The organism is Xanthomonas sp. fls2-241-TYG-148, assembly GCF_030208815.1.
Classification (GTDB): domain Bacteria; phylum Pseudomonadota; class Gammaproteobacteria; order Xanthomonadales; family Xanthomonadaceae; genus Xanthomonas; species Xanthomonas campestris.
In genome coordinates, this window is sequence record NZ_JARVTE010000001.1 from 398,932 (window position 1) to 507,535 (window position 108,604).

Genomic DNA, 108,604 nt, shown 5'->3' on the forward strand with positions numbered 1-108,604 from the left:
GCCTGGGCAAGGAACAGGTTGCCGACTACGCCAAGCGCAAGGGCATCACGCTGGCGCTGGCCGAACGCTGGTTGGCATCGAATCTTGATTACGACCCGGAGTGAGGGCAGCTGATCTGCCGCCTGGCTGCAGGGCCCCTGCCCGCCCCCCCATCACGGGACACGCTGCAAGTACGTCCTTGTAAGCGCTTACGCGGCATCCATGCCGCGTAAGGTCCCGCGACAGTGGACAGACAAGGACCAGTCGCGATGGGCGGTGTGCGTGGTTTTCAACAAAGCAACCAGAAAACTCTCTGGCGTGGTGTCCTCACCGCTTGCGGGACCGTGTGGCGGCATGGATGCCGCCACCGAGCCCCCAGGGATGGGTTCACGGCGTGTCCCGCGAGCGGTGAGGGCATCGCGCCCTCGACCCGACTAGGCTTCTGACCTCAACGTCTGACTGCGTCTAAACGCCGCTACGAGTCGATATCTCGGCGTCTTGGAGTCATTGAAGGTGGGCACACTTCGCCGACCGTGTCGCATCACGCAGCCGGCCGCAGCACGTTCAACACTTCGTAGCACGCACCCATGGTGTGGTAATCGGTCTTGCCGGCCGGACTCTTCTCGTCGCTGTACTTGCGGTTGTCCGCATCCAGGATGCGGTACCACGCGCCGTAACGGTGATCGATCATGTGCGTCCAGGAGTACTCCCAGAGCTTGTCGTACCACTGCCAGTAGCGCGCCTCACCGCTGCGCTGCGCCAGCAACGCAGCGGCAGCCAGCGACTCGGCCTGCACCCAGAAATACTTGTCGTCGTCGCAGACCTTGCCGTCGGGGTCGAAGCCGTAATACAGCCCGCCACGCTGGGCGTCCCACGACCGCTCCACCGCCACATCGAACAGGTGCTGCGCAGTCGGCAGCAACCAGTCGGCCGGAGCATAGCGATCGAGCAACATCAGCAACTTGGCCCATTCGGTCTGGTGCCCGGGCTGGAATCCCCACGGGCGGAACAGGTGCTTGGGATTGTCGCGGTTGTAGTCCCAATCGATATTCCACTGCAGATCGTAGTGCTCCCACACCAGACCATCGGCCTTGGCGGCCTGGCGCCGGGTCATGTTGTCGGCAAGCAGCAGCGCGCGGTCGAGATAGCGTTGCTCACCGCTGGCCTCGTAGGCGGCGATCATCGCCTCGCACATGTGCATGTTGGCGTTCTGGCCGCGATACGTGGTGAAGTTGAACTGCGCATCGGCTTCGTCACGGTACAAACCAAAACCCGGCTCCCAGAAATGTTTCTCCAGGAGCTGCCAGGTCTCGTCCATCCACGCGCGTGCTTCGTCCACGCCGGCCTTCAGGCCGCACGAATACGCCAGCAACACGAACGCCACGCCGTAGCAGTGGTTCATGTCGTCTTCCACCACGCCATCGCGCAGCGTCCACGCATAACCGCCGGTAGCGGCATTGCGGTGCACGTTACGCAAATAGGCCAGGCCATGCCGGACCGCGTCCAGATAGTCGGCATTGCCGAATTCGCGGTAGGCCATCGCATAGTTGAAGACAAAGCGCGTGCTGCTCACCAGATGCCGGTGCCCGGCATCGTAGATCGAGCCGTCGTCGCGGAAATACTGGAAGAAGCCACCGGCCGGGTCGATCGCGCGCGGGTGGTAGAAGGCCATGGTGTCGGCGATGTGCTGGCGCAAGACATCGGCCGAACGGAAATCCGGTGCGGGGGTCGCGGGCAATGGGCTCATGATTGTTCCTGGATCAAAGAATGGACCTCGTCAACGCTGGGCATCGCAGCGAACGCGCCCTTGCGTGTCACCGCCAGCGCACCAACCGCGGCGGCGAAGCGAATCACCTCGGCAATGGCCGCCGGGTCGGCACACAGCTGCTCAAGCGTGCTCGCGCGCGCTGCCAGCTGGAACAACAAGCCGCCAACGAAGGCATCGCCGGCCGCCGTGCTGTCGCGCACCTGCACATGGAACGCGGGCACCTGCCCGGAATCCACACGCGTCTGCCAATGCACCGGCCCGCCGCCATCGGTGACCAGCAACCAACGGGCGTGGCCTTGCCACAGCTTCTGCGTCACCGCGCTGGCATCGCTGTCGAGCGTGCCGGCGAGATAGTCGAGCTCCTCGCGCGACAGTTTCACCACGTCGGCAAGCGCGAGCGCTTCCCACAACAGCGGTGCAGGGTCGACATCCTGCGGCCACAGCATCGGGCGCAGATTGAGATCCAGGCTGACGATGGCACCATCGGCACGCGCGCGGCGCATGCCGTCGAGCGTGCACTGCGCGATGGCCGGCTCGGTCATGCTGTTGGAGCACACGTGCAACACGGCTGCCTGCGCAAAGCCATCGGCGGCGAAATGTTCGGCACGGAACAGCAGGTCCGCCGCCGGCGGGCGATAGAAACTGAAACTGCGTTCGCCGGCCGCATCCAGCGCGACGAATGCCAGCGCCGTCTTGGCCTCATCGGTGCGCACGATGCCATCGGTCACGACGCCCGCCTGCTGCAGGCTCTCCAGCAGAAAATCGCCAAACATGTCGCGCCCGAGCATGCCCACAAAATGCGCCGCGCCGCCCAGGCGTGCCACCGCAACAGCCACGTTGGCCGGAGCGCCACCCGCATATTGGGCGAAGGTGCGAGCCTCGTTGGGGCCGGCCGGCGGCAGTGCCAGCATGTCGATCAGCGCTTCGCCGAAACACACCACCTGGTTCTTGGCAGCACTCATGCGCGCGCCTCCGCCAGTGCGCCGCGCAGACGCGAGCCCCAGATGCCGTAAAACACGATGTACAGATAGCACAGCAGCGGCAACACGAACGACTCATGCAAGCCAATGCGGTCTGCCAGCAGACCCTGCAGGTACGGCACGATCGCGCCGCCCACAATGGCCATGATCAGCAAGCTCGACGCACGCCCGGTCAGCGGGCCAAGACGCTCGATGCCCAAGGTGAAAATGGTCGGGAACATGATCGAGTTGAACAGGCCGATCGCCACCAGCGCATACACCGCCAGCATCCCGCCACTGGCCATGGTCAGGCCCAGCAGCAGCGCATTGATACCTGCGAATACCGACAACAACACGCGCGGCGACAACTTGGCCAGCAGCGCCGAGCCAATGAAGCGCCCGATCATCGCCAGCGTCCAGTACGCGGAGACGTAGTTGGTCGCCTGACGCTCGGTGAAGCCGCCAATCTGCGGCAGCGAGAAGTAATTGACCATCAGGCTGCCGATGGCGACTTCCGCCCCCACGTAGAAGAAGATCGCCAGCACGCCGAACCGCACATGCGGGTGGCGCAATGCATCCAGCAGTGAATGCGCGCTTTCGTCCTTCTGCGCACTCGCATCGGTGAGCGCCGGCAGGCGGAACAGGAACACGAAGATCGCCAGCAGGAACAACACCACCGCCAGGCCGATATACGGCCCCTGCACTGCCTGCGCTTCCTGCACGCGATAGGCCAACTGCTCGGCTTCCGGCAGCACCTTGAGCTGGTCGCCCGTCATCACCGTGTTGGACAGGATCAGCCAGCCACCGAACAGCGGCGCGATCGCGGTACCGAGCGAATTGAGCGCCTGTGCCAGGGTGAGCCGGCTCGACGCGCTGCGCTCGGGACCGAGCAGCGCCACGTACGGATTGGCCGCTACCTGCAGGATGGTGATGCCGGTGGCCAGCACGAACAATGCACCGAGAAAGGCGCCATACACGCGCAATTCCGCCGCTGGCCAGAAGCCCAGCGCGCCAACCGCCGCCACCGCCAGGCCAGCCACGATGCCCTGTTTGTAGCCCAACCGAGCCACCAGCCAGCCGGCCGGCAGCGACATCAGGAAATACGCGCCGAAGAAGGTGAACTGCACCAGCATCGCCTGCGCGAAGTTGAGCTCGAACACCGCCTTCAGATGCGGGATCAGGATGTCGTTGAGGCAGGTGAGAAAACCCCACATGAAGAAGATCGTGGTGGCCACCGACAATGCGACGCCGTTGTTGACGGGCGCCTTGTTGCCGCTTGGCACAGTGGATTGCGTGGAAAGGGAAACCATAGGAGTTGCCTGGTCAGCGGCCTGGGGCCTTGGTGGGGGGATGGGTGGACACTGCGGGGGACGGTGCACATGCGCTGCTCGCGCGAATCTTCAATGCCACCGCGGCGGTAAGCCGCTGCGGCGCATGGTCGGGGTGTTCAATGCGCTGCAGCATCAGCTGTGCGGCCTGCTGGCCACGCGCGCGTGGGTCGGCCGCCAAGGTGGTGAGTGCGGGGGTGAACAAGCCGGCTTCGGCGATATCGTCAAAGCCGGTCACTGCAAAGTCGCGGCCGGGCACGATGCCGCGCATGGCCAACGCGGCCATCAATCCGAGTGCAACGCTGTCGTTGTAGCAAACCGCGGCACTGGCAGTGCGATCGGGGTGCGCAAGCATCTGGGTTGCACACACTGCGGCGTCCTGGCGGTTGGGCGCCGATTCCACCCACTGCACTGCCAGACCGGCGGCCGCCATTGCGCGCGCATAACCGGCGCGCCGTTGCCGGCAGGAACTGGACGCGGCATGCCCACCGAAAAAGACAATGTGCCGATGGCCCTGCGCGATGAGATGCGAGCAGGCCTCGAACGCGCCCTGCTCGTTGTCCAGCGCCAGCAGATCCCACTCTGCATCGGCGACCTCGCGATTGAACAGCAGCACATTGCGCTGCCGTCCCAATGCCTGGGTCAGTGCCTGCGCCTGGCTGCCTTCGGCCGGCGAGAGGATGATGCCGGCAGGCGTGTGCTCCATCAGCGAGCTCAGCACCGCCTGCTGGCGTTGCGTGGATTCGCCGGTGCTACCGAGCAAGGTCACGTACCCGGCTGCGCCCAGGGCTTCGTCCACGCCTGCGGCGAATTCGGCAAAGAACGGATTGGACAGATCGTTGATCACCAGCGCGATGCTGGATGACGTGCGGCGGCGCAGATTGGCTGCGGCACGGTTATAGACATAGTGTTGGCGATCCAGCTCGGCCTCGACCCGTGCGCGCGTGCTCGCATGCACCAGCGGGCTGCCGCGCAGCACCAGCGACACGGTCGCGCGCGAGACACCAATGGCGTTGGCGATATCGCGCAAGGTCACCGCGCCACGGCGGGTACGGCCCGCTGCGTCGTCCTCAGGCGACGGAGGCGCCGGCGTGGTGCGGGTCACGCAGCAGACCTGGAGTGGTAAGGAAGAGGCATGCACTCGACGCTGATTGGATCGATCCAATTAGGCCTTTTCCCTGCATTCAATGCATGTGGCAGTGCAGCATTTCCGTGGGAACGGGCTGGAGCGTGCGTTGGTCAGTCCAATGGTACTGACGAGTGTCCCTGCCCCACGACGACCAGAGCAAGCGCCTTGGCTCCAAATCCAGCGCCTGTGTGCTGGCCCCAGCGTATCCGCAGCTCACCGTCACTGGAACGCGATCGACAGCCCTAGCCCGCCCTGCCAGTCCGGGCTCTCGGAGGTCAGCCCACGCAACACCGAGAGATCCAACTGCATCGCGTGCGGCAGCTGCCAGGCACCGCCCGCGCCCGCCACCCGTGCGTGGTCACCCCCCGAGTCGATACCGGCCTCCACATAGCTGCTGAAGTGCTCGCCGGAAAAGAAGGTGTAGTTCGGTGCGAAGGTCCATTGGTGGCCATCGCTATCGCGCGCGTAGTTGACGTACAACGCAAACGCGCGCTCCTGCGGTAGGTCCCACGAGGCGGTGACACCCAGTTCGCGCGAATAGCCGTCGCTGAAGGCCGCACTGCCGGTCGGCACGCTGTAGCTGCCGAGCACGGCCCAATGAAAGCTCTCCACGCGCGACGGCAGCGCCACCTTGAGCGCAACGTGACTGTCGCCACCACCCCGCACGCGCTCACCACCGGCGTGCTGCCAGTTGTAACTGTCACTGCCCAGCTGCAGCTCGACGTTCTCAAACAGGCCCAGGCGCAGCACGGTATCGGCCGTGTACAGCGTGGCGCGCTGTCCGCCGCTGCGGTCGGTGCTGGCATCGGGAAGCCCCTGCTCCCAGGCAAACGCGCCGGGGCGCAGCGTCTCGGCCGCGAACGGGATCCCCGGGCGATCGAACGCCGGCGCATCGTCGGCCTGCGCGAAAGCGCGCTGGCTGAGCAGAGTCAGTGCGAGCAGCACTGCGGCGGATGTACCGAGACGGCGTGCAAATGATCGGTGACGTGATTGCGCGCAATACGTTGCTTCAGCCGCAGAGGAAGAGGAAGAGGAAGAGCGAAAACGTGACAGTGTGGACATGGCAAGACCTTCCAATGAAGAAGCGGCGGCGCATCAGTCGCGTCATCATCCGCGAAGCCGCCATCCGCGAGCGCTGCGATGGTGGGGTGCTGGCCGTGATTGGCCTGTGTATCGCGGCGCAACAGAACCGAAGCGCTGGAAGCCAGGCATTCGTTAGGCCTACGAGCCAACAAAGACAGCGATGGGCCAACAAAAAGGCACCGCTCAGGTGCCTGATTTGTTGCCTTCAATGTGCCGGAAAAACAAGCCCCGACTCACCAGACCAGGTCGTCCGGCACCTGATACTTCGGGTCGGCGTACGGGTCGTCACCGGCCGGTGCATTGGGGTCCACCTTCAACGCCACCGATGGTGCAAACACGGCTTCGGCTTCGGCCAGCACCTGCGCTGTCACCAGCAGATAGCGGCCGTTGAGTTGCAGCACGCCCAACTCGCCGGCATTGAGTGCCTTGAGCTGATCGGCGGTGACGTAGATGCGCTTGATCTTGCCGCCATACGGAAAGTGGCGGGCGATGTCCGCTTCCGCGTGATTGAGGCTCTTGTCCTTGAGCAGTTCTTCCAGCTTGGCCTTGGCTTCGCGCCGCAGGCGTGCTTCTTCCTGCTTCACGCGCTCGGCTTCGATACGCTCGTCCTTCTCGCGTTGCGCGCGGATCGCGTAGGCCTTGGCCAGGTCGATGTCCTCGCGCGTGCGCGCAGGCCGGGGCCCACGACGGTCTGCGTTCGGATGCGGCCTGGCGGAGGGCGCGGGCTTGCCGTCGGGTGCCGCAGCGGCATGCGGCCGCTGCGGTCCCCTGCCCTGTCCCGGCTTGCCGGGCGCAGGCTTCCCACCCTTGCCATGCGGACGCGCGGCAGGCCGTGCGTCGGGTTTGCGTTCGGGCTTGGGGGCGGGCTTGAAGCCCAACCCAAGCAACTGGTCACGTAGGGTATCGCTCATGGCGGTGGCAATCTGCAATCAATAGTGCGGCGGTGGCGGTTCGTCCGCCGCATCCGCAAACAACGTGGAGCGCACCTTGCCCAGATCCTCGAGCAGGTGGCGGATCAATTCGGCATTGCGGGCGCCCGTCAAACGGGCGTCCGCAAGCGCTTCACTCAGTTCGGTCAGCGCCTGCTCCTGAAAGGAGAGGCGCGTTTCCAGTTCCACCAACCGCGCTTCCAGTTCCTGGTCGCGCGGCGAGAGTTGCTCATGCATGCAGCGAACGGCCTCGTCCGATGGCGTAGTACGCCAAACCTGCGGCTTCGATCTCCTGCGGGTCGTAAAGGTTGCGGCCGTCGAACACGACGTCGTCCTTCAGAGCCTGCTTGATCTTGCCGAAATCCGGGCTGCGGAACTGCTTCCACTCGGTGACCACGACCAGCGCGTCGGCGCCTTCCAGTGCGGCGAAGGCGTCGTCGCAGAACGTCAGGTCATCGCGCTCGCCGAAGATGCGCTTGGCTTCGTGTGTGGCTTCGGGGTCATACGCGCGCACCTTGGCACCGGCTTCCCACAACTGCGCCATCAGGCGACGGCTGGAGGCTGCACGCATGTCATCGGTATTGGGCTTGAACGCCAGGCCCCACACCGCAAAGGTCTTGCCGGCGATGCTGCCGTTGCCATCGGCATAGTGACGCTGCACCAGCTCGAACAGATGCCCCTTCTGCGCGTTGTTGACGCTTTCCACCGCGTTGAGCAGGGTCGGCTGCATGCCGTACTGCTGCGCGGTCTTGGCCAGCGCCTGCACGTCCTTCGGGAAGCACGAGCCGCCGTAGCCGGCACCGGGGTAGATGAAGTGCCAGCCGATACGCGGATCCGAACCGATACCGTTACGCACGTGCTCGACGTCCGCACCGACACGCTCGGCAATGTTGGCGATCTCGTTCATGAAACTGATCTTGGTCGCCAGCATCGCGTTGGCCGCGTACTTGGTCAGCTCAGCCGAGCGCACGTCCATTTCCACGATGCGATCGCGGTTGCGGTTGAACGGGGCATACAGACGGCGCATGCGTGCAATCGCTGCCGGCTTCTTGGCACCGATCACGATCCGGTCCGGGCGCATGCAGTCGGCCACCGCGTCGCCTTCCTTGAGGAACTCAGGGTTGGAAACCACGTCGAACTCATGGTCCACGCCGCGTGCATCCAGTTCTTCCTGGATGGCCGCGCGCACCTTGTCGGCGGTACCGACCGGCACCGTGGACTTATTGACGATCACCGACGGCCCGTCGATATGACGGCCAACCGTGCGCGCCACCGCCAGCACGTACTGCAGGTCGGCGCTGCCGTCCTCGTCCGGCGGCGTGCCCACGGCGATGAAGGTGATTTCGCCGTGCGCAATCGCCTCGGCCGCGTCGGTGGTGAAGCGCAACCGGCCAGAGGCGTGGTTGGCTTTCACCATCGGCTCCAGGCCGGGTTCATAGATGGGAATCACCCCACGATTGAGACCATCAACTTTCGCCTGGTCGATATCCACGCAGATAACGTGATGACCTACTTCCGCCAGACAGGTACCGGTGACAAGACCAACATAGCCGGTACCAAAGATCGCAACTCGCATGGGTGGGGGTACTCCTGTGGGGGATCAGGGAAGGATACCCATCAGTTCGACATCGAACGTCAACGTTGCGTCCGGTCCGATCGGCCCCCCTTGCGTGCCGTTCGGGCCATAGGCCAAGTTGGATGGAATCCAGAAACGATATTTCGAACCGACCGGCATCAAGGCGACACCCTCGGTCCATCCAGCAATCACTTGATTCAGACCGAACTCGGCCGGCTGGCCGCGCTGGTAGGAGCTATCGAAGACCTTCCCGTCGAGCAGCTTGCCTTCGTAGTTGACGCGCACCGTGTTGGTGGGCATCGGGCGCTCGCCGCTGCCCTGGCGCAGCACCATGTACTGCAGACCCGAGGCCGTGGTGATCACGCCTTTTTCGGTCTTGTTCTTGGCCAGGAACGCATTGCCTTCTTCGCGATTCTTGGCACCGGCTGCGCCCTGCTTGGCAGTGGCGAACGCCTGCATCGTTGCGGCCGCTTCCTGCTGGGTCAACCGCGTGGTGCCCTTGGCGAATACGGTGCGGACGGCTTCCATCAGGATCGACAGATCGATCTCGTCCTTGATGCCGGCCAGCGACGGGCCAACCGCGCGGTCACCGAGCATCAGGCCGACATTTTCCTTGGACGGCGCCGCCGGGGCGCTGCCCGGTGCCATGCCCGGCATCTGCTGGCCATTGCGTGCCGCCAGCGCGGTGCGCAGTGCGGTGTCGGTGGCCTGGGTCTGCTCGTCGGACAACAGCGGCTTGCCGCCCTTGAAGGCGTTCTCGATGGCGCGCTGCATGGCGCTCACATCGATGTCCTGCGCGATCGGCTCGAACGAACGTGCCACGTCCATACCGATGGCGTAACTCACGTTGCTCTTTTCAGACGATGCATTCAAAGCCGGCTTCTCCTTGGCGGCCGCTGCGGCCGGTTGTTGCGACATCGCAGGCATCGTTGCCGACATTGCCACCATCAGTAGCGACGCCGCCGCGCCGCGCTTTCCCATCTTCATTCGATGCACTTCCCGAAAGTGAAAAGATCACGCCGACGCCGGCGCTGAATGCGCATTGTCGCATGTGCACGCGACGTTGCGCGCGCCGCGCTCAGCGTGCCGGCGCCTTGAGCTCGCGCTCGATCGCCGCCAACACCTGCGGATCGTCCGGCTTGACCTTGCTCGGGAACTGCGCCACCACCTGTCCATTGCGACCGATCAAATACTTGTGGAAGTTCCAACCCGGCGCCACGCCGGTCTCGCGCGTCAGTCGCTGATACAGCGGGGTCGCCTGCGCGCCCAGCACATGCACCTTCTCAAACATCGGGAACTTGACGCCATAGGTCAGCGTGCAGAATTCCTGGATCTGTTTCTCAGATCCGGGTTCCTGTCCCTGGAAATCGTTGGACGGGAAGCCGAGCACCGTGAACCCGCGGCTGCCGAAGCGCTGATTGAGCGCTTCCAGGCCTTCGTACTGCGGGGTGAAGCCGCACTTGCTGGCGGTGTTGACCACCATCACCACCTTGCCGCCGTAACTACGGTTCAGGTTGATTGGGGCCTTGCCGGCCAGCGGGCGGTAGTCCAGATCCAGCACCGAGGTACCGGCCGCCACCGCAGCAGTGGAAAAAAGTCCAGCAAATACAAGGACCAACAGACGATTGAGCGACATGAGCGGTGCCCTAGGTAGTGAGGACACGCGCGCCAGCGGCGGGGTGCCATCAGTTGGGTATGACAGGCAGTTGACTGCCTGCGTGTCGGTGTTATAGTTGAATACAACACCAGTCATCCAACGCAGGGGAAAGCATGAACAGCACACGCTTTACGCGACCAGTTCCGCTGCTGCTGTTCGGCAGCACCCTGTTCGCCATTGGTTGCCTGGGAGCCGCTTCCAGTCAGGTCACGGATACCGGCGCCGATTATGGCGCGTCGGAGGCGGTTACGGAAAACGCGACAACTCCCCCCGAGACACGCACCCGGCCCAGCCGGCACCTGCGCGCCTCGCTGTCGATGCCCTATTTCTCCTTCGCGCAAGTCCTGCGCCCACGGAGCTGATCATGACTGACATCCAGTGGAGCGACGGCGCTCCCATCTATCGCCAACTCAAGGAACGTGTGATTGCCATGATGCTCGATGGAATCCTCAAGCCTGGCGACGCCCTGCCCTCGGTACGGCAAGTGGCGGCCGACTATCAATTGAACCCCATCACCGTTTCGCGCGCCTATCAGGAACTGGCCGACGAAAACCTGGTGGAGAAGCGCCGCGGCCTGGGCATGTTCATGACCCCGGAAGCCGCACAGAAATTGCGCGGAAGCGAACGCGAGCGCTTCCTCAATGAAGAATGGCCTGCGGTGCTGGAACGCATCCAGCGCCTGGGACTGACCATCGACGATCTGCTGCCACAGGGGAAAACACCATGACCGCCGTCTCCACCGACCACGTGGTCGACGCTCGTGGCCTGCGCAAGGCCTACAAGCACCGACTTGCGCTGGACAACACCAGCTTCACCATCGCCGCCGGCCGCATCATCGGGCTGATCGGCCCCAACGGCGCCGGCAAGACCACAGCGCTCAAGGCCGTGCTGGGCCTGACCGATTTCGACGGCGAGCTGCAGGTGCTGGGCATGGACCCGCGCACGCAGCGCAATGCGCTGATGAACGAGGTCTGCTTCATCGCCGATGTGGCGGTGTTGCCGCGCTGGCTGCGTGTCGGCGAGGCCATCGACTTCGTCGCCGGCGTGCACCCGCGCTTTGACCGCGCCAAGTGCGAGCGCTTTCTGGCCAACACCCAGCTCAATCGCAAATCGCGGGTGCGCGAACTCTCCAAGGGCATGATCGTGCAGCTGCACCTGGCCCTGGTGATGGCCATCGATGCGCGCATCCTGGTGTTGGACGAACCCACGCTGGGCCTAGACATCCTGTACCGCAAGCAGTTCTACCAGCGCCTGCTGGAAGACTACTTCGACGAGCAGAAGACCATCATCGTCACCACCCACCAGGTGGAAGAGATCGAGCACATCCTCACCGATGTGATGTTCATCCGCGATGGCCGCATCGTGCTCACGGCCGATATGGAACACGTCGCCGAGCGCTACACCGAAGTACTGGTCAATGCCGAGCACCTGGACAGCGCGCGCGCACTGGGCCCCATCGACGAGCGCAGCCTGCCGTTCGGCAAGACCGTGATGCTGTTCGACGGTGCGCCCAAGGAGCAACTGGCCCGCTTCGGTGAAACCCGCAATCCCGGCCTAGCCGATCTGTTTGTTGCTGTCATGAAGGGGACCTACGCATGAATGCAATGACCCACCAAGCATCTCCCGCACGCACGTTCACCTGGCTGCTCAAACGCGAGTACTGGGAGCACCGTGGCGGTTTCGTCTGGTCGCAGGTGATCACCGGCGGCATCGCGGTGTTCTTCGCGCTGCTGGGCGCGGTGATCGGCGCAGTCAGCGCGCGCGGCAACATGTCCGGCGACAGCATGAGGATGGACGACCTGGCCGAATACACCCGCACCCTGGGCCAGGTGGGCGACGGCCTGCTGCTGGGCGGCATCGGCATCGCCTCGGTCGTACTGGCCTTCGTGGTGTTCTTCTATGCGCTGGGCAGCCTCTACGATGACCGCCGCGATCGCAGCGTGCTGTTCTGGAAATCCTTGCCGGTGTCGGACACGCAGACAGTGCTGTCCAAGGCCGCATGGGCGTTGTTGCTGGCGCCGCTGATCGCGATTGCGATCGGCCTGGTGGTCGGCCTTGCCCTGTGGTTGATCGCCATCGGTGGCGCGTTGATCGCCGGCGTCCCCAGCCCGTGGGCCATGGCCACGCATTCGCATCCGTTCGCCCTGGTTGGACGGCTGTTGATGACCGTGCCGATGAGCCTGTTGTGGTCGCTGCCGACCGTGGGCTGGCTGATGTTCTGCTCGGCCTGGGCCACGTCCAAGCCGTTCCTTTGGGCGGTGCTGTTCCCGCTGCTGGCCTGCGTGATGCTGAGCATTCTCTCGGCCATGCCCGGTGTGTCGCTGCCGATCGGCTGGGTCTGGTACATCGTCGGCTACCGCGGCCTGCTCAGCGCCCTGCCCGGCACCTGGTCGCCGCGCGCGGTCAGCGGCACCCTGGACAGCAGTGCGATGCAGAACCCCAGCGATCTGGTGCAGTGGGTGTTGCAGCACACCGACAGCGCACGCGTCTACGGCAACCCGGACATCTGGATCGGTGCGGCCATCGGCGTTGCCCTGATCGCTGCCTCCATCTACCTGCGCCGCCGGCGCTCCGAAGCCTGAGGTCGCGCCATGCGCCTGCCACTGAGTCTGCTCCTGCTGCTTGGTCTGCCCGGCGCTGCCGTGGCCGAAGAGCAGTGCAAGTTTTCCGACCCGCGCAGCCTGGAGTTGCAGCTGTCCGGGATCAAGACGGTGTTGTTCGAGATCGCCTCCAATGACCTACGCCTGGAGGCGATCCCGGGCACCAGCGGGCGCGTGAGCGGGCGTGCCTGCGCTGCCCGGCCCGAGTTGTTGCGCAACCTCACCGTCACCCAGAAACGGGTGGGCAGCAAACTGGTGGTCACGCTGGAAGACGACCGCCCGCTGCGCATTTCCATTGGCGAAAGCTACGCCTATCTGGACCTGCGCGGCAGCGTGCCGAATACGCTGCTGGTGCAGTTCGATATCGGTTCCGGCGTTGCCGAGATCAGCGGCGCCGCAGCCGTCAGCGCCGACGTGGGCTCCGGCGACATGACCGTGCGCCGCACCAAGGGCCGCGTGACCGCCAAGGTGGGTTCGGGCGATATCGAACTGGAGGACGCGGGCGCCTTGCAGGTGCTGGCCGTGGGCTCTGGCGATATCAAGGCGCGCCAGATCCGTGGCGCGGCCGAGGTCGGCAAGATCGGCTCGGGCGACGTGAAGCTGCATGGCGTCGCCGGCAACGTGCAGGTCGGCAGCATTGGCTCGGGCGATCTCGAAGTCCGCGATGTACAAGGCAGCGTCAACATCGAATCGATCGCCTCCGGTGCCGCGGAGGTGCGCAACGTGCGGGGGGATCTGACGTTGGCGCATAAGGGCAGCGGCGATATCAACGCCAGCGATATCTCCGGCACCACGCGTGTGCCGGCCGACAACTGATCAACGTCCAACATGGGGAGACTGCAGATGAAAGTGCTTGCTTCGGCATTACTGATGGGGGCGTTGCTGGTGGGGTGCGGCGGGCACTCGGAAAACACGACCAGCGGCTCGGCGCAGGTCAACGGCAGCGGCGTGACGTTCGACAACAACAGCGTCACGCTCAACCGTAGCGGCTTGCCGGCAGCCAGGATCGGTGCAGACGGCAGCTTGCGCATCGCTGGCAAGCCAGTGGCGCTGAACGCTGCGCAGCAGCAGGCCATGCGCGGCTATTACGCGCAGTTACAGGCCGTGGCCAAGCAAGGCATCGAGATCGGCACCAAGGGCGCGGCGTTCGGTGCGCACGCGGCCGGCGAAGCGCTCAAGGGCGTACTGAGCGGCAACCCCGACCAGATCGGCGAGAAGATCGAAGCCGAGGCCGACACCTTCAAGCAACACGCACTGCAGATCTGCGACCGCCTGGTCGGCCTGCGCACGGCGCAGGATGCGGCCGCCAGCCTGATTCCGGCCTTTGCGCCCTACGCCAGCCTCACCCAGCACGACGTCGAGGATTGCCGTAAGTAACGCCACTGTGCAGGCATGCGCCGCCCCGGTCGATTGATCGGGGCGGCGTTGACGGACGCGGGATTACACTAGTGGTCTTCCCACGACCCACCGACCCCATGAACAAGTTCGTGATGCTCTGCATGGCGCTACTGCTGTGCACCCTGGCCGCCTGCGGTGACCAATCGTCCCGCCGCGCCGAACGTGGCAAGCCACGCGTCGCGGTGACCACCCAGTCGGTGATGATTCGCCGCCCACCCGCAGCCAACGCGGAGATCACCCCGGACGGCACGCTGAAGATCGACGATATCGCCCTGCCGCAGGCCGAGCCGACCCGGCTCAAGTTGCAGCTGCTGTTCGGTCACCTGCAGATGTTGCGCCAGCAGGCCATCGCCGATGCGGGCCCGGACCCCGAGTACAAGTCGATCAAGCTAACCGCAACGCCGGAAATCCAGCGCCTGAGTGGCGAATTGCTCAACGACATCCCGCCGCTGCAGCCGTATCGCGAAAGCTTCGGCAATGTGCAGGCCGAGCGGCACTGAGTCTGCATAACCGCGGCAATCCGTAGGAGCGCGCTTGCGCGCGATGAAGCGTTATCGATACCGCCCATCGCGCACAAGTGCGCTCCTACAACAGCTGAGTGCAATCAGCGCCTACGCCACCTGCGCAAAGCTAACCCGTCGCTGTAGCCGTATCGCGAAAATTCGGCAGCATGCAGACGGCGAAACATCGGGCACGCGTAATGCTGGGCGTTACCGCGAACCCGTAGGAGCGCGCTCGCGCGCGATGAAGCGTTATCGATAAAACCCATCGCGCACCAGTGCGCTCCTACAACAGCTGACTGCGGTCAGCCGCCACCACCGCCACCCGCCTGGATGCCACCGCGCGTCAGCGCCGCCGGATCCAGCAAACGGCGCAGCTCTGCCTCGCTCAGGCCGCTGTCTTCCTTGGCCACATCCAGCACCGGGCGCTGTTCCTTGTAGGCGCGCTTGGCGATCGCGGCAGCCTTTTCGTAGCCGATGATCGGGTTGAGCGCAGTCACCAGGATCGGGTTACGGTCCAGGGCCTCGCGCACGCGCTCCTGGCGCACCTTCAATCCGGCAATGGCGGTATCGGCGAGCAGGCGCGAGACGTTGCTGAGCAGGTTGATCGAATCCAGCAGGTTCGCGGCGATCAGCGGCAACGCCACGTTCAACTGAAAATTGCCGGTCTGCCCGGCCACCGTGATCGCGGTGTGGTGCCCGATGACCTGCGCGCACACCATCACGGTCGCCTCGGGAATCACCGGATTCACCTTGCCCGGCATGATCGAACTGCCTGGCTGCAGCGCCGGCAATTCGATCTCGCCCAGCCCTGCCAGCGGCCCGGCATTCATCCAGCGCAGGTCGTTGGCGATCTTGATCAAGGCCACCGCCAGCGCATTGAGCTGGCCCGACAATTCCACCGCATCATCCTGCGCCGCCAGGCCTTCGAACTTGTTCTCGGCACTCTCGAACTTGACGCTGCTCAGCGTGGACAAGGCCTTGGCCACCTTGCCGCCGAAGCGCGGATCGGCGTTGATGCCGGTGCCAATCGCAGTGCCGCCCAGCGGCAACCGGCGCAGCCGCTTCAGGCTGTCGTCGATGCGCTCCTGCGCGGAACTGAGCTGCGCAGACCACGCGCCGAACTCCTGGCCAAAGGTCAGCGGCATCGCATCCATCAGATGCGTGCGGCCGGTCTTGACGATCTTGTCCAGACTCTTGGCGCGTTTGTCGATGGTCTTGCGCAGGTGCTTGAGCGCCGGCTGCAGCTGCTCCTGCACCGCCAGCAATGCCGAGACGCGAATGGCGGTGGGCACCACGTCGTTGGAACTCTGCCCGAGATTGACGTGGTCATTGGGATGCACCGCGTCCTTTCCGGCGCGCGTGGCCAGCGTGGCAATCACCTCGTTGGCATTCATGTTCGACGACGTACCCGAGCCAGTCTGATACACATCGATCGGGAAATGCGCATCGTGCGTGCCCTGCGCCACCTGCAAGGCGGCTTCCTGCACCACCTTGGCCACCGATTTGGACAGCAGCCCGAGATCGGCATTGACCCCTGCGGCCGCGGCCTTGATCAACCCCAGCGCGCGAATGAAACCGCGCGGCATCGGCTGGCCGGAAATCGGGAAGTTCTGCACGGCGCGCTGGGTTTGCGCACCCCACAACGCATCGGCAGGCACCTGCAACTCGCCCATGCTGTCGTGTTCGATCCTGAAACTCTCGCTCATCTGCACTCTCCGCACATCGTTGATTGGTGGTGAAGGAAGGCTGGCAGCGGGGCGCACCCGGGCTGGCGACGCCATACGATACGCGCCCGCACCGTTGCCGCGATGTCATCGCAGCACTGCGGCTAGACTGTTGCCTGTGTTTGCTGGAGATCTTTCGCTGCCATGGGCGACGCGCCTGACTGTAGAACCCAACTGTTGATCGCGTGTTTCGCCAGGCCACACCGCCGCCCCAGCCTCGCAGACGTTACGCAGCGCGTTCCAGTCAACGCACGGCGTGGAGCACGCCATGTGGGCTAACGTCGGGCTGTTGCTGATCGCGCTCTTGCTGGTGCTGTTGAACGGGTTTTTTGTCGCCGCCGAATTTGCACTGGTCAAATTGCGGCATACCCAGGCGGTGGGTCTGGCCGAACACCACGGCTGGCGCGGGCGCCTGCTGCTGGGCGTGCATGCACACCTGGACGCGTATCTATCGGCCTGCCAGCTCGGGATCACGCTGGCCTCGCTTGGCCTGGGCTGGGTCGGCGAGCCGGCCTTCGCGCATCTGCTGCAGCCGGTGTTCGACACGCTGGGTCTATCGCCGGAAGCCGCACAGTTCACCGCGCTGGCGATCGCCTTCAGCCTGATCTCGTTTCTGCACATCGTGCTCGGCGAACTGGCGCCCAAATCGATGGCCATTCGCCGCCCGGAACGCATGTCGCTGTGGACGGCCGCACCGCTGTACGCGTTCTACTGGGTCATGTATCCGGCGATCTGGTTGCTCAACACCAGCGCCAACCGGCTGCTACGCGTGCTGGGCTGGGGCGAGGTGGAGCATCAATCGCATCGCTATTCGCGCGAGGAACTCAAGCTCATCGTGGGCCGCCAGGACCCCAACGCGGTCGCGCCCGATCACGGCATGGCACTGATGAGCCATGTACTGGAGCTGCCCGACCTGGTGGCTGGCGACCTGATGCGCCCACGTGAGCACCTGCGCAGCCTGCGGGAAGGCATGACGCTGCAGACGGTGCTGGCGGAATTCAGCACCTCGCGTTACAGCCGTTATCCCTGGTTCGACGCCGATGGCGAGCAGGTACTCGGCATCCTGCACACCAAGGACATCCTGGTGGCGATGGCGCGCGGCCAGACTCTTGATGCGCTGCGCCCCCTGCTGCGCCCGGCCACCGTGCTGGCGCTGGAAAGCCCGATCCCGCAGGCGCTGGAGCAGTTCCGCAGCGGCGCCACCCATCTGGCGCTGTGTGTGGACGAGCACGACCGCATCCTGGGGTTCTTCACCCTGGAGGACCTGCTGGAGGTGGTGGTGGGCGAGATCGAGGACGAGCACCGCCACGTGGTGCGCGACGCACCGGTGCGCGGCCAGGACGGCTCGCTGCTGGTGGCCGGCAGCACCTCGATCTTTCGCCTGGAGCGCCTGCTGGGCCGGGATCTCAGCGCGCCCGACCAGGTCAATTCGGTTGGCGGCCTGATCGTGCACCAGCTGCAGCGGCTGCCGGAAGAAGGCGAGACCCTGGAACTGGACGGGCACCTGCTCACGGTCCGGCGCATGGTCGGCCACCGCATCCAGGCGGTGACGGTGCGCCCGGTCGGCGAAGCCGGCGCCGGGGCGGCGTAGAATAGCCGCCCCGCCTGCTTCCCAGTGCCCTGCCCATGTCGGATTCCGCCCTGCTCGCCCTGTCCCCGCTCGATGGCCGCTACGCCTCCAAGGTGGACGCGCTGCGCCCGATCTTTTCCGAATACGGCCTGATCAAGGCACGGGTGAAAGTGGAGATCGAGTGGCTGCTGGCACTGGCCGCCGAGCCGGGTATCGCGGAACTGCCGGCCTTCTCGGCCGCCGCCACGCAGCGCTTGCGCGTCCTGGCCGAGCAGTTCAGCGTGACGCACGCCGCACGCGTCAAGGAGATCGAGCGCACCACCAACCATGACGTCAAGGCGGTGGAGTACTTCATCAAGGAACAGCTCAAGGACGACGCCGAGCTTGGCCCGGCGCTGGAATTCGTGCATTTCGCCTGCACCAGCGAAGACATCAACAACCTCAGCTATGGCCTGATGCTGGAGCAGGCGCGCCGCGAAGTGCTGCTGCCCACCCTGGACGGCGTCGCCGCCTCGCTGCGCACGCTTGCGCACGCTCAGGCCGCGCAGCCGATGCTCTCGCGCACGCATGGCCAGACCGCCTCCCCCACCACGCTCGGCAAGGAGATCGCCAACGTGGTGGTGCGGCTGGAGCGCCAGCGCAAGCAGATCGCCGCGGTCGAGCTGACCGGCAAGATCAATGGCGCGGTGGGCAACTACAACGCACACGTGGCGTCCTACCCGTCGGTTAACTGGCCGCAGTTCGCGCAGCGCTTTGTCGAAGGCTTGGGGCTGGTCTTCAATCCCTACACCACGCAGATCGAGCCGCACGACAACGTGGCCGAAATCGGCGATGCCACCCGCCGCGCCAACACCATCCTCATCGACCTGGCACGTGACATCTGGGGCTACATTTCGCTCGGCTATTTCAAGCAAAAGCTCAAAGAAGGCGAAGTCGGCTCCTCGACCATGCCGCACAAGGTCAACCCGATCGACTTCGAGAACGCCGAAGGCAATTTCGGCGTCGCCAATGCGCTGTTCGAGCATTTCAGCGCCAAGTTGCCGATCAGCCGCTGGCAGCGCGACCTCACCGACTCCACCGTGCTGCGCGCCCTCGGCACCGCGTTCGGCCATACCCAGGTGGCGCTCGACTCGCTGGCCAAGGGCCTGGGCAAGCTGACCGTCAATCCCGAGCGCCTGGATGCCGATCTGGATGCGGCCTGGGAAGTGCTGGCCGAGGCCGTGCAGACGGTGATGCGCCGCCATGGCCTGCCCAATCCCTACGAGCAACTCAAGGCACTGACCCGCGGCCAGGGGATCACCGCCGCCTCGATGCAGGCGTTTGTGGAAAGCCTGCAACTGCCCGAGGACGACAAGCAGCGCCTGCGTGCGTTGACGCCCGGCGGTTACACCGGCCTGGCCGAGCAACTGGCACGCGCCATCTGACGCGTCGGTCCGGCGTCAACAGCGCGCACGGGTGAGGCTGGTATGGTGCCGGTCTCATCGACCTGCCTCATCCATTGAAGGATCGACCATGCGCGCAGTCCGGATCAACGCTCCTCTGCTGTCCCTTGCCACCATTGCCCTGCTGAGCAGCTGCGGCGGCGATGGCCCCGCCGCGCAGGCGGTCTCGGCGGTGTCTTCGACGCTCACCGACCCGGCCAGCGGCGCCGATTGCAACGGCAAGGATCTGCGCTTGACCCGCGATGACACCGAATGGCTGATTCATGGCGCGTGCGCCTCGATCACCATCACCGCCTCGCGCGGCGCACTGAACGTCGATAAGGCGCGCGCGATCCGGCTGGAAGGCAGCAACTTCACTGTTCTCAACAAACAGCTCGGCGAGCTCAGCGTCACCGGCCAGAACAACACGTTGAACCTCACCAACGTCGACAGTGTGGACATCCAGGGCAATCAGAATCTGGTGCTGGCGCGCGAGGTCAAGCAGGTGCGCTTTTCCGGCAACGACAACACCGTCAACCCGTCCAGCAAGCCCGCGCTGGACGACCGTGGCCGTGGCAACAAGGTGATGTGAGGGCCGGCGGCGCTTGCGGATCCGGTTGCAGATCCGCTTGAAACCGCTCGACGCGTTCGCCACCATTGCGAAGCCGACCGCGCGTACTGCAGTGCCGCAACCGTCGATTCGCTCCTGCCTGCCACCGGCTTGCCTGATCGTGCGGCCTGCACACGCCACAACACACGCTCCGTCACGCACATTGCTGAAGGAGGGCCGCCCCGTGCATGCGGCGCAGGTGCACATCCGGCGCAAGCATCGGACAATAGGCGCCTTCGCGCGGCCAGACCGCGCCCGCGCACTCCCGTCTACACCTTGCAAGGATTTCCTCCATGGCTGCACGCAAAGCGACCCCTCCCGTCATCGAAGTCCATGCCCGTCCAGGGTTGCCGTTGGGCATGCCGGTCGAGCGCTTTCTGCGCACCTACTGGCACAAGCATCCGCTGCTGATCCGCAACGCGTTCCCGGATTTCCAGTCCCCGCTGCAGCCCGAAGACCTGGCCGGCCTGGCCTGCGAGGACGGCGTGCTGGCGCGGCTGATCAGCCATGACCGCGCCACCGACGACTGGACCGTGCGTACCGGCCCGTTCCAGGAAACCGACTTCCCCGGCCTGCCCGACCACGACTGGACCCTGCTGGTGCAGGACGTGGACAAGTGGGACGCCGACGTGCGTGCGCTGCTGGAGCAGTTCCGCTTCCTGCCGCGCTGGCGCATCGACGACATCATGATCAGCTTCGCCGCCACCGGCGGCTCGGTGGGCGCGCATGTCGACCATTACGACGTGTTCCTGCTGCAGGGCCTGGGCCATCGCCGCTGGCAGGTCGACGCACGCAGCTCGCAGGGCCGCAAGCCCACGCCGCTGGCGTTCCGCGACGATGTGGACATCAAGCTGCTACGCGAATTCAAGCCGACCCATGACTGGGTGCTGGGCCCGGGCGACATGCTGTACCTGCCGCCGCTGGTGCCGCACCACGGCGTGGCCGAGGACGCTTGCCTGACCTTCTCCATCGGCACCCGCGCGCCCTCCTCGGCCGAGCTGATCGGTGACTATCTGGATACCTTGATCGCCGATGCCGACGAGGCCGTGCGCTATCACGACGAAGACCTCAAGGTGCCGGCCGATCCATACGAGATCGATGTCACCGCGATGAACCGCGTGGTCGCCGCGCTCAACGCCTTGCGCATGAACGACCCGGACCGCCTGGGCGACTGGTTTGGCCGTTTCATGACCACCTACCGCGCCTCCGGCGACGTGGTGCCGGCACCGGAGCCGATCCCGCGCGAGGCCGTGGAGCAGGCCCTGGACGAAGGCGTGCTGCTGCATCGCCACCCGTGGTCGCGGTTGGCCTGGCGACGTGCCAAGCGCGGCGCCACCCTGTTCTGCAGCGGGCTGGAATTTGCGCTGTCGGTCAAGGACGCCAGCCGCCTGGCCGCCGCCGAGGAGATCGACGGGGCGCTGTACGGGCAGTTGTCCGTGCGTGGCCGCGAGGTGGTGCTCGAACTGCTGGCGCAGGGCCATTACCAGCGCGCGCATGAAGATCAGTACGAAGACCTCGACGACGACAACGATGCGCATACGCTGAGCCTGTCGGCCGACCACGCCGACGACGAAGACGCTGATCTGGATACGGACACCGACACCGCGCAGATCGATGCGGACGCCGACGTAGAAGCGGTCGCAGACGACGCAGACCAGCCGGATGCGCTCGAGGAAGCGGAAGACGAGGACGACATCGCCGACGCGGCCGCCGACACCGGCACGACACGCGACGCCACTGCCACGCAGGAAGACGACGACGCCAACCCGGCTGACGACGACGCGCTACACGACGACGAGGATCCGCAGCGCGCATGACCCCCGCCGGCCCGGCGCAGATCGTCACCCTGGACCCGGCCACGCAGGCCGGGACCTTGCGTGCGCTGCGTGCGGGCTGGGCGGCCAGCGCTACCGAGGACTCCTGGGATGCCCTCGACCCGCTCAGTCTGCATCTGGCCGCACGCGATGCGGAAGGCGAGCTGGTCGCCGCCGTCCGGCTCACGCCGGATCGGCGCATCGACCGCCTGGGCGTCCTGCCGGCCTGGCGCCGGCGTGGTCTGGCCACTCACCTGCTTGCCGCTGCCGTGGACAACGCCCACCAGCGCGGCTGGCCCAACGTGAGCACGCGCGTCAGCGCAGAAGCCGCCGCCCTGTTCGGCCGGCTCGGTTTCCTGCCTGTGCCTCCCGCTGCGCTCTCGACAACCGCAGAGGAGGTGCCAGCAGGCCAGGCGCTGTATCGCCGCCTGGACGGCCCGATGGCGGTCGAAACCCTGGCTGCGGCACACACCGCCACCACCGCCCTGCTCGGCACCGCGCGCCGGCAGGTGTTGATCTACACGCGCGCCCTGGACGTGGCGTTGTTCGATGCCCCGGCCGTGCTCGACGCGCTGCGTCGCTTTGCCACCGCTCGCCACGACAAGCGCGTGCACGTGCTGGTGCAGGAGCCCGCTGCAGCCAACGCCAGCGGCAGCGCACTGCTGCGGCTGGCGCAACGCCTGCCCAGCGTGTTCCGGTTCCGTGCGATTAGCGATCCGGTCGATACCAGCTATGCATCGGCCTACGTGATCGGAGACGACGCCTACTACTTTCGTCCAACAGGGCACCGCTTCGACGACGGCGAAACCTGGCTGACCGGCGCGGCGCGCAGCCGGCAACTGGAGCGCGAATTCGCGCAGATATGGGAGCGCAGCGCACTTTGGAACGAGCCGCGCGCGCTTGGCATCTGACGCCGCAGCGCCCCTTGCGCGTAGGCGTCTGGCCAATTGGTCTACCCCGCCGGTCAGCTCGCAGACGCCCCCTCACAAGCGCAAGGGGGTATAATTTTTCGAGATTTGAGATCGACCGATAGGGCAACTCGCCCTGCCGCTTCCGCACAATCATCCCCACAGCAGACCCGACTTACCATCGTGGATAATCTCCTAAAGCAGTTCGCGCAGTCATCGCAGCTCGCCGGCGGCAATGCCGCCTATATCGAGGATCTGTACGAGCAGTACCTCGTCGCCCCCGACAGTGTCGATCCGAAGTGGAAGGCGTATTTCGACGGCTTCAACGGTCGCGATGCTGGTGATGTGCCGCACTCGGCGGCAATTGCCCATATTCTCAGCGCCTCCAAACAGGCTGCCAATGCCGGTACCGGCGTGGGCGCCAGCGACGAGCGCGAGCGCAATGTCGGTCGTCTGATCACCGCCTATCGCTCGCGCGGCCATCTCGGCGCGCAGCTCGATCCGCTGGGCCTGACCCCGCCGGTCAACCCGCCCGACCTGGACCTGCCGTTCCATAGCCTCTCGCAGGCTGATCTGGACAGCGAGTTCAGCACCGGCGGTGTGGGCGGCCAGCCGCGGATGAAGCTGAAGGATCTGCTGGCGCGCCTGAAGGCGACCTACGCCAGCACGATCGGCGCCGAATTCATGCATATCCCCGAATTCGACCAGCGCCAGTGGATCTACAAGCGCCTGGAAGATGCCGGCGGCAAGATCGCTGCCGATGCGGCCAGCCGCAAGCGCACGCTGGAGCGGCTCACCGCCGCCGAAGGCCTGGAGCGCTACCTGCATACCAAGTACGTCGGCCAGAAGCGCTTCTCGCTGGAAGGCGGCGACGCACTGATCCCGATGATGGACACCATCATTCGCCAGTCCGGCAATGACCAGGTCAAGGACATCGTGATCGGCATGGCCCACCGCGGCCGCCTCAACGTGCTGGTCAATACGCTGGGCAAGAACCCGCGCAAGCTGTTCGACGAGTTCGAGGGCAAGTTCGAGCACGCCCACGACGACCGCGCGCACACCGGCGACGTCAAGTACCACATGGGCTTCTCGGCGGACATCGCGGTCGGCGACGACAAGCAGGTCCACCTGGCGCTGGCGTTCAACCCCTCGCACCTGGAAATCGTCGACCCGGTCGTGGTCGGCAGCGTGCGGTCGCGTCAGGAGCGTTTCGGTGATGCGGATCGCAAGACCGTGCTGCCGATCCTGATCCACGGCGACGCCGCGTTCGCCGGCCAGGGCGTGGTGATGGAGCTGTTCCAGATGTCGCAGGCGCGCGGTTTCGCGGTCGGCGGCACCGTGCATATCGTGGTGAACAACCAGATCGGCTTCACCACCAGCGCACGCGACGATGCCCGTTCCACGCTGTACTGCACCGACGTGGCCAAGATGATCGGCGCGCCGGTCTTCCACGTGAACGGCGACGACCCGGACGCGGTGATGTTCGTGTCCAAGCTGGCCTATGAATTCCGCCAGCAGTTCAAGAAGGACGTGGTCATCGACCTGGTCTGCTACCGCCGTTGGGGCCATAACGAGGCCGACGAGCCGGCCGCCACCCAGCCGGTGATGTACCAGACCATCCGCAAGCACAAGACCACCCGCGAGCTCTACGCCACCAAGCTGGAAAGCGATGGCGTGCTGAGCGCCGACGAGGCCAAGGCGCTGGTGGATGGCTACCGCAACAAGCTGGATTCGGGCGAATACACCACCGAATTGGCCAAGCGCAAGCCGGACGAATTCGCCATCGACTGGTCCAAGTATCTGGTCGGCACTGCGGCCGATCCGGTCGATACGCGCGTCAAGCGCGATGAGCTGGACCGTCTGGCCAAGCTGATCACCACCATCCCGGCCGGTGTGGAACTGCACGCCCGCGTGGCGAAGATCTACGAAGACCGCGTCAAGATGGCCGCCGGCAATCAGGCCGGTGACTGGGGCTTTGCCGAGAATCTGGCCTACGCGACCTTGCTGGCCGAAGGCCACAAGCTGCGCCTGGTCGGCCAGGATGCGGGCCGCGGTACGTTCTTCCACCGTCACGCGATCCTGCATGACCAGAAGACCGACAGCTATTACCTGCCGCTGCGCCAGCTGGTGGAAAACCCCGAAGACGCCACCATCATCGACTCGCTGCTGAGCGAAGAAGCGGTGATGGGCTTCGAGTACGGCTACTCCACCACCGACCCGAATGCGCTGTGCGTCTGGGAAGCGCAGTTCGGCGACTTCGCCAATGGCGCGCAGGTGGTGATCGACCAGTTCATCGCTGCCGGCGAGGCCAAGTGGGGCCGCATCGCGGGCCTGTCGCTGTTCCTGCCGCATGGCTACGAAGGCCAGGGCCCGGAGCACAGCTCCGCACGTCTTGAGCGTTTCCTGCAGCTGTGCGCGCTGGAGAACATGCTGGTGTGCGTGCCGACGACCCCGGCGCAGTGCTTCCACATGATCCGTCGCCAGATGCGCATGACCACCCGCAAGCCGCTGGTGGTGATGACCCCGAAGTCGTTGCTGCGCCACAAGCTTGCGGTGTCGACGCTGGAAGAACTGGCCGATGGGCAGTTCCAGCACCTGATCCCCGATGCCAAGGCCGACGCGAGCAAGGTCAAGCGCGTGGTGCTGTGCTCGGGCAAGGTCTATTACGACCTGCTTGAAGACCAGACCAAGCGTGGCCAGGACGACGTTGCCATCCTGCGTGTGGAGCAGCTGTACCCGTTCCCGCGTGCGCAGCTGGCTGCAGAACTCAAGCGCTTCGGCAATGCTGCCGACGTGGTGTGGTGTCAGGAAGAGCCGCAGAACCAGGGTGCGTGGTACCAGATCCGCCATCACCTGAATTTCTGCCTGGCCAGCGGTCAGAGCCTGCACTACGCCGGCCGTGCCCGTTCGCCCTCGCCTGCTGCCGGCCACATGGCCGACCACATCGCCGAACAGCAGAAGCTGGTCGCCGATGCGCTGCTCAATCCGTTCAACGACCAAGTCGCTGAATAACTCCTCTTCCCCAAAGAACGAAAACCCTAGGACGCTCCCCGAATGGCCACCGAAGTCAAAGTTCCGGTACTGCCCGAATCCGTTTCCGACGCCACCATCGCCAGCTGGCACAAGAAGGCCGGTGAAGCGGTCAAGCGCGACGAGAATCTGGTCGATCTGGAAACCGACAAGGTCGTGTTGGAAGTTCCTTCGCCGGTCGACGGCGTACTGAAGGAAATCAAGTTCGAAGCCGGCAGCACGGTCACCAGCAACCAGATCCTGGCGATCATCGAAGAAGGCGCCGTGGCCGCGGCCGCACCGGCCGAAGAGAAGAAGGCCGATGCCCCGGCTGCCGCCGCTGCGCCTGCTGCTGCACCGGCACCGGCTGCCGCTGCCGCTGCCGCGCCGGTTGCATCGAAGTCGTCTGCTGACAGCCTTCCGCCGGGTGCGCGTTTTTCCGCCATCACCCAGGGCGTGGATCCGTCGCAGGTCGACGGCACCGGCCGTCGTGGCGCGGTGACCAAGGAAGATATCGTCAACTTCGCCAAGGCCGGCGGCGTGGGCAAGGCGTCTGGCGCCCGTCCGGAAGAGCGCGTGGCGATGACCCGTGTGCGCAAGACGATCGCCAAGCGCCTGATGGAGTCCAAGAATTCCACCGCGATGCTGACCACCTTCAACGAGGTCAACCTCGCCAAGGTGTCGGCCGCGCGCAAGGAACTGCAGGACGAATTCCAGAAGGCGCACGGCATCAAGCTCGGTTTCATGAGCTTCTTCGTCAAGGCCGCGGCCAACGCACTGCAGCGCTTCCCGCTGGTCAATGCCTCGATCGACGGCGACGACATCATCTATCACGGCTACAGCGACATCTCGATCGCCGTCTCCACCGAGAAGGGTCTGGTGACGCCGGTGCTGCGTAACGTCGAGCGCCAGTCGTTCGCCGAAGTCGAACAGGGCATCGCCGACTACGCCGCCAAGGCACGCGCCGGCAAGCTGGGCCTGGACGACCTGCAGGGTGGCACCTTCACCATCACCAATGGCGGCACCTTCGGCTCGCTGTTGTCGACCCCGATCATCAACCCGCCGCAGAGCGCCATCCTGGGCATGCACGCGATCAAGGAACGTCCGATCGCCGAGAACGGCCAGGTCGTGATCGCGCCGATGATGTACCTGGCGCTGTCCTACGACCACCGCATCATCGACGGCAAGGATTCGGTGCAGTTCCTGGTCGACATCAAGAATCAGCTGGAAAACCCGGGCCGGATGCTGTTTGGCCTCTAAGAGCCGGGAATCGGGAATGGAGATTCGGGAATGGGACAAGCGCCCATCGACCGCTCCATTCCCGCCTGGACCTGGATGGGACGCGACAGGCGCGTGCGCTGTTGCGATTCCCCATTCCCTACTCCCCATTCCCGTGAGCAAATGAAATGAGCGAACAATTCGACGTCGTCGTCATCGGTGCCGGCCCGGCCGGTTATCACGCTGCGATTCGTGCAGCGCAGCTCGGCATGAAGGTCGCCTGCATCGACGCAGCCATCGGCAAGGACGGCAAGCCCGCCCTGGGCGGTACCTGCCTGCGCGTGGGCTGCATCCCGTCCAAGGCGCTGCTGGATTCCTCGCGCCAGTTCTGGAACATGGGCCACCTGTTCGGCGACCACGGCATCAGCTTCAACGACGCCAAGATGGACGTGCCCACCATGATCGGCCGCAAGGACAAGATCGTGAAGCAGTTCACCGGCGGCATCGCCATGCTGTTCAAGGCGAACAAGATCACCCCGTACTACGGCTTCGGCCAGCTGCTGCCGGGCAACATCGTCAAGGTCGCCCAGCACGAAGGCGGCGAGATCGAGCTCAAGGGCACCAACGTGATCCTGGCGGCCGGTTCGGAATCGATCGAACTGCCGTTCGCCAAGTTCGACGGCGACACCATCGTCGATAATGTCGGCGGCCTGGACTTCACCGCGGTGCCCAAGCGCATGGCAGTGATCGGTGCCGGCGTCATTGGCCTGGAACTGGGCAGCGTGTGGAAGCGTCTGGGCGCCGAGGTCACCATCCTCGAAGCGCTGCCGGATTTCCTGGCGCTGGCCGATGCAGAAGTGGCCAAGACCGCGCTGAAGGAATTCAAGAAGCAGGGCCTGGACATCAAGCTGGGCGCCAAGGTCAGCAAGACCGAGATCACCGGCAGCGGCGACGCCAAGCAGGTGGTGCTCAGCTACACCGACGCTGCCGGCGAGCAGACCCTGACCGTGGACAAGTTGCTGGTGGCCGTGGGCCGCAAGGCCGCGACCAAGAACCTGCTGGCCGAAGGCACCGGCGTCAAGGTGACCGAGCGTGGCCAGATCGAGGTCGATGGCCATTGCCACACCGGCGTCGACGGCGTGTGGGCGATCGGCGACTGCGTGCGCGGCCCGATGCTGGCGCACAAGGGCTTCGAGGAAGGCATCGCAGTGGCCGAGCTGATCGCCGGCCTGCCCGGCCACGTCAACTTCGACACCATTCCGTGGGTCATCTACACCGAGCCGGAAATTGCCTGGGTCGGCAAGACCGAGCAGCAGCTCAAGGCCGAAGGCGTTGCCTACAAGGCCGGCAGCTTCCCGTTCGCGGCGATCGGCCGTGCGGTGGCCATGGGCGAGCCGGCCGGCTTCGTCAAGGTGATCGCCGATGCCGAAACCGACCGCGTGCTGGGGATGCACCTGGTGGGCGTCGGTGTCTCGGAGCTGGTGCACGAAGGTGTGCTGACGATGGAGTTCAGCGGCTCGGCCGACGATCTGGCACGCATCTGCCATGCGCACCCGACCCTGTCCGAAGCGATCCACGATGCCGCCATGGCGGTGAGCAAGCGCGCCATTCATAAGGCTAATTAAGCCGGGAATCGGGAGTGGGGAATTGGGAATCGTAAGAGTGTTCCCATCACTTCGCTCTTCATGCTGACGCCGGACCTAGGTCCGGCGTCATGCGTTCCGGCTTTTGTTTTTGCTTTTACCCATTCCCAATTCCCTACTCCCGATTCTCATCCCATGAAAAGCATCTGCGTCTACTGTGGTTCCAATGCCGGCAACAAGCCTGCCTATGCCGAGCGCGCCATCGCGCTGGGTGAGCGCATCGCCAAACAGGGGCTGCGCCTGGTGTATGGCGGTGGCAATGTCGGGCTGATGGGCACGGTGGCCAACGCGGTGCTGGCCGCAGGTGGCGAAGTGACCGGCGTGATTCCGCAGCAGCTCGCCGATTGGGAAGTGGCGCATCGCGGGCTGACCACACTGGAAATTGTCGGCTCCATGCATGAGCGCAAGATGCGCATGTTCGAGCTGTCGGATGCGTTCGTCGCCCTGCCCGGTGGCTTCGGCACCATGGAGGAGATCTTCGAGATGCTGACCTGGCGGCAGCTGGGCATCGGCAACAAGCCCTGCGCGTTCCTGGACATCGAAGGCTTCTACGCGCCGCTGATCGGCATGATCGATCGCATGGTCGAGGAACGCTTCCTGCATCCGGATCAGCGCAGCGACCTGTGGTACGGCGCCGACATCGAGCAGATGCTGGAGTGGATGCAGCACTACACGCCGGCACAGGCGTCGAAGTGGATCGACGAGAAGCGCCGCTCCACCCTGGTGTGATTGTCACGGCGGCAGCAACAGTCGCTGCGGACCAGCGCAGCGGCTTGTAGTACGGCGAGAACCCCGCGCAGATGCTGTAGTGATCTAGCACCACGCTGATCAGTGACCATGCGGATAGCGCGCTGCACATCCGCGCCGCAACATCTTGGCGCCGGCACCTGTCCGCACAGAGACGCACGCCCGGCCGCGCACGACCAGCTCGCATAGAATGCACGCGATGCCAGATACCCTCGCCGCCGATACGCACCACAGCCTGGAGATCAAGCACAGTCGCTTCGTCGCACAGGCCTGCGCGCTGACATCGCCCGAGCAGGTACTGGAGCAGGTGCGGCGCTTTGCGGTCTTGGATGCCACGCACAATTGCTGGGCCTACCGCTACGGGCAGGAATACCGCTCCAGCGACGACGGCGAACCCAGCGGCACCGCTGGCCGGCCGATCCTGGCTGCGATCGATGGCCAGGGCTACGACCGCGTCGTGGTGGTGGTGACGCGCTGGTATGGCGGCATCAAGCTCGGCGCTGGCGGCCTGGTGCGCGCGTACGGCGGTACGGCTGCCGAATGCCTGCGGCTGGCCACACGCCGGCCACTGGTGGCGATGTCGCTGCTGGCCCTGCGCTGCCCGTTCGACGACCTGGGCGTGGTCCACGCCGCGCTATCGACCTTCCACGCCGACAAGCTGGACGAGCAATTCGACGCCGAGGGCGCCGCATTGCGCGTGCAAGTGGCCGCGGATCAGCTCGCCGGCTTGAAAACCCGCCTGTGCGACGCCACTCGCAACAGGGTCCATCTCTCAACACCGGAAGCCGCATGAGCCAGCCCCCCGCCAAGCCTGCCCCGCTCCGCAAGCTTGGCAACCTGCGCACCCTGTGGCCCTTCGTGCAGCGCCAGCGCGGCCTGTTCGCGGCCTGGCTGGTCGCATTGGCGGTCTCCTCGGCGGCCACGCTGAGCCTGCCGGCTGCGGTCAAGCGCATGATCGACCACGGCTTCTCCGGCGGAACGCAGATCAACCAGGCCTTCGCGCTTCTATTCGCGGTGGCGGTGGTGCTGGCGCTGGCCACGGCGGCGCGCTTTTATTTCGTGGCGCTGCTGGGCGAAAAAGTGGTCGCCGACCTGCGCGGCCGCCTGTATGCCCATCTGATTGGCCTGGATGCCGGCTTCCACGATCGCAGCCGCAGCGGCGAGCTGGTGTCACGCCTGTCGGCCGACAGCGAACTGCTGCGCGGGGTGGTCGGCACCACCATGTCGGTGGCCTTGCGCAGTTCGGTCACGGTGATCGGTAGCCTGGTGATGCTGTTTGTCACCAGCCCGCGGCTGGCCGGCTTCACCTTGATCGGCATTCCGCTGGCGGTGCTGCCGATCGTGCTCGGCGCGCGCCGCCTGCAGAAGATCTCGCGGGCCAGCCAGGACCGCGTGGCCGACGCCAACACGCTTGCCGCCGAAACGCTGGGAGCGGTGCGCACGGTGCAGGCACATGCGCGCGAGGGCTACGAGAGCAACCGCTTCAGCCAGGCCTTGCAGGCAGCCATCGGGACCGCGCGCGTACGCATCCGCACCCAGGCCACCGTCACCGCAGTGGCGATCATGCTGATCTTCGGGGCCATCGTCGCGGTGCTGTGGTTGGGCGCGCACGATGTCATCGCCGGGCAGATGACGCCGGGCACGCTGGGCCAGTTCGTGCTGTATGCATTGATTGGCGGTGGTTCGGTGGGTGCGCTGGCCGAAGTGTGGAACGAGCTGCAACGCGCAGCCGGTGGCATGGGGCGGATCGGCGAGCTGCTCGACGAGCAGTCGGCAATTGTTGCGCCTGCGACCCCACAGCCGTTGCCGGTGCCGGTGCGCGGCGCGATCCATTTCGACCAGGTGGTCTTCCACTACCCGCAGCGCCCGGACATGCCGGCGCTGGATGGCTTCGACCTGCATGTGCAGCCGGGCGAAACCGTCGCGCTGGTCGGCCCCTCCGGCGCCGGCAAGAGCACGGTGCTGGCGATGCTGTTGCGCTTCCACGACCCGCTGAGCGGCAGCGTGCGGATCGATGAGGTGGATCTGCGCCAGACCGATCCAGTGCTGCTGCGCGAGCAGATCGCACTGGTGCCGCAGCAGCCGACCTTGTTCGCCGCCAGCGCTGCCGACAACATCCGGTATGGCCGCCTGGACGCCAGCGACGCGCAGGTGGAAGCCGCCGCCACGGCTGCCGAGGCCGACATCTTCTTGCGCGCATTGCCGCAGGGCTACGCCAGCGAACTGGGCGAGCGCGGCACGCGCCTGTCCGGCGGCCAGCAGCAGCGCGTGGCAATCGCACGGGCGCTGCTCAAGGACGCCCCGATCCTGTTGCTGGACGAGGCCACGAGCGCGCTGGATGCACAAAGCGAGCGCGCCGTGCAGCAGGCGCTGGACCGCTTGATGCAGGGCCGCACCACGCTGGTCATCGCGCATCGCCTGGCAACCGTGCTCAAGGCCGATCGCATTGTGGTGATGGACGCCGGCCGCATCGTGGCGCAAGGCACGCATGCGCAACTGGTGGCCGAAGGCGGGCTGTACGCGGAGTTGGCGAAGCTGCAGTTCATCGATCAGTGACCGCCACACGCTCGCCGACCGCTGCAATCACGCGGCACGCGCATACGGGCACCTCGTCATGCACGCCCGTACGCGCTGAGGCCAGGCGCTGACCCATGCCCCGCCCCAGAACCACCATCCGCCAACTCAGTTATTTCGTCGCGCTGGCAGACACCGGCAGCTTCACCCGTGCCGCCGAGCAGATGGGTGTTTCGCAACCCTCGCTGTCGCAGCAGATCCGCGGGTTGGAAACCATCATCGGCGCGCCGCTGTTCGAACGCGGCGGGCCGGCGATCCTCACCCCATTGGGGCGCGAACTGCTGGCGCGTGCACGCAGCATCCTGCTCGATCTGGCCGACCTGGAAGACGTGCGCGCCACCTCGGCGGATTCGCTGATCGGCACCATCCGGCTCGGCGTGTCGCCCACGCTGGGCGCGTACCTGATGCCCAGCCTGGTGGCGCGGCTGCACCGTGAGCATCCGGCGCTGCGCGTGCATGTGCGCGAAGGATTGCCAACAGTGCTGGCCAGCGACCTGGCCACTGGCGTGCACGACGTGATCCTGGCGCAGTTGCCGGTGGCCGGGCGCGGCTTGCATAGCGAACGCCTGTTCCGCGAACCGCTGCACGTGACCATGGCTGCCGACCATCCGCTGCGAACCAAGGCCTGCATCACTCCCGCCGATCTGCGCGGCGCCAGCTTGCTGACCCTGATGCCGGAATATCGCCTGGCCGAGCAGGTGGCCGCGATTGCGGCGGAAGTCGGCGCCAACGTGCTGCGCGATTACGAAGGCACCAGTCTGGATGCGATCCGGCAGATGGCCGGCATGGGCATGGGCCTGGCGCTGCTGCCGGATCTGTACGTGCGCCAGGAGATCCGCGAAGGCGACGATGTGGTGGTGCGGCCGGTCAAGGGTGGGCGCTATTACCGCGACATCGGCCTGCTCTGGCGACAAGGTGCCGGCCGTGCGCCGGCGTTCGGGCTTATCGCCGATTTACTGCGCGCCGCCGCCGCATAGGAAAATCCTATGCGGCAAATAAGCTCGCCGACCTTGTTCGTAAGCACGAACTCGTCAATGCTGCACTGAACTCATCAGCGGAAGTGCAATGGCGGCGGGCAAACAGATCGGATGGCGGGAAGCGGCAAGCTGGCTGGCGGAGATCGTCGGGCCGGACATGCCCTATGTGCGTCTGGCCATCGTCTACGGCGTGGCGATCAGTCTATTGTCGCTGGCCACGCCAATCTCGGTGCAGTTGCTGATCAACAGCGTGGCCAACACCGCGCTGCCCACGCCGCTATGGACCCTGTCGGGATTGTTGCTCGGCCTGTTGCTGCTGGTCGCCGGCCTGAGCGCGATGCGGGTGTGGGTCATGGCGTTGTTCGAACGCCGCCTGTTCGCACGCGTGGTGGCCGAGATCACGGTGCGCGCCGTGCATGCGCAGAACCCGTTCTTCGCCGACCAGAACCGCGGCGACATGTTCAACCGCTACTTCGATCTGGTGGTGGTGCAGAAGGCCGTGCCGAGTCTGGCCATCGGTGCGTTCACCATCGTGCTGCAGTCGGCAGTGGGGCTGATCGTCACCAGCTTCTACCACCCGTTTTTCCTGGGCTTCAACGCCTTGCTGCTGCTGGTGATCTTCAGCATCTGGATGCTCTGGTCGCGCGGGTCGATCCGCACCGCGGTGGATCTGAGCCATGCCAAGCACGAGGCCGCACGCTGGCTGGAAAGCGTCGGCGGCTCCAACGGGTTCTACAAGTCCAGCCGCCATCTCGATTTCGCGATGGATCGCTCCGAGGCGGTCACGGCCGCCTACATCGATCGGCATCGGCGCCACTTCAGCTACAGCTTCACCCAGACCGCCTCCTTCCTGCTGGTCTACGCGGTGGCCAGCGCGGCGTTGCTGGCACTGGGCGGCAACCTGATCCTGCGCGGTGAGTTGTCGATCGGCCAGCTGGTGGCGGCCGAGCTGATCCTGAGCGCGGTGTTCTACGGTATCTCCCAGCTAGGCACCTACCTGGACGCGTTCTACGACCTGGTCGCCAGCTCCGAAGAACTCTCGTTGCTGTTTGCCATCCCGCAGGAGCGTGCCGTGGTGGCGCCGGGCAAGACCCCGGGCAACAGCGCGGTCCGCCTGGATGGCGTGGTGATCGATGGCGCGCGGTTCGACTTTTCGCTGGCCGCCGGCGAACAGCTGGTGACGCTGGCCGATGGCGGTGCCGAGCGGCTGCTGGCAATGGTGTTGAAACGGCACGTGGTGCCCGATCGCGGGCTGGTGATGGTGGGCGGTGCCGACATGGCCACCTTCGACATGTACCTGCTACGTTCGGAAGTCACCGTGCTCGACCGCCCCACCATCGTGGAGGTCACCATTCGCGAATACCTTGCGCTGGCCTCCAGTGATGTGAGCTCCGAAGCGATGCTGGAAGCCATCGACGCGGTGGGCTTGCGCAGCCGCATTGCCTCGCTTCCCAAGGGGCTGGACACGCGTCTGGCTGCCTCCGGCTACCCGTTGTGGATCGGCGAGGTGATGGCGCTGAAGCTGGCCAACGCGCTGCTGGTACAGCCGCGCGTGCTGATGCTGTCGCAGCTGTACGACCTGATCCCGGCAGAACGCCTGACCAAGATCCTGCGCCGTTTGAAAGCCACCGGCACCACCGCCTTGTTGTGCACCGGCCGGCCGGAGGACATCACCCTGGACGGCTGGTTCCGCCTGCAGCCCGAGCAGCAGCAGCGCTACGCCACGCGCGATGCCCTGATCGCATCCATGCAGGAGGCAGACGATGCGCCAGGCCGCTGATCGCAACGCACACTTCCCCACCCTGGCGGCGATGCGGCCGCCCAGCATCGCCAAGGCGCTGGCCTGGATGCTGCTGATCGGCGTGGCCATTGCCGCGGCGATCCTGGCGCTGGCGCCGTGGGTGCAGACCGCCAGCGGCAAGGGACAAGTGGTCTCGCTGGACCCGGGCGACCGCCAGCAGCAGGTCACCGCCTTCGTTCCCGGCCGTGTCGAGACGTGGTACGTGCACGACGGCCAGCATGTCTCGCGTGGCGACCCGATCGCGCGCGTCGGCGATCTGGATCCGGACCTGCTGACCCGCCTGGCCAGCGAACGGGCGCAGGTGCAGGCCGAGATCACCGCCATCCAGCAATCACGCGCGGTAGCCGGCATCGATGTGGAGCGCAGCCGGCAATTGCTGGCCGAAGGCCTGGCCGGGCGCCGCGACTACGAGCTGACCCAGATCAAGGTGGCCGAAGCCGATGCCAAGCTGGCCGAGTCGCGCGCCAAGTTGACCCGGATCGACATCCAGTTGAATCGCCAATCTGCGCAGTTGGTGCGTGCGCCGCGCGACGGCCGCGTGCAGCAGCTCAACGCGGCCAGCGGCAGCGCGATGGTGTCGCCGGGCACGGTGCTCGCGGTGATCGCGCCCGAACGCGTGGAGCGCGCGGTCGAACTGTATATCGACGGCCGCGACGTGCCGTTGATCCGCCCGGGCCGGCCGGTGCGTCTGGAGTTCGAAGGCTGGCCGGCAATCCAGTTCAGCGGCTGGCCGTCAGTGGCGCACGGCATGTTCGATGGCCGCGTGCGTGCCATCGACCCCAACGCCGCGCCCGATGGGTTGTTCCGCATCCTGGTCGAACCCATGCCGGGTAAGCCGGCGTGGCCGGCGCAGGAATTCGCGCGCCAGGGCGGCAAGGTGCGCGGCTGGGTGCAGGGCGAGACCGTGCGGGTCGGCTACGAACTGTGGCGCCAACTCAACAACTTCCCGCTGGAATTCGGCCGCCGCCCGACGGCCACGCAGCAGGATGACGGCAAGGCCAGGCCGGCGGCGTACAAGGCCGAAGACGACGCGACGGGCAAGAAATGATGCACCGTCTTGTTGCCCTGCTGATCGCACTCTGCCCCGGTGCGGCATTCGCCCAGACCGCTGCCCTGACCCTGGACGAGGTATTGCAGTCCTCTGCCCGCTCGGCGCCGCAGATCGTCGAATCGCTGGCCAAGGTGCGCCAGGCCGAAGGCAAGGGGCTATCGGCCAATGGCGCGTTCGATACGGTGTTCGATATCGATGGCCGCTCGCGCGAAGCCGGCTATTACGACGGCAGTTCGATCGAGAGCACGGTCAAGCGGCCCTTCGAGGAAAACGGCGGCTACTACTACGGCGGGTACCGGTCCTCGCGCGGGTCGTTTCCGGTCTACGAAGACAAGTCCTACACCGACCGCGGCGGCGAAGTGAAAGTCGGTGCGCTGTATGCGCTGCTGCGCGACCGCGTGGTGGATGAGCGCCGCACCCGCCGCAGCGTGGCCAGCGGCGACATCGACGTGGCGCAATACGAAGCGGAGATGGTGGCGATTGGCGTGCAGCGCCGCGCGGTGGACGCCTACCAGAGCTGGGTCGCGGCCGGGCTGAAGCTGCGGGCCTACAAGGACCTGCTGGAGCTGGCCGAACGCCGCCGCAACGCCATTTCCCGGCAAGTGACGCTCGGCGCACGGCCAACCATTCTGTTGACCGAAAACGACCAGAACCTGGTGCGCCGCCGCGCGCTTGTGGTGCGCTCGGAGCAGGACTTCGCCAATGCGGCCAATGCGTTGTCCTTGTATCTGCGCGACGACGCCGGCATGCCGCTGATCGTGTCCGCCGAGCGGCTGCCCGCCGATACCTCCGCGCTTGAAGGCCTGGCCGGCGCCAGCAAGATCACCGCGCCGGTGGAACGCCCCGATTACCGCGCCGTGCTGACCCGCATCGATCAGGCCACCGCCCGCCTGATGCTGGCGCAGAACGATCTGAAGCCGCGCCTGGACGTGAGTTTCGAGGTCAGCAAGGATCTGGGCGCGCCCGGCGTGGGTGGCCCAAACCGTTCGCCGACCGATGCGATCATCGGCTTCCGTTTCAGCGTGCCGCTGGAAAACCGTTCCGCCAAGGGCCGCGTGGCCGAGGCACGCGCGGAGATCGAGGCGCTGGATCAGCGTAGCCGCTTCCTGCGCGACCAGATTTCGGTGGAAGTGGAATCCATCGTCATCTCGCTCAATGCCGCCGAGCGGCTGGCCGGCATCGCCGATGAGGAGCGCAGCCTGGCAGACCGGCTCGCTGCGGCGGAGCGGCGCCGTTTCGAACTGGGCTCGGGCGACTTTTTCCTCGTTAATCAACGCGAAGAAACTGCCAACGATGCCCGCGTGCGGCTGATCGACGCGCAGGCGCGGATCGCCTCCGCACGTGCCGAACTTGCTGCCGCCACCGCGGACCGTGACGCTTTGATGCTGCGCCAGTAGCGCACGCTGGCGCTGGCCGGATTTGTCCGTGCATCCAGCACAACAGGCCCGCCGCTGGGCAGCGTGCAACGCACCACTGCCATGCCCTCGAAGTGTCGCGCGCGTAGCGCGAGAAGCTAAAAAGCAGCCACAACCGGCGCCATCATTGTGTGCTTCATCGCTTGACGACGCATCAGTAACACGGCGCTGCGCATGCTCGCGACACCGGCAACAGCGCCGGTCGCGCGATCGTTGACGGTCGCATTGCAACCTTGAAACTGAGGAGGTGCGAGATGTCTTTTCGGCAATTTCCAGCCGTCGGTGCAGACGGCGAGCCCTACGTGATCATCGAGTTCCGCGACGACCAACCGCAGGGGCGCGCGCAGACACACGCGACACCACGCTATGAGCTCCCCGACGGTCGCCATCTGCTGCGGCAGGGCCAACGCTTCGTCACCAGCGGCGGCGAACTGAGCCTGCAAGCGGCATAACGCCAGCTGGTCATTTTTTGACCATGGCAAACCCGGCCGTTGCGCGGCAAGGGCTGATGCGAGTTATCCACATGCTTGTCCAGGATTCATCCACACCCTGTGTGGATGAATCTGCCGTTTGGGTTGGCATGTGCTCGTGGCCGCTTTCACCCGCAATTCGAATTGCGCTCAGCGGGCGAGTCCGCTTCGACTTGCCACTGCGTTGCTGTCGCAGATGTGTTGCATCCAAAGGCCACACAATTGACGGAAGCAAAGCGCCTTAAGGCTGCCTACGCATGAGGCGGTGCAGGTGGACAGGCGCCAGACCTACGACTACATCGCTGCTGCTGATGAGTCAGGTTTCCCAAACTCTGGAGCACCACGCCTGAGTCGGAGGGCTCAACGCTCCCGATCAACGCGCTCCAGCACCCGCCCGATCCGGTCGGCATCGATTTGCGCTGCGGCGCGGCCCAGTGCAGCGCGATCGCTCTCCGGCTCGAACCCCATCCGAAAGTGCAGCTCGCCGCTAGGTGTGCGCGAGGAATGGATCGAGGACAGATTGACGCCGTGCTGCTCGAATACATGCAGCAACACGCGTAACGAGCCCGGCTGGTCTTCGGGCAAATACACGCTCAAGGTCAGCGGCTCGGTGAGGTCGGCCAGCAGGTAGCCCACCCGCTCATAGGTGTAGTTGCCGGCCGCCAGTGAATCGCCTTGCAGGGCCTGCGTGTTGGCATCGAGAAAGGCCTGCCGAAATCGCAGGCGTGCCGCATCATCGCCCTGCACCACCAGGCCGCGCAGTTCTTGCAGCTGCGCGAGCAGGCGGTCGAGCATTTCGGCAACGTAAGGATTGCCGAACTGGATGTCTTCGTAGATCGACGGGTTGAGCGAGAGAATGCGCGCGATCACCGCGGTATCCAGTTCGAACGAGGCCGAGCGGTACGGCATCAAGGTGCGCAACTCGCCGAGCAAGGGGGCATAGTCGCGCAAGGTGCCAGCCTGCGCCAGATGGGTGGCATGCACCATGGCCTGCACCAGGGCCATCACGCGGTCGTGGTGTTCGGGTGTGGCGTAGACGCACTCGGCCTGCAACGCGCTGCACAGCGCATCCACCCAGCCGGACCAGCGCTGCACACGTGCGTGGCAGACCACCATCACCCGCCCCTTCAAGGTGGGCGACTTGGGCGGTGCGGTCATCGGGTGCAGGCCCACCACCTCGGCCTGCGACGCCAGCATCGCCGCGACTGGCGCCTGCTTGATCGAGGTGACATCCAGCCACAGTTGCTCCGCCGCACGCGCGCCGGCAAGAGCGGCATAACGTTCGATCAGCGCAGCGGTGTGGCGGATTGGTGCCGAAAAAATCAGCACATCGGCGCGCGCCACCAGCGTGGCGTCGTCCAGCCCGTCCGGTAACGCCGGATCCACGCCGATCACCTCCAGCCCCATGCGCGTGCGCAGGAATTGGGCGAGCCAGCGCCCGTAGGCGCCGGCGATCCCGACGATGCCAACGACCGGATGCGCGATCACGCCAGTCGCTCGACCGCAAAGCGCGGCGCGGTGCCAAGCGCGGCCGGCGCAGCGGCCAGCACATCGAATTCCTCGAAGCCGGCAGCCAAGGTGGCCTCCAGCGCCGCATGCACGCCGGTCAGCGCGTGCCCCACCGCCTGCTCGAATGGCACATCGCGCAGCAGCAGGCCAATCAGCAACGCCATCAGCACATCACCGGTGCCGGCCACGTCCACCGGCAGGTGCGGGCTGGCCCAGCGATAGACTGCCTCAGCGCTCACGGCCAGGGTCACCAGCTCGCCGGTGCCGCCCGCCACGCTATGCGCAAGCACCCAGTGCGGGCCACGCGCAAGCAAGGCGCGTGCGGCGACGATGGCATCGTCCTGTTCCAGACTCGGCAGCCCGGTCAGGCGACCAAGCTCGAAGGCATTGGGCGTGACCAGCCAGGCATGCGGCAACAGCCGCTCGGCAAACACGCGCTCTAACCCGGGCTCCACGTAGGGGCCGGTGTGGGTGTCACCAATCACCGGGTCCAGGCAATAGCGCAACTGTGGCGCCTGCGGCAGGGTCTGCTCCAGCCAGTCCGCAAACGCCTCGCCATTGGCCAGACTGCCGAAGTAACCGGAGACCAGCATGCGTGCACGCTGCGGCAGGCCGCGCTCGGTCGCGCCCAGCAACAGATCCGCCAGCCAGTCGGCCGGCAGGATGCGTCCGCGCAAGGTGGCATAGAACGGCGCATTGCTCAGCAAGGTAGTGGGCACTTCCGCCACGCGTAAGCCCAGCGCGCGCAACGGCGGCACCGCCGCGCTGTTGCCGGCATGCCCGTAGACCAATTGCGATTGCACCGAGATCACATCGACCGGTGCAGGACCATCCGGGCGCTGACGGCGGCCGTGGACGAGGTGGCTGTCGGTTGCGTCGCTCATGCAGGCACCATCTTCGAAAGAGATGTCCCATTATCCGCGCAAGCCGGCAAGCGTGCTGTCGAAACAGCAGCAATGGCACCCCCGTGCATCACAACGCTGCGCCTGGTTGCTGCTTGGTTATGCCGAGTTGGGCACGCAACCCGCGCAGGCGATTCCATAAAAAATCCGGCGTGCATCGCTGCACGCCGGACGTTGCTGGATCACATCACCTGGAACCGGGTCCCTGGATCAGGACGTCATCCGATCCCAGAAACCCTTCACCCCATCGATGAAGGTCGCCGACTTGGGCGAGTGCTTGCGCGCGTCCTCACCGGTGAACGTGGCCTCGAACTGCTTGAGCAATTCGCGCTGATCGGCGGTGAGGTTGACCGGCGTTTCCACCACCACGCGGCAGTACAGATCGCCCTCGCTGCGGCTGCGCACCGAGCGCACGCCCTTGCCACGCAGCCGGAACAGCTTGCCGGTCTGCGTTTCGGCCGGGATGCGGATTTCCGCTTCGCCGCCCAGCGTGGCCACCCGCACGGTGTCGCCGAGTGCCGCTTGCGAAATGCGGATCGGCACCTCGCAATGCAGGTCGTCGCCATCGCGCTGGAAGATCGCATGCTCGCGCACGCGCACTTCCACATACAGATCGCCCGGTGGCGTACCGGCCGGGCCGGCTTCGCCCTCGCCTGCCAAGCGGATACGGTCGCCGGTGTCCACGCCTGCCGGCACCTTGATCGACAGCACCTTGTCTTCTTCCACGCGACCAGCGCCGTGGCAGGTCTTGCACGGGTTCTGGATCAGCGTGCCGCGGCCGTCGCAATGCGGGCAGCTCTGTTGCATGGCGAAGATGCCGCGCTGGATGCGGACCTGGCCGCGCCCATGGCAAGTTGCGCAGACTTCCACCTTGCCGTCTTCCGAGCCGCTGCCGTGGCAGGGGTCGCACTCGATCAGCGTGGGGATCTCGATGCGCCGCTCGATGCCGGCGACGGCTTCTTCCAGATCCAGTTCCAACACGTAGCCGACGTCGGCACCACGTCGCGCAGCGCGCGGACCGGCGGCGCCACCGCCAAAAATATTGCCGAAGATATCGCCAAAGATATCTCCCATGTCCGGACCACCAGGCCCACCGCCGCCGCCGCCCATGCCGTGCTCGAACGCCGCATGGCCGTGCGCGTCGTAGGCACGGCGCTTGTTGCCATCCGACAGCACTTCATAGGCTTCCTTGCATTCCTTAAACGTTGCCTCTGCAGCAGCGTCGCCGGGATTGCGGTCCGGGTGGTACTTCATGGCACAACGCCGATAAGCCTTCTTCAGCTCCTCGTCGCTGGCGCCACGGGCCACGCCCAGAACTTCGTAGTAATCGCGTTTGCTCATAAGCCGGGATTCGGGATTCGTGATTTGAGATTCGTTGAAACGCGAAAGCGGACAGCACATGCTGGTCCGCCTTGGCGACGCGACGCGTTGAGGATATCGGGGTGGGGACTCACCCGCACGGCGGCGTGCGAATCCCCATTCCCGACTCCCGAATCACGGCTTACTTCTTATCGTCCTTGACCTCGGTGAACTCGGCGTCCACCACGTCATCGGCGGCCTTGGAGGCCTGCGCATTGCCGCTGGCCGCATCGGCGCCGCCGCCCTGTTCTGCTGCGGCGGCCGCTGCGTACAGCGACTGGCCGGCTTCTTCCAGGGTCTTGCTGCGTGCTTCGATCTGCGCCTTGTCGTCGCCCTTCATGGCGGTTTCCAGATCGGCCAGCGCCGCTTCCACCTTGCCGATCACATCGCCACCCACCTTGCTGCCATGCTCGGTGATCGCGGTGCGGGTGGCATGGATCAAGCCATCGGCCTGGTTGCGGGTTTGCACCAGCTCCTGGAACTTCTTGTCTTCTTCGCGGTTGGCTTCCGCGTCGGCGACCATGCGCTGGATCTCTTCATCCGACAGGCCCGAACCGGCCTTGATCTCGACCTTCTGCTCCTTGTTGGTCTTCTTGTCCTTGGCCGACACATGCAGGATGCCGTTCGCGTCGATGTCGAAGGACACCTCCACCTGCGGCATGCCGCGCGGCGCCGGCTCGATGCCGGACAGGTCGAACTTGGCCAGCGACTTGTTGAAGCGGGCCTGCTCGCGCTCACCCTGCAGCACATGCACGGTCACGGCCGACTGGTTGTCTTCGGCAGTGGAGAAGGTCTGCGAGGCCTTGGTCGGGATGGTGGTGTTCTTTTCGATGATCTTGGTGAACACGCCGCCCATGGTTTCGATACCCAGCGACAGCGGGGTCACGTCCAGCAGCAGCACGTCCTTGACGTCGCCAGCCAGCACGCCGCCCTGGATCGCGGCGCCCACGGCCACGGCTTCGTCCGGGTTGACGTCCTTGCGCGGTTCCTTGCCGAAGAAATCGGCAACGGCCTGCTGCACCTTCGGCATACGGGTCTGACCGCCGACCAGGATCACTTCGTTGATGTCGCTGGCGCGCAGACCGGCGTCGTTCAACGCGGTGCGGCACGGCTCGATCGACTTCTTGACCAGGTCTTCCACCAGCGCTTCGAGCTTGGCACGGGTCAACTTGATGTTGAGGTGCTTCGGGCCCGAGGCATCGGCGGTGACGTACGGCAGGTTCACTTCGGTCTGCTGCGAGGTCGACAGCTCGATCTTGGCGCGCTCTGCGGCGTCCTTGAGGCGCTGCAGCGCCAACGGATCCTTGCGCAGATCGATGCCCTGATCCTTGTTGAATTCGTCGACCAGATACTCGATGACGCGGTTGTCGAAGTCTTCGCCGCCCAGGAAGGTGTCACCGTTGGTGGCCAGCACTTCGAACTGCTTCTCACCATCGACTTCGGCGATTTCGATGATCGACACGTCGAAGGTGCCGCCGCCCAGGTCGTATACGGCAATCTTGCGGTCACCGCCGTTCTTGTCCAGGCCATAGGCCAGGGCAGCAGCCGTCGGCTCGTTGATAATGCGCTTGACGTCCAGACCGGCGATGCGGCCCGCGTCCTTGGTCGCCTGGCGCTGACTGTCGTTGAAGTACGCCGGCACCGTGATCACCGCTTCGGTGACCTTCTCGCCCAGGAAGTCCTCGGCGGTCTTCTTCATCTTTTCCAGCACGCGTGCGGAGATTTCCTGCGGCGCCATGCGCTTGGAATCGCTGGTCTGCACCCAGGCGTCGCCGTTGTCGTGCGCCAGGATGCCGTACGGCACGTGGGAGATGTCCTTCTGCACTTCGCCGTCAGTGAACTTGCGGCCGATCAGGCGCTTCACCGCGTAGAAGGTGTTCTTCGGGTTGGTCACCGCCTGGCGCTTGGCCGAGGCACCGACCAGCACTTCGCCGTCCTTGGTGTAGGCGACGATCGAGGGCGTGGTGCGATCGCCCTCGGAATTTTCGATGACGCGGGCCTTGCCGCCGTCCATGATCGCCACGCACGAGTTCGTGGTGCCGAGGTCAATACCAATGATCTTGCCCATGGATACGCTCCTGATGAGTCTTTAGCTGTGTCCGGCGACGCCGGGTCTGGCTGAGATGTGGGGGTGGTGCGCAGGTGTTCAAGCCACCTGTACGAATCTGCGTTCCGCGTCTGCGCCGGCCGGTTCAGCCGGCAGCAGTGCTCAGTCGTGCTTGGCCACGACCACCAGGGCCGGGCGCAGCAGGCGCTCGTTGAGCAGGTAACCCTTCTGGAACACCTGTACGACGTGGCCCGGCGCGATGCCCTCGGCCTCGCCCTGGCTGATCGCCTGATGCTGGTCGGGGTTGAACGGCTGGCCGACCGGGTCGAGCAGGGTCAAACCGTTGTCGGCAGCGACCTTGAGCAGCTGCTTGTAGGTCAGATCCAGGCCATCGCGCAGCGGGCTGGGCTCGGTGCCGGCGGCGGTGAGGCCCGCGTCCAGGCTGTCGAACACCGGCAGCAGTTCGCCGAGCAGCTTCTCGTTGGCGAACTTGCGCGCGTTCTCCACATCGCGGGCGATGCGCTTGCGCTGGTTCTCCAGGTCGGCACGCTCGCGCAGAGCGTCGGCCTTGACCAGGGCGATCTCGCTGCGCAAGGACTCGATCTCGGCCTTGAGCGGATCGGTCTCGGGCGGGTTCTGGGACAGGTCTTCGGAGTCGAATTCGGGGTGGTCTTGGTTCATGTGCAGTTCCCGGGCAAGCGGAACGCCCGCCCCAACGTCACCCCGTATGTGGGCGCTCGCGCGCGTTTCAAGCAAATGCCATCACTCCGATCGAGCGCGGTTATCGCGTGCCGGGCGGCTCCATGGCCGCGCCCAGCATCTGCGCGGCGGTCTGCACCAGCGGAATCACCCGGTCGTAGGCCATGCGTTTGGGCCCGATCACCCCCAGCACGCCCAGCACCTGGCCGCCGGCGGTGTACGGCGCGGTGACCAGCGAGACGTCGTCCAGCGACACCATGCCGGTTTCCTCGCCGATGAAGATGCGCACGCCCGGCGCCTGGATGGTGCGTTCGAGCAGTTGCAGGATCTCGCGCTTGCTGGCGAAGGCCTCGAACAGCTCGCGCAGCCGGTCCAGGTCCGACAGGTCCTGCACGCCCATCAGGCGGGTCTGCCCGGCCATCACCATGTCGTCGGCATCGGCCGGCACCAGCGCCTCGCTGGCCAGGTCCACGCTGTGCGCCAGCAACTGCTCCATCTCGTTCTTGGCCAGCCGTAGCTCGCGCAGCAGCGAAGCGCGGATGTCCGACAGCGCGCGCCCGGCGAACTGCGCGTTGAGGTAGTTGGCCACCCGTTCCAGCTCGGCCGGCTCGTAGGCGCGGCGCGGCTCGATCACCCGGTTCTGCACCTCGTTGTCGGCAAATACCAGGATCGCCAGCACCCGGCGCGCGTCCAGCGGCACGAAATCGATATGCCGGAACGCAAACTGCTCGCGGCGCGGCGCGCTCACCACGCCCACGAAGTGGCTCATCGCCGACAGCATCTGCGAAGCGCTACCCAGCAGCGACTGCGTCCCGTTGCTGCTGGCCAGCTCGGCGCGCAGCCGGCGCACCTCCTCTTCGCCGGGCGGCTGCATCTGCACCAGGCTGTCGACGAACACCCGGTAGCCGTGCGCGGTGGGCACCCGCCCAGCCGAGGTGTGCGGAGAACTGAGCAGCCCGATGTCTTCCAGGTCGGCCAAAATATTACGGATCGTCGCCGGGCTGACATCCAGGCCGGCATGCTGGGCCAGCGTCTTGGAGCCCACCGGTTCGCCATCGCGGATGTAACGCGCGATCAGCGTGCGCAGCAGGTGGCGTGCGCGGGGGTCGAGCATTGGGGACTGGGACGCGCGCATGGGATCATCCGGTGAGACTGGGCATAGATAATGTCTGGCCCCGGGGTTGGCAAGCATCCCATTCCCCCAGCGTCCCCATCGGCCCTAAGCTTCCCCAAAGCGTTCACACTCGATCCCATGCTCAGACACCTCTCAATCAAGGATTTCGCCGTTGTCCGCGCCACCGAACTCGAATTCGGGCCGGGCATGACCGTGGTCTCAGGCGAAACCGGCGCCGGCAAGTCGCTGATGGTGGATGCGCTGGGCTTTTTGTCCGGCCTGCGCGCCGACAGCGGCGTGGTCCGCCACGGCGCCGACCGCGCCGAGCTGTCGGCCGAATTCCAGCTGCCGGCCGAGCACCCCGGCCTGACCTGGCTGGCCGACAACGAGCTCGATGACGATGCCCAATGCCAGCTGCGCCGGATCATTCGCGCCGACGGCGGCTCGCGCGCCTGGATCAACGGCCGCCCGGTGACCTCCTCGCAGCTGTCCGACCTGGCCGCGCGGCTGGTGGAAATCCACGGCCAGCACGAGCACCAGGCGCTGATGGCCCGCAACAGCCAGCTAGCCCTGCTCGATGCCTACGCCCGCAACAGCGCCCAGCGCGAGCAGGTGCGCCAGGCCAGCCAGCGCTGGCAGGCGCTGCTGGACGAGCGCGATGCCTTGTCCGCGCAAGGCGATGTCTCCGACCGCATCGGCTTTCTGGAGCACCAACTGGCCGAACTGGAGCGCGAGGACCTGGACCCGGCGGCCATCGCCGCGCTGGACACCAACCATCGCCGCCAGGCACACGCCACTGCCTTGATCGGCGCCTGCGAGAGCGTGGTCCAGCAGCTCAATGGCGACGAGGGCCCTTCGGCGCTGGGCCTGCTGCAGGACAGCCGGCACGACCTGGCCCGGGTGGCCGAGCACGAGCCGCGGCTGGGCGAAGTGGATGCGCTACTGGACAGCGCCGCGATCCAGATCGAAGAAGCGCTCGCCCTGCTCGACCGCGTGCGCGACGACCTGGATGCCGACCCCACCCAGTTCGAGGCCATGGAGCGCCGCCTCGGCCGCCTGCATGACCTGGCCCGCAAGCACCGCGTTTCGCCTGACGAGCTGGCCGCGCATCGCGACCACCTGACCGCCGAGGTTGAGAGCCTGCGTGGCGCCGACGAGCGCCTGCAGCAGCTGGACAAGCACATCGAGGCGGCCATCGGCGTCTGGCAAGGCGCCGCCAGCGCCCTCAGCGCCAGCCGCCAGAGCGCTGCGCAAGCGTTGTCCGCTGCCACCACCACGCTGATCGGCGAACTGGGCATGGGCGGCGGGCAATTTTTGATCCAGTTGCAGCCGCAAGAGACCCTGCGCCCGGATCCCAATGGCGCCGAGCGGGTGGAATTCCTGGTCGCCGCCAACGCCGGGCAGCCGCCGCGCGCCCTGCGCAAGGTGGCCTCCGGCGGCGAACTGTCGCGTATCTCGCTGGCGATCGAAGTGGCAGCGCTCGGCCTGGACAGCGTGCCGACCATGGTGTTCGACGAAGTGGATTCCGGTATCGGCGGCGCGGTGGCCGACATCGTCGGCCAGAAGCTGCGTGCCCTGGGCGAAGAACGCCAGGTACTGTGCGTCACCCACTTGCCACAGGTCGCCGCCAAGGGCCACGCGCATTACCGCGTGAGCAAGGCGCCGGTGGATGGCATGACCCAGAGCGCGGTAGAACTGCTCGGCCCGCAGGCACGCCAGGAAGAACTGGCGCGCATGCTCGGCGGCGTGGAAGTCAGCAAGGAAGCCCGCGCGGCGGCGCGCAAGCTGCTGCAGAGCGCCTGAGTTGCAGGGCGGGCACATCGTGCTGCGGGCTCGCAGCGCGATGTGCCCGCCCGAGTTCGCACTGACTTTCCCTCCGCGCTTGCGGGGCTGGATATTGCTGCGATCGGTAGATCGGCACGCCTGCTTGAGCCCCGACTCTCAGTGCGATTGGCCTGTTCGATAGCGCAGGCCTGGTGATCGGCAAGGCGGCACCCGATGCACTATTTGCGGCGCATCGCGACAATGCGGCGCCACTGCCTTATCTGCGGCAATTCCAGACTGAAGCTGGGGCGCTTGCTCCCGTCGAGCGGCAGGCGTACATCGCGCTTGACCACGGACGTCTCGATTGCGGCGCGCGCTGCAATTGCTGCGCACGCGCACTGCACAACGCCCTAGCCACACGTGACATGCGCAATCCACGCATCACGGCAGATCTCCTGCATCGGCAGTTGAGTAGTGGCACGGCCGTACTCAATCGTCGCGTGCAGGCGCAACGCGGGCGCGCACTGTCCGGCGCACTAGGACGCACTTACGCGCCAGAACGCTGACCACTGTTTCATCAAGGGTCACGACGGATAGCATGTCGCGCGCAGCACATCAGCGATGCGCTTCTCCCAAACATGCACAAGGCGGCCGAAGCCGCCTTGTCAGTGTTACCTGGGGCAACGTGGTGTCAGCGCGGGCGCTTCTTGCGCACGTACAGCACCAGCGAATGCTCTTCGAGCTCGTAGCCATGCTTCGCCGCAATCTGGCGCTGCAGCGCTTCAATTTCTTCGCTCTCGAACTCGATCACGTGGCCGGTGTCCACATCGACCATGTGGTCGTGATGGCCGCCGCGGTCCAGCTCGTACACGGCCTGGCCGCCTTCGAAATTGTGCTTCAACACCAGGCCTGCAGCCTCGAATTGGGTCAGCACGCGGTAAACCGTGGCCAGGCCGATTTCGTCGCCATGGTCCAGCAGCTGGCGATAGATGTCTTCTGCGCTGAGGTGGTGCTGGTTGCTCTTCTGTTCGAGCAGCTCCAGGATCCGCATGCGCGGATGGGTCACCTTGAGCCCGACTTTGCGCAGGTCGTGGGTTTCCATACGTTCTCCGTTCATTGGCGATTTAGCGCCAGCTGCCTGAGACGGGTCGCGGCGACCGCCGGGAGTGTATCATCGGCGTGATTTCCTCAGCACTTAATCCCCGATGCGCAATCTCCTGCTGGTCGCCGCCGTTGCACTCTCCACCGCTGGCTGCGGCATCATCTACAAGCAGCCGATCTACCAGGGCAATCTGATCAAACAGACCGCCGTGGAGCAACTGCAGGTAGGCCAGAGCAAGCAGCAGGTCAGCGCGTTGCTGGGAACACCGTCCATCCCCGATCCGTTCCATGCCCAGCGTTGGGACTACACGTCCACGCAGCGCGTCGATCGTCTGGCGCGGACCGACGTCAAGAACTTCACCGTGTTCTTCGAAAATGAGCAGGTCGTGCGTTGGGAAGGCGATTATTTCCCGGCCCAGGACGAGCAGCTGGCCAAGTCGGCGCCCAAGCAGTTCGGCCGCAACCTGGCCCGCGACAAGAAGAAGCAGCGCGGCCGCTGAGGACGCTGACGCGGCGAGTGGATCACCGCTCGCTGCTGCTTGATCGTGATATCGCTGGCCATCGGCCAGCCCCGCTTGTCTCGGTGACCCCACAGGATGCTGCGCGTGCTGCTTCCATGTGCGTGCTCCGAGGCGCTGCCTCTTAGCGCCCTGCTCTTTTGATGCCAGCCCCGTGCCTGGGGCCGATGGCAACTCATCTCTCCCCGCGCATCAAACGCACCTTACGGCGAAGCATTGCGCTTCTTTTGCGTGCCCGGCGCCTGTTTGGCGGGCGCGGCACGACGCCGGCGTGCCTCCTTCGGGTCCAGTAGCAGCGGCCTGAGCAATTCGACGCGGTCGCCGTCGCGCAACACCTGGGCCGGCGTGGCAATCACGCCATGCACCGCCTGGGCGACCAGCGCTTGGTCACCGGCAAACCCGGAGGCGGCAACGGCCTCGGCCACGGTGGCGCCCTCGGCAAGTTCCAGCTGGACCGCGCTGTAGCGGTCCGGCCAGGCGACGATGACCTCCACCCGCATGACTAGACGTCGCCGCGATCGGCGACCCGCACGAAATCGTTGACCATGCGGTCGGCCAGGCCCTGGAAGCCCAGCGCCAGCGCCGGACCCAGCAGCCGCGAGCTGGTTTCCACTTCAAGGGTCAGGCTCACCTTGCACGCGTTGTCACCCAGCGACTGAAATTCCCACAGGCCTTCCAGGCGCTTGAACGGCCCGTCGCGCAGATGCATCACGATGCGTTCGGGCCGCTCCAGGATGTTTTCGGTGGTGAACCAGGTGCGGAACGAACCGAGCCCCAGGTCCAGCCGCGCCACGATGTGGGCGTCGTCCTCTTCAAGCACATGCGCAGCGTCGCACCAGCCGAAGCGGCGCGGATAGGCGGCGACATCATTGACCAGATCGAACATGCGGGTGGCGCTGTGTTCGACTAGGGCGCTGCGACGGATGGTAGGCATTCTCTGACTTGTGAAAGACGGGCGATCGTTTGGCGACGCCGAATCGGCGACAATAGATGCATGAGCAAGAAACCTGCCAAGGATAAAGCAAAGAGCGCGACGGCCACGAAAACCATCGCCCTGAACAAACGTGCGCGCCACGAGTACCACCTCGAGGAGCGCTATGAAGCCGGCCTGGCCCTGCAGGGCTGGGAGGTCAAGGCCATCCGCGCCGGGCGCGCGAACATCGTCGACGGCTACGCCTACGTGCGGTCGGGCGAGATTTACCTGATCGGCGCGCAGATCACCCCGTTGATCCAGGCTTCCACCCACGTGATTCCGGTGGAACGCCGCGACCGCAAGCTGCTGCTGCACCGGGCCGAGATCGACAAGGTGCTGACCCGCGTGGAGCGCGAAGGCTACACATTGGTGCCCACCGCGCTGTACTGGAGCAGCAACAAGGTCAAGCTGGAGATCGCATTGGCCAAGGGCAAGCAATCGCACGACAAGCGCGATGCCGCCAAGGAACGCGACTGGCAGCGCGACAAGCAGCGCGTGATGCGGCGGCATAATCGGGATGCCTGAGTAGCCGGGATTCGGGATTCGGGATTCGCAAGAACGGGGCTGCTTGAGCTGAGCATTTGCTGAGACCGCAAGTTGCGATGGTTTGGGCTGCTTTGAGGCCGTGCGATCCCGCCACGCCATGTGACGCGACCGCTCTTAGCCAGCCTTCGGGCTGCAACCTGCATCGCGTCCGTTTTTGTTCAGCCAACCACCGCGTTTGCGAATCCCCAATCCCGACTCCCGAATCACGCCTCTCCAAGCATCCGCATCAAATTCGGCACCCCACGGCCCTGCACGTAACGATCGCGCTGCAGGTCGGTGCAGGTGTCCAGCAGCAGTTGCTTGACCCGGTCCGGGAAGCCGATGAACTCGCGGCGTGCGGATAAAAAACCGGCCAGCACGCCGGACACATGCGGTGCGGCCATGCTGGTGCCGCTCATTTCGACCATCAGGCTGGACGGGTCGCGCGGGTCGAAGCCGTAGTAGGCGGACAGGATCTTCTCGCCCGGGGCGACCACATCGGGTTTGGAGCGGCCGTCGGCAGTCGGCCCGCGGGATGAAAAATACGACACGCCGTAATTATGCGGGCTGCTCTTGTGCACCGATCCCACCACGATCGCGTCCTCCAGATTGCCCGGATCGCTGATCGACAGATCCATGTTCGCCGGATAGGTACCGCCGTCGTTCTGCATCAGCCAGGCCAGGCCTTCGTTGCCAGCCGCCACCACTACTAGTACGCCCTGCCGCCACAACCGCCGCAACTCGTTGCATAACGGCGTGAAGCCACAGCCGTAGCTTTCCGGATCGAAGCACCCGCCCAGGCTCAGATTGACGCCGTGGATCACCAGCTCGCCGGCACGCTCGTTGAGGTCGGCCACGTGCTGCACCGCCTTGATCATCCACGAATCACGCCCGTTGCCGGCGTCGTCCAGCACCTTGAAGCCATAGAGCTGCGTCTCCGGCGCCATGCCGGCAAATTCCAGCAGTTCGCCCGGCTTGCCACTGGCATCGGGCACCGTCGCCCGGCAACAGCCGGCGATGATGCCGGCGATGTGTGTGCCATGGCCGTGCCCGTCGAGTGCGTTGAACCGTTTGCCATCGGCCCGCGTGAGCCGCTTGGGCGCGCCACGCCGGGTGCAATCCCACTGCGCCACCACGTTGTCGCGTTCGCCGGGCACGAAGAAATGTGGATGCGCGGCCGCAATGCCGGTATCCAGGACCGCCCAGCCGATCTGCTGCCCACGTGCGCGATACGCCGTGCGTGCTGCATCCACATGCAGCACGTTGCCCGAGACGTGAATCAGCGCGCGCTTGCCGGCATCGCGCCAGACGCGCCGGAAACCCAGCGCGCGGTAGCGGCTTTGCAGCGTTTCGATCTCGAACCGCGTCAGCCGCGCCGAAATGAAGCGCTGCAGGCTGTCTTCGAGTTCGATCGCGTCGTCCAATGCATCGCCGTCCAGGCCGGTGCTATGCCCGGCAATCTGGCGCATGTGGGTGAGCAATTGCGCACGCACGCCGGCCGGGTCCGCACCCAGGACGCGACGGTCCAGCTCGATCAACACCTCGTGCCGGTAGTCCGCGCCGTGCGCTTCGAGCTGCTCACTGAGGTCCTTGATCAGCACCGCATTGGAAACCGGCTGATCGAAGCCCACACCCACCGCCTGCCGCACCGCTGCACGCACCTGCGCAATGGCCAAATACCCCGAGCCCGAATGCGGGTTGTGCTCCCAGTCCGGGTTGAGCCGCGCGGCGGCGATGTTCTCGAACCGCCCCTTGGCATTGGCGATGTCGTCGGTCAGGTCTGGATCCAGCGCGATCGGATCGCGCGTTTCGGCCACGTTGACCCAGCGCCGCACGCAGTCGGGGAACGGCAGTTTGCGCGTCCCGGTCCAGCGCTTGAACATGCTGCGCACCTGCGGCAAGCCCAGCGGCGAGCCCAGGGTCAGAAATAGCGCCACCTCGCAGCCATCGGCCTGCAACTGCCGCAGCACGTCGTAGGCAATCATCGAGCCCTGGCTGTGCGCCACCACCACGAACGGCCCGCCACCGGCGCGCAACCGTTGCGCCAGGCTTTCGCGCATCTGCGCGGCCCGCTCCGGGACAAAGAACAGATCGTGCACGTCCTGCAGCAGCGCCGCGGAAATCAGCCGCAGCAGCACGCGGTTGATCGCATCGATCGGCCCCTTCGCCTGCACGCCGCCGGCGAGTGGCGCGGCCTGCAACTCGTCCAGCATCTGGTGCAGATCAGCACGCTCCTGCTCGCTCTGTGCCAGCGCATCGGCCAGCGCGTGCAGGTCCTGCTCGCCCGGCACCAACCCCAGCGTGCTCAACGCCCGCTGCACGCTCTGGTTCAACGCCGGCCCCACATCGCGGCCATCGCAACTGCCGGGCTCCGGCACCGGGTAGCGCTCGCGGTTGACCCAGTACGCCAGCCGCGTGCGCTCACCCATCGGGCGGCCGAACAAGGCCTTGTCCCACTGGCAGCGCAATACCTCAGCCGGCGGCTTGTTGCCAATGCCATGGATGTAGATGACGGTGCGGGCTTTACCCTGCACCCGAGTGCGATGGCCGTTTTCCTCTTGCGTTTCCGCCTTGGCGGTGGCCTGACGCGCCGGACGGCGCTTGGCCGGCGGGGCGGCCTTGGCGGTCTTCTTGGTTGCGGCGCGCGTCGTGCGCGGGCCGGTGGGGCGCTTGCCTGTGCTCATCCAGTGGCTCCTTCACTTCCGGATAGTTCCGGTCTGTGCAACTGAAGCCACTGTAAGCGCTGCCTATCTCACTACTTGTGACCGGCCGCGCCGATCCCTACACTGGTCACGTCAGCGTTTTGATGCTTTCCCCGGGGGTGCACTGGTTTCGACGGGGGTCGCGAAGTCGCTTGGCGCATGCCGAGGGGGCAGCTTTCCTCGTTAATCCAGCAGCAAACTTTTAGTTGCCAACGACGACAACTACGGTTCGGACTTCGCTATCGCCGCTTAATTGGCTTTAGTTGTAGTTCTACAGCCGCCTAAGGCGAACCCCCGAAACTACTTGTGCCCGTGCTCGTAGATGTAGGGTCATTATCACGGAACCGCCGGTAGTGGCTGCCTGTCAGCTATCGGTTAGATCAAGCAGGCTGGTTTTCAGGTGCGCTTTGCCCGCCGTGCTGCCTGGGAACGAGATCTAACGGAGGGATAAGCATGTAGTGCTGGGGATGGAGTGCTTCCGGACGGCGGTTCGATTCCGCCCACCTCCACCAATGAGCGGATCTTGAAGATCCGAAGAAGGCCGGGAACCCCCGTAAAACAAGGGTTCTCGGCCTTTTTTATGTGCGCAGAAGTGCGTAGGTGAACGTATCAGGCTATGCGACGTTGGGGGCATATTTTGGGGCACCTGCCCCCACCAGCAATCCAGATGCCCCCACTGACCGATCTCGCAATACGCCGCGCCAAACCTGCCGCAAAGACCCAACGCATGTACGACAGCGACGGGCTTTATCTAGAGGTTTCGCCCAAGGGCGGGCGCTGGTGGCGCCTGAAGTATCGGTTCGGGGGCAAGGAGAAGCGGCTGGCCATCGGCGTCTATCCAGACGTGCCGCTGGCGCTGGCCAGGCAGCGGCGGGACGAAGCGCGCCAGCTGCTGGCTCAGGGCATCGACCCCGGCGAACACCGCAGAGCCGCGACGGCAGCGCGGGCGATTCTCGGCGCCAATACCTTCGAAGTGATCGCCAACGAGTGGCTGGAGAAGCGCAACTGGGTGGACGGGTACCGCGTGAAGGTCGTCGGATGGTTCACGAGCGACGTATTCCCCTATATCGGCGCGCGGCCGGCGGCGGAACTGGAAGCGCCCGAATTCCTGGCAGTGGCCAGACGCATCGAGAAGCGCGGCGCCTTCGAGTCGGCGCATCGGGTCATGCAGAACTGCGGCCAGGTCATGCGATATGCCATCGCCACCGGGCGTGCCAGCCGCAACCCAGTAGCGGATCTCCGCGGTGCGCTGAAGCCAACGCCCGAACGCCACCTGCCGGCACTGACGGATCCGGATGAGTTGGGGCCGCTCCTGCTCGCCATGGACGGCTACAAGGGGAGCCACGTCACGCGCTGCGCTCTCGTGCTGGCGCCACTGCTGTTCGTGCGGCCTGGCGAGCTGCGGCAAGCCGAGTGGTCGGAATTCGACATTGAGGCCGCTCGGTGGAACATCCCCGCCGACAAGATGAAGATGCGCCAGCCCCACGTTGTCCCGCTCTCGCGCCAGGCACTCGAAGTACTTGCCGACTTGCAGCGGCTCACTGGTGCCGGCCGCTACCTTTTCCCCAGCACCAGGACGAAGCTGCGGCCGATGTCAGACAACGCAGTGAACGCGGCGTTGCGACGCATGGGCTACGAGGTAGGCACGGTGACCGGCCACGGCTTCCGCGCCACGGCGCGCACGATCCTAGACGAGATCCTGGGCTTTCGGCCGGACATCATTGAGCACCAGCTGGCGCATGCAGTAAAGGATCCAAACGGCCGCGCCTATAACCGCACGACGCACCTCGCAGAACGCGTGCGCATGATGCAGCGATGGGCCGACTATCTGGATGAGCTGCGTATCTCCTCATGATGATCGCTCTTACGAGGCATCGACCTTAAAACAGAAAAGCCCCGCCGGAGCGGGGCTTTCAACCTCAAATTCAGCTAAAAAAACCTACGCGTCGGAAGGCTCTTCGCAGCGCGCAAAGGCAGCATCGAAATGACTGTCGATCTGGCGAAGTTCTTCCACCACTTCGTTCGCCAGCGCAATCATGTCTTTCCTGCTCTTCGGTCGCGCAAGCGCGTACAGATCAAAGTTCAGGGTGGCGCCGTTCATATTGACTCTCCAAGTGCTACGGTAGTTAAAATTTTGCTTGGGCTTGCAACTCGCCCATGATCCGGTCGTACTCATCCTGCCTGTCGTCATCGAGAGCTACCGCCAGTAGCTTCATCTGCAAGATGCACTGCTTCGAATTCAAGGCATTTCGTTTTTCGTCGTATCCAAGAAGCCCACTATCGACTAGCTGAGTGAGGGCGAAGTCAACGAACTCAAACGCCTTGAGCACTTCTGTGAGGCTTGGATTCAGAGCCTCCTGAAATTTAACGAAGCCGAATTGGTCATGGGCCTCGATCAGCCTGTTCACTTGCTTACTTACTTGACCCCAAATGCTGGCCAAAAGTTCCGGCAACTTGTCCTGCGGGTCATGGTCTGCCCCATCGCCCATCTGTTCATCTTCCTTGCGTAAGCGAGCCCTGACCAGGCTCATAAAAGTAGCGTACGGCTACTGGCGGCGAATGGTGCTGCATAAAACGCCTGTTTGCTAGTGCACCCATCTCAACTTCTGCTATCAACTGCAACACTGTTCACAAAAAAGAAAATTGTTCTTTTCTGTCAACAAGTTACAGAAAAACCGTGATTTCACATCTTTGGTTTCCCTTCTATCTTCGGCCGAGTTGGAAGCAACTTTAGGTCTGTGTTGCGCAAACTGAGACGGGCTGAGACGGGCTGAGACGGGCTGAGACGGGTTGAGACGGGCTGAGACGGGCTGAGACGGGTTGAGACGGGTTGAGACGGGTTGAGACGGGCTGGGACGGGCTGGGACGGGCTAATGAGGAGCATCTAAACTACCGAGCCAAGCTGCGCGCGAACTCGGCCGCCACCTCGAAAGCCTGAGCGATCGGCAGCGTTACCGCCGGCGGTATCACTGGGCTTCCCGCGACCTTCAGCGACACGTCGGCCTCACTTGCCCCATTGCGCCGAATCCTTGCCAGGACATCTGAGTTCCCTGGGCCGACACGCAGCACGTGCCATTCTTCCCGGTCGACTTTCTCGCCGACAACAGGGTTGTTCCAGTTCATACCGCGAGGGAGAGGCGGCAGCGCCACACCTTCGGGAGCAATGACGCCCGGCTCCTTAGATCGCTGAAGCGCGGCGCGATGTGCAGATCGTGATGGCATGGCTATCTATCCTGGTTGTGGCTGTTGCTGGTCATGCGGCTAGCCGGTGCTCGTAGAACGGGTGCCGCTTGTCGTCGAAGATGGCGTACAGCGCATCCAGGTTGCGAGGATCCGGATTGAGCCAGGCGTCGACGTGCTCGGGCTTGATGTTGATGATCGTCCGGTCATGGCCAGCGGCGGCGACCTCCGGCTCTGGCTCGTCGGTAATCGCAGCGAACGACAGCAGGTCAGGCTCAATGCCGGCGGGATCGCGCCAGTGCGACCAGAGGCACGCCACAAGCATCGACTCGCCGGTGCGCGGCACGAATTCGATGCGCTGGTTCTGGCCGTCTGGGCCCTCGACGTTCTCGTAGAACCGGTCGGCCACCATCAGCCCATGGGTGTAGCCGAACTGCCGGCGCCAAAAGCCCTCCAGGTTGTCCCGGCGGGCGTTGTAGGTGCCGGGAAATTTCCGGTCGTACACCGCCGGCGTGCCGGCCGGGCGGCACTGGTAGCGCATCGGCTTGACGACCCGCTGACCGTTCTCGATCACCAGCACCGGGCAGTAGACGCCCGGGAATATCCGACTGTCGTCCTGGCCGCGCGTGCCCTTGAGCGAGTCGAGGCGCCGCTGCGCCTGCTGGATTTTGTTCGTGCCGATGCGCACGTCCGCGCGCGCCTTCTTCGTTTCCCTGACCTGCAGTGCCCGTTCGGCATCGCCGACACGGCGCTTCTGGTCGAATATCTCGCGCGTGAGCGTGTCAGCCTCGGCTCCATCCGCCGCGCGCAGGTTCTCTTGCAGCTCGGGCGGTCCGATCTCCAGCAGCTCGCGCACCATTGCGCGCGGCGCCTTCACCCGGCGAGGATCCTTGCCCTGGTCCCACCAAAACGCTTTGACGTACGCATTGATGTCCATCACAGCGCCGAACGCCCGCTGGAATGCTTTGAACTCGGCTTGGACCTGGGCGGAATAACACATGGCAGCCTCTCAACAGTCGCGGTCGGCGTCTTCCAGGCCATGCCAGGCCAGGATCTCGTCGAGTCGTCGGGACACGAATTGGGCATCCTCCCCCGTGACGGCGCCGTCCTCGATGATGTCCGCCATGCCGGCGAAGGCCTGCCAGAAGTGGCAGCGGTCGGGGCTGCTCTTGAGCAGCGGCGGCACCGCGGCGTCGAGGTTTTCCAGGTGGGTTCGGAGTTGGGCTCTGTCCATGCGGCCAGTATCGGCCGAGGCGTCTCACTGCTTGAGATCGCGGAACGTAGACTCTGCCGTATGGACGAAGCCGCACCGCTCAGCCTTTTCGAACAACTTCAGCACCGGGTCGCTGGCGCGGCCAAGCCGCTTGAGGTGCTCCAGCAATTCGAGGCAGAGCTGCTGGCCCGCTACCCAGCCGATGCAGCTGAGGTAGTAGAACTCATCGCGTCCTGGGGTCATCGGCTCGGTGTGCTCACGAACGGCGACCTGGAGGGTTTCATCTGACAGTGCTGGCGGGGCGCTGCTCAAGCGCCACGCGGGATGAGCTGCCAACGGCCCCCGCGTCCAGCGAGTGAAGCATGCAGTCTTATGGCGATGCGCAGACCGTGTAGATGTTGATGATCGCTGCGCCATTGACGTACCCATAGGTGCGCCAACCGTTGCCGTTCGGGTAACTGCCGACAACAGAGAAGCGTCCAGCATTCATCGACTGTGTTGCGTTGTTGTTCTCCGGCAGCCCTCCAACAAACGTGACGCTGTTGGGGTCACTGGTGTTCCATCCGCCAGAGATCGGCGTAAATCCTGCAGGGCATTGAGGAGTTGCATCGACAGTGCTGCGCGGTGCGGCGCGTGCGAATCCCTGCACTATCGTTTGGTAAGTAGCAGCTTCAACAGACGAAGCTGCCAGCAAAGATGCTGCAGCTAGAACGGTGGCAAGCAAGCTCTTCATAACTTCTCCATGTTATCGGGGGAGCCGGCTAGAGCTTGCTCAAAGCTCCGCGGGTTGAGCGGCCATCTTGGCTCCGCGTCCGGCCTGTGCAGACTGCGCGCCGTAGCTGATCGCCGCTATCAGCATGTACCGCAGCGAGGGGTCGGATTTCCCTGAGCGAAGCAAGCGTGCTGCGACACTTCAACTGAACGTTTTTTCGGATGTGCTCGCGCTGCATCTTGGCCCTGCGCCGAGATGACCTCGGGCCGCCGGCGAAGGCCGGTATATCTAATTCGGAGAACGGAATGCACCTAACCTCATTTGCCGTAGCGCTGGCCCTCTTCGCTGCCAGTGCGCAAGCCTTCGCAGGCGACCCGTCCACTGCGGCAAAATTCGGCCAGTCCGCCGTGCTGCACCAAGAGACTTCAACGACCGGCGAGACGCTAGACCAGTTCGTCGTCCGCATTGCGCCGCGTGCTCGTGCCGCGTCGGTCACCGCCCACGCAATTGTGTGCGGGCAGCTCCTTGGCGGCGGCCCGTACACCCTGGCGTTCAAGACCGACGGCTATACCGACGACTGCACCGTCCCGAAGACTGCCGCGCCGTATGTGCTGGTTAACGGCATCGCCAGGGATGCGCGCGAAGACCACTTCACCCTCACCCTCCGATTCCGCCCGGGCTACCTGATCACTCCGTGGTCCATCAAGTACCAAGACCGCAACGGCGTGCGCAAGGTCGCGGCCATCGAACGCTGATGCGGCCGCCCCTCGTGCTCAGGCAGCCGCACTCGCCGCGCCGGCCAAGCTATCTGCGATAGCCACATCCGTAGCGGCCTTGATCAACGCCTGGAGCTTCCAGCCCTCCAGCGCCTGCGACGCTTCCGCGCCGGGATAGCGGATGGCGTAGGTCGGCGCAATCAGGTCGGCGATGGGCGCTGCCAGCACGCCGAGGACGGCGCCGCGGTCCTCGACCTGGAACGTGACGGTGCCGGTGTCGTTGATCGGGTTCCAGATGATCGTGATCTGTCGCGCAAGCGGATCTGCATCCGGGTCGGGGGTTACCACGTTCGCATCGTAGGCCGCGCGGGTGGCCGCCTTGATGCCCAGCAACAGGTGCACGCCAGGCTCGGTGACCGTCTCGCCCGGCACCTCCATGGCCGTGCCAGTCGCTGGGTCGACATCAGTCGTAACCGGCGCGGTGATGTCGTAGCTGCGGCCGATCAGGTCGCTGATCTGCACCGTGAGCACGCGCAGGAAGAAGCGCTCCAGCGTCTGCATCCAACCATCGGGGTGCGGCTTGGTGGTGATCTGCTCAAGGTGGAACTCGACCGGCCCGTCGTTGGTGGCCGGGTTCCATCGGATCTCGATGCGGGGCGACACGATGTTGGTCTGCGTGCCGAAGGTTGGGTTTTCGCTGATAAGCATGGTCAGTATCCAGTGACGTCGAGGATGGGAGCGCGCACCCAAGCCTGGCCGTAATTGCCAGGGGGTGGCTGAGGATTTCGGTCGGTGCCGGTGCGCAGATCCTGGGCGGTATCGATGGCGGAGATGGATGCGACGTTACCGTTAATGTTGATCACGCCTTTGCGCCACAACACCTGCACCTGCCACTGCGGACCACCGCCAACCAGGCCGCCGATGGCCAGCATGATGTTGCCGGTGGAGCCGGCCAGCGCGGCGTAGGTTCGGCCGGCCGGCAAGGTGATCGACCCGCCCTGGTTAGCGTTGCCCTGCAGCAGCCCGCGCACCTTCATGTACTTGAGGGTCGCGTCGAACACGACCTGATTGTTTGCCGGATTACGGACCCAGAAGTACTTCATGCGGCCGAAGTTGGGCTCATCGAACACGTATGCAGCGAAGCTGCCGCTTGTTGTCCAACCGCTAAAGGTGAAGTTGTTGCCGCTCTGGGTGCGTTGGGCGAGCACAGCATTGCTCTCGCCCAGGAACGCCAGTGCCGGATTCGTGCCGACTATAGTCAAGCTCCACGTCTTCAGCACACCGCTGCCACTGGGTGTGATGGTTTGCTTTGATGCCAGCGCCAAATTTTTCCAATCCTCCGAGATCACCACTCGATTGGGACCGGCATTGATGCGAACGAAGGCCACGTCAAAACCTCCCGTAGAACAAGGTGCCGCCGGCGAGGGCGGTCAGGGTCGCTGACGGCACATTCCAGCTAATCGTGTTGCCGTCGTCGGTGATGTACGGAAGCAGGCTGTTGCCGGCTCCGCTGTCTGCCACGAACCAGTAATACAGCTGGTTGGCGCTTCCGGTGATCGGAACACCTACAGAGCCGGCGCTACCGCTGGCGATGCCGATCGCGCCCATGTGCTGCGTCAGCAGATCCGAATCGGGCTGATCGGTGACTTGCAGCAGCACCACATTGGTTGCCTCATCGGTAACGCGCAGAAAGGTCGTCATACACCCGCACCGATGGCGACCACCTGCACACCATTGGGTGCATAGCAGTAAATCTTGCCGCTGATGATTTCGCTGCGGCCCTGGCCGGCATCCACACCAATGAAGCGCACCTTGTCGAATGCGAAGTCGATCGTTGCAGTTGTGCCGTTGTTGACAGAGCGGATACCTGCAACTCGGCCATTGACGTCGAGTGCGAGCGTGGCCGAAGCCTCATAGCTCGCCACGCCATTCTCTGTTCGCGTCACACGTGTCGACAGCGACTGGGTTGCACTTGCCTGCTGTGCGTTTGCCGCCTCTTCCGTAAACGCGGTGGCGATCGCGCCCGCCTCCAACTTCAACCGACGCCAAGCGATCTGCTGATAGGCCCCGAACCCTCGGACATACAGGCCGATGCGGGTAGTGCCGGCCGGTGCGGTGAACGTCACTTCGCGACGCGCCCATGTACGGTCACCCGGGAATGTCAGCGCCGCGCTTTGTGCTGTCACCGTGCCCGTTGCCGTCTCGCATTGCGCAATCATGTCCGTGACGTTGGAGCTGCCCGCATAGAACTCACCGCTGAAGGTGTACTGGCCTGGCGGCATATCGTTGACGTAGTAATACCAATACTTGGTCGCTGCCGTAGAGCTGGCGTCGACTGACAAGTACGGCCCAAAGCTGAAGGTCAAACGTCTGACTGGCGTGATGCCCGTCCAACCCGCTGTATCCACTCTGCCCGTGGGATTGGCGATCAGATTTGGATTGCCTGCCAACAGCTTTGTGTTGACCCGGGTGATCGCCGTGGCCTGCGATGTGACCTCATTACCAAGCTGCGAAACCTGCGTTTGCAAGGCCTGGAGTGCACTTGCATCCGCTTTACCGCTCAGCGAAGACTGCACCGTGTTGATCAACTGCGACAGCGACGTCACGTTGTTTTCTGCCTGAGTCAGGCGTGTTGTGAGCGCCTGCACTGCCGAGGCGTCGGCCTTGCCGGCAAGACTGGACCGCACACCACTGACGTCCTGTGCGAGGACCTGCAGCTCTTGCTCAACTTGCTGTACGTCGGTGGTCACCTGCTGCATCGCCACGCCGATGGCACCGACCGCCTCGGCCAGGCTGGCGTACTGCCCGATGTAGGACCAGAACGCAGTGTCGGCGATGGCTGTGCCCACCGGCACGTCCTGCTTGGCGACGTACAGGCCCCCGGCGTTCTTGACGATCGAACCAGCGGGCCACGCCTGATCCACCCACTCCGGGGCCTCGACCAGCGCCTGAAGGTTGGCGAGATCTTGTGCCTGCTGCTGCAGCTGGTTGGCCAGCTCCTCATCGCGCGCAGCCGCTTCGAGGAAGCCCTGCCGGATCTCCTCGGTGGTCTGGTCGATCGCCTGCTGCATCTCCTCCTGTAGCTCGCCCAGGTTCTTGCCCAGCGTCTTGGTGATGTACTTCGCCGCCACCGACAGCGTGCCGTTGGTGTTGCGCGCACGGATGGCGAACGTCCACTTGCCCGAGGCCGGGATGGGCGAGTCGAACGCACCGGTGTGGTAGCCGCTGTCGCCCACCGGCGTCATGGCATCCCACGCAGGCATCGGGGCGCCCTGCTCCGGCGCCTCGATGTAGCGGATCTCCGCGCCGGCCAGGTTGGCCGACTGGATGGTGTCGGTCCAGAAGCCCCAGGTGTAACGCCGGATGCCGCCGGAGATCTCCTCCACGTCGAAGATGTCGTAGTTCACCGGAGGCGCATCCGCGCCGATGGTCGTGTAGATCAGCGAGGCGCCGATGCCCAGCTGCCCATCCGGACCGAACGGGCGCACGTTGATCGTGTAGGTACCGGCGCGTGGGATGCGCCACCGCGCTGTGCGGGTGCGCGTCTGCGCCACTTCCTGCAGCTCGCCGTTGCCGTCGGACGCTGAGGCGTACACCACGGCATGATCGAACGGGCCGCTGATGTCGAACGTGGCCACCAGGTCGGTCGCGGTGACGTCACCGGTGGTGATCTGGTCCTCATCAATGCGCAGGTTGCTCATGACTGGCCGGGTAGCCAGGGACGAGCCGCTGTCCGGCGGGATGTACTGGCCGGTCTTGACGTAGGTCCAGAACTCCGGCGACTCGGGCACAACGCTGATGCTCGCGCCCTTCAGATCGCTTTCCGGCTCGATCGCAACAACGCGGACGCGCAAGCCCGGTGTGGCCTTGAAGTCGTAAATCCACACCGTGTCGTGCGCTGGATTGTCCTGCCAACCGCCCTGCACCATCGAGTCGGCGTAGCCCTCGCCCGGCAACGGCGCATCGTCCGGCCATTCCTCCACAAGCTGGATGGTGTCGGTCGCCTCGGTGAAGCTACGCACGCGGAAGGTGCGGTAGACCGCCTCGCCCGGAATACGCAGGCCGATGAAGGCGCTGCGTGCATCGGGCGGCGGCACCGGCTCGTCCAGCGTCAAGGTGACCGTTCCTAGCAGTGGGCTGCGCTCTGCCGCAACGACGCGCCCGCCGAAACCCCACTGCGTGAGGTCGTGGGAGATCGAGAGCATCGACATGCGGCGGTACGCCAGGTACTGCAGGTCCTGGGCGAACCCGATGTCCTTGTACTGGTACAGGCTCTGTCCCAGGTGATAACGCGCCATCTCGGCGGCATGCGCCTCGCGGCCGATGCCCTCGCCGGTGAGGCGCGCAGGATTGAGCATGGTTTCCACGCCCGGCGCGGGCACGCGCAGGGTCTCGACCTTGTTGGTGGTGCTGTCGAAATAGCTGTATTCGATACCGTCGGCAGCGCTTGCCAGCGTGTAGTCCACGCTGAAGCTGCCCTTCTTCATCTCCGCCATGTTGACCACGCCCGACAGCGGTTGTTCGTCTGCAGCCCACACAACGGATAGGCGACCACCGGCCCACGTCACCTGCCCCATGCCGGCCAGCGCGATCGCCTGCAGCACCTCATCGTGGCTGCGCTCCTCGGTCAGCCAATAGTCGTAGGTGTAGCCATTGGCCTCGCAGTGGGCCATGAAGCCCTGCAGCGATTCGATGTCGATCTCTTCGTCGGACTTGCCCATGCCGGCGATCAGCTTGCCCTTCTTGTTGAAGTAGCCACGCGCGTACTTGAGGATGTGCGCGCCGTTGTTGCTGGTTTCCTCGGTCACCCACGAGCCGTTGCGCCACACTGGAATCGGCGCGGCGATGTGCTCGGCGCGCAGCTGGTCCGGCTGGCCGTTGAGTTGCCCCGTTGCCTTGAGGAGAATCCCGGTGCGCGAGATCCCGTCATAGGTCGCGCCGTCGGCCTGGACGCTGCCCATTGTCGACCACTGGAAGTCGTTGCGCTGGGTGTTGTCGCCGTCGTAGTTGCCCAGGCCGAGGATGCGCACGCGCACGTCGTACTGGCCCTTGGGCACATCTGCAGACAGGGTCGCCCGCTTGCTGACGTCGAGCTTGTCGCCGGTGAACGTCTGGGTGGCCAGCGTGGCCCAGATCCCGCTGCCCGCTTGCGCGTACTGCACCTGCACGGTTTCGGAGACGTTGTAGGCCTTGCCCGAGGTCCCCACGCCGCCGAGCACGTATTCCAGGTTGATCTGGATGCGCACGGTGTCGGCGCTGCTGGTGCGCGTCACGAAGTCGGCGGTGTCCGGCAGCTCGCCGCCGTCGATGGTGTCCACATTGCTGTAAAGCGGAATTGACTCATCCGGCATCTGGCTGTAGCCGGCGTGGTAGATGCTCACGCCCTCGTAGCTCGACAGCAGCGTGTCGCCGTTGGAGAAGGCGCCCACGCGACCCACGCCGATGCCCGGAGTCAGCACCATCCCGAGGTACTGGTCGTCGCCCTCGTAGAACGAGTACGTGGTGCTTGCGACATCCGGCGCGATGCGCATGCGACCAAAAAGCAGACCCAGCGGCTCGTATGGGCGCGGACGGTTGCGTGCAGCACCCAGGCTGTAGACCGTGCCGGCATTGCTCGCGGCAGCCGGGCTTTCGACCTTTGGCCCGAGCACCTTGTTGATGACGATGGCACCAACAACGAACGCGGCGGTGTATGCCACTGCCGCACCGGTCGTACCCAAACCCGCCGCCCAGGTCGCGCCAGCGCCGCCGGTGAAGTAGATCAATGCAGCCATCGCCACGATGTAAAGCGCGTTCCGGCCAACTGCGCCGCGCACCTCAATGACCTGGCCATCCTTCGGATAGACATAGGCCCAGAGGTGCCGCGGCACAGCACGGCCGCCGATGGACACCGTCCAGTCGCCCTGATCCAAATCGATCACGTGCCGGTGCAGGAACTCGCACAGGCGCTCGCCCGCCCGCAGGTCCATCGCAATGTGTCGCTGCCCTTCCAGGGTGACCGGATGCGGTGTCAGCACCAGTTGGCCGTTGGCAGCAGGAGTGGTCATCAGACCCATGTGTAATACCCCTCGATCCTTGCGCCGTAGTCCGGCAGCTCGCGCACCCGGTGCAGCCAGCTGCTGCCGAGCGCGCTGGTTGTGTGAAGAACCCAGCCTTCGTGGGCCAGGTAGAAGAAGACGCCGACGTGTCCCGGCCGGCTTTGGCCCTTGTCGAACATCAGCACCAAGTCGCCGTCCACCGGCGTGGTGGTCGCTACCGCGTAGGCCTGTGACAATTCGCCCAGCGCCACTTGCCCCGCCGCGCCACGTGGCCGCCTGGCTGGCATCTGTACCTCCCGCCCGAACAGCTCGTGCTGCACCTGGACGACAAGATCTGCGCAGTCATTGGTGTCGGCGTCGTACGGGATGTTGAGAAAGCGCTCAACGTCAGCCGTGCGCATCAGAAGATCCCCGGGAGCGTGTGCGGATTCGCTCGCAGCTTTACCGCCTGCTGCCGCATGAAGAAATCCATGCCGATCTGCGCAGTGATCAGCGGACCAGCCGCGCGCACCTGTGTCATCGGCAAGTACATGCGCCGCGCGATCAGATCGGGAGCCGCCTTGTCGGTGATGAGGTAGCGGCACATCACCATCTCATTTGGCTGCATACGCTCCAGGTCGTCGGTGATACCGCGACCGACGTTGTCCACCTCAAGCTGCGCCCGCGGCGTCTGTCCAGCCGAGTCGGTCGGCGCCGTAAAGCGGAACGGATAACCGAAGTAGGTGTTTCCGTTGCTTACCCAGTCCTCGGTGTCATTGGCGATGCGTAGCACCGCTCCGAAGGATGGCGCCGTCATTTCCAACAGCTCGAGAGGTCCAACTCGATCTGTAACGCGCTGCCGGCGCTCAAGAAATGTGCTCATCGCCGATACTCCAAAACAGCCTGCCGCGTGCCCTGCGTGAACGCGGAATTGGTGGCCTGAAGGCGACCGATTGCACCGCCCTTGAAGCGCGCAGAGATTTGCTGCCGCGTGCGTGGATGCACCATGGTGAAGTAGCCAACACGCCCGATTTCGTCGAAATAGAAGACGTCGAACGCAGCCATCGACTCGGCAGTCAGGAACACCATGGTGACTGGCAGCTCCAGCATCACGCGCGTGTTGATGATTGCCTGCTTGGCCGGCCCGCGCTCCATCTCGGTGCGCTCCACGGAGGGATCCGGCTCCTCGCCGAGATCCCCTGCAAGCAGACGCACAGCAGCTGGGAGAGTAGCCATCAGCGTCGCTCCCTCACATCGAATCGGCTCTTCGTCGCGCCCGCCGTCCGCCCACCGCTGGCCATGTCATCAGCAATGATGTCGACGACGATTTTTCGCATTTCCCTGCCGTCCGGCATCGTTGTCCGTTGCTCTCGCGACTGCACTTGAGCACCTCCGTAGTTGTTGATTTCAATCTTGGTTTCCGAGCTCGCGGGGCTGCCGCTTCCCGAAGCCATCGGCGCGGCCGGAACGACCTGCCCGCGGTTGCCGGGAATCAGGTAGCTGCGCCCTCCCTGGTGGAACAGCTCCGGATCGCCGCCTTCGCCCACCTCGTACAGCGAGCCAGGAGCGACCGGGCCACCGTTAGCGCGACCGCCGCCATAGCTGAAGCCACTGACCAGCGAATCGCCCAGGCTGCTGGTGATCGACTGCGTGCCGCCAGTAACAGCAGCAGATCCGGCGGCCCCAACTCCACCACCCATAAATGCACCGATCAGGCCGACCGCCTGCTGCTTGAACGCGTAGCGCGCCAAGTCGGCGATCATCGAATCGATCAAGCTACTGAAGGACAGCTTCCCGGTCTGGGCCAACCGCACGAAAGCGTCTTCACCAGCACTCAAGCTGTTGGACAGGAACGAGCCTGCTTGCTCCGATGCGTTCTGCGCGGCAAAGGCGTAGTCCTCCCAAACACGGGTAAAGCCGGTGCGCCAGTCGCCGAGCAACTGCATGCGCTGCTGCTGGTAGCTCCGCTCGATTTCCAGCGAGCGCTCCCTGCTCGCCTCGAGCATTACGATCTCGTTCTGGTATTCACCCTGGCTGAGCGGGTTCTGCCCGCGCTGCTCCTTCTCCAGCTTCTCCCGCTCGCGCAAGTACTCGCGTTGGATGTCCAACTGGCGCTGGAGCATCTGCGTTGCATCGGCGCCGCGGCCAATGCCCATCAAGTCGACGTCGGACTGCTCCTGCCGTTGCTTCTCCAACTGGGCGAGGCGTTCGGTCAGTGCCGCCTGTGCCACCAGGTCGCGCTGGGTCTGCTTTGCCTTCTCTGCCTGCGCATCGCTTGCCTGGAGTTGCGGGATCATCGCCTGCAGCAGCTGCTTGCTCGCCGCCGTCATCGTGTTGGTCTTGTCGGCCAGCAGCTGCCGGGCTTGGATCACCAGCCGATCGCTGGCGGATACCTTGTCGCCACTCTCGGCCAGCTGCTGGTTGGCGGTGATCTGCCGCTGCACGCTGGCGATGAAGCTCTGCGCTGCGTTGTCGTCCGTGTTGGCCTTGCCGATGCCCTCGCGCTGGTTGAACTGCTTGTCGACCTGCGCATTGGATTGGGCGATGAGGCGCTGCATGGATCCATCGAAGTGGCGCGCGTCGCTGTCCGGAAGTTTGTTGTAGATCTCGATGATCTTATTGAGGGCAGCTTGCTTTGCGGTCGCCCGATCAAGGCCGGCCATTCGTGCGTTGAGTGCTTCGGAAGCTGCCTTCTCGGCTGCTTGGTTGTCGTGCAACACCTTGTTGTAGTCCTCGACCGCCTTACGGTTGTTCGGACTCTCTTCGTTGATCGGCGCTGGCAGCCCGTACGGGTTTCGGGCCTGCGCAGATAGCCTCCCCATCTCATCCTTCAGACCGGCCAGCAGGGCGAAGCCGGCACGCGGCCCCGCGCTCGCTAGCTTTGCGATCCAGGAATCTTGGAGGCCGCTGTTCCGGCCCACATCCGTGAGCGCTCCACTGAAGTTGACCAGTGCACCCCACGCGCCGCTAATCTCGTCCTTGACGGTGCGCCATCCCTGCGCCATCCCCGGCATGACAGCCTCGGTCTGGTTTGCAACGTTGATGGATCGCTCGTAGTACAGCTGCAGCGCTTCGGCCACGGCCTCCTGCTGCCGCCCCTCTTCCTGCAGCGTGATGATCCGCTGCAGTTGTGCGGTGTTGAGGAAGCCCTCCTGCTTGTTGAGCTCCACCAGCGCATCCACCGGATCACGTGCGATTCGCTGGAATGCCTCGACCGTCTTGTTTGTGGCCTGGCCGGTGGACGCCTCCATCCGTGCAGCGGCCTCGGCGACCATCAGGAACTGCTTACCGGCGAACTGGCCGGAGGCGGCAACCGAATTGAGGGCATCAACTGCGCCGCCGCGCGTCACCCCGGTGAGCTTGTCGAGATCCGACACCAATCCTCGGAACTGGGAGCCGCTGATGTCCGCATTGCGGCCGGTGAGGATCAGGTTCTTCTGGAAGTCGAACAGCTCGTCCTGGCCCTGCTTCAGTGCCACCGCCAACGCCAGTGCAGCGGCAGCCGACACAGTCATCGGATTGACCATGCCCAGCACGTAGGACGACACGGCCTTGGCGGCCGGGCCGATGCCACCAAGCTGGTCCTTCAACTGTCCGCCCTGCTGGATCGCCACCATCCAGATCGGCTGGCCGGCAACCACGCTGGTGACAATGTCCGTCATCTGAGCCGGGATCATGCGCATCGCCGCGGCCGTCTGGCGCGCGGTCATGCCGTATTGCTCGGTGGTGTTCTTGGACTTCAGCAGCGCCTGCCGGCTTGCCTCGATCTGCGCCTGGTACTGCTGCATCACCTGCGGCTTGATCAGCCCCAAGTCGCCGGCACGCTCCAGCCGCTCCTCCATCTCAGCCAGCCGGTTCAAACCGGCAACGGTGGGATCGATCTGTGCAAGCAGGCGCTTCAGGTTGATTTCCTGCGCCTGCGCTGCTGCCGCTGCCTCGCGCGCCTGGTTTGCGGTGCGCGCCTCTGCCTCCTGCAGCGCACGTGCACGCGCGATCATGCGGTCCTGCTCAGAGCCTGCGCCGGCCATCGCCCGCGCCTGCACATCAATTCCCGCCGCAGCATTGCGCGCGGCCTCCGCCAGGGCGCGATCCGACAGGTTCGCCGTACGGCCGGCTTCGGCGTAGGCCATCGCCTGCTGCGCGACGCTGCGGTAGCGCGCCTCCTGCTGCGCCAGCTGCTGTTCCAGCTTCTCAGACGCTGCAGCAGACGCGCTTGCATCGGTAGCAGCACTCTTGCCGGCCGCGCCGTAGGCCTTCAATCCCGATGTTGCGCCGGAGAGCCTGCCTTCCATGGCCGCCAGCGCCGAGACGATTTCCGCCTGCGCACGGTTCAACCCCTGCAGCTCGGTGATCACGGTGCCCGTGCCGAGGCCAATGCGATCCAGGGCGCCGCCCAGACGGTCGCCCAGCACCACGGCAGAACGGTCGATCGAGCGCGACATCGACTGGAAGTAGCGCTCCAGCCGATCTGCCGACCCGCTGGCCTTGTCGGCTGCGGCTGCGTTCTGGTCCAGCGCCCTGGTGCTTTCGACCAGGCCAGTCGAATCGACCTTGTAGCCAAGCTCGGCGATATCCATCAATCAGCTCCAGGTGTTGCCAGGTTCGGGCGGTCGCTCGCGCGCCGCTGCTTGTTCTTCGCGCACGGCACGCAGATAGGCGTCGTCCATCGCGATGAGCATCTCCATCTCTTCGGGGAGCACATCGCGCCGCAGCAGTCGCTGCCACGCATCCAGTTCCGCGTAGGACAGCGCCTCCGGGCCGGATCGACGCCGGCCGGAGATCAACCAGAACCAGTCCCACACGTGGACCGCTTCTTCCGGCATGTCGACGTCAGGCGTCGGCTGCTCAAAGCGGGCGTTGCGCTGGCGCCGCGTCTCGCCCTTCGCGTCCGGCATGTCGTACCGAACGGTCAGATACGTGGCGTCAGAGATCCTCGCCTTCAGTGCTGCGAAAAAACTCCGCGCGGTTGCCCAGCTCCACCTCGAGCTGATCGGCGATCCACGGCAGCTCCTTCAGCACCTTGCGCAGCACTTCGTCGGTCAGATCCGGCTTGCTGCCGTGAAAGGTGAGATCGCCCTTCCACTCCCAGCCGCCCACAGACGCGACGAGCATGTCGGTGCGGCCCTGCTCCATCTTCGCGGCGGTCAGCTTGCCCTTGCCCGTCAGGCGGTCATCCAGCGCCTTGCGGCTGGCCTCGCGCACCTTCGGGTGGGTATCGGGGAGCAGGGTGATGCGCAGGCCCACAGGGGCCTCGGTGGCGGGATGCTTGATATCAATGACGCGCTCAGCGGCAACGATGGTGGTCAATTCGGTCATGGGTGATCCTTTGCGATCGATCCGGAGAGGAAGCGGGGGAAGCCGGCCGGATCAGATCCGGCTTGTCAGGCGGCCCCCCTATCCCCCGCTGTTCGGTTACGGGGTGACGGGTGCCGGCACTTCGATCGGCACCTGATTCAGAGCGAGCGAATAGACGTGCAGTATGAAGTCCTCGTTACGGCCGCCGGGCGTGCGGGGGCCGGTGACCAGGCCGCGCAGGTATTCAATTTCGCCGGACGGGCGCTCGACCTTGAAGGCATACGCGTCGGTGACGGTCGGCTGGCCAGCAGCGCGCATGGCGATCTGGCCCGGATCGTCCAGCACGCGCGCCACCTCGACTTCGGGGTCGCCGGCATTCGAGATGCCCTTGCCCTTCAATGCGACGGCGGTGTCCCACGTGTCGTAGGTGACGATGTTGGTGGTCAGGCCGCGCTCGCCGACGCTGCCGACCTTCTTGACCTGGACGAACGTCAACGCCGCGAACTGGGTCTGGGTCAGATCCTCGTTCTTCGGCGTGGCGCAGATGTAGAGCTTGGAACCACTGTTGGTTTGTGCCTCAGCCATTGCTGATATCTCCTCGCTTTGGGCATAAAAAAACCCGCCACGGGGCGGGGTTGGGGAACTGCTTTGGATGGCTGCTACACGAAGCCGCGCCACATGATGGTCACCGGATGCATGTGCCGCTCCGGGTCTTGAATGATGGTTGAGGTCCAGGGCACGCGGTACACGCGCATTCCGGCGAAGGTCGTGCCCTTGCCGAATGCCGCGATGATCTGGTCGGTGAGCTGCGTGCCGACCATGATGCCGGCGCCCGGCCGATAGCAGGCCGCCAGCTGGCCGAAGCCCTGCATCAGCGACGGCCCGTCGTCCTCGATGCCGTAATTCTGCGTCTGGTTGGGGAACCACTGCAGCTCAAGCCAGGATCCACTGGTGGGCGGGGTGAAGCTGATGCCGGGATAGGAACACGGCAGGCCGATGCTCGCGGCAAAGGCGCCAACCAGGCCGGCGAAGGCGTCATAGATCGCGGTATCGCTCATGGAATGCGTGCCTTCACCTTCGCGGTGACCTCGTTGACGATGAAGTCCCAGTTCTGCGCGGCTGTACGCATGAATCCCTTGCCGGCTTGCTCGTACTGCCTGCCCAAGCTGTCGTTGCCGCTGAAGCCATGTTCCATGCGCATCGCATAGGCTGCGGTCCATCCAGCCCACACCGACTCGCCCAGCTGCAGTGCTGCGAAGACCAACGCGGGGTCGCCGCTATCCGACGACGCCGGGCCATCCTTCGATGCCGCGGCAGAGTTACGCAGGAATCCAGTGTCAACCGGCATCTTCCCGCCTCGACCCTCCGGCGTGTTGGCCTGATCCATCACTGCCTGCGCCGACTCGCGAAAGATCGCCTCCTGGCGCTGCTTCGCCTTCTCGGCGAATGCCCTGACCTGGTCACCGAGCTTGCTTGCCACGCAACACCTCCGCCGTCATGTCGATCCGGTACTGCTTCGTGCAACGGCAGCCGACGATCTCCTCCGGGCCAGCGCCCAGGCTGGTGTCGCCCGGGTAGTTCAGCCGTGCGCCGCTCGGTGACTCGAATGGTTCGCCGAATGCCCGCTTCTGCCCGTTCATTGCCTTGTGCGTGTGCCGCGTGCGCTGGTCGCCGCTGTCCGACCAGGTCCCGGTGACGTTCTCCGGCGCCAGCGCGCCCGCTGCGACCTGCTGCCGGTACGCCTCTTCGCGTCCAGCATTCATGCTGGTGATCGACTCGGTGCGCGCAATCATTTCGCCGCGCAGCTGCAGCAGCCTGTCGGCGTAGCGGCCGACGATCTTATCGATGTCCGTCTGCGAAACCGGCTTTCCGGCGGCGATGGCGCGCTTGACGATGCCGTCGAGGCGCTTGTCGCGGCGCTTACGGCCGAAGTACTTCGCCATCTCCTTTGGGTCACCGCTGGCCAGCTCCCCACGCATGCTCTGCACGAACTGGCCCTGCTGCGATGTCAGGCCCAGCACGCCGCCGGTGCGCCGGCCCGTGTCTCCTACGCGCCCCACGATGTCCAGCGCGCTCTGACGCGGATTGCGGCCAGCGACCATGCCGCTCTCCAGCACGTTGCGGATCAGCGTGCGCTGGTCGTTGACGATGCCGGTGATGAGGTTGCTGGATTTGTCGCGCAGCCAGGCCTCGGCGGTGGGGTTGCGCAGGTCGAAGCTCGGGCGCAGCGCGGGCGAACGCACGTCCTGCCGTGGCTTGTAGTTGCCGGTGATGATCGGATCCAGGCTGAGTCGCATCCTCGGCATTTCCGACACGCCCTGCTGCCCGCCTGCAGCGTAGGCATTGCGCAGCGCCTCGCCGAGATCAGCGAAGCGCGGCTCGTCCATGCCCATGGCCGTGAGCACATCGTCGATGCGCCCGGCCTGCAGCAGGTCTGCGATGAGCTGCACGCCGGCCTGGTTGGTGATCTCTGCAACCGCCTTGAGGAATGCGCGCGCGATCGCCGGCTCCAGCTTCGCCGCCAGCTGTTCGAGTTGGCGGGAAGTCGTTGCGGCCATCAGCGTCTCGCGTGGAATTCGAAGAGAAGGATCTGCCCGCCCGGTGACAGCGGCTGCAGGTCAATGAAGCGATACAGCACGCCACCGAGCAGGATCCGGTCGTCCTTCGTCGGCTCAATGGCGACATCGGTGGAGATGAGCCCCAGCTTGTCCCCCTGCAGCACCAGCGTGGCGTCGCGGTTGGTCAGGCTGTACTCGGTTTCCACCACCTTGCAGTCGTGCCGAGTTGGCGGCGCCTGCTGGGGGTTGTGCGGCGGCCCGGTGACGGCGCCGTCACGCTCCAGCTGTGTGAGGTAGCCATAGGCACCGATCAGCCTGCGAGCGGTCGCTTCCAGTCGCCCGTAGATCGCGGCAACCATCAGACCACCCTCACTGCCGGGAACATCGCCGGACGACGCAGCAGCGGCGCCAGGATCTCGTCGATGCCCGGAATGATTGGACGGTTCGGCGTGTTTCCCGCACTGGTGCTGGTGCCGTATGAGACCTCGATCGGTCCGACCTTCTCCCGCGTGACCTGCGCGCTTGCGACGTAGTCCGGCGACAGGCTGCCGGGTTCCATCAACTCGCGCAGTGCTGCTTCATACGCCGCGTGCTCCACCTCGATCGGCACCACGTCGGCGGCGATCGGGTTGCCGTCGTAATCGACAGCGCCAGTGCGGGGCCATTCGTTCGGCTGGCCCCGCCCGTCCGTACGCACGCCGGGGAACATCGACTGCCACCGTCCCGAAAGCAGCAGCACCCGGTACCGGCCGTCGATGTAGTCGGTACCGCGCACCAGGGACGCCGTTCGGGCTTCCTCGCTGCCTGCGGCCCAGGCCGCGTTGCCGCGGGCCAGGTGGTAGTCGTCTGCTCCTTCCAGCGTGCCGTACATGCTCAGCTCCCGGTCTTCGACTTCTCGGCGTCGTCCAGCGCGGCCTGCAGCTTGTCCACGCCCCAGCGCTTGTCGTGCTTGATGCCGCCGGCCTCCAGCTTGGCGATCAGACCGACCTTCTTCTGGTCATCGGCGACCTTCGCATCGATCACCGCCTGGGCGGCTGCAGCGGCTTCGGCCTTCAGCGCGTCGAGCGACGCACTGATGCGTCCCTCGCGGTCCACCTCGTCCAGCGAGTTCCAGCCTTCCAGCGACAGGGCCGAGGCCTTGAATGCGTGCTGCACGACGTCGTCGCGCGTGACGCTGTCACCGCCTTCGATCAGCAGAATGCTGTCGGGCAGGTTGAACGTGCCGAGCAGGAACGGCGCGGTGTCGTCCTCCGACTCGCTGAGGATGTTGGCGGCGAGCCACGCCTGAACGACGGCGTTCTTCTTGAGGGTCGCCCAGTTCGGCACGGTGGCCGGCGAGCCGGGGATGATCTCGGTGCCATCCGGCAGCGCGAGCGGGGACTTGTGGTTGTTGCTGATCTTCATTGCATGCTCCGGTTGGCCCCGCCGGTGACGCACGGGGCCGTTGTGGATCAGATGCCGTCGACGTAGACGACCTGCTTGGGAAGGCGCACGTCCAGGCCGCCCAGGCGCATCACGCCCGGCACGTCCCAGCGCATCGGGCCGCTCTGGTACACCGGCAGGAAGCGGTGCGGCATCGGCATGTGCAGCTTCAGCACGTTGGCGTCGTAGCGGTACGCGACCATGCGCGCCACGTTGCCGACACCGGCGTTATCCAGGCCGCGCAGGCCGCGCACGTCCAGCGGCTGGCGAGTGGTGGCCGTGTAGACGTTGTTGGCCAGGAAGTACTGCAGCACGGTGAGGTCGCTGTACTCGCTCATCTTCTTGGTGGAGATGAGCATGTACTTCGACCACGGCAGCAGCAGACGGTCAGCGATGGAAGTGGTGTTGGTGCCATTGAAGACGTTGATCAGCGCCGCGTTCATGTCGCCGACGATCTCGTCGGACGTGGCGGTACCGGGCGCCTGCAACGTGCCCCATGCACCGGTGGGCGCTGCAACCGGGGTCACGCCGGCAGCGTTGAACAGCCCGGTGAAACCCTTGCTTGCATCGCCGAGCAGCGACACGCGATCGACCATCTCCTCGGAGGCGCGGCGTGCGGCCGCGGCGTCCTCGTTGGGCAGGTTGATGCCGAGCAACTGGGCGCGGCCGACTTCTTCCCAGCCGTAGCCGTAGCCGATACCAGCGGTGTGCACGCCGGTCTGGAACTGCGAGCGATTGGTGCCGGCCTTCGGGACGTCGTCGGCGTTACCGTTGATCCAGTCGGCCTTGCCGTACTGGTCCTGCGAGTAGTAGGTGACCGACGTTGCGAACTCGCTGCCGGACGTATCGACCGGGATCAGGTCGCGGTACTGGATGTCCGGATAGACGGTCCGGTAGACGCCGGGCTCGATGATAGTGGTCTGCGAGACCACGAAGCCCATGACAACCTGGGCGTCAAAAAGTGGATGTGCACGCATGTGGCTGGGCTCCTTAGCCGAGACGGACGACGGCCAACTGGGCTGCCGCGGTGGTGCTGGTGTCCCAGCGGGCGCCGGTGATGGCGGTGTTGTTGGTGGCGACGTTGGTGAAGGCGCCGGCGGCGGTGAGATACACCAGGTCACCAGCAGCGATGGCGACGGAAGCCGTCACCCAGATGTCGCCCTTGGTGATGACGCGTGCCGATGCGCGCTGCGGGAACAGATCCAGGCCCGTGGCCGAGCGATCCAGCAGCGTGATGCCGACGAACTTCAGGTTGGCGCCGCCGAACGCGACGATGCCCTTCTCCGCCGCGCCCTGTGCCACTGCCCGGCCGAACGCGAGACCGGCGACGTCCTCGACGGTGCGGGAGATGACGGTGGCCGGGATCATCGTGGCCTGCATGCCGAGCGAGGCTGCGGGCTGGGTGTCCGGGTAGTTGGTTTGCAGTGCCATGGCTTAGGCCCCCTTGTTCTTGGTGCGGTAATCGAGGTCGGCGACGGACGCGCCGTAGCCGTTGTCCTGCACGACGGTGCGGTGTGCGGCGCCATCGCTCAGTGCGCGTGCGACCGGATCGAACGGCTTGACGCCATCGGCGAGGATGTCGAAGCGAGCCTCGATGTAGGCGTCGCCCTTGCCAGCGATGGCTGCGTCGCCGAGCTTGCCGATGACGGCGGCCTTGCGAACGTCCGCATCGCTCTTGCCGCGATAGTCGGCGTCGTGGATCGCCTTGGCCGTGGCCAGCAGGTCGCCACGCGCCTGCACGCGGGCATCCAGCGCAGCGGCATCCAGCACCTTGCCCTTCAGGTCGTCGATGGCTGCGTCGCGCTTGGCGATCTCCGCATCCTTCAGCGCCAGCGCTGCGGTGTGGTCGGTCGCCTGGCGCGCGGCAACTGCATTGGAGTCGGAGAGCTGGCGCAGCAGCTTGTCGATGGCCTGGGCGCCGGCGTCGGTGGTTTCGACGGACAGCCCATCGACCAGGACGGTCCGGGTCTTGATGTCAGGCATTGTGATTTTCCTCAGTGGGTTGTCGTCGCCGATACGAAGGTGTTCACCACCGCGCGCCCGGTCGACTAGCGCGAGATGGTTGTTGCGGATGTTTCGTTGCACGGCGTCGTACGGCTCGCCTTCGGGCGTCACGCCATCCTCGAAGACGATCTCTGCGGTGTAGCCCTGCGACAGCTCGACCTTGCCGGCCTCCCAGTCGGCGATGGCCGCCTTGTCCATGAGCACCAGCGGCACGCGCACGAACTTGTCGTCGTGCCGCACCTCGTCGCCGGTCTGGCCGACTGCGTACTGCTTCCAGTTGCTCGCGTCGACCATCACCGGTGGGTGGTCGTTGGTCATGGGCCGGTGCGCGAAGCTGCGCAGCGTGGCGTCGGAGAAGACCTCCTCGGGTGGCCGGTACAGCCGCACGATGGGCATGTCCGGCTTGCCCACCTCAGAGCCCATGTATTCCTGGATGCCGATGCGCGCAACCTTTGCATCGGCCACGAGGTAGCCGTCCGCGGTGCGGCGTGGCGCCGACACCGAGACTCGATCTGTCAGAAACATGGTTCAGTCCTCGCGGAGCTCTTCGAAGATTTCCGGGCCCAGCACGATGCGGCCCCGGTATGGCTCAACCTTCGATAGGTCGATGGGCGCCTTGGTCAGGCTGATGTGCGGGGTGTACTCCGGGAAGTCGTGCGAAGCGCCGGCGCGGACGATCTCCTCATGCCGCCAAGCGAGTTGCGTGGACGCGAACAGGATCACCGCCGACATGCCTCCCAGCGGCTCGATAGCACGCGGGCCACCGCGCGGGATGACCAGCTCGCCCTTGTCGTCGCCGCTCCACTCACTCGCGTTACCCGCCTTGATCCAGTCGAAGCGCTGGCGCGAATAGGCCACCGTCACGTGCAGGTCGTCGGCGATGTCGGTGATGCCCTGCTCCCGTGCCCAGGCTTCGATCTCCGCAGCGTTGAGCACGTCCCGGCGCACATACAGTGATCGCGGCTCGGCGTCGGTCAGCGGGTCGCCCTGGTTGCCCTGCGTGGCTGCCAGCGCGGCCGCCGCGCGTTCGTCCTCGTCCTGGTCTTCCTGCCAGTCCGGATTCGCCTTGGTGAAGGCGTCCATCGCCGATTCCAAGCCAGGCGCTACGCCCGCCTCGGTCAGCATGTTCACCGCCACTTCGGCCAGCACCTCGTCGGGAATGAGCTTGGTGTCGGCGAGGGTCTTGATCGTGTCGGCCGTGGTCTTGCCGTTGGTGGCGCGCTCGGTGTCGCTGGTCTGCCACAGGCTGCGCCAGCTGTAGAACACGTCCTTTGGTCGGCTACCGAGCGCCGAGTAGATCAGGCACTCATCTAGCACCGACATGGCCGGCGTGTAGATGAGCTCCTGGCCTGACTTGATGCGGTCGTAGTAATTGCGGATGTCGTTGTCGCCCGTGGCATTCAAGCCGGCAGGCGCCTGGCTCATCAGGCGAGTCATGGGGATGTCAGCTGCGCCCGACACCTGCTGCAGGAAGGCCAGCATCACGTCGACCAATCCGCTGAAGGACGCCGACTTCTGCGTGTACTTCTCCTCCCCATCCAGCACCAGCATGCCGTTGATGCCCTTGGCCATCGCCGCGAGCTGCAGGCGCTGAAGCAGTTGCGCCTCATACGCGGGGTCTGCCAACTGCGACATCAGGTTCGGGATGTTCAGCACATCGACCTTCGCCTCGAATACCAGGCTGGCGATGTTGGCGCTCGTGCCGTCCGCCTGCTTTACCGCGTCGCTGATCGCCATCAGGACCGAGTCGCCCCAGCCGTCACCGTGATCGATATCCGGATCCGGCCGATGGGCACCGTGCAAGATGACCAGCCGCGAGGGATGAATCTCGACCTGGCCGGCTCGGGCTGAGGTGAGCGTGTAGAACGCAGGCCGGCCGAAACTGGGCGACTCAACGTCGCGATCCAGCTCGCCTGCGGTCAGGATGCGCTTGGTCAGCACGTTGAGGTGCTTGACGCCCTCCTTCCTCACGCGCGTCGGGTCCAGCGGCTTGCTGACATCCGAGTCGCCGGTACCGATGTAGATCGCAGCGCCACCGAAGAGCCGCGCCTTGGTGTGCGCCTCCAGCAGCTTCACCTGCAGGCCAAGGCGCTTCTCCTCCTCTTCGAGGGCGCTGATCTGAGTCTGACCAGCATTCCACGTCCGCCAGCTGCGGCAGCCGTCAAGCGCAGGGATGTCGATGATCTTGCGAGCGAGCCACGTGCCGCGGTAGGCGTTGCTGGCGTCCAAATCACTCAGCGGCGCGAGCGCGTAGTGGCTGTGCACCGCCTTGTCGCGCCAGGTGCCCAGGTTGGCCACAAGATTGACCAGCCCGTCTTTGAGTTGTGCGAGCTTGCCCATCAGAGTGCGTTTCCAAGGTTGTAGGTACTGCCGGTGACCAGCTCAGCGAATGCGCCAGAGAGCGCATCGACCTGGTCGTCGTGTTTGGCGTTGGGGAACTCGGCGATCTCGTCGAGGAAGGCGACCACCCAGGGGCCATTCACCAGCTTGATGTTCCCGGCCTCGGCCTGCGCCTCCACCGGTGTTGCGCGGACTTCCTTCGATCCGGACTCGATCGCGGCCTTGATGTCCCAGCCGGCCAGCAGCTTGATCTGGTGCGCGGCATTGGACTTGCCAGCCGCGCCCGGATCCTGCGGGATCCGCACTTTGATCGTCCTGCCGTCCTGGCGCGCGGTGTTGGTCAGCATCCGCTCCACGCCGGCGGGCGACACCTGGTCGCGCACCACGTCGAGCACGTAGTAGATGCCGCCTGTCTCGCCCAGCAGCAAACCGACCGTGTAGTCAGGATCGCTGCTGGTCTTCTCCTTCGGATCCGTCGCGGCGAAGTCCCAGCGCCGAACCTTGCGGGCGGTCGATATCGCCGGCGCCGTTTCCACGACCTCGAACCATTCGCGCTTGAACGAGCCACCATCGCGCGGTGTTGGCCGCTGCTGGTACTGGCCGGCGTACGCGTAGGTGCCCTTGGCGCGCTTCAGCCGTTCGATCTCGGCGCGCGGGAAGCGCTCCGGGAAGAGCAGCTCGCCTTCCTGCGTGCGCGGATCCTCGAAGAACAGCTTCCCGTCGACGTAGGTGCGGCACGGGCCGCCGGTCTTCTTCCCGTCCTTGTCAGTGCGCTCTTCCTCGAACTCCATCGGGAGGTTGAGGTGGACGAAACCCAGGTCCAGCTCCATCGCCACCGCTGCAATGTCCTGCTGGTGCAGGCGCTGCATGATGATGACCATGGCCGACGACGTGATGTCGTTGAGGCGGTCAGTGATGCCCTCTCGGAAGATGCGGACAGCGGTCTTGCGCTCGGCGTCGCTCTCGGCTGTCTCGGTCGAGTGCGGATCGTCGACCTTGACCCGGTCGCCGCGCCCGCCCGTCATTGAGCTGAAGGGTCGGGCCTCGCTGAAGCCGTTGCCGGTGTTCTCGAACTTGCCCTTGGCGTTCTGGTCGCCCCGCAGCTTCAGTGGCCACGCCGCCTGGTACTGGTCGCTCTCTACGAGGCGCCGCAGCTTCAGGTTGTCGCGCAGGACGTTCGGCTGGCTGTAGGAGGTGGCCAGCGTCTGCAGGTCGGCGCGGCCGCACGGGCCCCATTCCCACGCAGTCCAGAACACCAGCACCAGCGACTTCATCATGCCGGGCGGCACGGTGATCAGCAGGAACTGGATGCGCCCTTCGGTGACGGCCTCCAGGTGCTGGCACATCGCGCGCAGTGCCCAGCCGATCTTCAGCGGCCGCTTTGGCTCCAGCACCTGCCAGTGCTCGCGGATGAATCCCTCCAGCGACTGCGACCGCGCCCGGATGCCCTCAACGTCCTCAGCAATCCGTAGCCGCTCCCGCTCAGCCTCCCGCCTCGCCCTCTCCGCTCGGATCTCCGCCAGCGACGGCAAGCGGACCGAGGATCGATTCAAGGCGATCGAGCTCATCGTCTGACAGTTTGCTCAGGTCGTAGGTGCCGATGGCACCGGAATGGCGGTGGCGCTCTACGAGCAGTCCGGAGAGCTTCCCCTTCCCCATCGTGGCGGTGACAGCTGCGCTTGCCTGCTTCTCCCTCAGGGCGAGCTTGCGGGCTTGCTCCAGCTCCAACATCAGGCTGTCGACGGTGACTTCTGCCTTCTTGGCCACCTTCTTCTGCCCAGCGCGCACGGCTGCAGCTACGTCAGCATTGGTCAACAGGCGCGAGCCCTGCTGCTTCGCGGTCTTCTCGCTGTAGCCGGTTCGAATAGCGGCCTGTGTGGCGTTCTGGTCTTTCAGGTACTCAGCGACAAATCGCTGCTGCCTGGGTGAAAGATCAGCTTTGACACGCGGCGTGCTCGTGGGGCGCATAGAGGCCTCACACCGGTTGTGGGTTCGTACTGGGCTCATAGGGAGGATTCAAGAAATGGGAGGCCGTGCCGATAAACGCGGTTATGGACATACCTCTGAAATACCGCCTTGTGTTCCTAGTCCTCGGTTTAGTTGGCGCCCCAACCAGCTACTACAGTTACTTGTTGAAGACAGGCAAGCATGCAAAGCAAGAGGTCAACTGCATCGAGGACGTCTACACCGCCGACTACTCTTCACTCGAAGCCATCGAGCAGGCCAACGCCAAATTCATGGCCTGCCAGAAGGCGGTGGACCCCAACAAGGGAACGATCCCGTTCATCAGGGAAGAGTTGAAGCGCGCCGATCGCTGATCGTCAGCCGCCGGGGTCACGTCGCTGCGACTGACTATTGGACTGCTTGGTATCGGTCAATGGCTTCGTCGCGCTCGGACTGGGCGAGCTCGCAGACTCGTACAACTCGCGCCGCACTTGCCCCGCGTAGTCGGTCTTGTTCAGCAGCTTCTGCGGCAGCGGCGGCACCACCGGACAGACGGTCGGTTTCACAACCTGCCCACAGCCGCCGAACCCGGCCAAGCTCGGAGTCACGGCCAGCAACAGCAGCCGCAATACGTGTGTCGTAGTCAGCATCGATCTTGTCCTCTCGGGTTGTCGCGGAGTCGGCGGCACCCTGGGTGGCTGCAGCCTGCTGGTGTTCTGCGGCCCGGGCGGCCTGCTCACCGGCCAGGGCGCCGATGGCGGCGCCGGCCTTCTGTTCGCTGGTGGCCACCTCGGCCCGGTCGCCGCGCCAGGCCCAGCCGGCACCGAACATGGCGCCCGACCACACAAGCGCGGCGATGATGGCGATCGCCGTGCGGTTCACGGCGCTCTCTCCGATACCGCCTTGGTCACCCCCGCACCGCACAGCGGACAGGCGATCTTGAAATAGTCGCCCTCGCGCTGGTCGGGCTGGCGAATGGCCTCGTTGGTATTCCACTCGAACTCGGTGCCACAGGTGCGGCAGGTACTCTCGTGCGTGTCGCCGACCGACGGGTGACGGCCCTGCTTGATGATGCGCATGGTCAGATCCTTGCGTTGGTGTAGGAGATCCACAGCCAGGCCAGCACGGCCAGCAGCAGCCCGCACAGCGCGGTGATGAACCAGCCCGGCGGATCGTTTGGCGGCGGCAGGCCGCGGTCCCAGTGATCAGCCATCGTCGGAGCGCTTGGGGTCCAAGGCGGGCTGTTTGGCACCGCGCAGGATCAGCGACGCCGACTTGATCACCAGGCCGATGCCGGCGAGCGCCGTCAGTGACCATGGCGGCAAGGCCGCGCGCCAGTCATCGGGCAGCTGGGCGTATGCCACCGCCACCGAGCCAACCATCAGCGCCGCAGCGTCCAACTTGGCCGACCACCACTTGTGCCAGTTGTGCAGGTCCTGGACCGGCTCAAGGCCGACGCCCTTGATGACTTTTCGAAGGATCATCTGACACCCGCCAGGCTATGGATCTCCTCAAGCGCCCAGTGATAGAGCGGCTGATCGACCACGGTCACCCGTGTGATGCGCTTGCCGTTGATGTCCCGCACGCTCACGTGGGTGGATTGCTGCACAGCCAGCAGGACGAAGCCGATGCGCTTGCGCAGTGGGTCCGGCTCCTGCAGCACAGCGATGGCGTCACCCACCATCTCGCGGATCGTGCCAAGCAGCTCGGCGGTCGGCCGCTTCGTGCGGTTGTCCAGTACCGACAGAACGCCCTGCAGCTGATTGATCGCCGGGATGACGGGCTTGCTCTTGGCAGCCATCAGCCTTGCACCAGCTTGCCGCCAGCGCGGGCATAGGCAGCAAGCAGGTTGTCCAGCTTGTGCTCGTGCTGCCCGTAGCCGGCACCTGGCAGGCTGGCCCAGATGTTGGACACCCGCGCGATGGCCTCACGAACCTTGCCGGCCTGGATCAGCGGCAGCGCGCCGCGCTCACGGATCTGCTGCAGCGCGATCTTGTCCTGGCTAAGCGGCGAGAAGTCCGGCAGCCGCAGCGACTTGCTGTAGGCGTCGTAGTAGCGGCGCAGCAGCTGGTACCGGCCGGCGGCGGTAGACGAGATGCGTAGCTTCGGCAGCGGCACCAGCACGCGGGGGTGATCAGCGTATCCCTGGAACAGGCCGCCTCCCACCAGTACGTCGTAGCCGCGGTCCTTTGTGGGCTGCCGGCCGTTGTCCGTGCCTTCCGACCAGGCGAGCATGTCCAAGAAGGCCACGACGTTGCGGCCACCAGCTTGTTCGGGCGTGATGACCGCCATTGCTGTCTCCATAAACGAAGAAGCCCCGCCGAATGGCGAGGCTTGGAATAAATGCAGCGCCCCAGACGCCAGCCATGGAGGCTCATACCTGGGATACCGACCTACGAGCGGCGCTGCAAAATGCTGTGCGCTCAACCACAGCTACTGTCGGCCGATAAGGTGCCTTCAGCAGACTTGAGAGGTAGAGCGATGGAAGATGACGAAAAACGCTTCAAAGACCGCTTTGCTCGTCCCTTCGGTGACCTCGCAGTGAACGGAGTCATCAACTACTTAAAAACAAGCGCGGAGCTAGCGGGTATAGCCGGCCTGTTTCAATTCATTGCAAAGAAGTACGGCTCACCGCACGCAACCGTGGCTATGGCCATATTCGTCCTCGCACTCTATGTGTACGTCAGTAGCGGCATCACGTTGGTTGTGATGCGGCTTACTGATGCACCCAAAAAGCGCGCCACGCAGAAATACTTATTCTTCAGCACGTTAGCCGGCTCAGTACTGATCGCATGGCTAATCCATATGAAGTTCCTAGTCCCGATTGTCGCGGCGATCTCAGAGCAGATCGGTGGCTCTAGTTAAAAACGGCGAGCACCGCCGCGGTGGTCCTGTCCCTTCAGCAGGTCCGCTGCGCCGCGCTGGTCCCGCCCAGCTGGGCAGATCGCGGCAGTGCTCTCCGATAGGTACCGACCGCCGCCGGCGGATTGGTGGGCGGCATCATGTCGCCGGCCCGTGCGCGATCCCGGCGCGCAGCGCCTCGCTTCTCGACGAGGACCTGGCACGCTGGCAGCGGTCGGTATTGGGGCCCCAGAAACGCGAAAACCCGGCGCTGGGCCGGGTTTCAGGGGGAACTTTTGACACTTGCAGAATTAGCTCATTTTATGACGTCACTGTCAACCATCGGCGATGGGTATGGCACAGGCCAGCCCCAAAAGAAGAAACCCCGCCGAAGCGGGGTTGGTCAGGGCATCATTTTTTTTTGAATAGGTCCGGCTGATTGCCGAACACATTTTCGATGTGCTCTTCGTACTCCTGTTCGCTCTTAGAGATCTTGGCAATGCCAAGAAGCTGGCCAAGTTGTGTTCGGAGCGCTTTTACACCAACCTCCGAAAGAAACTGATGCAGTTTCTTATGCCGCTGGTCACTGGTAGCACGTTGAGCCTGCGTAAGCTGGAGGATTCTGCCACTGCTATTAGCGAGAGGTTTATATACTTGGTTGACCGTGAGGTGCTTGAATTTCCATGGACGGTTTCTGACGGGCTTCGGCAGCTTGTAAATGCGATACCATTCCTCGTAAAGCTGCGGCGGAAATTCGCTTTCGTATTCTCGAGCCTCCGCCTGAACAAACAGCTTGAAAGCCGCGATAGTCTCTTCGCGAGTCGCATCGTACCCAGACAAGGCATAGACCAGGCCCTTGATACCAGCTTTGGCAGATGCATTGAGGATGACATGGGCCTGTCTTGCGATGCCCGCTTGGCTCTTTAGTAATCGGCCGTCTCCTTCTGCCGCAATTATTGCCTTGCAAATGTCGATGAGATCGGTGACGTCGAAGCCATGGATGGTAGGTGCTGGCACGTTGGCGCCCACCGCGAGCCCTTGGAAAACAAGGGGCTTGGCGATTCTTTCCCCCAGTTCATGCCCAACGTACGGGGATATCTTCTTGCCTTGGAGGAAGGTAGGAAGCCTGCTCCCGCCTTTGCCTAACCCAATGGCTTCGCCCATCCCGCGCTGGCTTATAACGGCAGTTTTTGCATCATCGTTAAGAACGTAACATTCAACGTCGATTCCAAAATCATTTTTGAATGTCCCTTTATGGGTGGCTTTCAACTGCATTTTTTTCGACATTGCATTCCCCGTAGAATTGATGTTCAGTCAGCCCATCCGCCAATCCAGTGGACGCGTCCAATCACAATGATCGGCTCGCGCCTCGAATCCATCCGCCGCGACCGCTTTCAGTTGTGGTCGCCGGCTGGGTTGCAGCCCTGAAGATAAATAGCCCCATCCAGAACCATTGCGCGTGTCGCGTGCTACTCCGGCTTGTCCGGGTTGGCCATCCCGTTTAGCTGGATCAGGTACGACCCCTCAACGACTTAACGATGTCCGTCTTAAGCGCTACCGGATCAATCTGGACACTCAGTATGGTGTTGCAGAAAGGGCAAGCGTAAGAAACCCCTCGCCATGCCACCCGTCCCAGCACCTCCCTGCACTGCACAGAAGCAATCGTCACTTGGCTCACAACCTTCGCGCACTCAGCATTTGGGCACTTACCGTTCATCGCTACCACTCCTTGGGCGGAGTCAGATTCTAGGCAGCTATGCGCCCTCGAAACCAGTCCGTTCCCTTGTCCAGCTCGTAGCGGTATTGGCGGACTGTGAGGGTTCCACCATATTGTTCGGCAACCATCCGAGCCTTCACAGCTTGGCTCGCCGCCACTGTGAACTCGGTGCGCACCACGAGAACACGCAGTGGGAACTGCCTGGACATCGAGGCCAGGGCCCGGTCGATCCAACGCAGGTCGTCGGGGATGCCGATGTCGACCGCGATTTCCGGGTTGTCGTGCGGCCGGTCGGCGTCGTTCCGCGCGCGCACCGGGTCCACGGCCCAAGCCGGGATCTCGCCCAGCGCTGTCAGCCCAGCCCGCTCGGCCATGAACCGGCGCCGCTGCCGGCCATCGCGTTCCACCAGCTCGCAGAAGGCCTGCTCGACCGTCTTGGGCGCGTAGTCCTTTGCATTCTCCAGCACGTGGCGGCTGCGGTCGGCGCGGCTGAGCGTGTACCGGTTGGCGTGCGCGTAGCCCCAGCGCCGCAGTTCATCGATCAGCGGATCCTCATTACGCCGCATGGCGAAACTCCTCCAGCGTTGCGTCGTCCAAGCGGAACTGCGGCAACCGGCCGTCGTCCTGGCACATGCCCATCTGTCGGCTCTCGATGCCCTTGCAGTGGGTGATGCCGAAGGTGCGCTCCCTGCAGGTGCAGAACTGGCACAGCCCACGCTTGCGCACAGCCGCGGCGTACCGCTTCCGCAGCAGTTTTTCGTAGTGGGCCTCCGGCCTGCTCAGGTTCGTCGGATTGAGCGTCATGCAGCGAGGGCTCCCGGCTGGTGCTTCTGCTCATGCCACAGCGCCAGCAGCAGCGCCTCGGCGCGGCCGTCGTCCTTCTTGCGCTGCAGCTGCGGCGCGGCGGACGGAAACCGGCGAATGGCCAGCTGGCGCGATGCGTCCTTGTCCTGCCCGATCAGCCCGAAATGGCGCTTCCAGCTCTGCGGCTCCGCCAGGCTGAAGGGGATGCCCATCACCTCGAGCACAGCCTTCGCCTTGGCGTAGCTCTCGCCAAAGTTCATCGACGACTGCACGCCGGCTTGGCGCCCATCCTTCGGCGGCATCGCGCGCACACGCTCCACGCAGCCGGAGAAGACCGCGCCCGGGTGCTGGCTGCGGATCTCGCGGATGAAGACCGCGATCGCACGTGCATCAACCTCCTGCTTGTTGCCGACTGCCATCTTCGGCATGTCGAGGATCGGGCCGGCCTCACCGTCGAGTAGCGCCGCCACCGCGCCGGACAGGCCTGGATCGATTCCGAACACCACGCGCAAGGTCATGCCGCCACCTGCTGCTGCAGCTGCGCTCGTCGGTCCAGCAGGTCGTCACGCAGTTCCGCATGCGTGATCCGGTGGTTGTAGGTGCCGATCGTCGTGCGCGCCGGCAAGGCATTCCGCACGCAGTCGGCACGCCGTGTGTCCACGTGGCCATCCCAGCCCACATGCACCTTGTGGTTCACCTTCACGGCCATCAGCTTCTTCATGACGGCGCGGGTCACTTCGTTGATTTCGTCGGTGATCAAGTTCACGCCTGCTTCTCCAGTTCGGCCAGCAGCGCATCGCCCTGCTTCACCGACTCGTGCGCGATCCACTGGCTGACCTTCATGTCCTTCACGGCCGCGTGCCGCGCCAAACGGTTGTAGCCGTCTTCGTTCTGGATGCTGCCGACAATGCCCTGCATCGCTGCCTTGGCGAACTCTTCGCGCTTGGTCAAACGCTCCACGCGTTGATCGGCGTTCGAGATCAACTTCGGTGATTGCTGGATGCTCATGCCGCCTTCCTCCGCTCTGCATCGGCCTCGTCCCAGCCATCGCGCCAGGCCTCACGCATCAATGCGCCCTCCTCGCCCATGGCGTACTTCGGTGAGTCGTCGCGCTTCTTGCTGGCTTGACGCGCGCGGTGGCCGGCGAGCCGGGCGTTCTCGTATTGCTGCTGGTTCATGCTGCCCTCGTGATGTTGAGTAGTTGGTCCTGGTAGTCCTGCCAGGCTTCAGTGCCGCGTCCGCCCAGGACGTCGAACGTCCAGGCGCGGAACTCGCGGGCGTGGTGCTTGAAACTGGGGCCGAAGACTTCGCGCATGCGGTCGCGGGTCATGCCGGGCATCTGGTTGCCGTCGTGGTGCCAGGCGCCGAGCGCGACGACCGCGTGCTGGCCGATTTGCTTCTGGCCGTGCAGGTCGCCGAGGTTGCGATGGTGGATCTCCGTGTGCCCGCACTGGATGGCGCGCTGTAGGCCGGCGGCGATACGCCAGCGGCAGACGACGCAGCCTAGTGCGCGTGCGGCGTCCTGATATCCCTGCTGTAGAGCGTTAGGAGGCGAAATTGATCTCTTCACAGCAGCGGCGACCGCACATCGAAGCTATGATCGAGAGCGAAGAATCTTGAACAAGCAGACAAATGCTCACCAACTATTCTGCTAAAAAGACCAGCGTGATCACGGTTATCGGAGCTGTGCTCGTGGGTGGATTCACGGGGTGGGCTCTGGCGGAAACAAGAGCGTCTGGATGGTCTCGGGCCGATCTGGTGTCTCTGGCTGCGGCGCTGGGCACGTGGGCTGTCGGCATCGGAGCATTCTTTTATGCACGCGCTGCGCATCTCCTTCGCGAAACGGAGCTCCGCAAGATCGAGGCGGCCGAACGGCATGAAGAGAACGCAGCGTTCAATGCAACGCGAGGCCGACTTGCTGCATTGGCGGCGCCGGCAGCTATCTGCGAAGACGCGAATGCCGCTAATGAAATCGAGTCCCAAGTGGGCATGAGGCGCGTCGTCCGACTCATTCAGGAGTGCACACCAACGGGGAGCTTGCTGGAGATACCTGGCAAATATATGGCGGGCGAGATATTGACCGGCCTCGTAAATGTCACAGTACTTGCGAGCATGCTTCGGGGAGGCTGCGAAGATCTTCTCGAAGAACTGACTGGAAGTTTCGCACCAACAAATGGGCACCTGAAGGCGAGATTTAGCGACATCTGCGAGATCGCCGACGGCTTGCGTGATGAAGCTCAGAGAAGCTCTGACGACCTTGAAGAGTTGAGACTCTCGATATTGGATAGCTGAGCTCAGGCGCATGCAAGCTGCTCCATGTCACCGGTAGTTACCGGTGTTGCACTGCCCGCCATTAGCCAGAACTCGGCCAGCACGTCGTCGATCAGCACGTGCGCGTAGACGTTGCCGATGTGGCGGATGATGCCTTCGAACAACCGGCGGAACTCATCCTCATCCATCGAGTCGAACGCCAGCGAGCGCGCGACGGTGACGGGGATTGTTTCGATCCTCGGCAGGACTTCGCGCAGCAGCTTTGCCGCGCCTGGGCCGAATGCCGCATCTGACGCGGCCAGCACCGCAGCAACCACCGGCGTGGCGTCCATGTCGATCTGCTCGCAGCAGACGTTCGCCTCGCGCTGCAGCTGCTTGATTGCCTCGTGGCTGTCCAGGCCTTCCCAGCCTTCGACGTTCTCGACCATCAGCTGGCCGATCTTGTGCAACAGGCGGTGGCGCCATGCATCGCGCGGAGCCTTGATTTCCAGCCGCACCTCTTGCCCGCGCCGATAGCCGCGCCGCTTCATCAGCTCGCGGTCGATGGGGTGCTCGGCGAGCATGGCCAGCCGCTCCTCACCGGTATCCAGCACCACCACGCGCTCGATCAGCGCGTAGATGGGACGCGCCGCGCGCTTGGCGCGGATCTTCTTTGCAGCTTTGGTCATGGTCATGCGTCGACGTCCTGCCGCGGCGCGCGCGGCTTGAGGCTGCGGAATCCGCGTGCGCGCGGCGTCGGCTTGCCGTCTTCGCTTTCGATCGGCGCCGGCTCCCAGTACTCGGGCAGGTTCTGGAACTTGAAGCGCTCCGGCATGTAGAGCACGCGCACGTCGCCCGGCGGCCCACTGCGCTGCAGCGGAACCAGCAGCTCGGCGGTGCCCTTCCAGCGGCTGTCGCGGTGATAGACCTCGTCGCGGTAGATGAAGATCACCGCATCGGCGTCCTGCTCGATCGATCCGGAGTCACGCAGATCCGCAGGCTGCGGGCGCTTGTCGGGGCGGTCTTCCAGCTTTCGATTGAGCTGCGACAGCAGCAGCACTGGAACGCCCAGCTCACCGGCGAGCAGCTTCAGGCCGCGGCTGATATCGCCGACGCCGTTGGCGCGGTTGTCGCCCTGGATCTCCATCAGCTGCAGGTAGTCGATGACGATCAGGCCCAGCGGCTTGCGGGCGTGCTGCCGGCGTGCCTGCGAGCTGACGTGCTCGACGCGTGCCCGGCGCGGCCGGCTGACGAAGATGTCCGCTGCGCGCAGCTTGCGCATCGCGCTGGTGACATTCGTCCAGTCCACGTCGTCCAGGTCACCGGAGCGGATCCGGTTGCCGTCGATGCCGCCGACAGACGCCAGCATGCGGTCGCCCAGCTCCTCGGCCTGCATCTCGAAACTGAAGACCGCCACCGCCTTGCGCAGGTTGAGCGCGACATGCTCGGCGATGTTCTGTGCAAGCGTGGTTTTACCCATCTTCGGGCGCGCAGCCAGGACATACAGACCGCCCGGCTTCAAGCCACCAAGCAGGTCGTCCAGGTCGTCGATGCTGGTCGTGATGCCGTGGATGCCACCGCCATCGCGGGAGCGCTCGCCCAGGCGCTCGAAGACGCGGTCCATCACTGGCGCCACCGACTCCAGCTCGCAGGGCTGGCTGTCCATCAGCGAACCGATGCGCGACTGCGCGGTGCCGATCAGCTCGATGCTGCTCTGCCCGTCCGGGTTGTACCCGGCGTTGGCGATATCGGTACCGACCTGGATCAGCCGACGCAGCCGCGCCTTGTCTGCCACGATCTCCGCATAGGCGCGGATGTTGGCGGCCGATGGCGTGGTGCTGGCCAGCTCGATCAGATACCCACCGTCCGCCACCTCCTCCAGCAAGCCCTGGGCTTCGAACCAATCGCCCATGGTCACGATGTCGAAGGGCCGGCGCGGCTGCGAGGTAGCCAGTTCGCGGATCGATTGGAAGATCAGGCGGTGGTCGCGGCGGTAGAAGTCGTCCGCTTCCACCAGGTCGGCAATGTCGTCCCATGCGCGGTTGACCAGCATCAGGCCGCCAAGCACCGCCTGTTCGGCGTCCACGCTGTGCGGCGGCATGCGCAGCTGCTCCGCGTGGTGGTGCCCGTTGCCGGCGGCGACGTCACCGTACAGCGCGCCCATCCGCTCGATGTCGTCGTGCATGCTCATGCAGCACCCCGCTCGGCTTGAGCCTCTGCATCGCGCACCCGGCGGTACTGCTCGCCGATGGTCGTCAGCGCGTAGCCGGTCTGCGGGTTGAGGTACCAAACCTTCTGCCAGTTGCCGCGCACTGCATTGCGGAAGACGGCGCGCCAATCGACGTAGCGTTTCCGGTCACCGGAATAGCGATCAGCGAACGACAGCCAAGCCAGCTCGATGAACTCATCCGGGATACCGGCCTTCTCGGCCCACTCGAACACCGGGTCATCAGCACGGATCGCATCTTCGTCACCGAGCGAGGTGCTCCAGCTGTCGAAGGTCTGCATGCGTGGCTTCGGCGAAGCACTGGCGGATGCTTCGCTGTTGTTGCTTATAGGTTCTTTACGGTTAGACCGCAGCTGCTGCGGGGGTGACTGCGGCATTTGCGGTGGTTTGTGCAGATTTTGCGGTGGTTCGACTGCGGCATTTGCGGGGGTGCAGCTGCTGCGGGGGTGCAGCTCCTGCGGTGGTTGGTAGGCATCCGGGTTGATGACGTAGCGCGTATGACGCCCGTTCGAACGATCAGCGGTGACGAGCCCGACGGACTCAAGCCAGCGGATCGCGCTGTGTACTGTTCGCTCACTCAAGCAGGTGCGTTCGCAGATGGTCGGGATCGAGGGCCAGCAGTGGCCCTGGTCGTTGGCGTTGTCGGCAAGCGAGATGAGCACCGCCTTCGGCGACGGCGGCATGTGCATCGGCCAGCACTTGGACATGATCAGCGTGCTCATGCCAGTCGCCCTGCCCTCTCCATGCGCTTGACCTGGCCGGCGCTGCGGCCCTCGCACTCACGCTTCAGATCCAGCCAATACGCGCGTGCGAGGTTGGGCTTGCCGGCGACGTGAGCAGCGCGCATGGCGACAGCAATCCGGCGGATGCGGCGCTCACGGCGCCAGTCTTCAAGCAGCTGCAGGATCATGCTGCCTCCCTGACGGCTGCTGCCTCAGCGAAGGCGTGCTGCGCCACCTGGGCAAACATCGCCTGCAGCTGGCCGCACACCGCCGCCACGGCCTTCGATTCGTTCGGGGTGAACACGTGGTCGTCGAGCGCGTCGGCGATCAGCTTGCACAGTTTGCCCTTCAGCTCGCCGGCATCCAGCAGAGCCTCCATGAGGCTGCCAGCCATCGGCACGTCGGCGCGCTGGACGATGAAGTCGTGCTCGGCGGCCAGCGCGTGCAGGATCCGGAAGTCGCCCGTCAGCCCCATGATCTCGCTGGCTTCGGCCAGGGTCAGGTGATGCGTGCGCGTGTTCGGGTTGACCTTGCTGCGGAGCACCGCCGCAGACATCGGCTTCTCTTCGCCGCGGTCGTTGATCGAGATGAGCCGTGTGGCCAGAGCCAGGCTGCCGCCGGGATAGTCCAGAACGGTCTTGTGTGCTGCATCGGAGATGTTCATCGGCGGGATACCTGAACGTGGTTCGTGAAGGGACCATCCGCCACGCTTTGCGCCATGGACGCACTGCAACGACGGATCAAATCAGCGAGAAGAAGGGCCCCAAACGTCACGACGATCGTGCGTGTGGGCGGGAACGTGTTTGGGCTGCGGTGGGTCGACGGCCGCATGCTCGTGAAGCTGTTACGGAAGGGAAGCTAGGTGGGCGCCCGCCAGCCGGTACGATGGGATTTCGACACCACCACCAGCACCGGAGACGGACAAATGGGAGAACTCCTGGATCGGGCACTGCAGCGCCAATTGCTCGAGGCTCTTACGGCTGCCTACCCGGCCAGCCTTGACGCGCGAGAACTGGGGCACTTGGTGCAGGGCAACGCTTTGAGGGTCAACATCACCTACCTCGCAGAGCACGGCCTTGTCGCAGCGAGATTCTTCGACGATATGAGCGAAGGCCCCCAGCTTGGCTCTGCCAAAGTCACCGCGAAGGGCATCGATTTCCTCGCAGACGACGGAGGTCTCGGGGCAATTCTTGGTGTCGTCACGATCAAACTTCATGAGGACACGCTGCTTCGCCTGATTGAGTCGAAGGTGCGCGACTCTGATCTTCCGCCGACACAAAAAACGCGATTGCTCGATCAGCTTCGCAAGCTGCCTGCCGAGACCACAAAACACCTCGCCATGAAGCTTGTGGACGCTGGTCTGAAGCATGCGCCAGACGCACTCCAGCTACTTCAAAGTGCTGTGGGCTAGCAGCCATGCGACGCATCACCAACCAGCTGCTTTCCGTGAGGCCGATGCAGAACTCATCGACTTTGATTGCCCCGTGCTGGTCTTCCACAAAGAGGCCGCGCGGCGCTGCGACGAGCGCATGGATTTTTACGTCAGGCAGCATTGGCCACCTCCCCTTCCGGGTTGGCTGGCGGCCAGATGTCGGGCCGAAGCTCGGTCAGCGAGACGGCGCCCTGGCTTTGAACGTGCAGCTGCCGCACCAGGCCGCCGTCGAAGCGCTGGCCTTTGCTCATCGCCTTGCGGAGATAGCCAATGGAAGTGCCCGCGCGAACGGCGTAGTCGGCCTGCTCGGCTGGGGTCAAGGTCGTGAGGTAGCTGCGCAGAGTGTCCATGCGCCAATATTACTCTTTGGTAATTTCCAGTCAATACCTTTTGGTCAATTACCGATAGGTAAGGGAAAATCGGTCATGACCTCTACAGACCCCACCATCGTTGCGCTGCGTCGCGCTCGTCTGCGCGCTTGGATCGATGACCGCCATGCTGGCGTACAGGCCTCTTTCGTAGCCGCCGTCGCCATCAACCAGGGAGAGCTGTCCGGACTGCTCAACGGGAAGAAGTCCTTCGGGGAAAAGAAGGCCAGGTCACTAGAGCAAGCTGCCGGCATGCCTAATGGGTATCTCGACAGCGCCTCATCACTCACCGCTGCGACCTCTACCGTCTTAGCTACTGAGACCCCCCCGGGATACCTTCGGCTTCAGCTTTTCGAAGGAGCAGCAGGGATGGGGCAAGGCGTGGTGAACCAAGATTTTCCCGAGGTGATGAAGGTCATGGAAGTGGCCGAATGGGAGGTTCGCCGAAAGCTTGGTTTTCTCCCAAAACCCGGGCGAATCCAAATCATCACCGGTCGTGGGCCCTCCATGCGTCCCAAGATCGAGGATGGCGACATCGTCTGGATCGACACGTCTATCGACTACTTCGACGGCGACGATTACTACTTAATTAGTTACGACGGCGAAACTCAGATCAAGATGCTCCAGAAAAGGAGCGACGGTCTGTATGTGGTCAGCGCGAATCCTGAATTCAAAGAGTGGCGCTGCGATCCCGCGGATCTTGCAGTCCGCGGCAAAGCACTTGTGCACGCTGGATTTCGCCGGTTTTAAGCGAGCCGATGGAGTAGGCATATACATGAAGTTGATAGCAAGCGCCCTAGCCTGCATGTTCATCGTCGGCTGCAGCGCGGACAATAAAACAAACACTCCAATGCCTGCGCCACGCCCCGACGCAAAGCAGTTCGTTGGCCTCGAGATTGGTGCACCCAGTCCTCTACCCGAGTGTGCTCGATACTCTCCTGATGGGGATTACCAGGTGGCCAGCCTGCAGCCGGTCACGCCGTGCTCGATACCGCTTGAAGATGAAGTAGTCGCCATTGATGGGGTCGAAATAAAGCGGCCGCCCGACTTTCCGTCAAAGATAGCTATCTTGTTTCGCGCGGAACAAGTTCCAGCCGGCATAGATACAAGAGCAGCTGGAATCATCCAGGCCGGCAAATTGGCGGAGGTCGTCGTCGAGCAATCCGACGATGCATCCTACGAAGACAAGAAGACTTTCATCCCTCTACTTAATAAAAAGTACGGCCCGATCGCAGGCTTCACCTCGGATAGGGATGTCTACTGGCATCAACCAAACATGGATGTCATCTACTACGCTGCCGCGATGCCCGCCAAGGTCAGAATCGGCGCAAGGTCTACTTCGTATAAAGAGTGGCTGCAACGATCAGCCCCTGCCCCCCAGCAGCCAGGCACCTTCTAATTCTCGCGGCTGCCTCGCAGCAGCCCGCCTAGCCGTGCAAAAAATAATTACCATCTGGTATTGACAGCTGATTACCGTTTGGTAATCTACATCCATCGCAGCGAACTACCCGGATCCCGCCGGGGACGTGCGACGGAGAACGTAGATGGCCAACCGCCACCGCCAGCAGCCCCGCAACACCAGCACCGAGCGGCAGTGCCCGACGTGCCTGGGTGCCGGTGAGCTGACCCGCAACGACAGCTGGAACAGCGACCCGCAGCGCGAGTACTCGGTGCCGTGCACGAACAGCATCTGCATGGATGGCTGGGTGCGCTGGGCTGCTCTGGATCCGCTGGAGATTGCGCGCGGCCTGCGTCGGCGCCGGTATCACCCGACGACCGGCGTCCGCTACGGCGAGGCCATGGCGCGCGCACTGACTGACGTGTCGCTGCCGGCCGATGTGCAGCCGATGACGTGGCGGGTGGCGGCATGAAGACCATCCCACAGTGCGGCCCGAACGGCATCTGGGATCACCTCGGCTACTCGATCAACCGGTGTGCGCGTGGCGGCCGAACCATCACGCGCCCGGACGGATCGGTGGTCGACACCATCACGCGAGCATATGAGCGCGAGGACGGCTATGCGCGCGAGCTGCGTGCTGGGAAAGCCGAGCTGGCTTCTCATGGCCTCGAGATGGAGGCAGAGGCATGAGCGCCGTCATCCCCTTCCCTACCGCTGCACGCGGCGCCGACCTGGTGCGCGACATCGCGCTCGATCGCGGATACGGCGCGATCACCGTGGCGCAGCTGGTGCGCACTTTCCATCCCGACAACGTGCGCCCTCTGCGCGTGCAGGCTTCGCAGCACGTGCGCGATCTGGACGAGTCGGCGACCGCGTTCTTCGACGGTCCGGAGGCTGCCTGATGTGCAACGTCTCCGCAGAACCGCGCGCCGACGCGGACCAGCCGATCGACCCCGAGTTCCAGCGCTTCATGCTCCGCGAGGACGCGATCTTCGCTGCTTTCTTCATAGCAATCGGCGCTGGCGCAGCCCTGCTCCTGCAGGCGGTGTTCTCGTGACCGGGCGTTGCTATGCCGGCTTCGCGTGGCTGTGTGCCTCTGTGCTGTTCCTGGCCGCGCTGGCGACGTTTGCCTATGCCCAGGATGCGCACGCGATCTGCTCCGCCGTGCTGGTCGTGGGCTTCGTGCTCTCGCTGCACCTGCCTGAAAGCTGGCGCAACGCCCGCGCCAGGGCGTCTTGCCCACCGCCGGTACCGGCCAGCGACATCACTCCCGACTTTCCGGAACAGCCGCGCCGCGGCGTCCGTTGATCCCCGCCGGTACGCCGGCACCACCGACGAGGTATCCAATGTTTCAGCTCGACAAGCACGAGGCGTCCATCGCCAACGTCAACCAGCGCATCCAGCGGCACGGCGACGAACGCCAGCTGGCTGCCGACATCAAGTTCGTCTTGAGCGTCAGCAACGAAGCGCTCGATTCGTTCGACCCGACCCTGCGCCATGACCTGTTCCGCAAGCCGGCGAAGGGCGAACAGCAGGATCTGCCGCAGATCGGCGGCGACGGCCTGACCGCCGTCAAGCACCCGGCTCTGGAGCCGCTGAAGTTGAGCCACGAATTCGCCGGCTACGAGATGCACCTGGCCGGCCTGCTCGAGGCTGGCGATCCGATCGTGCTGGTGGACGTGAAGCTCAAGCGCTTCGTGATCGAACCGAAGGAAGGCGGCAGCCTGGCGATGTCGTTCACCGCTTCGTCCGAAGTGGACCCGCAGGAACTGGCCGAGCTGTCGGAAGCGCTGATCCGCGAAGACGTGCTGTTGTCGCTGATCGCGCCGAAGCGCGCCGGCCAGGCAGCCGAGGATCTGAGCGAAGGAGGCGACACGCTGGATGCGCAGGACACCGCGGCAGCCGCTGCCGAAGCCGCGAGTCTGATCGATGCAGGCAAGAAGGCTGCCGCATGAGCGCGCCCACCCACATCCCGCTGATTGACGTGGAGAGCCGCCAGATCGCGGCCATCGGCCACGACGCCGCCAGCCAGACGCTGGCCGTGCGCTTCAAGAATTGGAAGGGCGAGATCACCTCGCTCTACCACTACGACAACGTGACCGCCGACGACTACGCCGCGCTGCAGACAGCCGAGTCGAAGGGTGGCCACTTCAACAAGGTGATCAAGGCCGACCCGGTGCGCTGGCCCTACCGCAAGGTCGACGACCGCCCGCTTGCCGACGCGGCCTGATCCCAAACCCTGATCCGTGGCAGGTGTCCACGGACGCGAACGCACCGCGCATTGGCTCTCGAAGGCCAGACGTTAAAGGCAGGAAGGGAACAGCCCGCACCGCCGACACGTGCGCAAGAAGGAGCGGAAGGCTTAGCGCCTATGCAGCCGGGAAAGACTGGCCCCAGCGAAAGCTCATGGGTGAACGAGTGGTGCGGATGCAACGCCGCTGACAGCCGGGAAAGACCGGCGCCTATCCATAGCGGTGCGGCCTGATCTCCGACCTGGCGGGTCGAGGACGTGGTGCCGCCCAGGCCGCACCGCTATGGAGGGAATGCGCAGGCTGATGCGCACCGTGGGACTCGACGTGACGAGCTTCCAAAACTGCATGCGACGGCCTGCAGGCGGTCACGAAGGCCGGAGATCAGCACCGGCCCCTCCACCCATCGACAACACGCCGGCGCCGCCGGCAGGAGATTGCTGTGACCAACGTAGCCGTGATTCCGCAAAACCAACAGGGTGGGCTTGTCGCGCAGCCGCGCCAGCAGTTCGACCTCAGCCCGCAGACGTTCGAGCAGGCGCTCACCTTTGCCGATTACCTCGCAGAAAGTGACCTCGTTCCGAAGGACTTCAAGGGCAAGCCCGCGAATTGCCTGATTGCAATGCAGTGGGGTGCAGAGCTGGGGCTGAAGGCGCTTCAGGCGATCCAGAACATCGCGATCATCAACGGACGCCCGGCCCTATGGGGTGACTCGGTCCTTGCGATCGTGCGCGCGTCGCATCTGTGCGAGTACGTCACCGAAACCGACAACGGCGACACCGCAACGTGCCGTGTGAAGCGCCGGGGCGAAGCGGAGGAAGTGCGCACCTTCAGTATGGCCGACGCGAAGACTGCAGGACTGCTCGGCAAGGCGGGCCCCTGGACGCAGTACCCGAAGCGCATGCGCCAGATGCGCGCCCGTGCTTTCGCGCTCCGCGACGTGTTCACCGACGTGCTGCGCGGCATCGCGATCGCCGAGGAGATCATGGACTTCCAGCTCGCAGGTACTGCCGGCGGTGAGCAGGCCCGCGCTGCGATCGAAGGCCAGGCCGACAAGCAGCTGCCCGCCTACTCGGAAGCCGACTTCTCGGCAAATCTGCCGAAGTGGTGGGACATCATCGCCAGCGGCAAGAAAACCGCCGATGACCTCATCGCGATGCTGCAGACCAAAGCGACTTTCAGTGCCGAGCAGCTGAAGGAAATCCGCAATCCGCCAACCGATGTGGATGAGCGCGAGGCGCAGACCGACGTCCAGGCCGCTGCCGGGGGCATCACCCAGACCGCTGTGGAGCGTTGAGCATGAAGACCGTCAACCTGATCCAGGGCACGCCGGAATGGCACGCCCACCGCGCTACCCACCTCAACGCCAGCGACGCGCCGGCGATGCTCGGCTGCAGCCCGTACAAGACGCGCGCGCAGCTGGTCCGCGAAGTGGCCACTGGTATCGGCGAGGAGCATGACGATGCCACGCTCCAGCGCTTCGCAGATGGCCACCGCTACGAAGCCCTCGCGCGCCCAATCGCCGAGCAGATCATCGGCGAGGATCTGTACCCGTGCGTCGGCACCGAGGGGAAGTACTCGGCCAGCTTCGACGGCCTGACGCTGCTCGAGGAAACCGCGTTCGAGCACAAGAGCCTCAACGACGACCTGCGCCGCGCGATGGTCGAAGGCTGCACAGGCTCCGATCTGCCGCTGGTCTACCAGGTGCAGATGGAGCAGCAGGCCATGGTGTCGGGCGCGCTGCGCGTGCTGTTCATGGCGTCGAAGTGGCGCGGCGATGAGCTGGTTGAGGAGCGGAACTGCTGGTATTACCCGAACGCGGAGCTGCGCGCGCGCATCGTCGCCGGCTGGGAGCAATTCGAGGCCGATGTCGGCGCCTACGAACATGTGGAAAAAGCGGAACCGGCAGTCAGCGGCCGCGCGCCCGAAACGCTGCCGTCGCTGCACATCGCCGTGACCGGCATGGTGACCGCGTCCAACCTCGCCGAGTTCAAGGCGTCGGCACTGGCTGTGCTGAAGGGCATCAATCGCGAGCTGCTGACGGACGACGACTTCGCCAGCGCCGAGCACACCGTGAAGTGGTGCAAGGGCGTCGAGGAGCGGCTGGAGGCGACGAAGCAGCAGATCCTCGGCCAGACCGCAGACATCGACGCGGTGTTCCGGACGATGGACGACGTCGCAGCCGAAGCGCGCCGCGTGCGCCTGGAGCTCGACAAGCTGGTCAAGGTCGAGAAGGACAACCGCCGCACCCAGATCGTCGCCAACGGCGTGCAGTCGGTGCGGGATCACTACGCGTCCATCAATGCTGGACTCAGTGCGCATGCGCTGGCGGTACCGGCCTCGCTGCAGGCGGACATCGGCGCGGTGATCAAGGGCAAGAAGTCGATCAGCAGCATGCAGGACGCGGTCGGCACTGCCGCGGCCAACCTGAAGGTCGCTGCCAGCCAGCAAGCCGAGCGCGTGCGCGCCAACGTGCGCGTGCTGGAGATGGAAATGGGCACGTTCGCCGGCCTGTTCCACGACCGCGTGCAGCTGTGCGCCACGAAGTCGCCGGAAGATCTGCGCAACCTGATCACCGCGCGCATCACCGAGCAGCAGCGCGTCGACGAGCAGCGCCTGGAAGCGCAGCGCGAGAAGATCCGTCAGGAGGAAGCGGCCAAGCTGGCGCGCGAGCAGCAGGAGCGCGAGGAAGCGCAGCGTCGCGCCGATGCACAGGCCGAGGCCGCACGTGTCGCTGCTGCTGCGCCTGCACCAGCGCCCGCTGCTGCACCAGCTCCCGCCCCGGTGGTCGCGTCGGCGCCGGCACCAGTGGCGGCGGCTCCTGCCCTCTCCCCTGCTCTCTCTCAGGCGGTCAAGTCACTGGCAGCGTCAGCACCGGCGCAGGTCGTGCGCATCAAGCTCGGCGACATCAACGCGAAGATCGCACCGCTGACGATCACCGCCGATGGCCTGGCGCAGCTGGGCTTCCTGCCGGTGACCATCGAGCGCGCCTCGAAGCTGTACGACGCGGCAGAACTGCCGGCCATGTTCACCGCCATGCAGCAGGTCTTCGCGCGCGCGGCGACCGAAAGCTACAAGCAGGCCGCCTGATGCACCGGACCTGCACCAGCTGCAAGCGCGTGCTTGCCGAGGCTGAGTTTGCACGCGAGGGCAACCGCCTTCGCTTCGAGTGCATCCCCTGCCGCAAGGACATCAAGCGCACCCAGTACACGCTGCGGCCGATCCCGCGCGATCCGCTGCAGATCCGGCTCAACAACCTCGCTGCGCTGTGGCATGGCCCGGTGCAGCGCACTCACCTGCTGAGGAACGCAGCATGACCCGTCACCACACCCGGCGCGCGCCGAAGCGCAACGGCGGCTTCTCCTGGGGCCGCTTCCCGACCAGCGACGGCGCCTTCGTCACCTGGCGCATGTTCCGCCGCGATCACAGCAGCTCGCTGCACATGCATGCGCTGACCTTCACCGGCGAAGACGACGCGGCGTATGTCGCGAAGCAGCTGCGCCGCGCGCGCCGGCAGTTGCGCGACCACGTGGACGAGATCGACCTGGCAGCAATGGAGGTTTTGGCCTAATGATCTTTGTTCAACCCACCCTGCGCCTCGCGCCTGGAGACCATCAACATCCGAAGCGTTCCTACGCGCCGCTGGATGTCTGGTTCGATGTCCAAGGCCGGGCTGCCAGTCACAAATGGTTCGAGGTTGCGGCGTGCACGTTGCAAGGACCGGATGAGCGGATCGAGATCTTCACCGAGGCGCTCCGCTTCAAGTGCTGCCAATCCAGGGATGCCATAAGGCTCCAGGTTTGGTTGAGCCCATTCAATGTCAGCCATCGCGGCGGCAACGGCCGATGCAACCTCATCAGACATCCCGTCGAAGTACGGCAGGAGTTCGTCAGCGCATCTGGGGTCAACCTTCAACAGTGGAATGATCAGCGCCCAGATTTCGCGGTCCACTGGCCCAGTCGTGGAAAGGCGGTGGACCACCGACAAGTTGCTTTCCATTCGAAGAAAACGGGCGTTCACGACTGTACCGATGGCGCGTGCACGACGGACATGATCGGCGCGCTGAGCCTTTTGCGGCGCCAACCCAACGTACAGCGCCACCAGTACAGCCGCGGTCGTAGCAACTGCCGACGCCCATCCGGCAGCTTCCGCTGTCCACAAACGGGGTACACCCAGCAACAGTGCTGCCGCCGCCGCTCCGAATGCGAAGGCGATAAAGGAGAGCGGCAATGGCCGAACAAGCGAGAGTCCCACGAATGCTACCTGCCCACTTTTTCTGTTGAGGCGATTCTGCCATGACCAATCTCCACCCGAACGACAAGCTGGCCGCGCTGGACTGGGCGCTGAGCCGCGCGCGAGAAGCGGCCGCCAGCGATGAGCTGATTCGCCTCACCCACCTGCCGGCGCTGCAGCAAATGCGCGACCAGGCACAGCGGGAGGCGCGCGGTGGCTGATCCCTACCGTGAGTTCCTGGAGCGCAAAGTGCGCGTCGCTCCGTCGCTCGGGTTCAACGTCTCACCCGAGGACGTGCACCCGATCCTCAAGCCGCACCAGCGCGACAGCGTCGTGTGGGCGTGCTCCGGCGGGCGCCGCGCCCTCTTCCAGCGTTTCGGCCTCGGCAAGAGCATGCAGCAGTTGGAGATCATGCGGCTGGCGCGCAAGCATGTCGGCGGAGCCGTTGGCATCGTGGTGCCGCTGGGTGTGCGGCAGGAGTTCCGCCGCGATGCCGTCAAGCTCGGCCTGGAGACTCGCTTCGTGCGCACCAACGCCGAGGTGGATCCGGACTTCGACGGGATCCACCTGACGAATTACGAGAGCGTGCGAGACGGCAAGCTCGATCCTAACCTCTTCAGCGCCGCGAGCCTGGACGAGGCGTCGGTGCTACGCAGCTTCGGATCGAAAACTTACCAGCAGTTCCTGACCCTGTTCGATGACGTCCGGTACCGGTTCGTCGCCACCGCCACACCGAGCCCGAACCGCTACAAGGAGCTGATTCACTACGCCGGGTTCCTGGGCGTGATGGACACCGGCCAGGCCCTCACCCGCTGGTTCAAGCGCGACAGCACGCAAGCCAACAACCTGACGCTGTACCCGCACAAGGAAAAAGAGTTTTGGCTATGGGTCGCGAGCTGGGCGCTGTTCCTGCAGAAGCCATCGGACCTGGGCTACAGCGACGAAGGTTACGACCTACCGGAACTGACCGTCCGATATTCAGAGGTAGCCGTCGATCACAAGAGCGCAGGCGCTGATCGAGATGGACAGGGAAATTTATTTCGGGACTCGGCCATTGGCCTTCAAAACGCTGCGCGCGAGAAGCGCGATACGCTGCCGGCGCGGCTCACCCAGCTCATGGAAATCGTCAATGCCACACAGCAATCCAGCGGAACGGAAGGCCTACTCAAAGGACTACTACAGTCGAAACCGAGCTGCGGCACTGGAGAGCCAGAAAGCCCGCGATGCGACGAAGGATCCGGAAGCGCAGAAGGCCTACCGTCGGCAGTACTACGCAGCCAACCGGGAACGGCTGCTGGAGCAGCAGCGAGCGAGGAGCAAGGCGAATTACGAAGCGAACAAACAGCGCTACAACGAGCGACAGCGAGTGAACGCGCTGAGGTCGAAGTTCGGTCTGACGCCTGTGGCTTATGCGGAGATGCTGGAGGCGCAGGCCGGAGCGTGCGCGATATGTGGCACGCAGCCGACACCGGGGGAGAAGCGATTCCCAGTGGACCACTGCCACAAGACGGATCAGGTGCGGGGGATCCTCTGCGGGCGCTGCAACCGGGCGCTGGGATTGTTTCAGGACGACCCGGAGATATTGGCGCGGGCGGCGTCGTATCTGACCAGATCATCATCTGGTGCGACCTAAACGAAGAGCAGGACGCGATCGAGACTGCTCTGCACAAAGCCGGTCTGACCTATTCCTCGATCCACGGTGGCAATGAGGTAGAGGAAAACGAAGGTCGCATGGCCGAGTGGCGCGCGAAGCGTACCTACGCGCTGATCGGCAAGCCGGTGATGCTGGGACAGGGCGTGAACCTGCAGCAATGCAACAAAGCCGTTTTTATCGGCATCACCTACAAATTCAATGACCTAATCCAGGCAATGCATCGCATCCAGCGATACGGCCAGGAACGACCCTGCGTGGCCCACATCATCTACGCCGAGAGCGAGCGCGAGGTGCTGGCCAGCCTGCAAGCGAAGTGGACGCGCCACGAGGAGATGGTAGAGAAAATGAGCGAGATCATCAGGGAATACGGCTTGAGCAAGGCAGCAATGGCGCAAGTACTCCAGCGCTCGATCGGCGTGGAGCGCATTGAGGCCAGCGGTACCGGCTGGACGGTTGCGAACAACGACTGCGTGGTGGAGACGCGCGGCATGGCCGATGACAGCGTCGACCTGATCGTGACGTCGATCCCGTTCGCCAACCACTACGAGTACAGCCCGAGCTACAACGACTTCGGGCACACGGACGACAACGCGCACTTCTGGGCGCAGATGGACCACCTCAGCACGCAGTTGCTGCGGATCCTCAAGCCCGGCCGCATCGCCGCCATCCACGTGAAAGACCGGATCCAGTTCGGCGCAGTGACCGGCGCCGGCGTGCCGACCGTCAGCCCCTTCCACGCTGAGGCGATCTTCCACTACCGCTCGCACGGCTTCGACTACATGGGCCTGATCACGGTCGTGACCGACGTGGTGCGCGAGAACAACCAGACCTACCGCCTGGGGTGGTCGGAGCAATGCAAGGACGGCACCAAGATGGGCGTCGGTTCGCCGGAATACATCGTGTTGCTGCACAAGCCGCAGACCGATCGCAGCCGCGGCTATGCCGATGAGCCCGTGCGCAAGCAGAAGGCGGATTACACGCGGGCGCGCTGGCAGGTGGATGCGCATGCGTTCTGGCGCTCGAGCGGCCGCCGGCAGCTGACCGCCGAAGAGCTGGCGCAGCTGGGCCCGGACAAGCTGGCCAAGCTGTTCACCGAGTACTCGCTGCGCGAGGTCTACGACTACGAGACCCACGTGCGCATCGGCGAGGAGTTGGAGGCGCGCGGCGCGCTGCCGTCGACCTTCATGTCGCTGGCGCCAGGTAGCCACGACCCGGACGTATGGCATGACGTCAACCGCATGCTGACGCTTAACGGCGAGCAGACGCGGCGCGGCCTGGAAAACCACATCTGCCCGCTGCAGTTCGACATCGTCGACCGCCTGATCCAGCGCTTCAGCAATGCCGGCGAGCTGGTGTTCGATCCGTTCGGCGGGCTGTTCACCGTGCCCTATCGGGCATTGAAGCTGGGCCGCCAGGGGCGCGCCGCCGAGCTGTCAACGGCCTATTTCATGGACGGGGTGAAGTACTTGCAGGCCGCCGAGCGCGAGATGGCGATGCCTGATCTGTTCGCGGCAATCTCGGACGCGGCACAACACCAGGACCGTGCAGCGTGAGCCGCCCCCTAGTTGTCGAGCATGCTGGTAGCCAGCCGCAAGCCGGCATTCATGGCTTCCTGCAAGGAGGCGAAATTGCCGAGGTCCGGGTTTGCGATGTCTGGCAGCTCTCCAGCGGCGATGAGGTGCACGAATGCCTCACCTCCTTCCGGCTGCCAAGCCTCGACGTAGATGTCCTGCCCGTAATAGCTGGTGCTCAGCGAGTCGCGCTTGATCTCTGGCGGCATGAGGCTCTCCCGGTTAGTCGGCTGATCCTCTCCGGAGCGCCTGCGGTCGTCAATGGCGATACCGCATGAGGCCGCAACTCTTCCCACGCCAGCCGCGGCGCATGAAACAGCCAGCCAAAGATCTGCTGCGCCAGCAGCTGGCCATGGCTGCCGACCACATCGAGCGGGTCACCGCTGAGAACCAGGCTCTGCGCGCCATCTGCGCAGAAGCCATCAACACATGCCAGGGCCAGGCCGAGCAGCTTCGCGCCGCGCTGGCGAAACAGGAGGATCAACCTTGACTATCCCCGCATCGCCACTTGCTTGGCCGGTAGGCTGGAAGCGCGAGAGCCTACGTACCGCGGCGCGCTTCGGAAAGAGCACCAGGAAGAAATGGGATGGCAGCTACGAAAATGGCAGGCCGCTAACCATCTCCGAGGGCGTGGAGCGCGTTCGCGCAGAGCTGCGCCGCATGGGCATCGACGATGAGGACATCGTCATCAGCACGAACCTGGAGTTGCGGCTGGATGGTCTGCCGCGATCGAATCAGCGCGAGCCTACGGATCCAGGGGCAGCCGTGTATTGGACCGATCGATACAGTCGTGGTAACCCGCCGCGCTGCATGGCCATCGACCGCTACACCCGGGTAGCAGACAACTTGGCGGCGGTCGCCGCCACCCTGGAGGCCATGCGTGCAATCGAACGGCACGGTGGCGCTGCGATTCTTGAACGTGCCTTTGCCGGTTTCACTGCCTTGCCAGCCCCGGTGCCGCTTTCCTGGCGCGACGTGCTGGACCCGGCCGACCCCGAAGGCAGCTACCGCCGGCTGCGCTCGCAGCACCATCCCGACAATGGCGGCAACGCCGACACCTTCCAGCGTGTCCAGTCCGCCTGGCAGGCCTACCAACTGGAGATCACCCGATGAGCACCACCCCAACCTCCACCCAGCGGCTGCTCCGGCTGCGCGACGTGCTTGAGCGCGTCGGCATGTCCAAGTCCACCCTCTACAGCCGCATCCGGGAGAAGACCTTCCCACAGCCCCTCCACCTGGGCACATCGTCGGTATGGGTGGAGTCCGAGGTCGCCGACTGGATCAACCAGCAAATCGCCCTGCGTGACAAGGCGGCCTGAGCTGGGGGTATCTGTGGGGGCATCTGGCCGTGATGAGATAAGCCAAAGCCTTTCCCTTCAACGCCTTACGGCCAATCGGCGGTAGAGCCCACCTCCACCAAACAACGGTCCTAAGACGACCGACTAAGGCCAGGCGTTCTCGAGAGAGACGACTGGCCTTTTTCATGTGCGGTGTTGAGCGTTTGGAGAGCGCTGCCGTGCAGGTCAGGCCGGTCCGCAAGAAGGTTCCGGCACCTGGGTTTGTGCAGCCCCGCCCTGCCTTGCTCAAGAGTGTTTACAGTGCCCCCTCGTTGACGGGCAACCGTGCAAAGCGATGTCACAGGTGTAGGCGGCACAGCAGGTCATCAGAAGACGACCATGATGCGCCTCGCCCAGCTCCGACAGTGGACGCAGCGCGTCAGAGAGTGACGTTACCGGTCTGTGGCGCATGCGCGCGGACCGGCTCGGCTGCATTGCCCTGCATCGGGGTCGCTGACGCGGTATCGCAGCATAGGCGGTCGAACAGGGCCAGCAATTCGGTGGCTTCCTGTCGCAGCATGACGAAGGCCTGTTTGGTGTGCTCTTCCATTCCTGCTCTCTTTGGCGCGCTCCCCAGCGCTCGTAGAGAGACAGCAGCAAGTGGCGTGCCAGTGTGTTCGCAGAACACGCATGCCTGCCGGCAGGCAGGCAGGCAGGCAATATGCACTCGGCAGACAGCTCGCTAGAACAAGTCAAAAAGGGAATTTCCACCGGCGGTTCGGCTAGTGCGCGTACACCGTCAAGGCGGGCGATATGCCCTCCCAAGCCCGGCCTCGCCCGCCGGCCGTTGATCGCGTCGGCCCGAGATCGAACGCCGAAGGCCTTGGAGTTCAGGCGGCGTCGGCGAGCAGCGATGCCAGTGCTCAGGCGTATTCGAGCTGCCGCTGGGCGTCGGCGTGCATGGCTTCCAGGATCACCATGCCGGCGGCACGGGCGGCGGCCATGGCGCTGCGGTGGTCGGTAAACAGGGGCGAGAGTTCGCCGCGAGCCAGATCGCCGGCCTTGGATGCACCCACCTGCTGGATGCGCCAGTCCGCGCGCCACCCTTGGGCAGGGTGCGGCAGCGCGTTGCACGACAACTGGTAACGCCCAAGAAAAATGACCAACGCGTGCTCGGCTCGATGACTCGCCACAAGGATACCGCCGCCTCCGCGCGCAGGCGACCCCGTGCCGCCACCGGGCAAGCGAAGTGAAGCATAGGCACGGCGCTTGCATCGGACTCGACCAGACGATCGTTGTTTGGGGAACACGGTGTTGACCAGAAAAGCAAAACGCCACGCCGCCGGGGCCTTGATGCTCGGCGGGCTGATCTTTGTGTTGATCGGCGTCGGTGGCTACATCACCTCGCGGCAGTCGCTGAAGGCGGCCGCGTGGGTCTCGCACACGCAGGAAGTCATTGCCAGCATCGACGAGATCCAGGCCGGGCTGCTGTCGGCGGAGTCGTCGGCGCGTGGCTTCGTGCTGACCGACAACGAGGCCTTTCTGGGCGTGCATGCCGACGCCATCGGGCGCCTGCCAGGGCGCATTGCACGGCTTGAGGTGTTGGTGCAGGACAACCCCCTGCAACTGCGCAACGTGGCCGCGCTGGACAAGCTGGTGGACATGCGCTTGGTGCAGATCAACGACCTATTGCACAGCTATCGCGCCACCGGGCTGGATGGCGCGCGCGCCTCCATCGCCAAGGGCGTGTTCCAGACCTCTTCGGCCCTGCGCCGGCAGGTGCAACTGATGGGCGAACTGGAGCGCCGGCAGCTGGTGTCGCGCACCCAGGCCAACCACGACAGCGCGCGCTGGGTGCTGTGGATGACGGCGATCGGCATTTTGTCCGGGCTATTGGTCATGGTGCTGGCCTACCGGCTGTTGTCGCGCGAATTGGCCCGCCGTGTGCGTGCCGAGGAAGAAGCCAGCACGAGCAGCACGCGGCTGGCCGAATCGTTCAGCACGTTGGAACGCACCTCGGCAGGATTGGAAGCGCTGGCGCGCTATTCGGGCCTGCTGCAGAACTGCCGCAACGCGGAAGAAGCCCTGGAAATCACGGCGCGCACGATCGCCCCGCTGGTGCCCGGTGTGTCGGGCGCGGTGTATCTGCTGCGCGCCTCGCGCGATCGCGCCGAGCAGGTGGCGGCGTGGGGAACGCTGGCCGATGGCGAACGCGGGAGCATCGCGCCCGAAGAGTGCTGGGCACTGCGACGCGACCGCACTCACCTGGTGGAGGACGCCAGCGTAGGCATGGTCTGCCAGCATGCCGGCGTCAATCTTCCGCCGCATGCGAGCACGGTCTGCATTCCATTGTCGGCACAGGGCACCCAGCTGGGCATGCTCGCGCTGCGCGGCGACAACGCGCAGGAACTGGCCTCGCTGACCGTGGCCGAGGCGGCCGCCGAACAATTGTCGTTGGCGCTGCACAACCTGCGCCTGCGCGAGACGCTGCGCCAGCAGTCCATCCGTGACCCGCTGACCGGCCTGTTCAACCGCCGCTATCTGGAAGAAGCGCTCAACCACGAGCTGTCGCGCTGCACCCGACGCGTGCAGCCACTGTCAGTGCTGATGCTGGACGTGGACCATTTCAAGCAATTCAACGACCTGCATGGCCACAGTGGCGGCGACCGCGTGCTTGCTGCGATCGGCGAACTGCTGCTGGCGCAGACCCGCGGCGAAGACATCTGCTGCCGCTACGGCGGCGAGGAACTGACCATCATCCTGCCCGAGGTCGACCTGGCCACCGCCAGCGCGATGGCGGAGAAATTACGCGCCGGCATCGATGGCCTGCAGGTGATGGCCGATGGCGTGTCACTGCCCAAGATCACTGCCTCGTTCGGCGTCGCGACCTTCCCCGGGCATGCGGGCAACGCCGCGCAGTTGCTGCGCAAGGCCGACGAGGCGCTGTATCGGGCCAAGCAGGCCGGGCGCAATCAGGTGGTCAGCGCGGTGACGCCGGGCAGCGTGTGATGCCAGGCCCGTGCTATCAGCGACAGGCCTGGCCGTTGTCGTCGGTCGGGATCAGCCCGGCGCTGGCCAACATGTCGTCGATGCGGCCACGCACATGCGCGGCGTCTTCGGGTGCGGCGCTGTGCAGGACGGCCTCGGCGCGGGCCTGGAAATCCAGATAATCGAAGTCGGCATCTTCATCGGACGCCACGTTCGGCAGTGCGTCCTGCAGTGCATCCAGGCGCGCATCCAACTCTGAGCGATTAGGCATAGGTGACTCCACGGCAAAGCCCCAAGGTTGCGGCTATGCCGTCAAGGATCTGCGAAACCGCACAGCGCGTGCGGGATGCGGCATCTGATCGGGAGGCGTGCCGAGGTCCGTGATCATCGGCGTTGT

129 protein-coding genes and 1 other RNA gene (1 of these 130 cut by a window edge) are annotated in these 108,604 nt (G+C 64.7%); 53 read left to right on the top strand and 77 right to left on the bottom strand.

Translation table 11 applies throughout. From position 1 onward, the window contains the following. Window positions 1-104: the final stretch of a methionine synthase gene (gene metH / locus QRM60_RS01695; RefSeq protein ID WP_285445446.1), read on the top strand. The gene continues 2,653 nt to the left of window position 1, outside the view; the window shows 104 of its 2,757 coding nt (coding positions 2,654-2,757); the start codon falls outside the window, past its left edge; its stop codon occupies window positions 102-104. A gap of 416 nt (window positions 105-520) precedes the next feature. Here the strand turns inward: metH and QRM60_RS01700 are convergent, their stop codons facing one another. The 11 genes from QRM60_RS01700 to QRM60_RS01750 form a co-directional block, all read right to left on the bottom strand. Continuing rightward, on the bottom strand, window positions 521-1,726 hold the full coding sequence (locus QRM60_RS01700) for an AGE family epimerase/isomerase (RefSeq protein ID WP_103699705.1): 1,206 nt from the start codon (window positions 1,724-1,726) through the stop codon (window positions 521-523). Next, window positions 1,723-2,709: a carbohydrate kinase gene (locus QRM60_RS01705; protein ID WP_192886021.1), complete on the bottom strand. Its 987-nt coding sequence runs from the start codon at window positions 2,707-2,709 to the stop codon at window positions 1,723-1,725. Before QRM60_RS01705 ends, QRM60_RS01700 begins: the two co-directional genes overlap by 4 nt. Beyond that, window positions 2,706-4,016, bottom strand: a complete 1,311-nt coding sequence (gene fucP / locus QRM60_RS01710; RefSeq protein WP_014507349.1) for an L-fucose:H+ symporter permease — start codon at window positions 4,014-4,016, stop codon at window positions 2,706-2,708. Before fucP ends, QRM60_RS01705 begins: the two co-directional genes overlap by 4 nt. Window positions 4,017-4,029: 13 nt before the next feature. Then, entirely contained in the window at window positions 4,030-5,139 is a 1,110-nt protein-coding gene (locus tag QRM60_RS01715) for a LacI family DNA-binding transcriptional regulator (protein ID WP_161961898.1), read from the bottom strand. A gap of 243 nt (window positions 5,140-5,382) precedes the next feature. Beyond that, window positions 5,383-6,225, bottom strand: a complete 843-nt coding sequence (locus tag QRM60_RS01720; RefSeq protein WP_115555746.1) for a transporter — start codon at window positions 6,223-6,225, stop codon at window positions 5,383-5,385. Between the two features lie 254 nt (window positions 6,226-6,479). Beyond that, a complete protein-coding gene (locus tag QRM60_RS01725; RefSeq protein ID WP_043890343.1) occupies window positions 6,480-7,157 on the bottom strand; it encodes a DUF2058 family protein in 678 nt (225 codons plus the stop codon). An 18-nt stretch (window positions 7,158-7,175) separates the two neighbouring features. Beyond that, the gene (locus QRM60_RS01730; RefSeq protein WP_011036690.1) at window positions 7,176-7,412 is read right to left on the bottom strand and encodes a SlyX family protein; all 237 of its coding nucleotides are present in this window, start codon (window positions 7,410-7,412) and stop codon (window positions 7,176-7,178) included. Further along, window positions 7,405-8,751 (bottom strand): UDP-glucose/GDP-mannose dehydrogenase family protein, encoded by a 1,347-nt coding sequence (locus QRM60_RS01735; protein WP_014507346.1) that lies wholly within the window; start codon window positions 8,749-8,751, stop codon window positions 7,405-7,407. The genes QRM60_RS01730 and QRM60_RS01735 overlap by 8 nt, the downstream gene beginning before the upstream one ends. Before the next feature lie 24 nt (window positions 8,752-8,775). Continuing rightward, window positions 8,776-9,678, bottom strand: coding sequence for an FKBP-type peptidyl-prolyl cis-trans isomerase (locus QRM60_RS01740; RefSeq protein ID WP_285445711.1), 903 nt, complete (start codon window positions 9,676-9,678; stop codon window positions 8,776-8,778). Beyond that, window positions 9,608-9,769, bottom strand: a complete 162-nt coding sequence (locus tag QRM60_RS01745; RefSeq protein WP_285445723.1) for a hypothetical protein — start codon at window positions 9,767-9,769, stop codon at window positions 9,608-9,610. The genes QRM60_RS01740 and QRM60_RS01745 overlap by 71 nt, the downstream gene beginning before the upstream one ends. A 60-nt stretch (window positions 9,770-9,829) precedes the next feature. Next, window positions 9,830-10,387 carry a glutathione peroxidase gene (locus QRM60_RS01750; protein WP_012438717.1) on the bottom strand — a complete coding sequence of 186 codons (558 nt, stop codon included), beginning with the start codon at window positions 10,385-10,387 and terminating at the stop codon, window positions 9,830-9,832. Between the two features lie 134 nt (window positions 10,388-10,521). Here QRM60_RS01750 and QRM60_RS01755 point away from each other — a divergent pair, with 134 nt between their 5' ends. The 7 genes from QRM60_RS01755 to QRM60_RS01785 all read left to right on the top strand — a co-directional run bounded on the left by QRM60_RS01755 (window position 10,522) and on the right by QRM60_RS01785 (window position 14,906). Beyond that, window positions 10,522-10,770 carry a hypothetical protein gene (locus QRM60_RS01755; RefSeq protein WP_012438718.1) on the top strand — a complete coding sequence of 83 codons (249 nt, stop codon included), beginning with the start codon at window positions 10,522-10,524 and terminating at the stop codon, window positions 10,768-10,770. 2 nt (window positions 10,771-10,772) lie between these two features. Further along, the gene (locus QRM60_RS01760; RefSeq protein ID WP_011036686.1) at window positions 10,773-11,135 is read left to right on the top strand and encodes a GntR family transcriptional regulator; all 363 of its coding nucleotides are present in this window, start codon (window positions 10,773-10,775) and stop codon (window positions 11,133-11,135) included. Next, a complete protein-coding gene (locus QRM60_RS01765; protein ID WP_011036685.1) occupies window positions 11,132-12,007 on the top strand; it encodes an ABC transporter ATP-binding protein in 876 nt (291 codons plus the stop codon). The genes QRM60_RS01760 and QRM60_RS01765 overlap by 4 nt, the downstream gene beginning before the upstream one ends. Next, the gene (locus QRM60_RS01770) at window positions 12,004-12,990 is read left to right on the top strand and encodes an ABC transporter permease (protein WP_011036684.1); all 987 of its coding nucleotides are present in this window, start codon (window positions 12,004-12,006) and stop codon (window positions 12,988-12,990) included. The genes QRM60_RS01765 and QRM60_RS01770 overlap by 4 nt, the downstream gene beginning before the upstream one ends. A gap of 9 nt (window positions 12,991-12,999) precedes the next feature. Then, complete coding sequence (locus tag QRM60_RS01775) at window positions 13,000-13,824, top strand: DUF2807 domain-containing protein (RefSeq protein WP_115555745.1); 825 nt, start codon at window positions 13,000-13,002, stop codon at window positions 13,822-13,824. A gap of 27 nt (window positions 13,825-13,851) precedes the next feature. After that, a complete protein-coding gene (locus QRM60_RS01780; protein ID WP_076055757.1) occupies window positions 13,852-14,385 on the top strand; it encodes a DUF2884 family protein in 534 nt (177 codons plus the stop codon). Between the two features lie 98 nt (window positions 14,386-14,483). Beyond that, complete coding sequence (locus tag QRM60_RS01785) at window positions 14,484-14,906, top strand: hypothetical protein (protein WP_119959883.1); 423 nt, start codon at window positions 14,484-14,486, stop codon at window positions 14,904-14,906. A 305-nt stretch (window positions 14,907-15,211) separates the two neighbouring features. On the opposite strand, the gene QRM60_RS01790 is transcribed toward QRM60_RS01785, so the two are convergent. After that, window positions 15,212-16,615, bottom strand: coding sequence for a class II fumarate hydratase (locus tag QRM60_RS01790; protein WP_076055761.1), 1,404 nt, complete (start codon window positions 16,613-16,615; stop codon window positions 15,212-15,214). Between the two features lie 286 nt (window positions 16,616-16,901). On the opposite strand from QRM60_RS01790, the gene QRM60_RS01795 reads away from it, so the two are divergent. The 16 genes from QRM60_RS01795 (at window position 16,902) to QRM60_RS01870 (ending at window position 37,843) form a co-directional block, all read left to right on the top strand. Continuing rightward, window positions 16,902-18,224: a hemolysin family protein gene (locus QRM60_RS01795; RefSeq protein ID WP_285445447.1), complete on the top strand. Its 1,323-nt coding sequence runs from the start codon at window positions 16,902-16,904 to the stop codon at window positions 18,222-18,224. 35 nt (window positions 18,225-18,259) lie between these two features. Continuing rightward, on the top strand, window positions 18,260-19,627 hold the full coding sequence (gene purB / locus QRM60_RS01800; protein WP_285445448.1) for an adenylosuccinate lyase: 1,368 nt from the start codon (window positions 18,260-18,262) through the stop codon (window positions 19,625-19,627). A gap of 88 nt (window positions 19,628-19,715) precedes the next feature. Continuing rightward, window positions 19,716-20,216, top strand: coding sequence for a DUF3060 domain-containing protein (locus QRM60_RS01805; protein ID WP_285445449.1), 501 nt, complete (start codon window positions 19,716-19,718; stop codon window positions 20,214-20,216). A 311-nt stretch (window positions 20,217-20,527) separates the two neighbouring features. Then, window positions 20,528-22,051: a cupin domain-containing protein gene (locus QRM60_RS01810; protein ID WP_285445450.1), complete on the top strand. Its 1,524-nt coding sequence runs from the start codon at window positions 20,528-20,530 to the stop codon at window positions 22,049-22,051. Next, window positions 22,048-22,959, top strand: a complete 912-nt coding sequence (locus tag QRM60_RS01815) for a GNAT family N-acetyltransferase (RefSeq protein WP_115572796.1) — start codon at window positions 22,048-22,050, stop codon at window positions 22,957-22,959. The genes QRM60_RS01810 and QRM60_RS01815 overlap by 4 nt, the downstream gene beginning before the upstream one ends. A 105-nt stretch (window positions 22,960-23,064) precedes the next feature. Continuing rightward, a complete protein-coding gene (locus tag QRM60_RS01820) occupies window positions 23,065-25,968 on the top strand; it encodes a 2-oxoglutarate dehydrogenase E1 component (RefSeq protein ID WP_181921467.1) in 2,904 nt (967 codons plus the stop codon). A 42-nt stretch (window positions 25,969-26,010) separates the two neighbouring features. Further along, the gene (sucB, locus tag QRM60_RS01825; RefSeq protein WP_070692816.1) at window positions 26,011-27,225 is read left to right on the top strand and encodes a dihydrolipoyllysine-residue succinyltransferase; all 1,215 of its coding nucleotides are present in this window, start codon (window positions 26,011-26,013) and stop codon (window positions 27,223-27,225) included. A 146-nt stretch (window positions 27,226-27,371) separates the two neighbouring features. Beyond that, complete coding sequence (gene lpdA / locus QRM60_RS01830) at window positions 27,372-28,808, top strand: dihydrolipoyl dehydrogenase (RefSeq protein ID WP_115555738.1); 1,437 nt, start codon at window positions 27,372-27,374, stop codon at window positions 28,806-28,808. 153 nt (window positions 28,809-28,961) lie between these two features. Next, window positions 28,962-29,555, top strand: a complete 594-nt coding sequence (locus tag QRM60_RS01835) for a TIGR00730 family Rossman fold protein (RefSeq protein ID WP_161962629.1) — start codon at window positions 28,962-28,964, stop codon at window positions 29,553-29,555. Between the two features lie 208 nt (window positions 29,556-29,763). Then, window positions 29,764-30,366, top strand: a complete 603-nt coding sequence (locus QRM60_RS01840) for a YigZ family protein (RefSeq protein WP_285445451.1) — start codon at window positions 29,764-29,766, stop codon at window positions 30,364-30,366. Then, window positions 30,363-32,129: an ABC transporter transmembrane domain-containing protein gene (locus QRM60_RS01845; RefSeq protein ID WP_076055776.1), complete on the top strand. Its 1,767-nt coding sequence runs from the start codon at window positions 30,363-30,365 to the stop codon at window positions 32,127-32,129. Before QRM60_RS01840 ends, QRM60_RS01845 begins: the two co-directional genes overlap by 4 nt. Before the next feature lie 95 nt (window positions 32,130-32,224). Beyond that, window positions 32,225-33,124, top strand: coding sequence for a hydrogen peroxide-inducible genes activator (locus QRM60_RS01850; RefSeq protein WP_115004321.1), 900 nt, complete (start codon window positions 32,225-32,227; stop codon window positions 33,122-33,124). 88 nt (window positions 33,125-33,212) lie between these two features. After that, window positions 33,213-34,904: an ABC transporter ATP-binding protein gene (locus QRM60_RS01855; protein WP_115004320.1), complete on the top strand. Its 1,692-nt coding sequence runs from the start codon at window positions 33,213-33,215 to the stop codon at window positions 34,902-34,904. Then, on the top strand, window positions 34,888-35,973 hold the full coding sequence (locus tag QRM60_RS01860; RefSeq protein ID WP_285445452.1) for an HlyD family efflux transporter periplasmic adaptor subunit: 1,086 nt from the start codon (window positions 34,888-34,890) through the stop codon (window positions 35,971-35,973). The genes QRM60_RS01855 and QRM60_RS01860 overlap by 17 nt, the downstream gene beginning before the upstream one ends. After that, on the top strand, window positions 35,970-37,373 hold the full coding sequence (locus tag QRM60_RS01865; protein WP_042598766.1) for a TolC family protein: 1,404 nt from the start codon (window positions 35,970-35,972) through the stop codon (window positions 37,371-37,373). Before QRM60_RS01860 ends, QRM60_RS01865 begins: the two co-directional genes overlap by 4 nt. 272 nt (window positions 37,374-37,645) lie before the next feature. Further along, window positions 37,646-37,843, top strand: a complete 198-nt coding sequence (locus QRM60_RS01870) for a hypothetical protein (RefSeq protein ID WP_011269904.1) — start codon at window positions 37,646-37,648, stop codon at window positions 37,841-37,843. A 378-nt stretch (window positions 37,844-38,221) separates the two neighbouring features. Here the strand turns inward: QRM60_RS01870 and QRM60_RS01875 are convergent, their stop codons facing one another. The 6 genes from QRM60_RS01875 to hrcA all read right to left on the bottom strand — a co-directional run bounded on the left by QRM60_RS01875 (window position 38,222) and on the right by hrcA (window position 45,491). Beyond that, complete coding sequence (locus QRM60_RS01875) at window positions 38,222-39,349, bottom strand: prephenate dehydrogenase (protein WP_285445453.1); 1,128 nt, start codon at window positions 39,347-39,349, stop codon at window positions 38,222-38,224. Further along, window positions 39,346-40,254: a pyridoxal kinase gene (gene pdxY, locus QRM60_RS01880; protein ID WP_119959893.1), complete on the bottom strand. Its 909-nt coding sequence runs from the start codon at window positions 40,252-40,254 to the stop codon at window positions 39,346-39,348. The genes QRM60_RS01875 and pdxY overlap by 4 nt, the downstream gene beginning before the upstream one ends. A 228-nt stretch (window positions 40,255-40,482) precedes the next feature. Continuing rightward, window positions 40,483-41,613: a molecular chaperone DnaJ gene (dnaJ, locus tag QRM60_RS01885; protein ID WP_014507316.1), complete on the bottom strand. Its 1,131-nt coding sequence runs from the start codon at window positions 41,611-41,613 to the stop codon at window positions 40,483-40,485. Between the two features lie 160 nt (window positions 41,614-41,773). After that, window positions 41,774-43,699: a molecular chaperone DnaK gene (gene dnaK / locus QRM60_RS01890; RefSeq protein ID WP_285445454.1), complete on the bottom strand. Its 1,926-nt coding sequence runs from the start codon at window positions 43,697-43,699 to the stop codon at window positions 41,774-41,776. A gap of 141 nt (window positions 43,700-43,840) precedes the next feature. Continuing rightward, window positions 43,841-44,359: a nucleotide exchange factor GrpE gene (gene grpE / locus QRM60_RS01895; protein ID WP_014507314.1), complete on the bottom strand. Its 519-nt coding sequence runs from the start codon at window positions 44,357-44,359 to the stop codon at window positions 43,841-43,843. 100 nt (window positions 44,360-44,459) lie between these two features. After that, on the bottom strand, window positions 44,460-45,491 hold the full coding sequence (hrcA, locus tag QRM60_RS01900) for a heat-inducible transcriptional repressor HrcA (RefSeq protein WP_029628994.1): 1,032 nt from the start codon (window positions 45,489-45,491) through the stop codon (window positions 44,460-44,462). A gap of 138 nt (window positions 45,492-45,629) precedes the next feature. On the opposite strand from hrcA, the gene recN reads away from it, so the two are divergent. Then, window positions 45,630-47,294 (top strand): DNA repair protein RecN, encoded by a 1,665-nt coding sequence (gene recN / locus QRM60_RS01905; protein WP_285445455.1) that lies wholly within the window; start codon window positions 45,630-45,632, stop codon window positions 47,292-47,294. 652 nt (window positions 47,295-47,946) lie between these two features. Here recN and fur read toward each other — a convergent pair. Next, entirely contained in the window at window positions 47,947-48,357 is a 411-nt protein-coding gene (fur, locus tag QRM60_RS01910; protein WP_005988392.1) for a ferric iron uptake transcriptional regulator, read from the bottom strand. A gap of 103 nt (window positions 48,358-48,460) precedes the next feature. Between fur and bamE the strand changes: the two genes are divergently transcribed. Beyond that, window positions 48,461-48,856: an outer membrane protein assembly factor BamE gene (gene bamE / locus QRM60_RS01915; protein WP_011036655.1), complete on the top strand. Its 396-nt coding sequence runs from the start codon at window positions 48,461-48,463 to the stop codon at window positions 48,854-48,856. A 221-nt stretch (window positions 48,857-49,077) separates the two neighbouring features. Here the strand turns inward: bamE and QRM60_RS01920 are convergent, their stop codons facing one another. After that, window positions 49,078-49,374 (bottom strand): RnfH family protein, encoded by a 297-nt coding sequence (locus QRM60_RS01920; RefSeq protein ID WP_012438734.1) that lies wholly within the window; start codon window positions 49,372-49,374, stop codon window positions 49,078-49,080. Window positions 49,375-49,376: 2 nt separating this feature from the next. Further along, window positions 49,377-49,808, bottom strand: a complete 432-nt coding sequence (locus QRM60_RS01925) for a type II toxin-antitoxin system RatA family toxin (RefSeq protein WP_011036653.1) — start codon at window positions 49,806-49,808, stop codon at window positions 49,377-49,379. Between the two features lie 60 nt (window positions 49,809-49,868). Here QRM60_RS01925 and smpB point away from each other — a divergent pair, with 60 nt between their 5' ends. Continuing rightward, entirely contained in the window at window positions 49,869-50,372 is a 504-nt protein-coding gene (gene smpB / locus QRM60_RS01930; protein WP_011036652.1) for an SsrA-binding protein SmpB, read from the top strand. 224 nt (window positions 50,373-50,596) lie between these two features. On the opposite strand, the gene QRM60_RS01935 is transcribed toward smpB, so the two are convergent. Continuing rightward, a complete protein-coding gene (locus QRM60_RS01935) occupies window positions 50,597-53,056 on the bottom strand; it encodes a S8 family serine peptidase (RefSeq protein WP_285445456.1) in 2,460 nt (819 codons plus the stop codon). Window positions 53,057-53,189: 133 nt separating this feature from the next. On the opposite strand from QRM60_RS01935, the gene ssrA reads away from it, so the two are divergent. Then, window positions 53,190-53,586: a transfer-messenger RNA gene (ssrA, locus tag QRM60_RS01940) on the top strand. A gap of 104 nt (window positions 53,587-53,690) precedes the next feature. Beyond that, window positions 53,691-54,929 (top strand): integrase arm-type DNA-binding domain-containing protein, encoded by a 1,239-nt coding sequence (locus tag QRM60_RS01945; RefSeq protein WP_285445457.1) that lies wholly within the window; start codon window positions 53,691-53,693, stop codon window positions 54,927-54,929. Between the two features lie 84 nt (window positions 54,930-55,013). Here the strand turns inward: QRM60_RS01945 and QRM60_RS01950 are convergent, their stop codons facing one another. The 7 genes from QRM60_RS01950 to QRM60_RS01980 all read right to left on the bottom strand — a co-directional run bounded on the left by QRM60_RS01950 (window position 55,014) and on the right by QRM60_RS01980 (window position 58,200). Further along, entirely contained in the window at window positions 55,014-55,175 is a 162-nt protein-coding gene (locus QRM60_RS01950; RefSeq protein WP_285445458.1) for a hypothetical protein, read from the bottom strand. Between the two features lie 25 nt (window positions 55,176-55,200). Further along, a complete protein-coding gene (locus QRM60_RS01955) occupies window positions 55,201-55,605 on the bottom strand; it encodes a hypothetical protein (protein ID WP_285445459.1) in 405 nt (134 codons plus the stop codon). Between the two features lie 358 nt (window positions 55,606-55,963). After that, window positions 55,964-56,197, bottom strand: a complete 234-nt coding sequence (locus tag QRM60_RS01960; protein WP_285445460.1) for a hypothetical protein — start codon at window positions 56,195-56,197, stop codon at window positions 55,964-55,966. A 130-nt stretch (window positions 56,198-56,327) separates the two neighbouring features. Beyond that, window positions 56,328-57,254, bottom strand: coding sequence for an SOS response-associated peptidase family protein (locus tag QRM60_RS01965; protein ID WP_285445461.1), 927 nt, complete (start codon window positions 57,252-57,254; stop codon window positions 56,328-56,330). 9 nt (window positions 57,255-57,263) lie between these two features. Further along, the gene (locus tag QRM60_RS01970; RefSeq protein ID WP_285445462.1) at window positions 57,264-57,488 is read right to left on the bottom strand and encodes a hypothetical protein; all 225 of its coding nucleotides are present in this window, start codon (window positions 57,486-57,488) and stop codon (window positions 57,264-57,266) included. Window positions 57,489-57,512: 24 nt separating this feature from the next. Then, on the bottom strand, window positions 57,513-57,710 hold the full coding sequence (locus tag QRM60_RS01975; RefSeq protein WP_285445463.1) for a hypothetical protein: 198 nt from the start codon (window positions 57,708-57,710) through the stop codon (window positions 57,513-57,515). 127 nt (window positions 57,711-57,837) lie between these two features. Further along, window positions 57,838-58,200, bottom strand: a complete 363-nt coding sequence (locus tag QRM60_RS01980) for a hypothetical protein (protein ID WP_285445464.1) — start codon at window positions 58,198-58,200, stop codon at window positions 57,838-57,840. A 284-nt stretch (window positions 58,201-58,484) separates the two neighbouring features. Here QRM60_RS01980 and QRM60_RS01985 point away from each other — a divergent pair, with 284 nt between their 5' ends. Then, window positions 58,485-58,934 (top strand): hypothetical protein, encoded by a 450-nt coding sequence (locus tag QRM60_RS01985; RefSeq protein ID WP_285445465.1) that lies wholly within the window; start codon window positions 58,485-58,487, stop codon window positions 58,932-58,934. 18 nt (window positions 58,935-58,952) lie between these two features. Here QRM60_RS01985 and QRM60_RS01990 read toward each other — a convergent pair whose 3' ends face one another. The 23 genes from QRM60_RS01990 to QRM60_RS02100 form a co-directional block, all read right to left on the bottom strand. Next, on the bottom strand, window positions 58,953-59,603 hold the full coding sequence (locus QRM60_RS01990; protein WP_285445466.1) for a hypothetical protein: 651 nt from the start codon (window positions 59,601-59,603) through the stop codon (window positions 58,953-58,955). Between the two features lie 2 nt (window positions 59,604-59,605). After that, on the bottom strand, window positions 59,606-60,283 hold the full coding sequence (locus QRM60_RS01995) for a hypothetical protein (RefSeq protein ID WP_285445467.1): 678 nt from the start codon (window positions 60,281-60,283) through the stop codon (window positions 59,606-59,608). A gap of 1 nt (window position 60,284) precedes the next feature. Beyond that, window positions 60,285-60,596, bottom strand: a complete 312-nt coding sequence (locus QRM60_RS02000; protein ID WP_285445468.1) for a hypothetical protein — start codon at window positions 60,594-60,596, stop codon at window positions 60,285-60,287. After that, window positions 60,593-64,942, bottom strand: coding sequence for a host specificity factor TipJ family phage tail protein (locus tag QRM60_RS02005; RefSeq protein WP_285445469.1), 4,350 nt, complete (start codon window positions 64,940-64,942; stop codon window positions 60,593-60,595). The genes QRM60_RS02000 and QRM60_RS02005 overlap by 4 nt, the downstream gene beginning before the upstream one ends. Beyond that, the gene (locus QRM60_RS02010) at window positions 64,942-65,334 is read right to left on the bottom strand and encodes a peptidoglycan endopeptidase (protein WP_285445470.1); all 393 of its coding nucleotides are present in this window, start codon (window positions 65,332-65,334) and stop codon (window positions 64,942-64,944) included. Before QRM60_RS02010 ends, QRM60_RS02005 begins: the two co-directional genes overlap by 1 nt. Then, window positions 65,334-65,795 (bottom strand): DUF1833 family protein, encoded by a 462-nt coding sequence (locus tag QRM60_RS02015; RefSeq protein WP_115540038.1) that lies wholly within the window; start codon window positions 65,793-65,795, stop codon window positions 65,334-65,336. The genes QRM60_RS02010 and QRM60_RS02015 overlap by 1 nt, the downstream gene beginning before the upstream one ends. Further along, window positions 65,792-66,082: a hypothetical protein gene (locus QRM60_RS02020; protein WP_285445471.1), complete on the bottom strand. Its 291-nt coding sequence runs from the start codon at window positions 66,080-66,082 to the stop codon at window positions 65,792-65,794. Before QRM60_RS02020 ends, QRM60_RS02015 begins: the two co-directional genes overlap by 4 nt. 65 nt (window positions 66,083-66,147) lie before the next feature. Further along, complete coding sequence (locus QRM60_RS02025) at window positions 66,148-69,489, bottom strand: phage tail length tape measure family protein (RefSeq protein WP_285445472.1); 3,342 nt, start codon at window positions 69,487-69,489, stop codon at window positions 66,148-66,150. 3 nt (window positions 69,490-69,492) lie between these two features. Beyond that, a complete protein-coding gene (locus QRM60_RS02030) occupies window positions 69,493-69,807 on the bottom strand; it encodes a hypothetical protein (protein WP_285445473.1) in 315 nt (104 codons plus the stop codon). A gap of 28 nt (window positions 69,808-69,835) precedes the next feature. Beyond that, on the bottom strand, window positions 69,836-70,228 hold the full coding sequence (locus tag QRM60_RS02035; RefSeq protein WP_285445474.1) for a hypothetical protein: 393 nt from the start codon (window positions 70,226-70,228) through the stop codon (window positions 69,836-69,838). Between the two features lie 96 nt (window positions 70,229-70,324). Continuing rightward, window positions 70,325-70,792, bottom strand: coding sequence for a hypothetical protein (locus QRM60_RS02040; RefSeq protein ID WP_285445475.1), 468 nt, complete (start codon window positions 70,790-70,792; stop codon window positions 70,325-70,327). A 74-nt stretch (window positions 70,793-70,866) separates the two neighbouring features. Further along, window positions 70,867-71,265 carry a phage tail terminator-like protein gene (locus QRM60_RS02045; RefSeq protein ID WP_285445476.1) on the bottom strand — a complete coding sequence of 133 codons (399 nt, stop codon included), beginning with the start codon at window positions 71,263-71,265 and terminating at the stop codon, window positions 70,867-70,869. Then, the gene (locus QRM60_RS02050; RefSeq protein WP_285445477.1) at window positions 71,262-71,687 is read right to left on the bottom strand and encodes a hypothetical protein; all 426 of its coding nucleotides are present in this window, start codon (window positions 71,685-71,687) and stop codon (window positions 71,262-71,264) included. The genes QRM60_RS02045 and QRM60_RS02050 overlap by 4 nt, the downstream gene beginning before the upstream one ends. After that, on the bottom strand, window positions 71,668-72,600 hold the full coding sequence (locus tag QRM60_RS02055) for a phage minor head protein (protein WP_285445478.1): 933 nt from the start codon (window positions 72,598-72,600) through the stop codon (window positions 71,668-71,670). The genes QRM60_RS02050 and QRM60_RS02055 overlap by 20 nt, the downstream gene beginning before the upstream one ends. Window positions 72,601-72,764: 164 nt before the next feature. Further along, complete coding sequence (locus QRM60_RS02060) at window positions 72,765-73,124, bottom strand: hypothetical protein (protein ID WP_285445479.1); 360 nt, start codon at window positions 73,122-73,124, stop codon at window positions 72,765-72,767. Next, a complete protein-coding gene (locus tag QRM60_RS02065; RefSeq protein ID WP_285445480.1) occupies window positions 73,124-73,636 on the bottom strand; it encodes a DnaT-like ssDNA-binding protein in 513 nt (170 codons plus the stop codon). The genes QRM60_RS02060 and QRM60_RS02065 overlap by 1 nt, the downstream gene beginning before the upstream one ends. 2 nt (window positions 73,637-73,638) lie before the next feature. Further along, a complete protein-coding gene (locus tag QRM60_RS02070) occupies window positions 73,639-74,169 on the bottom strand; it encodes a hypothetical protein (protein WP_285445481.1) in 531 nt (176 codons plus the stop codon). Window positions 74,170-74,216: 47 nt separating this feature from the next. Continuing rightward, window positions 74,217-75,164, bottom strand: a complete 948-nt coding sequence (locus QRM60_RS02075; protein WP_285445482.1) for a major capsid family protein — start codon at window positions 75,162-75,164, stop codon at window positions 74,217-74,219. 13 nt (window positions 75,165-75,177) lie between these two features. Continuing rightward, window positions 75,178-75,618 (bottom strand): hypothetical protein, encoded by a 441-nt coding sequence (locus QRM60_RS02080; protein ID WP_285445483.1) that lies wholly within the window; start codon window positions 75,616-75,618, stop codon window positions 75,178-75,180. 3 nt (window positions 75,619-75,621) lie between these two features. Beyond that, the gene (locus tag QRM60_RS02085; RefSeq protein WP_285445484.1) at window positions 75,622-76,716 is read right to left on the bottom strand and encodes a DUF2213 domain-containing protein; all 1,095 of its coding nucleotides are present in this window, start codon (window positions 76,714-76,716) and stop codon (window positions 75,622-75,624) included. A gap of 3 nt (window positions 76,717-76,719) precedes the next feature. Then, the gene (locus tag QRM60_RS02090) at window positions 76,720-78,531 is read right to left on the bottom strand and encodes a phage portal protein (RefSeq protein WP_285445485.1); all 1,812 of its coding nucleotides are present in this window, start codon (window positions 78,529-78,531) and stop codon (window positions 76,720-76,722) included. Beyond that, window positions 78,531-80,099 (bottom strand): phage terminase large subunit, encoded by a 1,569-nt coding sequence (gene terL, locus QRM60_RS02095; RefSeq protein ID WP_285445486.1) that lies wholly within the window; start codon window positions 80,097-80,099, stop codon window positions 78,531-78,533. The genes QRM60_RS02090 and terL overlap by 1 nt, the downstream gene beginning before the upstream one ends. Continuing rightward, window positions 80,014-80,499: a terminase small subunit gene (locus QRM60_RS02100; protein WP_285445487.1), complete on the bottom strand. Its 486-nt coding sequence runs from the start codon at window positions 80,497-80,499 to the stop codon at window positions 80,014-80,016. Before QRM60_RS02100 ends, terL begins: the two co-directional genes overlap by 86 nt. 164 nt (window positions 80,500-80,663) lie before the next feature. On the opposite strand from QRM60_RS02100, the gene QRM60_RS02105 reads away from it, so the two are divergent. Next, window positions 80,664-80,849 carry a hypothetical protein gene (locus QRM60_RS02105; protein ID WP_285445488.1) on the top strand — a complete coding sequence of 62 codons (186 nt, stop codon included), beginning with the start codon at window positions 80,664-80,666 and terminating at the stop codon, window positions 80,847-80,849. A gap of 34 nt (window positions 80,850-80,883) precedes the next feature. Here the strand turns inward: QRM60_RS02105 and QRM60_RS02110 are convergent, their stop codons facing one another. Genes QRM60_RS02110 through QRM60_RS02135 form a run of 6 tightly spaced genes read right to left on the bottom strand, consistent with a single transcriptional unit; the run spans window position 80,884 to window position 82,767 of the window. Continuing rightward, window positions 80,884-81,357: a hypothetical protein gene (locus QRM60_RS02110; RefSeq protein ID WP_285445489.1), complete on the bottom strand. Its 474-nt coding sequence runs from the start codon at window positions 81,355-81,357 to the stop codon at window positions 80,884-80,886. Next, the gene (locus QRM60_RS02115) at window positions 81,354-81,554 is read right to left on the bottom strand and encodes a hypothetical protein (protein ID WP_285445490.1); all 201 of its coding nucleotides are present in this window, start codon (window positions 81,552-81,554) and stop codon (window positions 81,354-81,356) included. The genes QRM60_RS02110 and QRM60_RS02115 overlap by 4 nt, the downstream gene beginning before the upstream one ends. A gap of 2 nt (window positions 81,555-81,556) precedes the next feature. Continuing rightward, entirely contained in the window at window positions 81,557-81,688 is a 132-nt protein-coding gene (locus QRM60_RS02120) for a hypothetical protein (protein ID WP_285445491.1), read from the bottom strand. Continuing rightward, a complete protein-coding gene (locus QRM60_RS02125; RefSeq protein WP_285445492.1) occupies window positions 81,681-81,959 on the bottom strand; it encodes a hypothetical protein in 279 nt (92 codons plus the stop codon). The genes QRM60_RS02120 and QRM60_RS02125 overlap by 8 nt, the downstream gene beginning before the upstream one ends. Next, entirely contained in the window at window positions 81,956-82,276 is a 321-nt protein-coding gene (locus QRM60_RS02130; RefSeq protein ID WP_285445493.1) for a hypothetical protein, read from the bottom strand. The genes QRM60_RS02125 and QRM60_RS02130 overlap by 4 nt, the downstream gene beginning before the upstream one ends. Then, the gene (locus tag QRM60_RS02135) at window positions 82,276-82,767 is read right to left on the bottom strand and encodes a glycoside hydrolase family 104 protein (protein WP_285445494.1); all 492 of its coding nucleotides are present in this window, start codon (window positions 82,765-82,767) and stop codon (window positions 82,276-82,278) included. The genes QRM60_RS02130 and QRM60_RS02135 overlap by 1 nt, the downstream gene beginning before the upstream one ends. Window positions 82,768-82,956: 189 nt before the next feature. On the opposite strand from QRM60_RS02135, the gene QRM60_RS02140 reads away from it, so the two are divergent. Continuing rightward, window positions 82,957-83,340: a hypothetical protein gene (locus QRM60_RS02140; protein WP_285445495.1), complete on the top strand. Its 384-nt coding sequence runs from the start codon at window positions 82,957-82,959 to the stop codon at window positions 83,338-83,340. 387 nt (window positions 83,341-83,727) lie between these two features. On the opposite strand, the gene QRM60_RS02145 is transcribed toward QRM60_RS02140, so the two are convergent. From QRM60_RS02145 to QRM60_RS02180, 8 genes are all read right to left on the bottom strand, one after another. Continuing rightward, entirely contained in the window at window positions 83,728-84,603 is an 876-nt protein-coding gene (locus QRM60_RS02145) for a P63C domain-containing protein (protein ID WP_285445496.1), read from the bottom strand. 459 nt (window positions 84,604-85,062) lie between these two features. Further along, window positions 85,063-85,599: a hypothetical protein gene (locus QRM60_RS02150; RefSeq protein ID WP_285445497.1), complete on the bottom strand. Its 537-nt coding sequence runs from the start codon at window positions 85,597-85,599 to the stop codon at window positions 85,063-85,065. Continuing rightward, a complete protein-coding gene (locus QRM60_RS02155) occupies window positions 85,589-85,837 on the bottom strand; it encodes a hypothetical protein (protein WP_285445498.1) in 249 nt (82 codons plus the stop codon). Before QRM60_RS02155 ends, QRM60_RS02150 begins: the two co-directional genes overlap by 11 nt. Further along, window positions 85,834-86,355 (bottom strand): hypothetical protein, encoded by a 522-nt coding sequence (locus tag QRM60_RS02160; protein WP_285445499.1) that lies wholly within the window; start codon window positions 86,353-86,355, stop codon window positions 85,834-85,836. The genes QRM60_RS02155 and QRM60_RS02160 overlap by 4 nt, the downstream gene beginning before the upstream one ends. Continuing rightward, the gene (locus tag QRM60_RS02165) at window positions 86,352-86,603 is read right to left on the bottom strand and encodes a hypothetical protein (RefSeq protein WP_116903609.1); all 252 of its coding nucleotides are present in this window, start codon (window positions 86,601-86,603) and stop codon (window positions 86,352-86,354) included. Before QRM60_RS02165 ends, QRM60_RS02160 begins: the two co-directional genes overlap by 4 nt. Beyond that, complete coding sequence (locus QRM60_RS02170; protein WP_285445500.1) at window positions 86,600-86,845, bottom strand: hypothetical protein; 246 nt, start codon at window positions 86,843-86,845, stop codon at window positions 86,600-86,602. Before QRM60_RS02170 ends, QRM60_RS02165 begins: the two co-directional genes overlap by 4 nt. Continuing rightward, the gene (locus QRM60_RS02175; protein WP_181922224.1) at window positions 86,842-87,015 is read right to left on the bottom strand and encodes a hypothetical protein; all 174 of its coding nucleotides are present in this window, start codon (window positions 87,013-87,015) and stop codon (window positions 86,842-86,844) included. The genes QRM60_RS02170 and QRM60_RS02175 overlap by 4 nt, the downstream gene beginning before the upstream one ends. Further along, window positions 87,012-87,407: a hypothetical protein gene (locus QRM60_RS02180; protein WP_285445501.1), complete on the bottom strand. Its 396-nt coding sequence runs from the start codon at window positions 87,405-87,407 to the stop codon at window positions 87,012-87,014. The genes QRM60_RS02175 and QRM60_RS02180 overlap by 4 nt, the downstream gene beginning before the upstream one ends. A 62-nt stretch (window positions 87,408-87,469) precedes the next feature. Between QRM60_RS02180 and QRM60_RS02185 the strand changes: the two genes are divergently transcribed. Then, window positions 87,470-88,129 carry a hypothetical protein gene (locus QRM60_RS02185; RefSeq protein ID WP_285445502.1) on the top strand — a complete coding sequence of 220 codons (660 nt, stop codon included), beginning with the start codon at window positions 87,470-87,472 and terminating at the stop codon, window positions 88,127-88,129. Between the two features lie 2 nt (window positions 88,130-88,131). On the opposite strand, the gene QRM60_RS02190 is transcribed toward QRM60_RS02185, so the two are convergent. Genes QRM60_RS02190 through QRM60_RS02210 form a run of 5 tightly spaced genes read right to left on the bottom strand, consistent with a single transcriptional unit; the run spans window position 88,132 to window position 91,700 of the window. After that, window positions 88,132-88,782 (bottom strand): hypothetical protein, encoded by a 651-nt coding sequence (locus QRM60_RS02190; protein ID WP_285445503.1) that lies wholly within the window; start codon window positions 88,780-88,782, stop codon window positions 88,132-88,134. Then, window positions 88,779-90,278 (bottom strand): replicative DNA helicase, encoded by a 1,500-nt coding sequence (gene dnaB / locus QRM60_RS02195; protein WP_285445504.1) that lies wholly within the window; start codon window positions 90,276-90,278, stop codon window positions 88,779-88,781. Before dnaB ends, QRM60_RS02190 begins: the two co-directional genes overlap by 4 nt. Beyond that, window positions 90,275-91,036 carry a helix-turn-helix domain-containing protein gene (locus QRM60_RS02200; RefSeq protein ID WP_285445505.1) on the bottom strand — a complete coding sequence of 254 codons (762 nt, stop codon included), beginning with the start codon at window positions 91,034-91,036 and terminating at the stop codon, window positions 90,275-90,277. The genes dnaB and QRM60_RS02200 overlap by 4 nt, the downstream gene beginning before the upstream one ends. After that, window positions 91,033-91,224: a hypothetical protein gene (locus QRM60_RS02205; protein ID WP_285445506.1), complete on the bottom strand. Its 192-nt coding sequence runs from the start codon at window positions 91,222-91,224 to the stop codon at window positions 91,033-91,035. The genes QRM60_RS02200 and QRM60_RS02205 overlap by 4 nt, the downstream gene beginning before the upstream one ends. Then, window positions 91,221-91,700 carry a phage regulatory CII family protein gene (locus tag QRM60_RS02210; protein WP_115540006.1) on the bottom strand — a complete coding sequence of 160 codons (480 nt, stop codon included), beginning with the start codon at window positions 91,698-91,700 and terminating at the stop codon, window positions 91,221-91,223. The genes QRM60_RS02205 and QRM60_RS02210 overlap by 4 nt, the downstream gene beginning before the upstream one ends. 261 nt (window positions 91,701-91,961) lie before the next feature. Here QRM60_RS02210 and QRM60_RS02215 point away from each other — a divergent pair, with 261 nt between their 5' ends. Further along, window positions 91,962-92,447 carry a hypothetical protein gene (locus QRM60_RS02215; RefSeq protein WP_285445507.1) on the top strand — a complete coding sequence of 162 codons (486 nt, stop codon included), beginning with the start codon at window positions 91,962-91,964 and terminating at the stop codon, window positions 92,445-92,447. 131 nt (window positions 92,448-92,578) lie between these two features. Here the strand turns inward: QRM60_RS02215 and QRM60_RS02220 are convergent, their stop codons facing one another. Further along, on the bottom strand, window positions 92,579-92,818 hold the full coding sequence (locus tag QRM60_RS02220; protein WP_285445508.1) for a hypothetical protein: 240 nt from the start codon (window positions 92,816-92,818) through the stop codon (window positions 92,579-92,581). Between the two features lie 75 nt (window positions 92,819-92,893). Here QRM60_RS02220 and QRM60_RS02225 point away from each other — a divergent pair, with 75 nt between their 5' ends. The 13 genes from QRM60_RS02225 (at window position 92,894) to QRM60_RS02285 (ending at window position 100,055) form a co-directional block, all read left to right on the top strand. Beyond that, entirely contained in the window at window positions 92,894-93,586 is a 693-nt protein-coding gene (locus tag QRM60_RS02225; RefSeq protein ID WP_285445509.1) for a S24 family peptidase, read from the top strand. Window positions 93,587-93,611: 25 nt separating this feature from the next. After that, complete coding sequence (locus QRM60_RS02230) at window positions 93,612-94,235, top strand: hypothetical protein (RefSeq protein WP_285445510.1); 624 nt, start codon at window positions 93,612-93,614, stop codon at window positions 94,233-94,235. Between the two features lie 145 nt (window positions 94,236-94,380). Continuing rightward, a complete protein-coding gene (locus tag QRM60_RS02235) occupies window positions 94,381-94,707 on the top strand; it encodes a hypothetical protein (RefSeq protein WP_285445511.1) in 327 nt (108 codons plus the stop codon). Further along, entirely contained in the window at window positions 94,704-94,925 is a 222-nt protein-coding gene (locus tag QRM60_RS02240; protein WP_285445512.1) for a hypothetical protein, read from the top strand. Before QRM60_RS02235 ends, QRM60_RS02240 begins: the two co-directional genes overlap by 4 nt. Further along, the gene (locus QRM60_RS02245; protein ID WP_285445513.1) at window positions 94,922-95,137 is read left to right on the top strand and encodes a hypothetical protein; all 216 of its coding nucleotides are present in this window, start codon (window positions 94,922-94,924) and stop codon (window positions 95,135-95,137) included. The genes QRM60_RS02240 and QRM60_RS02245 overlap by 4 nt, the downstream gene beginning before the upstream one ends. Next, window positions 95,137-95,292 (top strand): hypothetical protein, encoded by a 156-nt coding sequence (locus QRM60_RS02250; protein WP_285445514.1) that lies wholly within the window; start codon window positions 95,137-95,139, stop codon window positions 95,290-95,292. The genes QRM60_RS02245 and QRM60_RS02250 overlap by 1 nt, the downstream gene beginning before the upstream one ends. Beyond that, complete coding sequence (locus tag QRM60_RS02255) at window positions 95,289-95,543, top strand: hypothetical protein (RefSeq protein WP_285445515.1); 255 nt, start codon at window positions 95,289-95,291, stop codon at window positions 95,541-95,543. The genes QRM60_RS02250 and QRM60_RS02255 overlap by 4 nt, the downstream gene beginning before the upstream one ends. 38 nt (window positions 95,544-95,581) lie before the next feature. Beyond that, window positions 95,582-96,190, top strand: a complete 609-nt coding sequence (locus tag QRM60_RS02260; RefSeq protein ID WP_115540000.1) for a hypothetical protein — start codon at window positions 95,582-95,584, stop codon at window positions 96,188-96,190. Beyond that, window positions 96,187-96,465, top strand: a complete 279-nt coding sequence (locus tag QRM60_RS02265; protein WP_285445516.1) for a KTSC domain-containing protein — start codon at window positions 96,187-96,189, stop codon at window positions 96,463-96,465. Before QRM60_RS02260 ends, QRM60_RS02265 begins: the two co-directional genes overlap by 4 nt. A 461-nt stretch (window positions 96,466-96,926) precedes the next feature. Next, window positions 96,927-97,781 (top strand): hypothetical protein, encoded by an 855-nt coding sequence (locus tag QRM60_RS02270; RefSeq protein WP_285445517.1) that lies wholly within the window; start codon window positions 96,927-96,929, stop codon window positions 97,779-97,781. A gap of 2 nt (window positions 97,782-97,783) precedes the next feature. Beyond that, window positions 97,784-99,574, top strand: coding sequence for a YqaJ viral recombinase family protein (locus QRM60_RS02275; protein WP_285445518.1), 1,791 nt, complete (start codon window positions 97,784-97,786; stop codon window positions 99,572-99,574). After that, entirely contained in the window at window positions 99,574-99,801 is a 228-nt protein-coding gene (locus QRM60_RS02280; RefSeq protein WP_285445519.1) for a hypothetical protein, read from the top strand. The genes QRM60_RS02275 and QRM60_RS02280 overlap by 1 nt, the downstream gene beginning before the upstream one ends. Then, complete coding sequence (locus QRM60_RS02285) at window positions 99,798-100,055, top strand: hypothetical protein (RefSeq protein ID WP_285445520.1); 258 nt, start codon at window positions 99,798-99,800, stop codon at window positions 100,053-100,055. The genes QRM60_RS02280 and QRM60_RS02285 overlap by 4 nt, the downstream gene beginning before the upstream one ends. On the opposite strand, the gene QRM60_RS02290 is transcribed toward QRM60_RS02285, so the two are convergent. Further along, window positions 100,052-100,738, bottom strand: coding sequence for a hypothetical protein (locus QRM60_RS02290; protein ID WP_285445521.1), 687 nt, complete (start codon window positions 100,736-100,738; stop codon window positions 100,052-100,054). The two genes, QRM60_RS02285 and QRM60_RS02290, sit on opposite strands and share 4 nt — an antisense overlap. Before the next feature lie 41 nt (window positions 100,739-100,779). Here QRM60_RS02290 and QRM60_RS02295 point away from each other — a divergent pair, with 41 nt between their 5' ends. Further along, window positions 100,780-100,938 carry a hypothetical protein gene (locus tag QRM60_RS02295; RefSeq protein ID WP_285445522.1) on the top strand — a complete coding sequence of 53 codons (159 nt, stop codon included), beginning with the start codon at window positions 100,780-100,782 and terminating at the stop codon, window positions 100,936-100,938. Next, the gene (locus QRM60_RS02300; RefSeq protein ID WP_285445523.1) at window positions 100,931-103,924 is read left to right on the top strand and encodes a DNA methyltransferase; all 2,994 of its coding nucleotides are present in this window, start codon (window positions 100,931-100,933) and stop codon (window positions 103,922-103,924) included. The genes QRM60_RS02295 and QRM60_RS02300 overlap by 8 nt, the downstream gene beginning before the upstream one ends. 8 nt (window positions 103,925-103,932) lie before the next feature. On the opposite strand, the gene QRM60_RS02305 is transcribed toward QRM60_RS02300, so the two are convergent. Then, window positions 103,933-104,151, bottom strand: coding sequence for a hypothetical protein (locus tag QRM60_RS02305; protein ID WP_285445524.1), 219 nt, complete (start codon window positions 104,149-104,151; stop codon window positions 103,933-103,935). A 101-nt stretch (window positions 104,152-104,252) separates the two neighbouring features. On the opposite strand from QRM60_RS02305, the gene QRM60_RS02310 reads away from it, so the two are divergent. The 3 genes from QRM60_RS02310 to QRM60_RS02320 are packed head-to-tail and all read left to right on the top strand — an operon-like array spanning window position 104,253 to window position 105,261. Continuing rightward, window positions 104,253-104,432, top strand: a complete 180-nt coding sequence (locus QRM60_RS02310) for a hypothetical protein (protein ID WP_285445525.1) — start codon at window positions 104,253-104,255, stop codon at window positions 104,430-104,432. Then, window positions 104,429-105,055 (top strand): J domain-containing protein, encoded by a 627-nt coding sequence (locus tag QRM60_RS02315; RefSeq protein WP_285445526.1) that lies wholly within the window; start codon window positions 104,429-104,431, stop codon window positions 105,053-105,055. Before QRM60_RS02310 ends, QRM60_RS02315 begins: the two co-directional genes overlap by 4 nt. Next, on the top strand, window positions 105,052-105,261 hold the full coding sequence (locus QRM60_RS02320; RefSeq protein WP_285445527.1) for an AlpA family transcriptional regulator: 210 nt from the start codon (window positions 105,052-105,054) through the stop codon (window positions 105,259-105,261). The genes QRM60_RS02315 and QRM60_RS02320 overlap by 4 nt, the downstream gene beginning before the upstream one ends. Before the next feature lie 397 nt (window positions 105,262-105,658). Here QRM60_RS02320 and QRM60_RS02325 read toward each other — a convergent pair whose 3' ends face one another. Both QRM60_RS02325 and QRM60_RS02330 read right to left on the bottom strand, forming a co-directional pair. Further along, window positions 105,659-105,829 carry a hypothetical protein gene (locus tag QRM60_RS02325; RefSeq protein ID WP_115555731.1) on the bottom strand — a complete coding sequence of 57 codons (171 nt, stop codon included), beginning with the start codon at window positions 105,827-105,829 and terminating at the stop codon, window positions 105,659-105,661. A gap of 313 nt (window positions 105,830-106,142) precedes the next feature. Next, window positions 106,143-106,385, bottom strand: a complete 243-nt coding sequence (locus QRM60_RS02330; RefSeq protein WP_161960349.1) for a hypothetical protein — start codon at window positions 106,383-106,385, stop codon at window positions 106,143-106,145. Window positions 106,386-106,572: 187 nt separating this feature from the next. Between QRM60_RS02330 and QRM60_RS02335 the strand changes: the two genes are divergently transcribed. Then, complete coding sequence (locus tag QRM60_RS02335; protein WP_193589168.1) at window positions 106,573-108,228, top strand: diguanylate cyclase; 1,656 nt, start codon at window positions 106,573-106,575, stop codon at window positions 108,226-108,228. A gap of 16 nt (window positions 108,229-108,244) precedes the next feature. On the opposite strand, the gene QRM60_RS02340 is transcribed toward QRM60_RS02335, so the two are convergent. Further along, window positions 108,245-108,478, bottom strand: a complete 234-nt coding sequence (locus QRM60_RS02340) for a hypothetical protein (protein ID WP_014507301.1) — start codon at window positions 108,476-108,478, stop codon at window positions 108,245-108,247. Window positions 108,479-108,604: the final 126 nt, after the last annotated feature.

Coding starts and splice junctions, on each gene's coding strand:
- smpB (WP_011036652.1), top strand. CDS start 49,869: ATGAGCAAGAAACCTGCCAAGGATAAAGCAAAGAGCGCGACGGCCACG.
- QRM60_RS02240 (WP_285445512.1), top strand. CDS start 94,704: ATGAAGACCATCCCACAGTGCGGCCCGAACGGCATCTGGGATCACCTC.
- QRM60_RS02285 (WP_285445520.1), top strand. CDS start 99,798: ATGACCCGTCACCACACCCGGCGCGCGCCGAAGCGCAACGGCGGCTTC.
- QRM60_RS02200 (WP_285445505.1), bottom strand. CDS start 91,036: ATGAGCACGCTGATCATGTCCAAGTGCTGGCCGATGCACATGCCGCCG.
- fur (WP_005988392.1), bottom strand. CDS start 48,357: ATGGAAACCCACGACCTGCGCAAAGTCGGGCTCAAGGTGACCCATCCG.
- QRM60_RS02225 (WP_285445509.1), top strand. CDS start 92,894: ATGACCTCTACAGACCCCACCATCGTTGCGCTGCGTCGCGCTCGTCTG.
- sucB (WP_070692816.1), top strand. CDS start 26,011: ATGGCCACCGAAGTCAAAGTTCCGGTACTGCCCGAATCCGTTTCCGAC.
- terL (WP_285445486.1), bottom strand. CDS start 80,099: ATGAGCTCGATCGCCTTGAATCGATCCTCGGTCCGCTTGCCGTCGCTG.
- QRM60_RS02100 (WP_285445487.1), bottom strand. CDS start 80,499: ATGCGCCCCACGAGCACGCCGCGTGTCAAAGCTGATCTTTCACCCAGG.
- QRM60_RS02265 (WP_285445516.1), top strand. CDS start 96,187: ATGAGCGCGCCCACCCACATCCCGCTGATTGACGTGGAGAGCCGCCAG.
- QRM60_RS02170 (WP_285445500.1), bottom strand. CDS start 86,845: ATGAGCATCCAGCAATCACCGAAGTTGATCTCGAACGCCGATCAACGC.
- QRM60_RS01790 (WP_076055761.1), bottom strand. CDS start 16,615: ATGAGCGAGAGTTTCAGGATCGAACACGACAGCATGGGCGAGTTGCAG.
- QRM60_RS02185 (WP_285445502.1), top strand. CDS start 87,470: ATGCTCACCAACTATTCTGCTAAAAAGACCAGCGTGATCACGGTTATC.
- QRM60_RS02070 (WP_285445481.1), bottom strand. CDS start 74,169: ATGAAGATCAGCAACAACCACAAGTCCCCGCTCGCGCTGCCGGATGGC.
- QRM60_RS01925 (WP_011036653.1), bottom strand. CDS start 49,808: ATGCCTACCATCCGTCGCAGCGCCCTAGTCGAACACAGCGCCACCCGC.
- QRM60_RS02305 (WP_285445524.1), bottom strand. CDS start 104,151: ATGCCGCCAGAGATCAAGCGCGACTCGCTGAGCACCAGCTATTACGGG.
- grpE (WP_014507314.1), bottom strand. CDS start 44,359: ATGAACCAAGACCACCCCGAATTCGACTCCGAAGACCTGTCCCAGAAC.
- QRM60_RS02055 (WP_285445478.1), bottom strand. CDS start 72,600: ATGGGCATGGACGAGCCGCGCTTCGCTGATCTCGGCGAGGCGCTGCGC.
- QRM60_RS02235 (WP_285445511.1), top strand. CDS start 94,381: ATGGCCAACCGCCACCGCCAGCAGCCCCGCAACACCAGCACCGAGCGG.
- QRM60_RS01980 (WP_285445464.1), bottom strand. CDS start 58,200: ATGAAGAGCTTGCTTGCCACCGTTCTAGCTGCAGCATCTTTGCTGGCA.
- hrcA (WP_029628994.1), bottom strand. CDS start 45,491: ATGCTCGACCCCCGCGCACGCCACCTGCTGCGCACGCTGATCGCGCGT.
- QRM60_RS02335 (WP_193589168.1), top strand. CDS start 106,573: ATGCTCGGCGGGCTGATCTTTGTGTTGATCGGCGTCGGTGGCTACATC.
- QRM60_RS02295 (WP_285445522.1), top strand. CDS start 100,780: ATGACCAATCTCCACCCGAACGACAAGCTGGCCGCGCTGGACTGGGCG.
- QRM60_RS01780 (WP_076055757.1), top strand. CDS start 13,852: ATGAAAGTGCTTGCTTCGGCATTACTGATGGGGGCGTTGCTGGTGGGG.
- QRM60_RS01705 (WP_192886021.1), bottom strand. CDS start 2,709: ATGAGTGCTGCCAAGAACCAGGTGGTGTGTTTCGGCGAAGCGCTGATC.
- QRM60_RS02075 (WP_285445482.1), bottom strand. CDS start 75,164: ATGCGTGCACATCCACTTTTTGACGCCCAGGTTGTCATGGGCTTCGTG.
- QRM60_RS01850 (WP_115004321.1), top strand. CDS start 32,225: ATGCCCCGCCCCAGAACCACCATCCGCCAACTCAGTTATTTCGTCGCG.
- QRM60_RS01805 (WP_285445449.1), top strand. CDS start 19,716: ATGCGCGCAGTCCGGATCAACGCTCCTCTGCTGTCCCTTGCCACCATT.
- QRM60_RS02205 (WP_285445506.1), bottom strand. CDS start 91,224: ATGATCCTGCAGCTGCTTGAAGACTGGCGCCGTGAGCGCCGCATCCGC.
- QRM60_RS02150 (WP_285445497.1), bottom strand. CDS start 85,599: ATGCGGCGTAATGAGGATCCGCTGATCGATGAACTGCGGCGCTGGGGC.
- QRM60_RS02115 (WP_285445490.1), bottom strand. CDS start 81,554: ATGCGCATCATCAAGCAGGGCCGTCACCCGTCGGTCGGCGACACGCAC.
- QRM60_RS02215 (WP_285445507.1), top strand. CDS start 91,962: ATGGGAGAACTCCTGGATCGGGCACTGCAGCGCCAATTGCTCGAGGCT.
- QRM60_RS01760 (WP_011036686.1), top strand. CDS start 10,773: ATGACTGACATCCAGTGGAGCGACGGCGCTCCCATCTATCGCCAACTC.
- QRM60_RS02135 (WP_285445494.1), bottom strand. CDS start 82,767: ATGGCGGTCATCACGCCCGAACAAGCTGGTGGCCGCAACGTCGTGGCC.
- QRM60_RS01990 (WP_285445466.1), bottom strand. CDS start 59,603: ATGCTTATCAGCGAAAACCCAACCTTCGGCACGCAGACCAACATCGTG.
- QRM60_RS02080 (WP_285445483.1), bottom strand. CDS start 75,618: ATGGCACTGCAAACCAACTACCCGGACACCCAGCCCGCAGCCTCGCTC.
- QRM60_RS02320 (WP_285445527.1), top strand. CDS start 105,052: ATGAGCACCACCCCAACCTCCACCCAGCGGCTGCTCCGGCTGCGCGAC.
- QRM60_RS02065 (WP_285445480.1), bottom strand. CDS start 73,636: ATGTACGGCACGCTGGAAGGAGCAGACGACTACCACCTGGCCCGCGGC.
- QRM60_RS02130 (WP_285445493.1), bottom strand. CDS start 82,276: ATGGCTGCCAAGAGCAAGCCCGTCATCCCGGCGATCAATCAGCTGCAG.
- QRM60_RS01795 (WP_285445447.1), top strand. CDS start 16,902: ATGTGGGCTAACGTCGGGCTGTTGCTGATCGCGCTCTTGCTGGTGCTG.
- QRM60_RS01860 (WP_285445452.1), top strand. CDS start 34,888: ATGCGCCAGGCCGCTGATCGCAACGCACACTTCCCCACCCTGGCGGCG.
- QRM60_RS01845 (WP_076055776.1), top strand. CDS start 30,363: ATGAGCCAGCCCCCCGCCAAGCCTGCCCCGCTCCGCAAGCTTGGCAAC.
- QRM60_RS02060 (WP_285445479.1), bottom strand. CDS start 73,124: ATGGTTGCCGCGATCTACGGGCGACTGGAAGCGACCGCTCGCAGGCTG.
- QRM60_RS01945 (WP_285445457.1), top strand. CDS start 53,691: ATGCGACGTTGGGGGCATATTTTGGGGCACCTGCCCCCACCAGCAATC.
- lpdA (WP_115555738.1), top strand. CDS start 27,372: ATGAGCGAACAATTCGACGTCGTCGTCATCGGTGCCGGCCCGGCCGGT.
- QRM60_RS01950 (WP_285445458.1), bottom strand. CDS start 55,175: ATGAACGGCGCCACCCTGAACTTTGATCTGTACGCGCTTGCGCGACCG.
- QRM60_RS02045 (WP_285445476.1), bottom strand. CDS start 71,265: ATGAGCGATACCGCGATCTATGACGCCTTCGCCGGCCTGGTTGGCGCC.
- QRM60_RS01985 (WP_285445465.1), top strand. CDS start 58,485: ATGCACCTAACCTCATTTGCCGTAGCGCTGGCCCTCTTCGCTGCCAGT.
- QRM60_RS02245 (WP_285445513.1), top strand. CDS start 94,922: ATGAGCGCCGTCATCCCCTTCCCTACCGCTGCACGCGGCGCCGACCTG.
- purB (WP_285445448.1), top strand. CDS start 18,260: ATGTCGGATTCCGCCCTGCTCGCCCTGTCCCCGCTCGATGGCCGCTAC.
- QRM60_RS01835 (WP_161962629.1), top strand. CDS start 28,962: ATGAAAAGCATCTGCGTCTACTGTGGTTCCAATGCCGGCAACAAGCCT.
- QRM60_RS01920 (WP_012438734.1), bottom strand. CDS start 49,374: ATGCGGGTGGAGGTCATCGTCGCCTGGCCGGACCGCTACAGCGCGGTC.
- QRM60_RS01730 (WP_011036690.1), bottom strand. CDS start 7,412: ATGCATGAGCAACTCTCGCCGCGCGACCAGGAACTGGAAGCGCGGTTG.
- QRM60_RS02325 (WP_115555731.1), bottom strand. CDS start 105,829: ATGGAAGAGCACACCAAACAGGCCTTCGTCATGCTGCGACAGGAAGCC.
- QRM60_RS01735 (WP_014507346.1), bottom strand. CDS start 8,751: ATGCGAGTTGCGATCTTTGGTACCGGCTATGTTGGTCTTGTCACCGGT.
- QRM60_RS02015 (WP_115540038.1), bottom strand. CDS start 65,795: ATGAGCACATTTCTTGAGCGCCGGCAGCGCGTTACAGATCGAGTTGGA.
- QRM60_RS02340 (WP_014507301.1), bottom strand. CDS start 108,478: ATGCCTAATCGCTCAGAGTTGGATGCGCGCCTGGATGCACTGCAGGAC.
- fucP (WP_014507349.1), bottom strand. CDS start 4,016: ATGGTTTCCCTTTCCACGCAATCCACTGTGCCAAGCGGCAACAAGGCG.
- QRM60_RS02090 (WP_285445485.1), bottom strand. CDS start 78,531: ATGGGCAAGCTCGCACAACTCAAAGACGGGCTGGTCAATCTTGTGGCC.
- QRM60_RS01965 (WP_285445461.1), bottom strand. CDS start 57,254: ATGTGTTATTCCGCCCAGGTCCAAGCCGAGTTCAAAGCATTCCAGCGG.
- QRM60_RS01815 (WP_115572796.1), top strand. CDS start 22,048: ATGACCCCCGCCGGCCCGGCGCAGATCGTCACCCTGGACCCGGCCACG.
- QRM60_RS02145 (WP_285445496.1), bottom strand. CDS start 84,603: ATGTCGAAAAAAATGCAGTTGAAAGCCACCCATAAAGGGACATTCAAA.
- QRM60_RS01740 (WP_285445711.1), bottom strand. CDS start 9,678: ATGCCTGCGATGTCGCAACAACCGGCCGCAGCGGCCGCCAAGGAGAAG.
- QRM60_RS02220 (WP_285445508.1), bottom strand. CDS start 92,818: ATGGACACTCTGCGCAGCTACCTCACGACCTTGACCCCAGCCGAGCAG.
- QRM60_RS02260 (WP_115540000.1), top strand. CDS start 95,582: ATGTTTCAGCTCGACAAGCACGAGGCGTCCATCGCCAACGTCAACCAG.
- QRM60_RS02230 (WP_285445510.1), top strand. CDS start 93,612: ATGAAGTTGATAGCAAGCGCCCTAGCCTGCATGTTCATCGTCGGCTGC.
- QRM60_RS02190 (WP_285445503.1), bottom strand. CDS start 88,782: ATGACCATGACCAAAGCTGCAAAGAAGATCCGCGCCAAGCGCGCGGCG.
- QRM60_RS02155 (WP_285445498.1), bottom strand. CDS start 85,837: ATGACGCTCAATCCGACGAACCTGAGCAGGCCGGAGGCCCACTACGAA.
- QRM60_RS01810 (WP_285445450.1), top strand. CDS start 20,528: ATGGCTGCACGCAAAGCGACCCCTCCCGTCATCGAAGTCCATGCCCGT.
- QRM60_RS02120 (WP_285445491.1), bottom strand. CDS start 81,688: ATGGCTGATCACTGGGACCGCGGCCTGCCGCCGCCAAACGATCCGCCG.
- QRM60_RS02210 (WP_115540006.1), bottom strand. CDS start 91,700: ATGAACATCTCCGATGCAGCACACAAGACCGTTCTGGACTATCCCGGC.
- dnaK (WP_285445454.1), bottom strand. CDS start 43,699: ATGGGCAAGATCATTGGTATTGACCTCGGCACCACGAACTCGTGCGTG.
- QRM60_RS01970 (WP_285445462.1), bottom strand. CDS start 57,488: ATGGACAGAGCCCAACTCCGAACCCACCTGGAAAACCTCGACGCCGCG.
- QRM60_RS01855 (WP_115004320.1), top strand. CDS start 33,213: ATGGCGGCGGGCAAACAGATCGGATGGCGGGAAGCGGCAAGCTGGCTG.
- QRM60_RS02025 (WP_285445472.1), bottom strand. CDS start 69,489: ATGGATATCGCCGAGCTTGGCTACAAGGTCGATTCGACTGGCCTGGTC.
- QRM60_RS02310 (WP_285445525.1), top strand. CDS start 104,253: ATGAAACAGCCAGCCAAAGATCTGCTGCGCCAGCAGCTGGCCATGGCT.
- QRM60_RS01720 (WP_115555746.1), bottom strand. CDS start 6,225: ATGTCCACACTGTCACGTTTTCGCTCTTCCTCTTCCTCTTCCTCTGCG.
- QRM60_RS01935 (WP_285445456.1), bottom strand. CDS start 53,056: ATGAGCACAGGCAAGCGCCCCACCGGCCCGCGCACGACGCGCGCCGCA.
- QRM60_RS02250 (WP_285445514.1), top strand. CDS start 95,137: ATGTGCAACGTCTCCGCAGAACCGCGCGCCGACGCGGACCAGCCGATC.
- dnaJ (WP_014507316.1), bottom strand. CDS start 41,613: ATGAGCAAACGCGATTACTACGAAGTTCTGGGCGTGGCCCGTGGCGCC.
- QRM60_RS01765 (WP_011036685.1), top strand. CDS start 11,132: ATGACCGCCGTCTCCACCGACCACGTGGTCGACGCTCGTGGCCTGCGC.
- QRM60_RS01960 (WP_285445460.1), bottom strand. CDS start 56,197: ATGAACTGGAACAACCCTGTTGTCGGCGAGAAAGTCGACCGGGAAGAA.
- QRM60_RS02280 (WP_285445519.1), top strand. CDS start 99,574: ATGCACCGGACCTGCACCAGCTGCAAGCGCGTGCTTGCCGAGGCTGAG.
- QRM60_RS01700 (WP_103699705.1), bottom strand. CDS start 1,726: ATGAGCCCATTGCCCGCGACCCCCGCACCGGATTTCCGTTCGGCCGAT.
- QRM60_RS02275 (WP_285445518.1), top strand. CDS start 97,784: ATGAAGACCGTCAACCTGATCCAGGGCACGCCGGAATGGCACGCCCAC.
- QRM60_RS01770 (WP_011036684.1), top strand. CDS start 12,004: ATGAATGCAATGACCCACCAAGCATCTCCCGCACGCACGTTCACCTGG.
- QRM60_RS02125 (WP_285445492.1), bottom strand. CDS start 81,959: ATGATCCTTCGAAAAGTCATCAAGGGCGTCGGCCTTGAGCCGGTCCAG.
- QRM60_RS02040 (WP_285445475.1), bottom strand. CDS start 70,792: ATGGCTGAGGCACAAACCAACAGTGGTTCCAAGCTCTACATCTGCGCC.
- QRM60_RS02030 (WP_285445473.1), bottom strand. CDS start 69,807: ATGCCGGACGCGAAGGGCGAGACGCGGCGCCAGCGCAACGCCCGCTTT.
- QRM60_RS02160 (WP_285445499.1), bottom strand. CDS start 86,355: ATGACCTTGCGCGTGGTGTTCGGAATCGATCCAGGCCTGTCCGGCGCG.
- QRM60_RS01955 (WP_285445459.1), bottom strand. CDS start 55,605: ATGAGCCTGGTCAGGGCTCGCTTACGCAAGGAAGATGAACAGATGGGC.
- QRM60_RS01870 (WP_011269904.1), top strand. CDS start 37,646: ATGTCTTTTCGGCAATTTCCAGCCGTCGGTGCAGACGGCGAGCCCTAC.
- QRM60_RS01975 (WP_285445463.1), bottom strand. CDS start 57,710: ATGACCCCAGGACGCGATGAGTTCTACTACCTCAGCTGCATCGGCTGG.
- QRM60_RS02035 (WP_285445474.1), bottom strand. CDS start 70,228: ATGACCGAATTGACCACCATCGTTGCCGCTGAGCGCGTCATTGATATC.
- QRM60_RS02005 (WP_285445469.1), bottom strand. CDS start 64,942: ATGACCACTCCTGCTGCCAACGGCCAACTGGTGCTGACACCGCATCCG.
- QRM60_RS01840 (WP_285445451.1), top strand. CDS start 29,764: ATGCACGCGATGCCAGATACCCTCGCCGCCGATACGCACCACAGCCTG.
- QRM60_RS01725 (WP_043890343.1), bottom strand. CDS start 7,157: ATGAGCGATACCCTACGTGACCAGTTGCTTGGGTTGGGCTTCAAGCCC.
- QRM60_RS01775 (WP_115555745.1), top strand. CDS start 13,000: ATGCGCCTGCCACTGAGTCTGCTCCTGCTGCTTGGTCTGCCCGGCGCT.
- QRM60_RS02175 (WP_181922224.1), bottom strand. CDS start 87,015: ATGAACCAGCAGCAATACGAGAACGCCCGGCTCGCCGGCCACCGCGCG.
- pdxY (WP_119959893.1), bottom strand. CDS start 40,254: ATGAGCGACGCAACCGACAGCCACCTCGTCCACGGCCGCCGTCAGCGC.
- QRM60_RS02140 (WP_285445495.1), top strand. CDS start 82,957: ATGGAAGATGACGAAAAACGCTTCAAAGACCGCTTTGCTCGTCCCTTC.
- QRM60_RS01750 (WP_012438717.1), bottom strand. CDS start 10,387: ATGTCGCTCAATCGTCTGTTGGTCCTTGTATTTGCTGGACTTTTTTCC.
- QRM60_RS01785 (WP_119959883.1), top strand. CDS start 14,484: ATGAACAAGTTCGTGATGCTCTGCATGGCGCTACTGCTGTGCACCCTG.
- recN (WP_285445455.1), top strand. CDS start 45,630: ATGCTCAGACACCTCTCAATCAAGGATTTCGCCGTTGTCCGCGCCACC.
- QRM60_RS02085 (WP_285445484.1), bottom strand. CDS start 76,716: ATGTTTCTGACAGATCGAGTCTCGGTGTCGGCGCCACGCCGCACCGCG.
- QRM60_RS01865 (WP_042598766.1), top strand. CDS start 35,970: ATGATGCACCGTCTTGTTGCCCTGCTGATCGCACTCTGCCCCGGTGCG.
- dnaB (WP_285445504.1), bottom strand. CDS start 90,278: ATGAGCATGCACGACGACATCGAGCGGATGGGCGCGCTGTACGGTGAC.
- QRM60_RS01755 (WP_012438718.1), top strand. CDS start 10,522: ATGAACAGCACACGCTTTACGCGACCAGTTCCGCTGCTGCTGTTCGGC.
- QRM60_RS02010 (WP_285445470.1), bottom strand. CDS start 65,334: ATGCGCACGGCTGACGTTGAGCGCTTTCTCAACATCCCGTACGACGCC.
- bamE (WP_011036655.1), top strand. CDS start 48,461: ATGCGCAATCTCCTGCTGGTCGCCGCCGTTGCACTCTCCACCGCTGGC.
- QRM60_RS02000 (WP_285445468.1), bottom strand. CDS start 60,596: ATGACGACCTTTCTGCGCGTTACCGATGAGGCAACCAATGTGGTGCTG.